Source organism: Acetomicrobium hydrogeniformans ATCC BAA-1850 (genome assembly GCF_000160455.2).
Taxonomy (GTDB): domain Bacteria; phylum Synergistota; class Synergistia; order Synergistales; family Acetomicrobiaceae; genus Acetomicrobium; species Acetomicrobium thermoterrenum.
In genome coordinates, this window is the sequence record NZ_ACJX03000001.1 from 859766 (window position 1) to 975108 (window position 115343).

Here is a 115343-nt window from a genome sequence, read left to right on the forward strand (position 1 = left end):
TTTATATCACGAACATATTATTTTGACAATAGGGCAAACTTTCAAAATAATAAAATTTTCTGCATGAAAATTCCACGTGAACTCGCTGGGAATTCACAACCGGTACACGTGACGACCCCACCCGGTACGCCTGGAGACCCCCTCCAGTACACGTAGCGACCCCCTCCGGTTCGCCTGGCGACCCCTAACTATATTTAATATAACTAGATTTATATAACTAGATCCAGGGGAACTATTTGTGTCCGCCACGCGTTCTTTCTTACTAAAACTTTTTATTTTAATAAAACATAAAAGCACCTGTCCCTCGGCCCGTCGAACTCGCAGAAAAATACGCCCTGCCAGGTACCGAGCACGAGGCGGCCTTCGTGAACGGGTATGGTTTGCGATGCTCCAAGCAGACTTGATTTTATGTGGGCGTCGGAGTTGTCCTCGAGGTGCGAATACTCTCCCTTACGCGGAGCCAAGTTCTTAAGCTGTCTCAAGATGTCCTCCCTGACGCTCGGATCGGCGTCTTCGTTTATCGTAACGGCCGCAGTGGTGTGGGGACATAAACCACACATAAGCCCTCCTTTATACCTGAAGACCTCACGTCCTCTTCCACCGTACGCGTAATGTCTATAAGCTCCTCACGAGCCTTAGTGCGCAACGTATGAGCCATAAACACCTAAAACACCTCCCATTGCTCATTCGTACCGAAGTGCATCTATGGGGTTTAAAAGGGAAGCCTTGTAGGCGGGGTACAAGCCGAAGACGATGCCAACCAATGCGGAAAAGCCAAAGGACAAGGCAACGGAGCCCGGAAGCACCACGGTCTGCCAGCTGAAGGCTTGCGACAGCACGTAAGACAGCAGCGCCCCAAGGAAGACCCCCACCGCTCCGCCGGTCATGGAAAGCATCCCCGACTCCACCAGAAACTGAAGCATTATGTCCTTTGAAGTCGCGCCGACGGCCATGCGAATACCTATCTCCCTGGTGCGCTCGGTGACGGAAACGAGCATTACGTTCATTATGCCGATACCGCCCACCAGCAGCGATACCGATGCTATAGAGCCCAAAAGAAGGGACATCACCTTCATGGATTCTTGGGCTGCTTCCATGGCCTGCTGCATATTTCTCACGGTGAAGTCGTCGTCCTGTGGATTTGATATCTTGTGGCGCTGTCTCAACAGCAGGGTCACCTCTTCCTGGGCTCTGTCCATTAGGTCTTCTGACTTGACCTTTACCGTTATGGAAGAAACCATGTCTGGTCTTGGCATGCCAAAAAGCCTCTTTTGCGCCGTCGTTACGGGCACCATGACTACGTCGTCCTGATCCCTGCCCCAGCTCGACTCGCCCTTGGGCTCAAGTACGCCTATCACCTGAAAGGGTATGTTTTTTATCCTAATCGTCTCCCCTACGGGGTCGGAATAGCCAAAAAGCTCTTGCGCCACGGTCGTCCCAAGTATGGCCACCTTGGCGGCACTTCTTATGTCCTGCTCCGTGAAGGGACGCCCCAACATCAGCTGCCAGTCGTTGACCACGAATACTCCTTCAGTAACGCCTGAAATTTGGGTTGACCAGTTTTGGTTTCCGTAGACCACCTGAGCCACCCCTGAGTATTGGGCCAGCACTTCTTCGATGGACGGACATTCCTCTTTTATGGCCGTGGCGTCGCTTAAAGTCAGCGAGGGGATGCTGCCGGCGCCCATGCGGATGCCTCCCGAGGTTACCGTCCCGGGCCGTATCGTGAGCAGATTGCTTCCCATGCTGGACATGACGCTTTTTATCTGAAAAGTAGCGCCCGCACCCAGCGCAAGCATAGCTATGACCGCCCCAACGCCTATGACTATGCCTAACATGGCAAGGCCCGATCGCATCTTGTTTGAAACTATGGCCCTGAAGGAAACGCGGCAGGTCTCGACAAAGGATATCATTCGACATCCACCCGACTTTCGACTGTTTCCTTCGACCCGTCGCTCGATATCAAGCCGTCTAAAACACCTATGACCCTCTTTCCATAGCTTGCGATGTTGCTGTCGTGAGTCACGAGCACCACCGTTATGCCCCGTTTTTCGTTCAAACTCACCAACATTTCCATTACCTGAGCACCGGCCTTGGAATCCAGGCTTCCCGTCGGCTCGTCGGCCAAAAGAAGGGGGGCATCGTTCACCAGCGCCCTAGCTATGGCCACTCTCTGCTGCTGGCCTCCCGAGAGCTGGTTCGGCCTGTGATCGGCCCAATCAAGCAAACCCACCAGCTCCAGCGCCTCCTCGGCCTTCCGCTTTCGCTCTGCCGTTGGAAATCCCGCGTAGAGCATGGGAAGTTCCACGTTTTCCATGGCATTCATCCTGGGAAGGAGGTTAAACCCCTGAAATACGAAGCCGATCTTTGCGTTTCTGACGCGGGCCAGCTCATCTCTCGTCATGTCGGTGATCTCCCTGCCGTCCAGCAGATAGGAGCCGGACGTGGGCACATCCAGGGCTCCCAATATGTGCATGAGGGTTGATTTGCCCGACCCCGAAGGACCCATTATTATCACGAATTCTCCCTTTTCGACAGAAAAGGAAACCCCCTTCAGGGCCTCGAACTCCACGCCGTCCATCCTGTAAACCTTTCGTACGTCTTTCACCTCTATTAACGCCATTTCCAACCCCTCTCCCTAGAAGGGAAATCTCCTTGCGCTTGCCCTTCCCTTTGTGGAGCCTGCTTCCTCGCCGATTATGACGCGATCGCCCTCTTTAAGATCGTCGCTTTTTATCTCCACGTAAGCTCCGTCGGTTATTCCCGTCTCTACCTGTACGGGAAGGGGGCGTCCCTCCTCCAGTACCCAAAGGACCCGGCCTCGCAGGAGTTCTCCTTCGTAAGCGGAAGGCCTGTACCTGAAGGCAGCGCTCGGCACAGCTAGGACGTTCTCCTTTTTATCGGTAATTATGGTCACGTTTGCCGTCATGCCGGGTTTTAACATCAAATCGGGATTGGACACGTCGATAATCACAGGATAGGTCACGACGTTTTCAACCACGCTTGAAGCTATCCTCACCTGCTTTATCCTGCCCGAAAAGATGGCGTTGGGGTAGGCATCGACTGTGAAGGTCACGCTAAGGCCTTCTTTGACTTCCCCTATGTCTGCCTCATCGACGTTCGTTTCGATCTGCATTTTGGTGAGGTCTTGGGCTATCGTAAAAAGCGTAGGCGTTTGAAAGCTTGCAGCCACCGTCTGTCCTACGTCCACGTCGCGGGAGACCACTATGCCATCTACGGGAGAGTAGATCCTGGTGTAGCCGAGGTCGGTCTCGACCTTCTTTAATGAAGCCTGAGCCTGAAGGACGTTCGCATCGGCCTCGCTTACGCCTGCCACTGCAAGGTCGTAGTTGGTCTGGGCAGAATCTAGGTCGCTCCTTGCGATTAAATCCCTCTCCCAGAGCATCTTCTGGCGGTCGAGGTTTCTTTTCGCATCGGCAAGGGTGGCCTGTGCCCTCTGCAGCCCGGCCTTTGCCTGCATGAGGTTGGCCTTTGCCTGCTCCACCTGAGCTTCAAAGGTGGTGGGATCTATGAGGGCTATTATCTGCCCCTTATTCACGATGGAGTTGTAATCTACGTAGATTTCCCTTATAGTCCCTGAGACCTGAGTTCCCACTTCTACGGTCGTCACCGCCGAAACGTTTCCTATGGCAGTCACGAAAGAAGAGATATCGCACCTTTCGACGGGCGCCATATCGTAGTATACGCCCTCCTTCCTGCTAAAAAACCCCCTGCCAAAGGCCGCGAAAAGCACCGCTCCTATGACGAGGACAAATAACATCTTCTTTTTCACGGTAAATTCTCTCCCATCGCGCTTTTAAGCGTAATTTCGGCCATCCTGTAATCGTAAAGTGCCTGAACGTAATTTTTCCTGGCGTCGTTTAAAGCCACCGTGGCATCCGTAACCTCTATGGGGCTTCCAACTCCCGCCTGATATCTTCCAAGGGCCAGCTCCAGGTTTTCCTCCGCCTGCCTTACCATAAGCCTGGACACTTCCACGCTTTCGCCGTATTCGATCAAGGAAAGATAACCCTCTTCGATTTCGAGGGAGATGTTGTTTCTCAAGGATGAAGTGGCCAACTTAACTTCCTCCAGGTTGGCGGCTGCTTCCTTCGTCTGATATTCCACGAGATGTCCGTCAAAAAGGGGAATGCTCATGGTCATGCCGAAGTTCCATCCCTCATCCAGGGGGAAATCCCTGCCCTCAAAATTATAGGCTGCGTAGGCCGAAAGAGTCGGAGAATCGCCTCTGGCAGCAAGCTCCAGCGATTTTTGTGCCGTGACCTCGCTGGTTTCCTGAGCCTTGAGGTCCGGCCTGTTGTCAAAAGCCCTCGCCAGCGCCTCCTGTTTCGTTATATCGTAGACCTTGAAGTCCATGTCATCGGCTATGTCATAGGAGGGCGTGTCGGCAAAGCCCATGGCGTTGCTCAAGGTCTTCCAGGCTATCTCAAGCGAGGATCTGGCCTTTATTAGCTCGAGGCGGGCGTTGCTCAAATCCACCTGCGCCTTCGTTACATCGAAGCGGGGCGCCGTACCTGCTTCGTAAAAGCCCTGAGCCTGCCTTAAGTGTTCCTCAAACTGTCTCACCGTATCCTCGGCCACGGAGACGTTTCTCTTAGCAGCCAGCACCCCGTAGTAGGCCTCCGAGACGCCGTAGGCAATATTTCTTTTCCTGTTGTCCGCCTCAAATCCTGTCGCTGTGACGTTTTCTCTCTCAATGCCTATCTTCCTTTCCCGCTGACCGAAGTCGGTTATAACTTGAGATAGGGAGATGTTGCTGGAGTAATTTGAGTGGGTGCTTCCGCCTGCTGGAGAGCTTCTCGAGTAGTTGGTGGATGCGGACAGCTCGGGGTAATTTTGCGACATTGCCTGGCCAACCCTGCTTTCCTGGGCTTCAACCTTCTTTTGAGCGCCCATGACGTCGGGATGGGCCTGAAGGGCTATCTCTATACATTGCTCCAAGGTTAAAAGATCGCCCTCTTGTAGCATTAAGGTCTCGGCCTGAGAAGGCGAAGGTCCGAATAAAGCTGCCGAATAAATAAAAATTGACGCCAAGATTAATTTAGTCCGAGCCTTCAAATGCATTTTGCTCCTTTCTATCTTTTTCTGTAATTTTATTATAATATTTATGCAATGCAATCCGTACTTACACCTACACCTGTTTTAACATTAAAGTCCTGTTAAGGCCACTGAATTCGAAAAAAGGAGTGATGTAGGGTTGGACATAATGTCATTGCTGGGTAAAAGGGTCACCGAGAGGATCAAACCTTCCGCCATCACGGAGATGATGATACTCGTAAAGAAACACAAGGCAATTTCGCTGACGGCGGGCGAGCCCTCGAGCGAGATGTATCCCGTAGATCTGCTGCGGGAGACCATCGAGAGGGCTTTGAGGGATCCCGGAATCCTCAGCTACTACCCCCTTTCCACGGGGATAACGGAGCTTAGGGAATGGATAGCCGAATGGATGAAGGAAGACGGACTTTTGCCGCAAAGCTACGGCGGGGAAAACGTGATAATGACTAACGGGTCGCAGGACGGGCTTAACCTCGTTTCCGAGGCCTTTGTAGAGGCGGGCGACACGGTGCTTACGGAAAGCCCAACTTATCCGGAGGCCCTTCTTGCCTTCGGCAAGGAAGGGGCAAGGTTCGTAAGCGTCCCCGTCGACAAGGACGGCCCTATAATCGAGGAAATGGAAAGGGTTTTATCTCAAAACAAGGTTAAACTCTTTTACACGATAGTGAACTTCCAAAATCCCTCGGGCTGTGTGACGACGGAGGAGCGGAAGAAAAGGATATTGGAGCTGGCCTCGCGGTACGGCTTTTTGATCATAGAAGACGATCCCTACAGATACCTCAGGTACGAGGGAAAACACGCAGGGTCTTATATCGGCTTAGCCCAAGATGAGGACAGGGTCATATATCTTGGAAGTTTCTCGAAGATCATAGCGCCGGGCATAAGGTGCGGATATATGGTCGTGCCCTCAAAGATCACATCTCAAATGGGAGAACTTGTGCTTGCGACGAAGCTGTCCCTTCCGGCATTTCTGCAGAGGGCGACCTGGGAACTGTTGCGAAATATCGACATGAAAGCCCACCTTGCCAAGCTGGCCGATACCTACAGGACAAGAAGGGACGCTCTGCATCGCTTTTTGCAGGAAAAGGCGGTGCCTCAGGGCATGACCTACGACCTGCCCAAGGGAGGGTTTTTCATCTGGGCCCGCGTGCCGTGGCTGAAGGACTGCTTCGACTTTGCCAAATTTGCGGTGCTTGAAGAAAAGGTAGGCGTCGTTCCTGGGGCTGCCTTTTATCCCGACGTCTTGACTGCCGACAGATCCACCTTGAGGCTTTCCTTCGCGAAGGTCCCGCCGGAAACTGCCGAAGAGGCGGGCGAAAGGCTTGGAAGGGCTTTGTCCAGATATAAGGAAACCGGATAAAAAGACAAGGATACGAAGTTGGCCCCAAAGCATATGCTCGGCTTTGGGGCCAACTTTTTCAGTTTAAGAAACAGGATGCCATACCTATATTTCAACTACCTGAGATGCCTGTAAGCCTGCCCACGCGGTCGTACGGCTAATACAATTACCGCATTAGCGGAGTTATCTATTGTATAAAGTATCCGCCACCCGCCGACGCGGGACGAGCGCAGCCCTTCCATATCCGTCAACGGCTTGCTCAACCGTGGATCGAGCGGATCATCGGACAGTTCGTGCAGCCGACTGCGGATACGTTTTTCAAGTTTGGAGTCCATGCGGTCTAAAGTTTTTACGGCTTCACGGGAGAGTCTTACTTCATAATTCACAGTCTTTTATCTTGCTCGTACTCTTTCAGCGTCACATATCTGCCGGCTTTGATGTCTTCCAGGCCGCGCTTTACAGCTTCCAGGTCATCCCTGCTCAACTTCTCTTCATCGTCATTGCTTGTCTTTAAAAATGCCTTTAGGTCGCTTTCTCTGATCCGCCACACGCTGCCCACTTTGATTCCTTTTAATTTTCCCTGCCAAAGCCATTTTTTTATCGTCACAGGCGAAAGCGAAAGGATTTCGGCCGCATCCTTTGGCGTAAGTAGCTTTTCCATTTCTATCACTTCCTAACGGTTCCTATTTGTTGTTAATAATTGCTATTCCTGTCTACGGCAATATGATACCACATATTAAATTCTATATCATCTTTTTTCATATCAATACGAACAATCAAACTGGACCGACCTCGGACGTCTAATTTAACATTTGTGCATTTTAGTGTAAAATTATATGCGTAACTCTGTCTTGATCACAAAAATGAAAAGGGGGAGAGCACATTGAGAGTAACCCTAACAGCGATCAAGGCCGACATAGGAAGCATTGGAGGGCACATTCGCCCCAGTGTTTCGCTGCTCAAGGAGGTGGAAAGGTCGCTTCAGCCTCATCTGGGCAGTGATTTCATCGATTTCCGCCTTTCCTACACGGGAGACGACATCGCCATATTGATGACCCACACTCACGGCACGGACAACCCACTCATCCACCAGATAGCCTGGGACGCCTTCAAGGCTGCCGCCGACGTGGCAAAGAAAGAGGGCCTCTATGGTGCGGGGCAGGACCTGCTTAAGGACGCCTTCTCCGGCAATATAAGGGGGCTTGGCCCCGGCATCGCCGAGATGGAGTTCGAGGAAAGAAAAAGCGAGCCTTTCCTGCTTTTTGCCGCCGACAAGACCGACCCTGGAGCCTACAACCTCCCTTTGTATCTGGCCTTTTGCGATCCCATGTACTGCAGCGGGCTGCTTCTTTCGCCGAACATGTTCAAGGGGTTCAAGTTTGAGATCATGGACGTCTCATACACCGAGGGCGACAAAGTAATAGCTCTCGTTGCCCCCGAGGAGCTCTACGACATCGCGGCGCTGCTTCGGGATCCGGAGCGTTACGTTGTAAAAGCTGTTTATTCAAGGACAACAGGGGAGATAGCGGCCGTCGCCAGCACAACAAGGCTTCACAACATAGCCGGCAAATACGTGGGGAAAGACGATCCCATCCTTTTAGTCAGGGTCCAGGGCAGTTTTCCTGCCACGGGAGAGATTCTTGAGCCTTACGCGCTGGTACCTTACGTAGGCGGCTTCATGAGGGGCAGTCACCAGGGGCCTCTCATGTCCGTCAAGCGAAACAGCTCCGTGTCCTTCTTCGACGGCCCGCCAATCGTAAGCTGCACCGCCTACTGCGTCAAGGAGGGCAAGCTGTCCGAGGAAGCCGACGCCTTTGACCATCCCTTCTGGGATTACGTGAGGGAGATAGCCTCGAAAAAGGCAATAGAGCTGCGCAGGCAAGGATTCTACGGAAATGCCATGCTGCCCTACGGGGAACTCGAGTACGGCGGCATAGTCGAAAGGCTCCAGGCCTTGGAAGGCAAGTTCGAGATCAGGCATTAACTGCAATCCGGGCGGGAGAAAGTCTTCCGTCCGGATAATGTTAATCCATAAGAAGAGGTGGAGGGTTATGTCAAAGAAATCACGTCTGGACCTCATGAAGATGAAGGAAAAGGGCGAGCCCGTAGCATGGATAACGGCTTACGACTTTCCCACGGCATCCTTTGCCGAACAGGCAGGGATGGACATGATCTTGGTAGGAGACAGCTTAGGGATGGTATTGCTGGGCTACAAGGGGACCATACCTGTGACGATGGAAGAATGCATCACCTGCTGCAAGGCAGTGCGAAGAGGTGCTCCTAATACCTTTTGCATAGGCGATATGCCCTTCATGTCATACCAGATATCCGACGAAGACGCCGTCTATAACGCCGGAAGGTTTTTAAAGGAAGCCGACATGGACGCCGTGAAACTTGAAGGCGGAAGAAGGGTCATAACGAGGATAAAGGCCATTGCCGACGCAGGGATCTTGGTCATGGGACATATCGGTCTTACCCCTCAAAGTTCAGGAGTACTTGGGGGATTTAAGGCACAGGGCAGAGACCCAAAAAGCGCCAGAGACCTAATAATGGACGCCCGAGCCATAGAGGAAGCCGGAGCTTTCGCCCTACTTCTTGAAGCGGTGCCGCCAGAACTAACCAAATTCATAGCAAAAGACCTTTCCATACCCGTTTACTCTATAGGAGCAGGAGCTCCCTGCGACGGACAGCTTCTCATATGCGGAGACATGCTCGGGTTATTCCAGGCCTTCACTCCCAAGTTCGTAAAGAAGTACGCAAATGTTGCGGAAGTTGAGACAGAAGCCTTCAAGGCTTTCATAGAGGACGTCAAGACGGGCAAATTCCCGGAGGATCAGCACTGCTACCACATACTGCCCGAGACGGCTGAGGAATATCAGAAGATGCTTGAGGAGTTAAGAAGATAGGGAGGTTATATCATGCAATTCTCGAAAAGAAGTTATGTTCTTCCAGCTTCTCCAATCCGTAAGCTTGAACCATATTTGGAAGAGGCTTTGAGTAGAGGAGTGAAAGTTTATCCACTCCATATAGGTCAACCGGACGTCGAAACTCCAAAGGGGTATTTTGAAGCTTTGAAAGCATATAATGGCAAAGTGCTATCATATGGAAGGTCACAGGGAGAACTAAAACTCATTGACAAAATTGTAGAATATTACAATAACATTAAAATACCATTGGAACGAAAAGATGTATTGATCACAAATGGAGGCAGCGAAGCCTTACATTATGCAATGCTAATAGTCTGTGATCCAGGAGATGAGGTAATCATTCCCGAGCCGTTCTATCCTTCCTATGCAGCCTTTATTGCCTCAGCATTGGGAAACATTGTTCCGATAACAACTAAAGCAGAGGACGGATTTCACCTGCCAGCTAAAGATGAGATAGCCAAACTTATTACCTCCAGGACAAAAGCTATACTTATTAGCAACCCTGGAAATCCTACCGGAATTGTGTATTCACGAGAGGAATTAGAGTCCCTTGCAGACATAGCAATTCAAAATAACTTAATCATCATTGCGGACGAGGTGTATAGGGAGTTTGTGTATATGGATAGTCCTTACACTAGCCTAGGGCATATCGACCGAATACGTGATCGTGTTGTAATTGTAGATTCGATTTCAAAAAGATACAGCGCATGTGGGGCTCGTATAGGTTGCTTGGTTAGTAAAAACGAAGAATTTATGTCACTTGCTTTAAAATATTGTCAATCTCGGGGTTGTCCACCACTCCTTGAACAACTCGGAGCTGCCGCTCTCTATGACACGCCCATATCCTACATTCGCAAAGTAAATAAAGAATATCGTGAACGAAGGGATATTCTGTTTGAAGGGCTTAAAAGTATTCCTGGGGTAATTTGTAAACAACCAGATGGAGCTTTTTATATAATGGCCAAACTTCCGGTCCTTGATGCAGAAAAATTTGTCATCTGGATGCTCCAAGATTTTGCTTTAGATGATGAAACTATTTCAGCTGCTCCTGGAGAGGGTTTTTATGCAACGCCTGGCTTGGGAAAATCGGAAATTCGTATGTCCTACGCGCTGCAAAAAGAAGACTTAAAAAAGGCAGTGAGAATACTTGCAGAAGCTCTTTCTGTATATCCGGGGTGATCTCAAGATTAGATGTGTGATTTTAAACAAACATACATAAATTGAAGAGTCTTTTAAAGCTTCGAATTTTAAGTATGGGTCAGGTGATAAAACTTGGCAAAAATAAAGGTAGGCGTTATTGCGGGCACTTCAGTCGATACTGCTATGGGAGCAAGTGTGCTAGAAGCACATGGCTATGAAGCATTGAAATGTCCTATTAGCCAACGCACAGAGGAACAAACTATTTTACAGGTACTACATAGAGAGCAACTGACTAGGATTACGTTAGAAAAAATAGAATGGTTAAAGGCAAATGGTGTAGATGGAATATTAATCTACTGTAATTCCCTTAGTACATCGGTAGATTTAGATTGGATTAGAGAAAAATCCGACATTATTATCGTAACACCTCTCGATGTCTACAAAAAAATAGCGAAGGCTTATTACAAAATTGGAGTTTTAGCTGCTAATTGCCAGAGTGCAGGTGGAATTGAAAAGATTTTTTACGATAACAACCCTGATATACTTGTTGTAGGGGCTGGCATGATGCCTGTAGTACAGGCCATTGAAGCATCGATGGGGCCTTCGAATATAGTTAATTCCCTTGGCATTAAGGAAATTGTAAGAGGTATGCTTGCTATGGGAGTAGAAACAATAGTGTTGGGTTGTACTCACTTCCCCTACTTTGTGCAGGAACTAAAGTCTATATGTGACGTGCCCGTTTATGATCCAGCTAGTGAAATGATAAATTTACTAAGTCTTGCCCTAAACGCCTGAAACAAGATTTTAAGAGGTGATATGTGTTGTTCATTAATAGCGAGCTCAAAGATCAAATTATTACATCTTGCCAGGAACTAATCCGTAGACCAAGCCTGTCAGGCAACGAGAAAGAGGTGGCGCAATACATTGCTAAAACTATGGAAAGACTTGGGTTCGACAATGTCGAAAGCGATAAGTTTGGGAACATAATCGGAACAATTATTTTAGGGAAGGGCGGAAGCAGCATTCTTTTTGATGGACACATGGATCACGTTGATGTAAGCGACCCCTCAAAATGGAAATACGATCCTTATGGCGGCAAAATAGAAAACAATCGTATTTACGGACGTGGTGCCACTGACATGAAAGGGAATATTGCCGCTATGATGCATGCAGCATCATATATTAAAAATAATTTAAGAAATCACATTGATGGCATTATTTATATTGCTTGTGTCGTCCATGAGGAGTGTTTTGAGGGTGTGGCATCTCAAGAAGTAGCAAAAAATTATAAACCGGACTTCGTCGTCATAGGGGAGCCATCTGGTTTGACGCTAAAAAGAGGACAACGTGGGCGAGCCGAGTTGGTTTTAGAAACTTACGGTAAGACTGCTCATTCTTCTAATCCAGAAATTGGGCTTAATGCAATCAAAAAAATGGCAGCATTGATTGTAGAAATAGAAAAAAGTTTTATTCCAAAAAAACATGACTTTCTTGGGAAAGGTATTTTAGAAATAACTGATATCATATCTTCTCCTTATCCAGGAGCGAGCGTGGTGCCAGATTTGTGCCGCGCAACCTATGATAGGCGTCTACTGCCAAATGAAGCTGAAGAAGAAATATTAGACCAAATTGAGAATATAATAAATATGTTGCATGTTAAAGATCCTTCTTTAACGGCAAAGGTTTATTTAAGCGAAGGCTCGGCGCGTTGTTATACTGGTGCAACAATTAAAGCAAAACGCTTTGCCCCAGCATGGATTTATGATGAGCATCATACCTTCGTCCAAGCAGCACACACAGGCTTGCTCTCTGTAGGACAAAAGCCTACGATATCTCACTATGCTTTTTGTACGAATGGCAGCTATTATGCAGGTAAAGCAAAGATTCCCACGGTGGGATATGGTGGCTCCCATGAACACCTTGCTCATGTCACAGATGAATATATCGAAATTGAGCATTTACTCCTCGCTTGTGAAGGCTATATTGGTATCACCAGGTCGTTTTTTAAAAAAATAGCAAAAAATAAATAAAAGGAGGGGTAGTTATGACGTTGGAAGGAATACTTAATTGGATAACTGGTGTTTTATGGGGGCCACCAATGATGGTCTTTATCTTGGCGGCGGGTTTGTATTTTACCATTGGTTCTAAATTCTTTCAAATCAGAAAATTTGGTCTAATTTTTAAGGAAACGTTGGGGAAAATAGGTTTTAGTCATGGGGAAGAAGGTTCTATGACACCTTTCCAAGCTACAGCAGCCGGTATAGGGGCTGTGGTAGGTGCTGGCAATATTGCTGGTGTGGCTGTAGCTATTACTTTTGGCGGTCCTGGAGCTATATTTTGGATGTGGATTACTGCAATTTTAGGAATGGTTGTGAAAACAGTAGAGGTAAGCATAGGTATTCACTATAGAACTAGAATTGGCAATACCGTTTACGGAGGACCTATGCATTTCATTTCCAAGGGATTGGGCCCAAAATGGGAATGGTTAAGCATTTTATATTCAATATGCCTTTTTTTAGGGGTCCTTATGACTTCAACGCTTGTCCAACCTCACACCATGGGAGTAGCTATGAAAACCATGTTCAATATTCATCCACTAATAACAGTTAGTTTTGGGGTTATTGTAACTGGTATTACTATTATTGGAGGTTTCTCTGTTATCGGGCGGGTTTCAGAGAAGTTGACACCAATAATGGGTTTAGTTTACATTGTTGGTGCTTTAATTGTGATTGGAATGAATGCCAAAAATATACCCAGCTCTTTTGGACTCATCTTTTCCCATGCATTGTCCCCAACTCCTGCAATGGGAGGGTTCGCAGGGGCTGCTGTAGCTTATACACTGCGACAGGGAATTGCTCGAGGTCTTTTTTCAAATGAAGCAGGCTTAGGGACAGCTGCATTAATACATTCCACTGCCCGTACAGATCACCCCGTGCGCCAGGGGCTATGGGGTGCTTTTGAAGCATTCTTCGATACAATTATAATTTGCTCAATTACGGCGTTAGTAATTCTTTCAACTGGCATGTGGACATCTGGTTTGACTGGTGCTGAGCTAACAATGGCTTCATTGGAATCTACCCTTGGAATAATAGGGAGATATGTCGTTGGTTTTGGAATCTTGACCTTTGTTATTTCTACCATGATCAGCTACTACGTTTGTTTTGAGACCGCTGTCACTAAGCTTTTTGGAACAAAATTAATATTTCCTATGAAGTTCGTTTTTCTCGCACCTGCACTCATCTTTGCAACCAGGCCAACTCCAGTTATATGGCTCTTTACGGACATTTTTGTCGGCATATTAGCTGTGCCTAACTTAATAGGTTTATTATTATTAAGTCCTGTATTCTTTAAAAAGTTATTACCCGATTTCCTTGAAAATTATAAATCAGGGAACTTCCGTTATCCAGCCAGGATCGATAAATCTTAAATCATGATATTTCTTGCCGTTTAAAACTCAGCTAGCTTCTTTTTAATTTCTTATTAAAAATTTTAGGAGGTAAAAGCAATGAAACTTGACACCGTTTCCAATTTCATGGAGAGATGTGGGATTCCTGGAAGGGACAGGTATGATCTGCCATCAAGTGACAAGAGGTTTCCAGATGGTGCCTCTTATAGGATTGAAATATCAGGAGTAGAAGGTCCCAAAGTGTTGGAAGCCATTATAAAAGAGAAAAACAGGAGAAATTTGCCTGTTCACAGGGTGGTTTCTTTCTGTCAAGGTGGAACCCTCTTTAGCGACCAAGAGCTTAAAGACTTCGCACAGATGGCAGCAGAGGAAAAAATCGAGGTAATAGCGATTGCCGGCCCCAGGAATGCTTGGGATGGAGGAAGACAGGCTGTGGCGCCAGAGGGGCAAAAATCAGGGGGTATGCATCACAGAGGTTGCGATGAGTTACGAAAGGTCATAGCAGACCTGTATAGAATGTATGAAATTGGGCTTAGGGGATTCATGTTAGTCGATATGGGATTGCTTGATTTAGTCAGGCAAATGCAAGAAAATGGGGACTTCCCGAAAGATGTTGCTATAAAGCTTTCTGTCTGGGCTGGAGTAAGTTCGGCTGCCGGCGCAAGACTTGCAGAAAAACTTGGAGCTAGCTCATATAACCCTATTGCAGATTTAACTTTACCGCAGCTTGCAGCGATGCGCCAAGTTACTTCTATCCCTATTGACTATTATATATGGACATTTGAATCATTTGGCGGAACACAGAGGTTTTATGACGCCCCCGAGGTTGCAAGAATTTGCTCTCCCTGCTATTTCAAATTCGAGCCCGGGCCAGGTTCGGGGCTTATGTACACTTCTTGGTCTACCGATGAAGAACATATGCGATTGTGTGAAAAGAAAGTTAAATGGGCTGAGTGGGTTATAAATCACATTCAAGAAAACGATCCTGATATTACTGTTTCAAAACAAGGACCATCAGATTTGCATATTCCTAAAATCTAGAAAAATAAAAGCATCAAACAAAATTTTATTTGTTTAGGAGGAAATCTACATGTCAAAGAAATCACGTCTGGACCTCATGAAGATGAAGGAAAAGGGCGAGCCCGTAGCATGGATAACGGCTTATGACTTTCCCACAGCATCCTTTGCCGAACAGGCAGGGATGGACATGATCTTGGTAGGAGACAGCTTAGGGATGGTACTGCTGGGCTACAAGGGGACCGTATCTGTGACGATGGAAGAATGCATCACCTGCTGTAAGGCAGTACGAAGGGGTGCTTTAAATACTTTTTGCATAGGCGATATGCCCTTCATGTCATACCAGATATCCGACGAAGACGCCGTGTATAACGCAGGAAGGTTTTTGAAGGAAGCCGACATGGATGCCGTGAAACTTGAAGGCGGAAGAAGGGTCATAACGAGGATAAAGGCCATTGCCGACGCAGGGATCTTGGTCATGGGACATATCGGTCTTACCCCTCAAAGTTCAGGAGTACTTGGGGGATTTAAGGCACAGGGCAGAGACCCAAAAAGCGCCAAAGACCTAATAATGGACGCTCGAGCTATAGAGGAAGCAGGAGCTTTCGCCCTACTTCTTGAGGCGGTGCCACCGGAATTAACCGAATTCATAGCAAAAGACCTTTCCATACCCGTTTACTCCATAGGAGCAGGAGCTCCCTGCGACGGACAGCTTCTCATATGCGGAGATATGCTAGGGTTATTCCAGGCCTTCACTCCAAAGTTCGTAAAGAAGTACGCAAACGTCGCAGAAGTTGAGATAGAGGCCTTCAAGACATATATAGAGGACGTCAAGACGGGCAAATTCCCGGAGGATCAGCATTGCTACCACATACTGCCCGAGACGGCTGAGGAATATCAGAAGATGCTTGAGGAGTTAAAGAGAAAGTAAGGAGGGTTAAAGCCATGAGTTGCGGAGGAATTTTGTGTGAGGAGGCTTTAAGGAGTTTAAATTGCTATCTCGCCGACCCCAACAGCAAGCTGGTAAGGGACATATCGAACGTCATCAAGAAGTATGGATCCCCTTCGGAGATAAACGAAAGGGCCTGCGAGGCAAGAAAGTTGCCGAATTTGCTCCAGCGCCTGGGCAGGATAAATTCGCCTTACCTCAAGGACCTGGAATGGCTCATCGAACAAAAGGAAAAGAGGGCCTTCGTATCTATAAGCGAGTTTCGGGCAAAGGTGTTGGGCGAAAAGGCCTCATCGATGCAGTTCGACGAGTCAACTGCCGTCACCCTTGAGATTAGTGCCCTTCAATACTTCCCCTGGTTCATAAGCGAGGCTAAAAGGGCTATCGAAAAGCGCGAGCTAATGCCGGGACGTTTCATTAGGGTAAGAAACATGAAGGAACAGGAGCACGATAATGGAGACATCATGGCCGTCGCGGCCGCTGCCCAGATTGCAGGGGCAAGCTGGGTCGAGACGTTAGATACCAAGGGAACCGACGGATCGAACATTCACCTGGGGGGACCGCAGACGCTCACGGGCTACTTCACGGGCGTCGGACAGCCCAACGACCACCCTGTTCAATGGGTGGACGAATACCTTTACTATGCCACCAACTACGGGATCCGTGAGGTATTGAACATCAACCCCGGTTCGGTGCTAGCTGGGCTGATACTCTACAGGTTGGGAGTCGACATCAAGTTTAAGATATCGGTCTTCATGGGCACCGATAACCTTTACTATCTGTTCATAATATTTGCCCTGGCCAAGACGCTCGCCCGAGAGGACGGCTCTACGGCGCTGTCAGGAATAAACGTGTCCAACTCGGTAAATGCCAAGACACTCCTTGCCATGGCGCAGATGCGCAGGGACTTGGGGTTAGAAGATAAGGTCAGGATAGAACACCACATAACGGAGGCCTACAAGAGCATAGTAATACAGCCTTACTGCCGAAGAGACGACCTGTTTTTGGCAGTAGAGCACGGCATACCCAACATCTCTGCCAAACATGAGGGAGGCGACCCTGAAGACGAGGTCAAACTGGACCATCCTTCCGACATACTCGACTACTTCAGGGCCAAGGCCGAGGTTGAGGAGGCCGGAGACCTCAAAAAGTTGGAGCAAAACTATATCTACAAGCACATCGCCTTGAACCGCACGGCCGAGGAGCTCACCAAGAGAGGATTTTCCTTCCTAGCCGCCACAGGATTGCACTCAAGGTAATTTAAAAAGCGCTGCCTAACACAAAAGCCCTACCCTTTAAAGGATAAGGCTTTTGTGTTAGGGGCATTTTCAGGTTTTATTTGGTCACCACTTCGGTGGCAGGGATCACCTTCGGTTCTGTCTCTGAAAAGCCCTTCACCAACACTGGAATGATGATAAGAGGAATAGCGAGCACACCAAGGGTGCCGTAACCTTTGGAGATCAACGGGAGAAGGCCAAAAAGCGCAATACCCCACGTTACCGCCACATACACCAGTGAGGACATGATATGAGTGGCCCTGGCTCCCTTAGCCGTAGCCTTGTCGCCTAAACGCTCCTGTAGCGCCACAACGATCCTTTTAGCTCCACCGTAAACGCAGCTGACCCCCGTAGATATGACAGCCAAAAGTATGAGCCCCGATACTATTCCACCGGCTGCCCCCTCTCCGACGGAGTGACGGGCTATGTAAATGATGGGAACCACTTCGTTGTTTATGGCAGGATAATGTGTCAATGCCCCCGCAGTTGCCAGCCATAAAATGACAGCATTTACGATAAAGCCGTAAAGAGAAGCTCTAAAGACGTCTTGTTTTGTTTTAAGCACATCGGCAACGGATACAAAAGCCCCTATGAGGCAAACCTGAAAGCCCGCATAGGTAATCGCTTTCCATACGGCTCCTCCCGCTCCCTTGGGAGAAGGGGCTTGAAGAATTACCTGTTTTAATAGCGGGAAATTTACCACAAGGTTAGTGGCATAAACTGCCACCATCCCGCCTATTATCAAAACGGCCATAACCGTCGCGGCGCGTCTTACCACCTCTGCGCCAAATATGGTAAGCAAAAGTATTAAACCCGCAATTATAATGGTATTTAAAACATAGGGAGAGCCAAAAAGCTCCTTCAGAACCGACCCTCCCGTTGCAAAGGCTACGGATGTGGCAGTGAGCAGGATCAGGTTGTACATTATGGAGTTTGCCGTTCCAAACACCGCACTGTAACGTCCGTAAAACTTCTTCCCCCAGGAATGGTAGTCGAAAGCCCGATGAACGACCGAGCCCTTCCAGGCGAAATAATAGACAAATGCCATTACCGTCAGGGCAATAAAGGGTGTGAAAATGGCATACCAGCCATATGATACGTAGAAATCAACCAATTGCCTGCCCGAAGAAAAACCACCGCCAAAATGTGTCGTAAACCATACAAAGGCCAACGAAAGCGCAGCAGCCCTCGTCCCTGTCCCCTTCGTCATATTTCATCACCTCTTACTCTTATCACTCATAATAGTATTGCAGATGCTAAAACTAATTAAATCACTCAAAGAGCTTGCCAGGGTTTAAGATCCCGTTGGGATCGAAGGCCCTTTTTATCCCTCGCATCACCTCAAGCTTGCTTTTCGCCTCGTATTTCATGAAGGTATGTTTCTTTAAGAAACCGACGCCGTGCTCGCCGCTTCCGACTCCTCCTAAGCTTATGGCCACGCCTATGAGCTCATCGACTATGTTTTCTACAAAATCAGGCCATTCCTCAAGGGGGATGCGGTCAGGCTTGAAAAATAGCGGATGGATGTTGCCGTCGGCGATATGGCCTCCCAGGGCGATCGTAATGTCATATTTCTTGGCTGCCTCTTCTACGGCCTTAACCATCTCCGATATCTTTGACATAGGCACGACCATGTCTCCGCTAAGTGAAGCGTTGGGATCCACAGCGCGTACGGCCTCTGCAAAGCTCTCCCTCACCTTCCAGATGTTTCGCGACTCCGTGCTGCTTTCGGCGGTGAAGACTTCCATGGCGCCGTGTTCCAGGCAGGTCTCGCCCACCTTTTCTATGTACATATCCAGCTGTTCGGGCGTCTGTCCCTCCACCTGAATTATGAGGAAGGCCTTCGCCTCATCCTGCATGGGAAACGTGGTGTTGTGGTATTGCGTAGCACATTTCGCGGAGAGCTGGTCCATGAATTCGCAGGCCATTAGCACCACTCCAGCCCTTAAAATTGCAGCGACTGCCTCGACGGCCTCCTCGATTGATGGGAAGGGCGCGAGAAAGGTGACGGTGTCTCCCGGTGCCGGCTCTAGGTTTAATATGGCCTTCGTCACCACTCCAAGCGTCCCCTCGGAGCCTATGATGATTTGAAGCAGGTCGTAGCCCCAGGTCTGCTTTCTTATCCTGCCGCCAAGCTGCAGGACGTCTCCCGTGGGAAGCACAACCTCGATTCCAAGGACGTGTCGCCTCGTGCTTCCGTATCTGATGACCTTGGCCCCGCCGGCATTGGTGGCGATGTTGCCCCCTATGAAGCTCGTCTCCGTGCTCATGGGGTATCCTGCATACATGAGGCCCTCTTTGAGGACCATCTGGCATAAGTCGTTGGTGACCACGCCCGGCTCGACTACGGCGACTCGGTTTATCTTGTCTATCTCAAGCACCCTGTTCATCCTCTCAAGAGAAAGAAGTATCCCGCCCTCTATGGGAATGGCGCCTCCGGCGATCCCGCTTCCCGCACCCCTTGCCGTAACAGGTATTCTTTCCCTGTTGGCCAACTTCATCACGCTAGATACCTGCTGAGTATTCTCAGGTTTTACCACCACATCCGGCATCCTGGCATAAACCTTGCCCGATTCATCGTAAGAATAAGCCTCAATGGCTAACTCATCTGTTGCTACGTTATCCGGTCCTGCAATGTTCTTAAGCTCTGCAATAATTTCTGGTGTAACCTTGTTATAATTTTCTCCCAATGACACCACTCCCCTTCATCCTTATTATAATTTAGTTGCCGATTATAATACTTAATCGTCAATTTTTCCAGTGTTTCAAGAAATTGTAATTGTTTCATTAATGCGCCTTCTTTCTTAAAACAAACTTAAAACAAAACCCCTCCCTATCGGGAGGGGCAATAAAATCCATTTTCTCTTACTCCCGGTCTTCGTAAACTCCATATTGGGCCCAAGCTCTTTCGAGCTCCTGCAACCGCTTTGTAGTGAGCTCTCCTAAGTTATCGGCCACCTTTAAAAGAACTGCATTGACGAGTCCAACGGGTATTACAAAGGAATCGATGAAGGAAATATGAGAACAGGGCGCGTAGACCAAAATATCGGCATGGGGCGCAAGAGGGCTTAAGGGAGAATCCGTTATGGCAGCCGTCTTCTTTCCCAATTCACGTGCTAATGCCAAACACTGAACGGTCCTTTTCGTGTAGCGGGGAAAGCTTATTCCTATAAAGAGGCTATCGCCCCTTGCATTAATGACATTTTCCAGGAACATATCGGCATTCAGCACATGAGTTTCTGGGATAAACCAAGAAAGGTAAGCACTAAAGTAGTAGGCCAGCCCCTTAGCGCTTCTAAGCCCTACGATATTTATGCAAGATGATTCGCAAATTGCCCGGGCAAGGTCCTCTATTGGTCTGTCGTCCAGAGTGGCCAGGATATTTATTCCCTTTTGGAGATCCTGACGAAGGACGCTTTGAATAAAGTTGTTTCCCTCGCCTACCGTCTGGTAAAGCTGATGCCTTTCCAAAGCCTTAAGCTGGTCCAACAATGATTCCTGCAAAGCCTCCCTGAACTCCGGGTAACCGGGGAAGCCCAGAGAAGAGGCAAACCTTATGACCGTGGCTTCGCTAACTCCAACGACTTTGCCCAATTCAGAGGCGGTAAGGCTAACGGCCTCGCGGGCATGCTCCAGGACATAAAGTGCCACCGCTTTCTGGCCTCTAGGCAATTGTTCCATCTTGCTTTGAATTATTTCCCTTAGGGACAACCAATCATCTCTCCTTGTGACTAATATTAAAGCGGGGCATGACGCTTATTATAATCGCATAATGCCCCGCCTTTTCGTTTTTATAATTCTCCTATATTTTACTTCAAGCGTCGAACGACAATGGCAACTCCCTGACCGCCGCCAATACAGGCACTTGCAACTCCCAACTCCTTATCATGATTTCGCAAAGCATAAAGCAAGGTAGTGAGTATCTTAGCCCCCGTAGCTCCGATGGGATGTCCCAGAGCTATGGCACCCCCGTGGACGTTTAATTTTTCCATATCGAAGGGCATGACGCGGTGGCAGGCTATGACCTGAGCCGCAAAGGCCTCGTTAATTTCTATTAAATCCATATCATCCAGGGATAACCCCGCTCTTTCAAGCGCTTTCGGGATCGCCAAAGTGGGGGACAGGCCAAATCGCTCGGCTTCGAGCGCTACCGCCGAATATCCGAGGATTTCGGCCATGGGCTCCAAACCGTTGGCCTTCGCAAAATCTTCATCTGCTATAACGAGGGCGCTTCCCGCATCGCACAAAGCGGAACTTGAACCGGCAGTGATAGTCCCTCCTTCTTTAAATACGGGCGGAAGCTTGGCCAATGCTTCCATGCTCGTGTCAGGCCGGGGGATCTCGTCCTTATCGATAACTATTTCGCCTTTCTTCCTGTCCTTATAAGACAGAGGAACGATCTCGTCCTTAAAAAGTCCTTCCTCCGTCGCTTTGCAGGCCTTTCTGTGGCTGTTTAAAGAAAATTCGTCCTGTTCTTCTCTCGTGATGCGAAACTCCTCAACCAAACTTTCGGTGGCTTCTCCCATCAACATCCCTGCAAGGGGACATAAAAAACCGTCCTTTTGAAGCACGTCCAGGGCATTTTTATCTCCCATCCTCATGCCCCACCTGGCCTCCGGCAAAATATAGGGGACGTTGGAGGCGCTCTCCATCCCTCCTCCAACTATGACTTTAGCATCGCCCAAACGTATACGGTCGGCGCCGAGCATTATCGTCCTTATGCCCGATCCGCAACGAATGTTGACAGTGAAAGCAGGAATTTTTTGAGGTAACCCGGCTTTGAACATTGCAATCCTGGCCGGATTTGCCCCCACGCCGGCTTGCCAACCGTTACCCATTATAACTTCCTCTATATCCTCTATTGCCACTCCGCTGCGCTTTACAGCCTCTTTGATAGCTATGGCTCCCAGATCCGAAGCCTCAAACCTTGATAATCCGCCGCCGAACTTGCCCCCTGCCGTCCTGCATGCGCTAAGTATGACTACCTTTTTCATTCCTCTTCTTCCTCCTCTACTCCCTGCATCGTGATAAGGGGTTCTGCCACAGTAAAGTCCGCGTCAGTCATTGCTTTTATATCCTCCAGGGTGACTTCGGGGGCTATCTCGAGTAATTTCATTTGTCCTTTCTCGATGGAAAATACTGCAAATTCAGTCACTATTAGTTTTACCACGCCCTTGGCAGTCAAAGGCAGGGTGCACTTTCTCAATATCTTGGCCTCACCCTTCTTGGTGGTATGCGTCGTGGCGATGATGACCCTGCGCGCTCCAACCACTAAGTCCATGGCACCGCCCATGCCCGGAACGATTTTGCCGGGCACCATCCAGTTCGCAAGATCCCCTTCTTGGCTCACCTGGAGGGCACCTAAAACCGTAGCATCCACATGCCCTCCTCGAATGAGGCCAAAACTTAAATCGCTGGCTACGAAACAACCTCCGGGCAGTATGGTAAGCGGTCTGCCTCCTGCACCTATGAACCTGAGATCGGGTTTGTCCGGTGCGGGTCCTGCGCCAACAGCCCCATTTTCCGTTTGAAAGATAATCCGCACATCTTCGGGGATATAGTCGGAAACTAGGGTAGGTATTCCGATGCCCAGGTTCACAACATCGCCATCGTGAAATTCCCTAGCTATGCGGCGGGCTATCCTTTGTCTAACCATCTCTTCATTAAGTTCTATTGGCATAATAGTTATCCCCCTTTACAACTAATACATCTATTAAAATTCCCGGGGTCACGATCTCATTGGGATCCAGCTTTCCAACTTCCAGCACGCTGTCCACTTCCGCTACCACATAATCGGCAGCGGTAGCCATTATAGGGTTGAAATTTCTGTTGGTACCAAAATATGTAAGGTTTCCCATTCTGTCGGCTTGGTACGCTCTTATTAAGGCTACATTGGCCCTGAGAGGGAGCTCCAAAAGGTATTTCTTTCCGTCTATCTCCAGGACCTGCTTTCCTTCCTCCACCACAGTGCCTACTCCCGTTGGAGTAAGTATGCCGCCTAAACCGAAGCCACCTGCTCTTATCCTCTCTACAAAAGTCCCTTGGGGACAGAGTTCCAGTTCCAGCTTCCCCTCCATGTAAAACTGCCCCGTCTTTTTGTTAAGTCCAACGTGGGAAGCAACAACCTTTTTTACCTGTCCATTCGCGACTAATTTCCCATGCCCCACATCTTCATAGGCAGTATCATTTGATATTAGCGTTAAATCTCCTGTTCCTGCTTCTACTAAGGCCTCGACTAATGTATAAGGGATGCCTCCGTAATTGAACCCTCCTATCATGATACTCATTCCAGGCTTAACGTATTTCACGGCCTCCGCCGCCGATAAGACAGGCTTTATTACCTTTTTAGCCAAAATATTGCACCTCCCTGCCCCAATGGGCAAATATTTATCTTAAATATTTATACGACATATTGCTTTAAGCGAACCTTTTGAAGCAAGAAAACTACCGCGATAACCGTTACGGCCAACAAATTGGCCAATAAAGAGGGATATATAATGGCAAAGGGCAATACTATGAAGGCCAATCTTTCGACGATGTTGAGCTTGGATAGGAAATGGCCCTGTATTCCTGCAGATAAGGCAATGACTGCCAGTATCGCCGTTACACAGCCCAATATGATGTGTAATATGTCTCCCTTTAAAAGCAAGTAAGGATTGTATACGAACATATAGGGGACCAAAAAACCGGCCGCAGCGGTAGCTAACGCAGTAAAACCGGTCTTCATAGGATTGGACTTAGCTATGCCAGAAGCGGCATAGGTAGCCAAAGCAACGGGTGGTGTGACATCTGCCAAAACTCCAAAATAAAGACAAAAAAGGTGAGCCGAAAACATTGGAACGCCCATCTGCGCCAATGCGGGGGCAGCAAGGGTAGAAGTAATAATGTATTGAGCCGTCGTCGGCACCCCCATGCCTAGTATGATCGAGCCAATCATGGTGAGTATCAAGGCAAAGGGAAGGATTCCGTGAGAGAGGCTCAACACGAATGAAGAAAAGGCAAGCCCGACTCCGGTAATGCCGATAACTCCGATGATTAATCCCGAACAAGCACAAGCTGCAGCAACTTCCACTGCTCCAATGGCACCGTTTATCAAGGCATCTACGATTCTTTTTGGTGTCATGCGATATTCTTTCTTGCCTCCCCAGGACACCACAACTAAAAGCACCAAAGACCAGAAGACAGCTTTTACGGGCGAATAACCCAGGGCTAAAAAGACGACCAGCGTTACTATCGGCAAGAGCAAATGCCATCCTTCTTTTAAGACAATTTTAAGCTTTGGCATGTTTTCAGCGCTGAATTTTCGTAATCCTATTCTTCCAGAACGAAAATGCACCATAAACCATATCGAGGCGAAATATAAAGTGGCCGGCACAGCTGCCGCTACAACTATTTCCCAATAAGCAACGCCTAAAAATTGGGCCATGATAAATGCTGCCGCCCCCATAACGGGAGGCATGACCTGCCCTCCCGTAGATGCAGCTGCGACGACGGCTCCGGCAAATTCGTTTTTATAACCCGACTGCTTCATAAGGGGAATTGTAAAAGCCCCCGTTGTCACTGCATTGGCAACGGAACTTCCTGAGACGGTCCCCATTAAACCGCTTGCGATGACCGCCGCCTTGCCGGGACCTCCCTGGCTTCGACCGGTAAGAGCAACGGCTAAATCGATAAAAAACTTGCCTGCCCCTGAGGAGCTTAAAAAAGCGCCAAACAAAACGAAGAGAAATATGAATGAGGCAGAAACGCCCAAGGGGACGCCGAAAATGCCGTCGGTGCGAAGATATTCGAAGGGAGCGAGCTCCTTGAGAGGAAATCCTCCATGACCTAAAAGCCCAGGGAAATAGGGACCGAAAAGAGCATATATCAGAGCAAATATGGCGACAATTGGCAAAGGCCAACCCATTGAACGCCTAGCTCCCTCGATGACCAAAATTATCATCATTACACCAAGATATATATCGGATGAGGTTGGCATCCCTTCCCGTTGAGATATGGCGTCCCAATTTATGAGTATGTTTAAACAACCTATGGCCAAAAGGATGGCGAAACACCAGTCCCATATATCTATCTTATCCTTCGGCCTTCCCTTCGAAATGGGATACAGCAAAAAGAGGAGAACGCCCATAAACATCCAGTGCACGCCCCTTTGATACATGGCAGGCAAAAGTCCATATAAAGCAGTGTATAGATGAAATAACGAAGCAGATATGGCAATTCCGGCCACTAGCCACCATTGCCACCCTTTCAATTGACGTGTCTTTGATTCTACTTCCAGAATCTTGGTCTTGTTGGACTCATCAGGGGATGAAGATATTTTAGGGTCATTATTGCGATCCTCGGTTACCATAAAAATGCCCCCTTTACTGTGAAGGAAAAATTGGCCCAACCGATATACCGCCGGCTGGGCCTCTGAATTGTTCTTACTCTACAGGTACCTCTATGCCGTGCTCTTTAAAGTATTTTGCAGCCCCCGGATGGACAGGTATAATAGCAATGCTTGCTTCTTCGGGGACAAAATGCTCGGCCTGTGGAATGGATTGCATGATCTCTTCCCTATTTTCTATGATGGTCTTGACGAGCTTGTAGGCCAGTTCTTCATCCATGTCCTTGTTAACAACCAGGAAGTTACCGTCGGCCACGGTGAGGACGTCTTCTTCTTGACCTGGATAGGTTCCTTTGGGGATCTTATAGGGAAACATGAAGGGAAATTTCTCTACTACCCTATCGACGACATCCTGAGGAATGGGTATCATGACTATATCGCGAACAGCGGCCACTTCCAGCACCGCAGACCCGGGAGTGGCGAAGTTCCAAAAGACTACATCCACATTTCCGTCTTTAAGGGCCATTACGCCCTCAGGTTGAGTCAGCTGTTGTTTTCTAATGTCCTTATCTGGATCTATTCCTGCTGCTTCCAAGATCATGTTCGTTAGAACCTGATCACCTCCGCCGGGCGCGCCGACGGAAACTCTTTTACCAATAATGTCCTCGAACTTGGTTATTCCCGTGCCTTTTGTCGTCACGATGTGATGAGGCGCCGGATACATATGCATCAGTATTCGCAGGGGCAAAGCACCATCTTCTTCAAAGGCCTCCGTTCCAGTGTAGGCTTGGTAGAGCGTGGAACCCATGGACATCCCTATATGCGCTCTACCTGAGGCCACGAGGCGACAATTTTCCCTCGACGCGGAAGTAGCCCTGGATGTGGCTTTTACGTCGATACCGGCCTTTGTCAAAATTTCCGCCATAACCCCTCCTAAGGGATAGTATGTACCTCCAATCCCTCCTGATGCTATGGTGATATAAGTGACGGCGTAAGCTGTACCCACAAAGGCTACCAACGATAACAAAGCAACTGCCAATAACGTTCTTTTTTTCATAACCTTCTCTCCTCCCTCTTGTTTATTTTTTTGACACATCAAAATCAACTAATCACTCTATATCTCTGGGCAACTTAAACCCAAAGGGGCTCTTTAAAGCAACTTTTCAGCCGTTGCCGTTAATCCTTCTTCTAACTTGTTCAACAATTCATCTACCTGCTCGGCGGTTATGACGAGAGGAGGACCTATGAGGAAGTTGTCACCATCTATACCGTCCACCATTCCTCCGCCAGGGTAGATGACAATCCCCCTATCGAGGCATTCCTTCATCGCCAATGCGGCAGCGCCTTTGCTTTTAGGAAATGGCTTTTTGCTTTCTTTGTCCATGACCAGCTCTACGCCCCACATAAGCCCCCTTCCTCTTACATCTCCCACTATTGGATTGGAAGCCTCTATCTCTTTAAGGCCCCTGCCAAGTTTTTCGCCCTGAAGGCGAGCGTTAGTTACTAAATCGTGCTTTTTCATGTATCGTATGACGGCAGCCGTAGCAGCACCGCTTACGGGATTTCCGTTGTAGGTGTGGCCATGGACAAAAGCACCGCTTCCGTTGCGTACCGTCTCGGCAATCTCATTTCTGATGATGATTCCACCCGTAGGAATATAACCGGCGGCCATGCCCTTCGCCGTTGCTATTATGTCAGGAATTACGTTCCAGTGGTTCACGCAGAAGTTGGCACCGGTTCTGCCGAAGCCCGTCATCACTTCATCGGCTATGAGCAAAATGTCATAACGGTCGCATATTTCACGAACTATAGGCCAGTATTCGTCGGGGGGGACCAACGCCCCAATGGCAGAACCGACCATGGGCTCGGCTATGAAGGCAGAGATATATTGGGAGCCAATATTTTTTATGATGTCCTCCAGCTGATGGGCGCAAGTAATGCCACATTGAGGATATTTCTTGCCAAAGGGACAGCGATAACAGTAATGAGCCACGATCTTGGGGTACTCTTTGAAGAGCGGAGAGTAGATGCGACGTCGGGGTATGCTGCCTCCGACTGCCATGGTCCCGATTGTACTTCCATGATATGAATTCCATCTGGCTACGACAAGTGCTTTAGAAGTACTGACGCCATCTCTTTCGACGAAATACTGACGCGCCAGCTTGATCGCGGATTCTACGGCTTCGCTTCCGCCGCTCACAAACCATACATAATCCAGCCCTTCGGGAGCTATGCTTGCGACTTCTTCGGCCGCCTCTTCCAATGCAGCGCTACGCCATCGCGAAGTGTGGGCAAATTCTATAGTTTTCAGCTGTTCGGTTATTGCGTCGATAATTTCAGGAACACCATGACCTAAGTTGGAGATCAAAGCCCCACTGCAGCCATCGAGATAACGTTTTCCTTCTTCATCGTAAAGGTATATCCCCTCACCTTTTACTACCCTTGGCATAACCGCCTTGAAATTGCGCTGAAAAACCTTACCACCCATTTCTCTCGCCTCCAGGGTTCGATTTGTAAAAAAACACATTATAGTGACGTATACATTGATGTATAAGCTACCTTTTAGTAAAATATATGAAGGATATCCTTCATATTGAGATGCTACATTTCAAATGGACAATTGTCAAGGCTAAACGCTTCATCTTTATAACCTTTAGCGGGGAATATGACAGAAAGGATTAAAAACCTCCGGAGAAAAGAAACAGGACCAAAGCAGCAGCTGGAGCCATAGTAAAATTGTCGAGTCCCTTGGGTGTTACGATCTCTATCACGGTGGTGGCAAGGGAGGCAATTGCCACCGCTAAAATTGGCAGAGGAAGAAATAACAGTTTGCTCACTAAAAGACAGGAGAGAAAACATGCGATAAAACAGCCGACACTTCCCTCCAAGGTTTTGCCTTCGATCAATGGCCTTTTTCCAAAGCGGGTACCGCAAAGGGCCGCCCAGGCGTCTCCCAGGACCAACATGATCATGGCGATAACGCCCAGCGGGTCCGGGAAAAGAGTGGCCAGAGCCGATCCTGCCAAAAACATCGTCGTAGAGGAAAGGTGTTCTGCTTCCTGCGCTCTTCCGACGGGGGCGAAGAGGGACTTCACATATTCGTTTACTTGCGGTTTGCGAAACCTCAGAAACTCCACAAAAACGGCAAGGGCTGCGGAGGCAAAGAGTGCGCTGCGACATGTAGCGTAACCGAACATAGGATAGAAGAATGCAGGAAAGACCAAAGCGGAATATCTGTATAATTTTCGCCTTACCAAATGCTGTTCCATTGCCTTGGCAAAATCGTTAAGGTCATTAGAAAGGCGCTTCCATCCGAATACCAGTACCCACAGTACCAAAAAGGTGGCCGTGCAAGCCGTCTTGAGATCGACGGTATCTCTCGCAAGAGCCACCAAAATACAAAATGGCCAAAGCGTCGCCAGCGACAAAAGCAGGCATCCGCCAAAGGTCAAAAGGGCGGTTGCCACCATCAGGCCGGAGATCATCGCCTCCAAGGGCATCAAAGCCACAAAGGCTCCCACAGTAGCTGACGCTCCCCTGCCTCCCTTGAAACGCAGAAAAATTGACCACGTATGGCCCAAGACGGCCATCCATGCACACATTGGCCACAAAAAGGCGGAAAGCCCGGCCCACCTGGCCATCAAGACGGCAAAACCGCCCTTTGCCGCGTCGCCCAGGACTGCGAGACAACCCGCGGCAGGACCGGATAAAATCCACACATTGGTGGCTCCCACATTCTTCGTCCCCTCTTTTGTAAGGTCCACCGAAGGCCCGCTAAAAAACCTGGCAACGATCGCGCTCCAGGGGATGCTGCCTATGAAATAACATAAAATCAACAGGCTCAACGCTTTGGCCATATAGGCCACCCCCTATTCGAACAACTCCCCAATAGCCGATAGGTTCCTTTCTACCGCCTTCTTGCCTTCGGCGATGGCGACGGAAGATTTATCGAATTCTAACATGCGGATGTTTTTTACCTTGGGGGAGATGAGAAGGTCGGGAGGGTCAGCAGCCAGGCGATGTCTGGTCAACCTGGTTTGAATGATTTGGCTGGATACGGCGAGCACTTCCAGGAAATGAGGCATCCTCTGGCCCTCGTCATCGTTTGTAAAGTTGCCGGACCTTTCGGGCAAACCCCAATGAGGGCCGAAATACCTCCCAACCCTCTCTCCGTTCAGGTCTACAGCTACAACTATATCGGCGCCCAAAGCCCTGCATAAAGACACGGGAACGGGGTTCGCCAATGCACCGTCCCCCAAAAGCAGTCCCTTTTTTTGATAGGGAATCAACATGCCCGGGGCAGAAATGCTTGCCATAATCGCATCTACGAGGTCTCCTTCGGTAAACCAAAGCTCCATCCCGGTGGAAAGATCTACTGCGACGGCGCCGAACTTCACTGGCAGATCCTCGATCATAACTTCTCCCAGGGCATCTCGAAGCCATTTCATTATACCGTCGTTGTCGAAAAAACCACCACGAAAGATCAGCCGTCCCAACATCCTGAACATACCCATCTTGCTCCAGGAGCCGGAGGCTTCCTCGAGAGCATCGAGCTTAGAAGCCGCGTAAAAACCTCCTATCAAAGCCCCCATGGAGCATCCGCAAACGATATCAGGGCATATTCCCCTCTCTTCCAACGCCTTCAAGACGCCTATATGCGCCCATCCTCTTGCCGCGCCGCTTCCCAAAGTGATCCCTATCTTTGCCCTGTAGTTTTCGTCCTTCATCTGTTTTCGCCAATCCTTTCTCCACGGGAAGACGACCACTGCCCTGGCCCAATCTCATACAGGTCGTTGCCCTCCCTGTCTACGACCACCAGCAGCGGGAAGTCCTCGACCAACAATTCGTAAATTGCCTCCGGTCCGAGGTCTTCGTAAGCTATAACCCTGGAGGCCTTCACCCTTTTGGCAAGAAGCGCTGCCGCACCGCCCGTCGCCCCAAAATATACTGCCCCATTTGTTCTGATGGCGGCAATGACTTCCGGGTCCCTTCGCCCCTTTCCGATCATTCCCTTCAACCCCATCTCTAGAAGCATGGGCGTGTATCTGTCCATTCTCCCGCTTGTAGTCGGGCCTATGGAACCGATCGGGGCACCAGGTGGGGCCGGAGCAGGTCCTGCATAGTAAATAACCTGCCCCCGAAGGTCGAAGGGAAGATTTTCGCCCCTTTTCAAGGCCTCTGCCATCCTCCTGTGGGCTGCATCGCGTGCGGTGTATATAATGCCTGACAGCAGCACCCTTTCGCCAACGTACAAATCCTTAACGATATCTTCCTCGAGTGGCGTTCGAACTTTCCTGCCCTTCATCTTAAAGCTCTCTTCCTTTCAGACGACCGCCGGCATGCCTGGTAGCATTACAGGAAATATTAACCGCCACGGGAAGACCCGCTATGTGAGTGGGCATGAACTCTACCAGAACGTCAAGGACGGTCACCTTTCCTCCATATCCGCCTGGGCCCAAGCCCAACTCGTTCACATGGCGAAGCATCTTTTCTTCCAACCGGGCATATCGTTCGTCGGCGCTTCTGCAGCCAATCGGCCGAAGCAGCGCTCTCTTGGCTAATATGGGTGCACTTTCAAAGTTTCCCCCGATGCCCACTCCCACCACGAGAGGGGGACAGGCGTTCTGGCCCTTTCTTGCAACGACGTCTTTAACGAAATCGATCACGCCCTCTTCTCCTTCGCCCGGAGACAGCATGGCCAGGGCCGAGGCGTTTTCACTTCCCATGCCCTTGGGAACCACTGTAATTTTCACTTCGCTTCCTTCGACGAACCTCAAATGCACGACGGCCGGCGTATTGTCGCCTGTGTTTTTTCTGTCGTACAGAGGATCGCTTACTACCGACCTTCTAAGGTAAGATCCGAGATACGCCCTTCGCACGCCCTCATCGACCGATTCCTGGAGGCTTTTGCCGACCAGAAGAACCTCCTGCCCCCAATCTACAAAGACTACGGTCATCCCGCAGTCCTGACAGAGGGGCATCTTTTCTTTCCGAGCAATCTCAACGTTTTGAAGCAGATCGTCCAGGACGGCCTGTCCATAGAGGGACTGTTCGTGTTCTTTTGCCTTAACTAAGCCGTCTGCCACATCCTCCGGAAGACGGATGTTGGCCTCTATACATAACTCTTCGACTAATTTTACGATCTCAAATGAATCCAGATATCTCAATTAAATTTCCTTTCTTCTTGTCAAATACCCGGAAAGAGCTCCTCTTTCCGGGTATTTTAAATTCTTAATTCGTAATAAAGACGCCACGTTACTTACGAAAGCAAGGTGAGCATGACTCCGGCTGCCACAGCTGTGCCTATAACACCTGCGACGTTAGGCCCCATGGCGTGCATCAGCAGGAAGTTGCCGGGGTCCTCTTTCTGGGAAATCCTTTGAACCACGCGAGCAGCCATGGGAACGGCCGAAACCCCTGCAGCACCTATCATTGGGTTGATCTTTCCGCCGGAAAGCACCTTCATGATTTGTCACAAAAGCAGGCCTCCTGCGGTGCTGGCAGCAAAGGCAACCAATCCCAGAAGGATTATCTTGATCGTTGCAGGAGTCAAAAAGACTGTTGCGTCCATGGTAGCTCCAACGCTTATGCCTAAAAAGATAGTAGTGGCGTTGAGGACTTCGTTTTGAGCGGCAAGCGACAATCTGTCGGTAACTCCGCATTCCCTAAGCAAGTTGCCAAACATTAACATCCCGATAAGAGGAACGGAGGCGGGCAAGATCAATCCTGCCACAACCGTAGAGACGATGGGAAACAATATTCGTTCCTTTTTAGAGACAGGTCTCAACTGCTCCATTCGAATTTTTCTGTCCTGTTTAGTGGTAAGCAGTCGGATCACGGGTGGTTGGATTATAGGAACCAGGGACATGTAGCTGTAAGCTGCAACGGCCGTCGCTCCCAGTAGATGGGGAGCCAATTTAGCGGCAAGGTATATCGTCGTAGGGCCGTCTGCACCACCGATGATGGCTATGGGAGCTGCTTCCTTTACGGTGAAGCCCAAAGCCACGGCACCCAAAAGCGCTATAAAGACGCCCAGTTGAGCGGCAGCACCGAGCAAGAAAGTGATGGGGTTTGCGATTAGCGGTCCAAAATCGGTGAGAGCACCTATTCCCATGAATATTATTATGGGAAATATTTCGTGCTCTATGCCGAATGAAACGTATTTTAAAAAACCTCCTTCTTCCATTATTCCCGATAGAGGAAGGTTGACGAGCAGACATCCTATAGATATGGGAACCAAAAGCAACGGCTCGAAACCCTTTCCTATCGCCAGATAAAGGAGGATGGATGCAACACCGATCATCACCAGGTTGCCCCACGACAACCCAGCAAAACCGGATTGGCTGAAGATGCCAAACAAAGCATTGAGATATATTTCCATAGCTTGAAGCCTCCTTAAAGGGCTATACGATGACGGCCAGCGTATCGCCGGTGTTTACGTTGTCACCTTCTTTGACTTTCACTTCCCTGACCACGCCGTCCGAGGGGGCCAAAATCTCGTTTTCCATCTTCATGGCTTCCAAGACCATTATGTTCTGGCCATTTTTGACCTGTGCGCCCGGTTGAACGAGAACTTTCAGTATTTTACCCGGCATCGGCGCCGATACGACGGTTCCGCCTGCGGAAGGCGCGGGAGCCGCAGGGGAGGGCTTGGGAGCAGGAGCAGGAGCCGGCTTGCTCGGGGCCGGTGCCTGGGGAGCAGGCATGGGTGCGGGAGCAGCCTGCTGCATGGGAACCTGAGCAGGTGAAACCTGCGGAAGGGGTGCAAAATTTTGAGAATAATTTGCGCCGACCGATCCTTCGAGTTCTTCAACTACCACCTCGTATTCTCTGCCGTTTATAGTTATCTTGTATTTTTTCTGCATTTCGCGCTTCCTCCTAGAATTTATTGATTTTATTCCATACCTTCCAGACTTTCGTAGAAAGAGGCTTTCCGCCAAAGGCTGATCTTGGGAGGCGTTATTCTTTTTATCGACTTGACCGTGAAGGGCGCAGCGCCGAAGGCAGCGACAGCTGCCGTCATGGCTGCTACTTCCTCTTCGTTAATGTCAGAGCCTTCCCCTTGCGTCGCTTCGCCATAAAGGACTTCTTCGGCAGGCGGTGGGGAAACCGTCTCCACCGGAGTTGTCTCGCCACCGGACGGAGGGATCGCGTCCTTCTTTTTCCCTTCCGCCCCTCCAACTAACTTGATGGCAACTATAATAAGGGTCAAACCCCCTAACACCAAGAAGACCACGCTAAAGGCTATAATCGAAAGGATGAACCCTCCGCGAAGGCCTTGCTCAAAAACGGAGATCATCTGTCACACCACCTTAGTTCGGCATTATGCCATGTTTGCGTTTGGGTCGAAGCTCCCTCTTCGTCTCAGAAAGCAGCAACGCCTGATAAATTTCCCTGCGAGTCTCCTCGGGCAATATAACGCGATCCACGAACCCTCGCGATGCAGCTACATAGGGATTCGCAAAGGCTTCCCGGTATTCTTCGATCTTCTGACGCCTTACTGCCTCCTTATCCTCTGCCTGATCTATTTCCCTCTTAAAGACTATGTTGGCAGCACCCTCGGCACCCATTACGGCAATTTCAGCCTGAGGCCATGCCAATACCACATCGGCGCCCAGGTCCTTACTGCACATGCCAAGGTAAGAACCGCCGTAGGCCTTTCTCAGGATAACGGTTATCTTTGGCACAGTGGCTTCGGAATAGGCGTAGAGCATCTTGGCTCCGTGGCGTATGATCCCGCCTAACTCCTGAGTTTTGCCCGGCAGATAACCGGGAACGTCTACGAAGTTGACGACGGGAATGTTGTAGGCATCGCATATCCTGATGAAACGACTGGCCTTATCCGAGGCATCTATGTCAAGACATCCTGCAAGGTGACGTGCCTGATTGGCTATGATGCCGATAACCCTGCCTCCCACTCTCGCAAAACCTGTCACTATATTTTGTGCCCAATAGGGTTGCACTTCGAAGAAATCCCCATTATCGACGACGCAACTTATGACGTCTTTAACATCGTATCCTTTATTGGGATTGGTGGGAACCAGCTCTCTCAGGCGAATGTCGATCCTCTCGGGATCGTCGCCGGTATCTGCGAAGGGCGGCTCTTCCATGTTGTTGCTCGGCAAGAAACTCAACAACTTCCTCACCTGGAGAAAGCAGTCATCCTCGTTGGCTGCAAAGAAGTGGGCCACACCGGACTTTTGGTTGTGGGTCATCGCTCCGCCGATCTCTTCGCTAGTGACGTCCTCACCCGTGACTGCCTTGATGACTGCAGGACCGGTTATGTGCATGATCCCAATCTTGTCCACCATAAACACGAAATCCATCAGGGCAGGGCTGTAAACGGCACCTCCCGCACTGGGACCCGCTATTATGGATATCTGAGGGACTATGCCGCTAGCTTTCACATTTCTGAAAAATATGTTTCCGTAACCGGAGAGGGAGTCCACTCCCTCCTGAATGCGCGCACCGCCTGAGTCGTTAATTCCAACGACAGGAGCTCCGTTGAGAAGCGCCATATCCAGGACCTTGCAAATTTTCTTCGCGTGCATCTCTCCCAAGGAACCGCCCATTACGGTAAAGTCCTGGCTAAAGACGTATACAAGACGACCTTCGATAGTTCCATAGCCCGTTACGACCCCGTCGCCGGGGATTTTTCGATTCTCCAGCCCGAAGAGAGAGCAACGATGTTCTACGTGCTCGTCAAGCTCGACGAAAGAACCGGGGTCGAGCAGTTTATCTATCCTTTCCCTGGCCGTCAATTTACCTCTTTTATGCTGTTTATCTACAGCTTCCTTTCCCTCCGGCAAACGCGCCCTTTCCTTTCTCGCCAAAAGCTCTTCGCACAATTGATCTATCGTCTTATCGGCCATCATCATGTCCTCCCCACGCATCTAACGCTCGGAAATCTCGAGCAAAACGCCACCGGCAGCCTTTGGGTGAACGAAGGCTATCTTCGCTCCCCCCGCCCCACAGCGGGGCTTTTCGTCGATGAGCCGAATACCCTTATCCTTGAGCTCTTTCAAGGCTGCCTCTATGTCCTCTACTTTAAGGGCCAAATGATGGATCCCTTCTCCTCTGCTTTCGATGAACTTGGAGATGGGACTCTCGGGGGAAGTGGGTTCTAAAAGCTCAATCTCCGTACCGCCCAAGGGCAAGAAGGCAGTTACGACCTTCTGCTCTGCCACCTCTTCCCGACCTGTGCATTTGATGCCCAAGGCCTCCTCCCAAAACTTCAATGCTTCATCTATAGATTTGACTGCTATTCCAATATGATCTACGCCTATGGTCTTCATTTTCGCCTGCTCACGCTCCCTTCTCTATATCTTTATCTTTAAAGGTACCCGTCATACATGCTCTTTTGCTCTTCTTTCCTGGACCGCCTCTTGAAGCCACTCTATGACCTTGGACGTCGGGGTTCCCGGTCCGAAAACAGCCTTAACTCCCATCTGCTTTAGAACCGGCACATCGTCGTCGGGGATCACGCCGCCGCCGAAGACTATGATGTCTTCCGCCCCCCTTTTCTTGAGAAGCTCTATTACTTCCCTGAAATAGTGCTCGTGAGCGCCCGATAATATGCTCAACCCAATTGCATCGGCGTCTTCCTGGATTGCGGTGGCAACTATCTGCTCGGGCGTCTGCCTCAAACCGGTATAAATGACTTCCATTCCCGCATCCCTGAGGGCCCTGGCTACGACCTTGGCCCCTCTGTCATGCCCGTCAAGACCGGGCTTTGCTACTATTACGCGTATCTTCCTCTCGTCCATCGTCCCTGCCTCCATACATTTAGAGGATTATGCTTTCAGTGTATTCGCCGAACTCTTCCCGCAATACGTCGCAGATCTCTCCCAAGGTTGCGTAGACTTTCACGGCCTCCAATATCTTGGGCATGAGGTTCACCGATTCGTCCTTAGCGGCCTTCCTGATTTCTTCCAATGCTTCTTTGACCTTTACGTTGTCCCTGCTTTTCTTCAAAGCTTTAAGCCTTGCGATTTGCTTTTCGGCCATGGAAGGATCTACCCTCAAGATCTTGCGAGATGTCCCCTTTTCTTCTATTTGAAATTTATTTACTCCAACTACTATTTGCTCTCCCTTTTCGATGGCCCTCTGGTAGGCGTATGCCGAATCCTGAATCTGCTGCTGCACGTAACCCTTTTCAATGGCAACGAGCATGCCTCCCATTTCGTCTATCTTATCTATGTACTCCTGAGCCCTTCTTTCTATCTCGTTTGTAAGCCACTCTAGGTAGTAACTTCCGGCCAGGGGATCGACCGTGCTCGTCACCCCGGACTCGTAGGCAATGATTTGCTGAGTGCGAAGGGCTATTCGGACGCTTTCTTCCGTGGGCAACGCCAGAGCCTCGTCGAAGCTGTTGGTGTGAAGCGACTGTGTGCCTCCCAAAACTGCAGCCAAAGCCTGAATAGTCACCCGTATTATGTTGTTTTCCGGCTGTTGAGCGGTTAGCGTGCATCCTGCCGTCTGAGTGTGGAAACGAAGTTTTTGCGCGTCCGGATTGGTGACTCCAAACCTTTCTCTCATGATCTTTGCCCAGAGCCTCCTGGCGGCCCGGAACTTGGCTATCTCTTCGAGGAAGTCGTTATGAGAGTTGAAGAAAAAGGACAGCCGGCGCCCAAATACGTTTGGATCCAACCCCTTCTTGACGGCGGCCTCTACGTAGGCTATCCCGTCTGCAAGAGTAAAGGCAACTTCCTGAACTGCCGTGGATCCTGCTTCTCTAATATGATATCCTGAAATAGATATGGTGTTCCATTTCGGGACGTGTTTGCTACAAAACTCAAATATGTCCGTGATCAATCGCATGGAGGGCTTTGGAGGAAATATATAAGTTCCCCTTGCGATATATTCCTTTAATATGTCGTTTTGAATGGTTCCCGACAATTTGTCCGCCGGGACGTTCTGCTTTTCGCCGACAGCTATATACATGGCAAGCAGGATTGATGCCGGAGCATTTATAGTCATCGATGTGGAGACCTTGTCAAGAGGGATGCCGTCGAAGAGAATTTCCATGTCCTCCAGGCTGTCTATTGCAACACCAACCTTGCCCACTTCCCCCTGAGCCATGGGGTGGTCCGAATCGTAACCAATCTGGGTGGGCAGGTCAAAAGCCACCGAAAGCCCCGTCTGTCCCTGCTGCAATAGGTATTTGTATCTTTCATTCGACTCTTCGGCTGAGGCATATCCCGCGTACTGGCGCATCGTCCAGAAACGCCCTCTGTACATGGTCGGCTGAACGCCTCTGGTGTAGGGGTAATCGCCGGGAAAACCCAAGTCTTCTGTGTAGTCGAGGTCCTTTATGTTTTCCGGGGTGTATAACCTTTCTACAGGAACCCCCCCTCCCGTCGTAAAGGTGCTTTTACGCTCGGGGTACTTCTGAACTGTCTTTTTGACCTCTTCTTCATATTTAAGGCGAGCTTCAGATATCTTTTCCAGTTCTTCCTCTTTGAACATTAAGTTCACCCTCCCAAGAAATTCCGCCTTGTAGTAATTTGCACATTTGTATTTATTATTTCGCACATTTTTATGCATTGCAACATTTAGGAAATATTAAGACAATTCAAACTACTGTTTGCGCCTCTTCTACGCAACCCTGCAAAAACGATGCTATCATAGCGGGATCTATAAGTCCACACTTCTTGGGCTCTATAAAGACAAGTGACCATCGATATATCTTTTGCTATAATTTAACGAGGAGGGATTAGTATGCCTATGATTGAATGCTTTCTTTGCGGGAAGGGGTTCGTCAGCGCAGGACCCAAGGTTTGCCCAAGTTGCATGAAACGCCTTGATAAGCTTTACATGGATGCGAGGAACTACATAAGAGACAACCCTGACCTCAGGCTTAACGTGAAAGCATTGGCAGAAGAGCTAGATGTCGATCCCAGGGACATTCAGGCGTTGGTCGATATGGGGCGCCTTGAGCTCGAGGGTGAATCGGAGAGCAGCGACAGGCAATCCGAAAGAGAGCGGTTGTTGCTGGAGTTCGAAAAACACCTAAAAGACGGCAAGGGGAAGGGCAAAGAATTCCGGCAGATCAGGTATGCGGCCGAAAAATACGGCAAACAGGAGAAAAAAGAAGACTGAAAGCTGCCACAAGATTGCTTAATCGTCTTTTTAGTCCAAAGTAAATACCCTCAACTTCATGGAGTTGAGGGTATTTTAACGATTCGACAAGTTTTTTATCCGGCGCATTCCTTGAGGCGCCTTGCCATAGCTTTGCCAAGCTCCTCGGCCCTGACGTAATCTTCGTCCTTAGGCGAGGATTGTATGACTATCTCGGGATCGAGCAGCTCCCATTTGCCCGAGTTTTTGGCAAAATCTTCAAGTTTCTTCAAAATGCCGGGGCTCCAGGTGTAGTTTCCCATTATACCAAGCAACCTGTTTCTCATTTTTTTATTTTCTAGATGAGCCATGAGATCCTCTATAGGAGGAAAGGGCATGGTATTGTAGGTGCAGGAGGCAAGGATAAGCCCCTTATATCTCCAGATGTCTCTGATAATGAAGGAAACGTGGTCCCTTGACGCATCGTGAACTACGATGTGTTCGATGCCCTCTTTGGCCATGGCCCTGGCAGATGCCTGAGCCAGCTTTGCCGTATTCCCGTACATCGATCCGTATACTACGACGGCACCGCATTCTGTTTCGTGGCGACTCCACCTGTCGTAAAGGCTAATTATATGCTCGGGTTTGCTCCTGTGTATGGGGCCGTGAGAAGGAGCAACGACTCTTATATCCGTTCCGCTCAACTTCGATATAGCGGCCTGAACCTGGTCGGAATAACGACCCACTATATTGGAAAAATATCTGAGTATCTCTCCCTCGTAGTAGGACATATCGACTTCATCGTCGAAGATTCCTCCCTCGAGGCAACCGAACCCGCCGAAGGCATCGCAGGAAAACAACGTCTTAGCAGTCTTGTCGTAGGTCATCATGGTCTCCGGCCAATGTACCATGGGAGTCAAAAAGAATTTGAGCACGTGGCCGCCCAGGTCCAACTCTTCCCCGTCCTTTATCTGAATAACCCCCTCGGTGACGGCGTAGAAGTTCTCCAGCATCTTAACGGTCTGGGCGTTACAAATGATCTTCAAGTCGGGATACAGCTTCTTGAGGATTTTTATGGAACCCGAGTGATCCGGCTCCATATGGTTTACCACTAAATAGTCTATGGACCTGTCTTCCCCTAGTAAGCGCCTTATCTTGCTCACTAAATCTGTGAGATAAAAGGCCTTGACGGTATCTATGAGGGCAATTTTTTCTCCTATTACCAGGTAGGAGTTATAGGTAACTCCCCTTGGAAGGGGCCAAAGCGCTTCAAAAAGATCTGTCTCTTTATCGTTTACACCCACCCAATAAATGCCCTTTGTGACTTCTATTGCGTCGTTCATAGAAAATCCCCCTTTCATTGAGATTTACTGAGATTTACTCGGGCCTTGAACTTTCAAGGCGACCCTGTCTTTATCGTCCTTTTTAATCGAAGGACGTCCGCGAAAGCTCTGGCAAAATAAGACATAAATCCCTTAAAAGCTCGGCTTTGTTTTTATATAAAATGCCCACGATGCCCAATTTTTTTGCCAGGGTCACATTTTCTTCTTTATCGTCAATAAAAATTATGCTTCCCGGGTCCTCGTGAAGCGTATTTAACACGTCTTGAAATATAGTACCATCATGTTTGCTTTTCCCCAAGCGATAACTGTTGAATACATAGTCGAAGATGTCATAAAAGGAGGCCTTCTCGTTAATTTCCTCAATCCAGTTGGTCTGGTCTGTCAGCAGGGCCGTGGCGTAACCTAGATCGCGCAACGTACGGATCAGCTTCAGCATCCAGGGCCTCAAAACAAACCTGCTTAAAACCTCATTTCTTAAGTCTTGAACCGATTCGTTCAGGTCGAACTTCCTTTTGAAGGACTCCCAAAAGGCTTCTTCAGTCGATTGGCCGCAGAGATATCCCGAATCATAAAGTACGGCTGTGGCTGTCTTCTCCACAGAAGAAGGATCAAGGCCGTGCTTTTCCGCAATAGCCTTCATGCCCTGAACAAATCCCTCTTCAGCTATTACGCCTCCAAAATCGAACATAACGACAGAATATTTTTTATTATTATGCAAATTTGAACACCTCTTGGTTTTTGTATGATATAAGTTATAATAGAATTGATATTATCGCATGCATAGATGGCATTTTTGGGATCTTCGAAGATGTGATAGTGAAAACATTACCATCTATGAAATCTAATGCAATAACAACACAGGATACAATGGGCATCGCGCCCATTAGTGTTCATATAATTACACAATACAATAGGAGGGGTCAATAATGGCCGTAAAAAGGCGCACCTCGCAGGATGTTCTTCTCTCAACTGCCCTTGAGAACTTCTATAATGCAGCTGAAGAGATGGGACTGGAGGATGATTTGGTCGAAATACTGAGCCGTTCTGAGAGAAGGCTTTGTGTGTCCATACCTGTGGAAATGGACGACGGATCCGTAAGGGTTTTCGACGGCTATCGGGTAGTCCATTCAAGCGCTCTGGGTCCGGCAAAGGGCGGCATTCGCTTCCATCCCCAGGTCTCTATTGACGAGACGGAGGCTCTTGCCTTCATGATGACTTGGAAATGCTCCCTCGCGGGTATTCCCTACGGCGGAGGCAAAGGCGGAGTTTGCTGCGAGCCCCTTGAGCTTTCCCTGAAGGAGAAGGAGAGGATTACCAGAACCTTCGCAGCCAGGATAGAGCCCTTCGTAGGCGCGTGGACGGACGTTCCCGCCCCGGACGTAAACACGGGAGCACAGGAAATGGTATGGTTCATGGACACCATTAGCAAGATCAGAGGCCAGCTTGAACCGGCCGTATTCACGGGAAAGCCCGTCCCCCTGTGGGGTTCCAAGGGCAGAAACGCTGCCACCGGACTTGGCGTGGCTACTTGCGCTCTCGAACTTCTCCGAGTCCTCGGAAAGGACCCCAAAGATACCACTGTAGCCGTACAGGGCTTCGGCAACGTAGGCAGTTTCACCGCCAAGTTCTTGCACGATGCCGGCGTCAAAGTCGTAGCCATCTGCGACATCACCGGAACCTATTACTGTAAAGACGGAATCGATGTAAATAAGGCCATGGAGCACACACAAAAGAATCCTAAGAGGTTGCTAGAGGGGTATACCCAACCCGGGCTCGAAAAAAGCGATCCAACCGACCTCCTCTATTTGGACGTAGACGTCTTGCTCCCCTGCGCCATGGAGGGAGCCATCAACAAATCCAACGCCGACAAGGTCAAAGCGAAACACATCGTCGAAGGAGCCAACGGCCCACTTACTCCAGAGGCAGACGAAATATTGAGACCGAAAGGCATTTACATTGTGCCCGACTTCCTTGCCAACAGCGGCGGCGTCATAGGGTCCTACTTCGAATGGTGCCAGAACCTCGCTGGATTTTTCTGGAGCGAAGAGGAATACAATCAGAGGCTGACTTCAATAATGAGGTCTAACTTCCAGAGGGTATGGGAATACTCCAAGGAAAAGAAGGTCGAGATGCGTCGAGCCGCTTTCATGGTCGCCATAAAGCGCGTAGCCGATGCCGTTAAGATGAGAGGGGTATTTCTATAAAAAAGAATAGGCTAAAATTTAGCTTAACATAGCAATAAAACAGGCTTCGCTGTTTTTGGGCTTTCATTAAAGGTCTACGACGGCGGAGCCTGAAATTTTAACACATTTCAAAAAGAGGGGGGACGAGAATGGGTAAAAGCCTTTCGGAGATCCTTTGGGAAGAAAACCGCGATATAGCCGCCTCATGCCTCAACCACCCCTTTGTGCAGGGCATCGCCTCGGGAAAATTGACGAGGGAGAAGTTCAACTGGTACGTGGGGCAGGATTATTTCTATCTTCACGCCTTCGCAAAAGCTTTTTGCCTTGCCGCGGCTAAGGCGCCAGATACGCTGGGAATGGTCTCCTTTCATAAGTTGGCCGAGGGCGCTTTGAACGAAATGAAGCTTCATAAAGGATTTGAGAGTTCCCTTGGAGCCGACGTGGAAAGCGTTGTTGCGAGCAAGCCAACGCGCATGTACACCGATTTTTTGCTTTCCACTGCATGGGGATGCGACGTCGGCCTCATAGCGGCAGCGACCACTCCCTGCAACCGCCTCTACGCATGGATCGGGCAAAACCTGAAAGAATATGCGCAAAACGAGGAAAATCCCTTTATCGACTGGATAAGAACCTACTCCAGCGATTCCTTTGAGAGCCTGGCAAGGGAGACGGAGCGCCTAATAGACCTTTACGCTACAAACGTCTCCGAAGCAAGAAAGGCTTACCGATATGCAATGATATGCGAATATGACTTCTTCGACGCAGCGTGGAAATATGAGGCGTCGAAGGGCGGCGGGGAAAGGCAGCTTTAATCCGCCGCGTATTTTGCTTCGCCGCCAACCTTTCCCTGGCAAAACCATCTCTTTGCCAGGTATATACACCATGTATCGCTCAAGGCCACTATCCACTTTATTACGTAAGTGCTCAATATGATCGACAGGAGAACCTTTGCAGGATATACTCCGTAAAATGCCACGACGGCAAATATTGCCGTATCTATGGCCTGGGAGATCATCGTGCTGACGTTGTTTCTGAACCAAAGATATTTGTCGCCCGTCAATTTCTTCAACAAATGAAACAACCAGACATCATGGTATTGCGCAAGGGCGTATGCGCAAAAGGAGGCACCTGCAACTTTTGGGGTCAAACCAAAAATCCCCTTTAAGGCGTCATGGGCCAGATCGTTAGGGTTGGGGACAAACAGAAGGGCCATTTGCATCACCACGACCATCATAAAGAGCGTGAAAAAGCCCAGATGAACGGCCAGAGTGGCCTCCCTCTTGCCGTAATTTTCGCTCAATATGTCGGTGGCCAAAAAAGAAGTACCGTACAAAATATTCCCGAGTGTAGCTGTCATGCCAAAAAGAGTGACGAGTTTCATGACCTGAATGTTGGCCAAAATGACCGACATCACCACCCAGGCATATAGCCCGTACTTCCCAAAGACCCTATAGGATATCAATATAACGGATGTGCAAAAAATCAGCATTAAAAACCAGATTGCCTCATTCATCGGGCAAATCGCCTCCACTTATCGTTTGATAAAATAACCCGAAGAGATCGAACATCTGCACCGTCTGTCCCCACAGCGCCGATCTGTACACCAAAGATGCCGGATGAGGCAAGGGAAAAAGGACGTACTCCCCCACGCCTAAAGGTTTCCCAAACAACGAAGGGATCGAGGAATTTTTCTCAGGCCTCGGCAGGCCAAAGAGGGCAAACAGACCTTTTAAAGCCCATTTGCCCAGGGGAACTATAACTTTTGGCCTTACGCATTCTATCTCTTCCTTCAAGTAGGGAAGGCAGGCGTCGATCTGCCTCCACTTTGGCCTTCCGTACCTTGGCAAAGGGCATTTCAGCAAATTCGTCCTCCAGCATTCGTAAAAATTCACTCCTGCCCTCCCGAGAAAATAACGCAGGAAAGCCCCTGTCACCCCCCAAAAGGGTCTTCCATTCATCTCTTCCGCGTCAAAGGGAGCTTGCCCCAGCAAAAACACCCTTGCTCCCAAAGGACCCTCTCCGGGGATTGCCCTTTTTCGCTTTAAAGCCAAATCGCACCTCTCGCAACTCATTATTTGAGACTCCAAAAGCTTCATATCCACATCTCACGAATGGGCTAAATACTTGCAAGCTTCTACTTGCACTCTTCTCATTGCCGAGTATTTATTTTATCCCAAAGCCTGTCAAAGCGAAAATACAACAATCTCTTTATGAAATCCGACCTTTTCAATGGGTCGGAGGAAAAATAAAAGAGGTGGGAATCGCACCGACAGTCACTGCAACCGAAATTCGAAACGATGTCGTTGGCAATTTCTTTCATGGAGGCTGCCAAATCGCATTCGATATCATCGGCGGTTCTTATGGGTAGGTTCAAAACGCTCTCGGAAACTTCCCGTAAATAATCTACATGCCAATGAAGCACCTTCCGCCTTCGCAAATGACGGTTTATACGAGCAGTCAGGTTTTTCTTTCCCGAACCCGCATAGACGTAAAAACCTGGGCGCAGTTGTACCCTTCCCAAAGCGCCTATATCTATTTCCCTGAAGCCGTCGACTTCAAAGATAGATAAGTAGGCGCCCCTATCAGCCATTTCTTCCTCTATTAAACCCCAGGGAACGGGCAATTTCGCCGGCAAATCGCCCATCTTCATTTCCTCACTCCAACGCACCCCCAGGGGCATGACGTCGACCGCATGGCGATTTTCCGCCAGAGCCTCCGAAAAGGCCAAGTCGGTATGGTAATCGGGAAGGAAAAACTTCGGCCGTAAGGAATTAACCAAAAATAAAAGCGCGACCTCATAGCCGTCCTTCGCAAGCAAGGCAAGCTCTTCTATGTGCCTCTTACCCCTTGCCGTAACGGCATCGGGGAAGGCGGCGACATAGCTGCCAAAGAGTGTGCAAGACTTTACCTCGAGGAAGATCTTTCTCCCGCATCTTTCAAGAAGAAAGTCAATACGGCTTTTATTGACAGCCACTTCCCTCTCCAAAATTTTCGCACCTGACAAATCCGGGACGAGATCGTGGCGTATCATCCAATCTACAACGTCGTTTACTACATGAGTGTGCAGCAACACCCAATCACCCCGGCGTTTTGCAGCCATAACCACAAAGGGCAGCTCTCCCTTAGAAGGAGCAAGAAGGAGCAAAACGCCGGGCAAAAGGATCTCCCAAAGTCTTCCGGGATTTGGGAGGTAGGCAAAGGTCGCAGCGCCTTCGATTTCCACCTGAACTACGAAACGATTCTTTCTCCTTAGAAAATGGCCCAAGATCAGAGGGCCATCAGAAATCTTATAGTTTAAAGCTTCGTGTTTCGTGCCCCTCACCTTCGTCCTTCAGTCAAATAGAAGCAAGTTCATTTTACCATCGTCCCAATAGATCAATATTGATCAGTTATTTCTTACGCTTTATGTTGCAAAACTGACGCCCAAAATTAGCATAAACTTTTTTCACATGCTACTGTGCAACCTCACCCAATCGCCCGGGGCATGACAAAATAAATTGCCCCATCTATAGTTTATGAAGGACGGGCAAACTGGGGGTCGTATAAAACACCCTAAGGAGCATTCAGCCAAATGCCTGGGGATGATCAATTAAAGTCGCAGCTGATGCACTAAAATGACAATACTTTCGACCTTACACCTGCTATATGAGGATGTAGCAGAGGATATTGAAGAATCCCTGAAGAGTTTCCCGAAGAAAGACATTCCTTAAGGGTAATAAATGGTTGACTTATATTGACCTTTATAGGGAAAATACTGCTATTTTTTTTATAGGGCGCATGTCCACAAGCGAAGACCTTTGCGGGAGAGAACCGCAACTTGTCTTATGCACCCCTCACAGAAAGGCCTGTCGACCCTTCTGTGAGGGGATATTTATCTTTTATTCTCTTTCTTCTCTGTAGAAGGGAAGCCCCAAGGCGCTTGGAGAACCCAGGAACCTTCCTCTGCCCTTTAAGACAGATATCATAACCAATACCGTTATGGTCAATATGTAGGGAAGCATCATCAGGAGGGGGGCCGGAATGGACGTACCTCCTGCTTGAATTCTCATTTGAAGCGCCTCTACTCCACCGAAGAGGTAAGACCCAAGGGCAGCCCTGAAGGGGTGCCATATAGCGAAAATTACGAGCGCGACCGCTATCCAACCCCTTCCCGCCGTCATGAGCTCCACCCACATGTGGCTATAGACAACGGAAAGGTAGGCGCCTCCAAGGGAGACAAATCCTCCGCCCAGAAGCGTCGAAAGATATCTAACTGCGGACACTGATATTCCTGCCGCCTCTGCGGAAAGAGGGCTGTCGCCCACGGCCCTCATCTTCAGTCCAAATTTTGTCTTAAAGATCAAAAACCAAACGAGGAAGACGAGAAAATAGGACATGTAAACCATGGGGTCCTGATTGAAAAAAACAGGCCCCACAACGGGCAAAGAAGACAGCCCCGGTAGGGGCATGGCCCTGAGTCCCGAAATGGTCTGACCCACGTAGCTTCTACCCAAAAGCGAGCTCATCCCCGTTCCGAACATGGTCATGGCAAGCCCGCATATGACCTGATTTGCCCTTAAGCTGATGCACAAAAATGCATGAATCACGTTTACGGCCACTCCGACTAAAAAGGCCGCCACCAAACCCCAAAGGGGCGATCCCGTATTAAAGGTAACTATGAAGCCGGTGTATGCGCCGATCAGCATGATGCCCTCGAGCCCCAGGTTCAAAACGCCGGACTTCTCGGTTATTATCTCTCCTAAAGTGGCATACAGAATTGGCGTACCACTTCTTACGGCAGCAGCAAGGATTGGAACGATCAATTCCACCGCAGATCACCTCTTTTTGAAGGTCAGGCTAATTCGGTAGCTTCTGAAAAACTCCCCGCCGAGAAGGAAAAAGAGTATCAAACCCTGTAGTATCTGAACCGTCGAAAGCGGGAGACGCATGGCTATTTGGAGATTCTCTCCGCCAACGAAGAGCGCTCCGAAAAAGAAGGAGACGAAAATAATCGTGAAGGGATGAAGCCTAGCAAGCCATGCGATAATTATCGCCGTGTAGCCATACCCTACGGCAAAACCGGGTTGTAATCTGCGGTGCAAGCCAGCCATCTCGGCCATACCGGCCAGTCCAGCTATGGCTCCGGACAGAAACATGACTAAAATTACATTTCTGGCTGACTTGATGCCCGCGTAATCCGCTGCCCTGGGGTTCTGGCCGCTAACCCTTATCTCATACCCCCATACGCCCTTTCTAACGACAATCCAGAGGATCAGGGCGACAATAAGGGCAAAAAACAGGCCGGCGTGGACTCTGGAGGCAAAAAACTGAGGAAGGCGTGCGCTCTCCGGAAAAACAGGGGTCATGGGAAAGCCCAAACTCGTCGGATCGCGCCAGGAGCCGTAGACGAAGTACTGCAACAAAAGGATGGCAATATAGTTCATCATCAAAGTCGTGATAATTTCGTTTACGTTCCAGCGCGCCTTTAAGAATCCCGCGAAAGCCCCCCAGAACCCTCCGGCCAGGGACGAGGCAACGGCCATGGAGGCTAACATGACTATGGCGCTGTCGGTGTAAAAGTACCTCACGAAGGCCGTGCAAGCCAATGCACCCATGACGAATTGCCCTTCGGCACCTATATTCCATACCACCATGGTAAAGGCGAGGCCAACGGCCAGGGAACACATGACAAGAGGTATCGTCTTCGCAAGTGTTTCGCTGATTCCGTAAAAGTCGCTTAAAGAGCCTTTGAGCATCATTCCGTAGGCTTCCCAGGGATTTACGCCCATAAGTCCAAGCATCAGGGCTCCGCTTAGAAGGGCTAAAATAATGGAGGCAAGTATTATATAAAGCTCCTGTCCTTTGGATATGTAAAATCTCTTTTCAATTTTAATCATGCTCTTTTTTGCCCCCCTGTCCATCCGAGGCTATTCCTGCCATCATAAGCCCTATTTTTTCTATGTGGCTTCTATCGGGGGCCTCGATAGTTCCCATCAGTCTGCCCCTATACATAACCGCCAACAGGTCGCTCAGCATGAGAAGTTCGTCCAGATCTTCGGATATAAGCAAAACTGCTCCACCCTCCTCCTTAGCTGCAAGCAACTTTTCTCTAACGAATGCAGTGGCCTTTACGTCGAGCCCCCAGGTGGGGTGCATCGCAATCACGACCTTCATGTTGTCCGATAACTCCCTGGCCAATATGAGCTTTTGCTGATTCCCTCCCGAGAGCATCCTGACTGCAACGTCAATGCCAGGAGTGAGGATGTCGTAACTTTCGATGAGGTATCCTGAGTCCTGGTATACTTCATCCCAATCGATGAAAAAACCTCTCTTGTAGGGAGGACGCCAATACTTTCTCAGTGCCACGTTTTCTGCGACGTTCATATTAGGGACCAGTCCAACGCCCTTCCTGTCGGAGGGTATATATTTAACTCCTAGATCTACCATGCGCCTCGCCGACGTAGAAGTTACATCTTCCACTGTAAAATACAGGCTTCCTCTTTCTATGTGTCTCATGCCTGCCAGGGCCTCGGCCAATTCGCCCTGTCCGTTTCCGCTGACGCCTGCGATGCCAAGTATCTGGTTTTCTCTTAAGGTCAACGAAACGCCATCGACCGCGACAAGACCTTTGTCGTTTCTGACCCTAATCTCTTCTGCGATGAGAATAGGCTTGCCCGGGGGCTTACGGCTTACGCCGACTTTTATCTCCCCTACCCCACCGCTTCCTACCATCATCTCCGCCAGCTTTTCGGCCGTAACTTCGCGGGCGGGCAAAGTACCAACAACTCTGCCGCGCCTCAAGACAGTTATTCTGTCGGAGATCTCAAACACTTCCTTCAGCTTATGGGATATGAAAACTATGCCAAAACCCTCTTCTTTCATATGCTTAACTGTCTCGAACAATTTTTCGGTCTCTTGCGGAGTCAGCACAGAGGTGGGCTCATCCAATATCAGTATTTTGGCTTTATGAAAAAGCATCCGCAGGATAGCAACCCGCTGTTGTTCGCCTATGGAAAGTTGCCATACCGGAGACAAAGGATCCACGTCAAGGCCGTATCTGGCCGACAGCTCCCTTATCCTGGCACATGTAGCGCTTTCTTTTACTGTAAAATTCCTCTCGGCACTGCCCAGAGCCATGTTTTCCCAGACGGTGAGGCTTGGCACCAGCATGAAGTGTTGATGAACTATGCCTATGCCCTGGGCTATAGCATCTTTGGGCGAATGAAACACCACCTCACGACCCTCCAGCTCGATCGTGCCCTCATCAGGTTGGTACAAACCGCACAATATGCTCATGAGCGTGCTTTTTCCGGCTCCGTTTTCTCCAAGCAGAGCGTGGACCTCGCCTGCCTTCAAGTCAAAATCCACATCATCGTTTGCCTTTATGTCGTAAAAGGTCTTTGTTATTCCACGCATATTTACAAGAACTTTTTCAGCCATATTTAATCTCCGCCCAATCGGTAAAAGAAGAGCACGCAAGCATTTGCTTGCGTGCTCTTTGCAGTTTATTTGGGTAATTCTCCTTCTACGCCCTCGACCAGCCAATTCATCGACAAGAGGTCCTGATCGGTAAGTTTTTGGCCTTCTTTAACGATCAAATTCCCCTTGTTGTCTTTAATGGGCCCTTCGAACACATCCCACTCGCCGGACGCAATGCGTTGTCTTTCTCCTTCCACCAGGTCTTTAACGGCATCGGGAACATCTTTGGCGTACGGAGCCAACGCCACCATGCCTTTATCCAAACCCCACCATATGTCTTCCGGCTCCCAGGTGCCGTTGATCACCTTTTCGACGGTGTATTTATAAACCACTCCCCAATTCCAGACGGGCGCCGTAAGGTGTTTTGTGGGAGCATATTGAGACATGTCGTTGTTGTAACCTACGACGTAAACCCCGGCCTCTTCCGCAGCCTGAGGTACGGATCCGGTGTTGGCGTGCATTGCAAGCACGTCAGCTCCCGCATCGACCAGAGCCTTGGCTGCTTCCTTCTCCTTTCCTGGGTCGATCCAGGAAAATAGCCATACTACCTTTACCTTAACGTCAGGGTTGGCTCTGCGAGCGCCCAAGGTAAAGGCATTTAACCCCCTGATCACCTCCGGAATGGGATGAGCTGCAACGAAACCGATCACGTTTTTCTCAGTCATGCTGCCGGCAACTAAACCGGACAAATATCTTGCCTGGTACATTCTGCCGAAATATATGCCCACGTTATCAGCCATCTTAAAGCCCGAACAGTGCATGAAAATGATGTCGGGGTGGCGTTTCGCCGCTTCCTGCACATAATCCATGTATCCAAAGGAGGTGGCAAAGATCACCTTTGCTCCGTTTCTTATGAAGTTCTCCATCGCCCTGACCGAATCGGGCCCCTCCGGAACGGATTCAACATACATGGTGGTCACGTCGGGAAAGGCCTTTTCCACCTCGAGCCTTCCAAGATCGTGCATGTAGGTCCATCCGCCATCGCCTATGGGGCCGTTGTAAAGCCAGGCAGCCTTGAGCTTGTCTGCGGGTACGGCTTCGAAGGACATGGCAGCGGTACTAAAAAGACAGAGCGTAAAGAGAGCGACAATAAGAGCCATCTTCCTCATTACACATCAACCTCCCAATTATAATTTAAAAACCTTCACATAAAATTTTACCTTCTTTTCCAACGCTCTTCAATTAAGGAAAAACTTTAATAAAACTATAACATAACTTCATCAATGACGCTCTTTATCAAACTAGCCACGCAATCGGCATAGAATATCTCCTAATACGCTGATTTAATAATATATACAAACATAGCATCGCGAAGGATATCGCTTTTTCAAACGGAAAATTAATGCTAAAATATAACCTCACTAAAAGGATCAGGGCATTTCAAATCGCTATAATATCAATAACAAAGAAGAGGAGATGCAAAATGACCGGCAAAGATCGTTACAAAAGGACCTATCCAGTATCGTGGGACCAACTGCACAAGGATAGCAAGGCCTTGGCTTGGCGCTTGATAGATACAGGGCAGAGGTGGGATAAGATAATCGCCGTCGTGCGGGGCGGCTTGGTTCCGGCTGCGATAATTGCCAGGGAGCTGGATATACACTATGTGGATACCGTATGCGTCTCAAGCTACACATTAAAGGAACAAGGAGAATTGAAGATCATAAAAAGCATAGAGGGGCTGAATGGCGAGAACGCGCTCATAATCGACGATTTAGTGGACACGGGAAAAACAGCGAGGATCGTGAGGCAAATGCTTCCCCATGCCCACTTTGCCACCGTCTATGCCAAGCCGGACGGAAGGCCTTACATCGATACTTACGTGACGGAAGTCAGCCAGGACACCTGGATTCTGTTTCCCTGGGATTCGGAGATTCAGTTCATCGAACCTCTGATCCAACAAAAGCCATAGATCAACGCTTTGTCTCCAACCCAACCCGAGGCTCAATTGTCTTGAGCTGCGGCACGATCCTGTAGGCAAGTATGGTAGCCGCAGTTGCCTTTAGCGTGTCAGCCGCCAAAAAAGGCAGCACTCCGATTTTAAAGGCACCCAGCAATGATATATCCTTCCCCACCACGTAGTTTAAATTCAGGTAAAGACCCGTAACTCCACAAAAATATATCGCGCCCACGCCAAGAAATGACCCTAAAAGAAAACGAGGAAGTTTCGCACCCCCCCTCGTAACGCTTCCAGCCAAGTAGGAAGCGACTATGAAGCCTATCAAGTAGCCAAAGGTAGGAGAAAACATGATATGAGGCCCACTCGTGCCGGCAAAGACGGGCAACCCCATTAAACCCATGCCTATATATACGACCTGAGACATGGCACCCAACTTCGGTCCCAAACACATACCGGAAAGCAGAACGAAAAATACCTGTAAAGTCAAAGGAACGAGAGGAAAGGGAATTCTAATCCATGCTCCCGCTGCCGTCAGACAGACGAACAATCCCGCCAGGATTATAGATTTAATTTCAGAATTGGACATAGGGGCTTTCACCTCCAGAAATTATCGGTCGATAACCCATTCCCATCTAACTACCCAACCCTGCCCCGCATAACTGATTAGCATTTCCTCGGCCTCCTTCACGAGAGAAAGGGGAATGTGACCGAGAAGAAGCACCCTCTCCCCATAGTGGGCTTCCCACATCGACTCCTCCACCCCCATGGATCTAAACCTGGAGTAAATTAGGCTTTGTTTGTCGTAGGGCACCTCTATTTTTATTTTTCTGCTTTTAATTCTTTTGACCGTTCCCGCTGCTTTAATCGCTTCTTTTGCGGATAGGCTGTAAGCTTCTATGAGCCCCCTCACTCCCAGCTTGACTCCGCCGAAGTGCCTAGTCACTACTATCGCCGTATTGGTGAGGCCGGCCCGGGCGATCTCCCCCAATATAGGCTTGCCGGCCGTTCCAGAAGGTTCTCCTGCATCGGAATAGTGCTCACGAAGAAGATCTACCCCTACCCTGTAGGCCCAGCAATTGTGAGTGGCATTTGCGTACTCCTTCGATATGGTCCTTATGAATTTCCTTGCATCTTCGGTCGAGCGCGCTATTTCAAGATGGCCGATGAAGCGAGACCTCTTTATGACAAGCTCTACCGCGGCTCCTTTTTTGGGTTCCAGGTAAACTTGATCTTCCGTCAACTATTCCTCCCACGCCTCCTTTAGCTTCCTGTAGGTGACATCCAGGGCTTCCGGTATCACCTTTGTCTCTCCGACGACGGGCATGAAGTTAGTGTCACCCTCCCATCTGGGGACTATGTGAACGTGAACGTGGTCCTCGAAACCAGCTCCTGCGACTTTTCCCATGTTTATTCCGATGTTGAATCCATGAGGATCCATAGTTTTTTTAAGAGCTTTTAAGCACTTTTGGACGAGGAGGTTTATCTCCAGTATCTCCTCCTGATTTAATTCGTCGTAATTGCCCGTATGGCGATAGGGCGCTACCATTAGGTGTCCCGGGTTATAAGGGAAGGCGTTAAACATTACGAAGGCCTTTTTGCCTCTGTATAATATTAGCCTTTTTTCGTCTTCCCTTTCTTTTATGAACTCGCAAAATATGCAATCTATCTTTTCCTTGCTCGATTTGTCTATATATTTCATTCGCCACGGTGCATGGAGAACGTCCATCGCAATTACCTCCATCCCTTCTGTTTCCACCTCAAAAATGTTTCACGTGAAACATTTTTGAGGTCCACATGATGTATTGCTCCGCCTGGATTATAACATGATCGTGGAATATCGGGCCCAGCGATCCAAAGGAGTGTTTCAAAGACCTAACTAATGAGTTATGAGAACATGACATTGTGTTATAATATGTAACAATTTACAGGTTGTCGCGAAAAATTGGAGGTAGCAAACCATGAATATAATTGTGCTGACAAAGGTCGTGCCCGACATAGAAAGGGTGAAGTTCGACGCAGCCAGGGGAGTGGTGGACAGGAGTTCGGCACCACAGGAGATCAACCCCTTCGACCTGAACGCCATAGAGGAGGCCGTGAGGCTTAAAGAGCGTCACGGCGGAAGGATAACAGCCATATCCATGGGCCCGAGTGACGTAGAGCAAACTCTCAAGGACACCATAGCCAGGGGCGTCGACGAGGCCATTTTGCTCACCGACAAGAAGTTTGCAGGTTCTGACACCTTGGCGACCTCTTATGCCCTGTCTCAGGCGATTAAGTCCACAGGCGACTTCGACATAGTGATCTGCGGCGAAAAGACCGTGGACGGCGACACGGGACAGGTGGGAGGCGAGGTATCGGAGTGGCTTGGCATACCATACCTTCCCTATACGTCTAGGTTGGATTACGAAGATGGGAAATTCAAGGCAAGAGTGGAGCTTGAGAACATTATATATGAGGTGGAGGCGAAACCTCCTTTGCTCGTATCCGTCACCAAGGACATAAACACCCCACGCCTTCCGGGGTTCAGGGAAAAGCTCAATGCCCGAAAGGCCCAGGTAAAGGAGATGGATGCCGAGGGGATCGAAGCCAACGAAGGTCGCCTGGGTTTTAACGGATCACCAACATGGGTATACAAGATAGAGGTGCCCGAGGAAGGACAGAGAGACTGCAAAATATACAAAGACCCCGAAAGCGGATTGAAGGAGATCATGATCATGTTGGAATCGAGGGATTTGATATGAGCCTTAGCGATGGAAGGGAAATTCTGGTCTTTGCCGAGCAACGCAGAGGTAGAGTTCACCCCGTCACAATTGAGCTTTTGGGCAAGGCCATTGAGTTAAGCGGTAACCGCGACCTTACGGTCTCGGCGGTACTTTTGGGCAGGGATGTAAGGGGCGAAGCGCAGGAGTTAATCTACTATGGCGCAAAAAGGGTTTATCTGTTTGAAGACCCCTCCTTTTATAATTACGATCCGTTTTTATATAAGGCAAATCTGGTTGCCCTGGCGAATGAGATAAATCCCTACGCCATCCTCTTTGGATCGACCCATATAGGGAGATCCCTTGCTCCTCGGGTTGCCGCTTCCTTGCAAACCGGCCTGACGGCAGATTGTACGAATCTTTCAATAGACGAAGACGGAGCATTTATCCAGATAAGGCCGGCCTTCACGGGAAATATATTGGCCCACATAAAGACCAAAACCTCTCCCAGCATGTCAACGGTGCGATACAAGGTCATGCAGCGCGCCAAAAGGGACGAAAAAAGAGAGGGCACTATCGTGAAGATGACACCGCTGCCTAATGACCCCTCCTGGGAGGTAATTGACGAAAGAGTTATCGAGGGCATCAACCTTCCCGACGCTGAAGTAGTAGTATCGGGCGGAAGGGGACTCAAAAGGGCGGAGGACTTCAAAATGTTAGAGGAGCTCGCGAAGCTTTTGGGAGGAGTCGTAGGATCGAGCAGGCCTCTCGTGGACGAAGGATGGATAGGGAAGGAACATCAAGTAGGTTTTAGCGGCAATACGGTCAAACCAAAACTTTATATCGCCTGTGGCATCTCGGGAAGTTCGCAGCATCTAGCTGGAATGAGGGACTCCGAAATGATAGTGGCCATAAACAGCGACCCGTCGGCCCCCATTTTCAGATACGCCGATATGGGGATCATCGGCGATATTTACGAGATAATACCCAAAATGATAGAAAATCTTAAAAGACGGTAAATTACGGCAGGCAGCCCTCGAGGCTGCCTTATTTTTTTGTGCCCCTTGATTCCATTAGAATTGCAACTGGGCGTAATATGGGCACGTTTTCGCAGGTGATTTTAACAACTACTGCTATTGGAACGGCTAAAACCGCACCGACCCCTCCCCAGAGCCAGCCCCAAAAAAGGAGCGACAGGAGTACGACGATGGGATTGATGTTGAGGGCGTCTCCCACTACTTTGGGTGCAAGAAAATTCCCTATGCTCATCTGTATGACCAAGAGGACAATGGCCGTAGTTATCGCAGGTTTTATGTCGGGATAAAACTGCACCAAAGCGACCAATATGGGAGGAATTGAGGCAATCAAAGAGCCGACGTAGGGTATAAAGTTAAGCACAAAGGCCAACACTCCCCAGTTGACGGCAAAATCGACACCTATGACTGAGAGGGCAATCCATACGGCTACGCCCGTCGATGCGCTTATGATGACTGTCGTGAGCAAGTATCGACCGATCTGATATGAAATTGAATTTATTATCTGTTGAACCCGCTCCGCTGTAGTTAAAGAAAAGGCGCGCCTGAGCCTCTCCGTGGACGCCGGAGTGCCGAGCAATATGAACACCAAAAAAACTACTATAAGAAAAAAATTGCTTATCAACGTAATAACTTTACCGGGAAGTGCAAAAAGCAGCGGGGCAAGTCGCCTTCCGAGGTCAAATTCCAACAACAAATCTGTAGGCAGGTCGGTTTTTTGACCTATTTCCTCAATTATCTTCATTAAGCGACCATAATAGTTCGGAAAGGCATTGACGAAGGGCAATATCCTTCTGTAAAGCAATGTGAAGGCCAATAGACAAATGACAAAAAATAGCGTTAGGATCAGTGAGACGGCCAGACCTCGAGGTATTTTCTTCTTTTCAAGTTTCAACAGCGCCGGTTTAAATATAAAAGAAAGTAGCCATGCTATCACCAGAGGCATTACAACGCTTCTGGCCGAGCGCAAAACGGCACCTCCGGCCACAATGCAGAGAAAACTCAGTAGCATCAGTAAAGTTTGGAAGCTGTACCAATTTATTACGAATGTTCTATCCCCGAATTTTCTGGGCCTATGGCGATCGTGTTCGGACATCGGCGAAACCTCCTTCGCATTTACTCCATTATTATAATCAACTTTCGTAAGCACTATCGGAAATTTATTGGTTCTTTGCAAATTATTTGCAAATGACATAAAATATTTTTTATGAACGAAAATACAGCAAATGATATTTTAAGGAGCAAGGGCCTGGCAGCAACGAAACAGAGAGTTGCAATTTTTCTAAAAATAGAGGAGTGCAATTGCCACTTCACGGCAGGGGAATTGCATCGAATGCTCGCTGAAGATAAATTCAGGGAAAGGGTGGACCTTGCCACCGTTTATCGGACGATTAAGACCTTTGAAAGAGCTGGTTTGCTCAGATGCGTGGCCGAGATCGGCAGTTGTCGATACTACGGGAGGATCGACAACTGCGGCTTTGAACACCCCCACTTTTATTGCAGGAAATGCAGGCGATTATTTTGCCTTAAAACGATGAAGTTGGACTCGAAGGATATAGAAAATCTCGAAAAAATTGGCTTCGAGCCTCAGTTTCTGCTTCTTACGGTAGAGGGCTTATGTGCACAATGTAGCGAAGGAGGACATTCTAAGAATGGGCAGGACGATAGGACGCAGAGGTCTGATTAAGATACTTTTGCTTTTTTTAAGCATATCGTTGTTTTTGGACAAAAACACATCTGCATTTGCAGATAATGAAGAGATAGTATTCGTTTCGGTGCCACCCATTGCCTATTTTGTCGAAAAAATAGGAGGGGAGACGATAAGGGTAGAATCGCTCATAAATCCCGGCAACGATCCTCACGTATATGAGCCAAAACCGAAACAAATGGCGGACCTTTCAAAGGCAAGGTTATATTTTTCTACGAACTTTCCCTTTGAGAGGAACCTTTTGACGAAGATAAAGGCCACGAACCCTAATCTGACCATAACCGAGACTGGTTATGGAATTTCATATATGGCAGATGCAGCACATAAAGGCCATGAAGGGGAGGACGACTTCGATCCCCATATCTGGAGCTCGCCCTTAAACGCTTTTAAGATAGCGGAAAATATCTACAGGGGGCTCGTTTCCACAAACCCGGAAAAAGTAGAAATCTACAGGAAAAATTATCTGGAACTGCTGAGAGGCATAGCAAAACTGGACGAGGAGTTATGGGAAAGGTCAAAGTCAGCAAGGGGGATTAAATTTCTGGTCTTTCATCCTGCATGGAGTTATTTTGCGAGAGATTACGGTTTAATTCAAGTTTCCGTGGAACAGGAAGGCAAGGAACCCAAAGGTGCTCAACTTTCCCGTTTAATCGAAGATGCCAAAAAAGAGGGAATTAAAGTGCTCTTCGTCTCTCCTCAGCATTCGAAAAGAAGCGCTAAAACCATAGCTGACGCCATAGGAGTGGAGATCGTTGAGATTGACCCACTCTCCAAGAAATGGGACGAGAACTTAAGATCCATGGTCAAGATTCTCTGCGAGGCTCTCTAGGCAGGTCCCAAGATGAGAGGCCCACAGGATATCTATTTCGAAGACGTCTGGTTTTCATACAACGGTTCCTTCGTGCTCCGGCAGGCTTCCTTTTCGGTGCCGACAAGGGAATTTCTGGTCATTATCGGTCCAAACGGAGGGGGAAAGACTACGCTTCTAAAGCTGATGCTGGGGCTTTACTCTCCTCAAAAGGGAAAAATCATTCTTTTTGGCGAATACACGCCAAGAGAGGCTTCGCACCTGTTGGGTTACGTCCCCCAAAACACAAATATAAATCTGGATTTTCCCGTCAGAGTCATCGACGTGGTGCTCATGGGAAGGTTGCGGGGTTTGAAATTCCTTTACACGAAAGAGGACAGAAGGGCCGCCGAGGAGGCACTTGAAATCATGGGCATGGACAAATATGCCAACGCCAGGATGAGAGAGCTTTCGCAGGGACAGAGACAGCGCGTGTTAATCGCCCGGGCACTGGTCTCTCAACCAAGAATATTGCTGTTGGACGAGCCGACGGCAAGCGTTGATGTCGAAGCGCAAAGGATACTATACGACAGATTGAGGGAGCTGAATGAAAAGATAACCATAGTACTCGTAAGTCATGATATGACCGTGATATCGAGCTATGCTACAGCCGTGGCCTGCGTCAACGGCACGGTCTATTATCACGGTTCAAAGGAGATAACTTCTGAGATGCTCCAGATGGCCTACGGATCCTGCCCCGTGGAGCTGGTAGCCCACGGCATTCCCCACAGAGTACTGGCCAAACACGACGGTGATCGCGATGCTTGAGGCCCTCCAATACGAGTTCATGAGAAACGCACTGGCTGCTGCTGTCCTGGCAAGTGTCATATGCGGGATCATGGGAACGATTGTAGTCAGTAAAAAACTGGTATCCATGGCGGGAGGGGTAGCTCATGCAGCCTACGGGGGCATAGGAATGGCATTGTTTTTCGGCTTTTCGCCCCAGCTTGGAGCAATCGGTTTTGCCCTTGCCTCCTCTCTTTTCATGGCTTGGACGACTTTAAAGATGGCCTCCAGGGCCGATACGGTGATCAGCATCATATGGGCCGTGGGGATGGCTACAGGGGTGATATTTTCAGACCTCACTCCAGGGTACGGGGCAGACCTGATGAGCTATCTCTTTGGCAGCATACTCATGGTCGCTAAAGAAGACATATTGTACATGGCAATCCTGAGCCTGGCACTTTGTGCTTTTGTACCACTCTTTTACGGGCATTTACTGGCCTATTCCTACGATGAAGACTACGCCCGAACGAGGGGAGTGCCGGTGGACGTCCTTCATTTCACGGTTATAGTATTGGTGTCCTTCTCCGTGGTGCTTACGATAAGGATCGTCGGACTTATTCTCGTAATAGCCCTTCTTTCCATCCCTCCCTACATAGCAGAAAAGTTTTGCCGGTCCCTGGCGGGGATGATGGCCACGTCCTTTCTCTTGAGCATGTTCTTTTCCGTCTTGGGCCTGGCGGCAGCTTACGCCCTCGATCTAACGTCGGGCGCAGCGATAATAATCATTGCCGCCATCGGTTATCTTGCCGCAGAGGTATATTTAAAGTTCAGAAAAAAGCCAAAGGGGGCTTGACAACTTTTCTCCTGAGTATTATAAAAAACGAAATTTAAGGTTCGACGAAGTGGTGAGGCAATATTATGATGCCTAAAAAAATAATATTTTCCATGTCATGCGGCAACGGTAGCAACTCTCGATCCTGGTCCCGAAACCAGGATTGGAAAGAGTGTTGCTTTTGGCCGCATGAAAGCTCGTAGAGTCTCGTTTTTTACATTAAGCTACAAAATGGGCCGGAGGCGACACCTTCCGGCCCATTTTTATATTTCTAAAAGGGGGGGAATTTATGTTTAAAGTCTTAATAACAGAACATATTCACGAAGAGGGCTTGAAGGAACTCTATGAGGCACCTGACATCGAGGTAATCCTTCGGTTGAACATGTCGCAGGAGGAGCTTTGCGATGCCGTCAAAGACATGGACGCCCTGATCACCAGGAGCGGAACTGCCGTGGACAAAAAGCTGCTGGAAGCAGGCAAAAAGTTGAAAGTGGTAGCCAGAGTCGGAGTGGGGGTAGACAATATCGATTTAGGCGCTGCGAGCAAGATGGGGATTATAGTGCTCAACTCGCCCACGGGTAATACTCTTGCCGCCACGGAGCTTACCATGGGGATGATATTTTCGATCGCAAGAAAAATCCCGCAGGCGAACAATTCACTGCTGTCGGGAGAGTGGAAGAGGGAGAAGTTTCTAGGGACGCAACTTTACGGAAAGACCCTTTTGATAGTTGGCCTGGGGAGGATAGGCTCCTCAGTGGCAACGAGGGCAAAGGCGTTGGGAATGGAGATATTTTGTTACGATCCATACATAAATCCGAAAAAGGCCGAAAACCTCGGAGTTAAACGTCTGGACGATCTAAGGGGAGCTTTATCCCTCGCAGATTTTGTAACCCTTCACGTGCCCCTGACGCACGAGACCAGAAACATGATCAACGAAGAAACTCTGAAATCTACCAAAAGAGGGGCATATCTGATAAATTGTGCCAGAGGAGGGATCGTAAACGAAGGAGCCTGTGCGAAGGCACTCAAGGAAGACAGGTTGGCCGGGGCTGCTTTCGACGTCCACGTCGTCGAACCGGCAAAGGAAAGCTCCCTTTTCGACCCCGCCATAATAGAGAAGGTCGTCGTAACACCCCATATAGGAGCAAACACCAGGGAGGCCCAAAGAGCCGTCGCCGAGATCGTGGTGAAAAACCTCATAAAAGCGCTATCGGGCGAACCCTACGAAAATGCCGTAAACCTCCCCTATATGGAAAACAAGATGACCCTTCAGGAAAGGGAGTTTCTGTCGCTTGCCAGAAGGATGGGCATGATAGCGGCTTGTGTCATCAAGGAACACGTTGATGAGATCACCGTGGCCATGGCCGGACCCTTATTTGAAGAGGTCGAGATAAGCTTGCCCTTTGAAGTACCCTACAGATATATGCCCTTCACGGCAGCGGCTCTTAAGGGGCTTCTCGAGGTAAGGCTGGGCCCTGAAGTGAACGCCATGTCGGCGCCTCTTCTCGCAAAGGAGCATGGTATAAGCGTCTTCGAGAGCAGGCGAGAGGCAAGGACGTATAAAAATGTACTTGCCATCGAAGTCAAATCTCAAAATAAGACCTTTTCCATGGCGGGAACGGTGACGGAAGAGGGCAAAAAGCGAATAGTAGGCGTAGATGATTACGAGATAGATTTCGTTCCCGAGGGGTGGGTGCTGCTTTTTTCCAACCACGACAGGCCTGGGGTCATAGGAAAGATAGGCACATTGCTGGGAGATTACGGAGTAAACATCGCAAACTTTGCCTTGGGGAGGAAAAATGGGAGCGGGCTTGCCATCGCTGCCCTTCAACTTGACAGCAGCATTCCAAAAGAGGCAATGGAAAAGATCCAAAAAGATGCAGATTTAATCTGGGCCCACCTGATAAACCTCAAAGGAGAGTGAAGATGTTGCGATACTACCTCATGAGACACGGAGAAACGACCTGGAACGCCAAGGACGTATTTCAGGGAAAGCAGGACACGCCTTTAAGCGAAAAGGGCCTGCTTCAAGCCAAGCTTACTGCGAGCCTCGCTTCCCGGATCGGAAAGGCAAGGATATGGTGCAGCCCCCTTAAGAGGGCATTGCAAACGGCAGAACTCCTGGCCGAAAGGGGCGGATATGAGATACTAACAGAAAAAGGCCTGATGGAGATAGATCACGGCAAATGGGAACGCCTTCATGTGGAAGAGGTGAAACGTCTTTATCCGGAATCCTTTGAGATGTGGCACAAAGAGCCCGATAAGGTCGTAATGCCCGATGGCGAAAGCCTGAGGGACGTTCAGGAACGGGCTTTAAGGGTTTTGACCAAAATAAGGGAAAGCGGAGAAGAGCAGGCTATTATAATGACCCATGACGCCGTGATCAAATGTCTTCTCTGCCATTGGCTCGAGCTTCCACTCTCGAAGTACTGGAGTTTCAAGTTCTCAAACTGCAGCGTATCCATAGTGGAGGAAGACGATAAGGGTAAGGCAGTCATCTTGCTCCTCGACGATGTATGCCACTTAGAGCAAGGCTGGACCTGGCCGGAACAAAAATCGGTGTAAATGGTTTTACAGATTCCTTAGGGCACAGCCTTGAGCATCCCTCCGTCAGCGATAATCGTTTGTCCCGTGATGTAGCTGTTGGCCTCGGAACAGAGAAACGCGGCCAGACGGCCATATTCCCGGGGATCGCCATACCTGCCCATGGGAATTTGTCTTAACATATTAGAGCGAACTTCCTCAAGCGAGAGGTTCTGGCGCTCTGCCGTTGCTTTATCCAACTGCTCTATGCGATCCGTTTTGAACCTTCCCGGGCCGATAACGTTGACCAATATATTATAGGGTGCCACTTCGCGGGCCAAGCTCTTCGTCATGCCCACAACGCCGAGGCGGAATGTGTTTGAAAGTATTAAATTATCAATTGCCTCCCTGACGGAAGATGAGGTGGAATTGAGTATCCTGCCCCAGCGCATCTTTTTCATGTAGGGCAACACAAGTCTAATCGTCCTGACAAAGCTCAGGAGGGTCAGCTCGAAAGCCCTTTGCCAGACATCGTCAGGAAAATCTTCGAACCTTCCCGGGGGAGGTCCGCCGGCGTTGTTCACCAGGATATGAATGGTGCCATACTTTTGAACGACAAAGCTGACAAGCTTTTCTATATCGCCAGATTTGGTTACGTCGCAGACGAAATGTAGAGGCTCTTTTCCGGTGCTTTCTTTTATATCCTTCTTTGCAACCTTCAGCTTCTCTTCGTTCGTGGAGGAAATTACTACATTCGCTCCTTCACTCGCAAGCTCCGTCGCAATGGCCTTTCCCAAGCCAGAACTGGAGGCCAGGACCAATGCTACCTTTCCTTCAAGCCCCATGTTCATGCGATTAGCCCCCTTTCTAATTATTCCCTTCTATCGTTTTTAAGCTTATCCGCTATGGACTTTATCATGTTCCAACACTGTAATAACCCGAGGACTGCGCCCAAAAGGGCACCCCAAAGGGGTATCGACCTGCCCAGTCCATATCTGTCCTCAAAATAAAGGCCCAAATAGTAACCCAACAAGACGAACCCTACGATCAAAAGGGCGGCAGAGACAACCTTCGCAAAAATCGCTATATCTTCGAAATTTAATTTAAAATTCATTTTAAATTATACGCCCCGATCGAACAGCGAATCAATGTTTTCCTCGAGAAACTTTACAAGCCTTTCGACTCTCTTGTCGTCCAAACCTCCTATGATCAACCTGCTTTCGTCTTGACTTTTCTTTACGACTACTTTAAGGCCGTGGCTTTTGCCGAGGGGCAGTTCAACGGTAGAGGTCTTCTTTCTTCTTGCATCGCCCGAGGCCTTAAGCCTACTTATCTCATTCTCAAGCCTTCTAACCGACCAGTAATGGACCACGCACTTTCGGGCAAGGAGTGTTTGGTCATCTCCGGAGGACAATCCCGAAAGAGCTCTTGCATGGCCTTCCGATATCTTTCCCTCCTCGAGCAGCTTCTGTACCTCTGCAGGCAAGTCAAGTAAGCGTAGCTTGTTCGACACAAGGGGGCGACTCCATCCCAGGCGGGAGGCCACCTCCTCATGTGTCATCTCAAACCTTTTTATCATCTCCGAAAGGGACTTGGCCACTTCGATGGGCGACAGATCCTCCCTTTGGAGATTTTCTACGAGCGCCACCTCGAGGGACTGAGCATCATCCAAATCGACTATTACAACGGGAACTTCCTTAAGTCCCGCGATCTTCGCAGCTTTCCAACGCCTTTCGCCGGCCACAACTTCGTAACCTTCCCCGGCACGCCTGACTATCAGGGGCTGTAAAATGCCATGTTCTTTGATGGACTCGGCCAGAGACGTCAAGCCCTCGTCGTTTATGCTTTGTCTCGGCTGAAAGGAAGAGGGTTTAATTTCGTCTATGGGCAAAAACCCCCGATCCTTTGAAGGGATCGCCCTTTTATCCTCGAAGGATGATCCTATTAGCGCTTCTAATCCCTTTCCTAAAGCTTTCTTGGATTTAGCCACCTTTCTTCCACCTCCTCGGCCAATGCCATATAGGCCTTGGCACCGATGCACTGGGGGTCATAGTAAATTACAGGTTGACCGTAACTAGGCGCTTCCGAAAGCCGAACGTTTCGCGGAATTGTCGTCTCGAACACGGCATCCGAAAAACGCTTTCGCACTTCCTCCGCCACCTCTTTAGAGAGGTTTGTACGGCTGTCGTACATGGTCAGGATGACACCCCCGATATGCAACCTTTCGTTGAGGTGGCGTCGCACTAGTTCGACGGTTCCTACAAGCTGAGACAGCCCCTCCAGTGCGTAATACTCGCATTGTATGGGAACTACCACCGTTTCGGCAGCAACCAGCGCGTTCACGGTCAAAAGCCCTAAGGAGGGCGGGCAATCTATCAGGATCAGGTCGAAATCCTTGAGCCTCGATAAGGCCTTAGCCAATCTGGTCTCTCTGCTCAAAAGTCCCACCAGCTCGACCTCCGCCCCCGCCAATTCCAGCCTGGCCGGCAAGAGGTAAACTCCCTTCCACGGCGTCGAAGAGACCACCTCATCAGGAGACGAGTCGTTGATCAACACGTCATACACGCTTCGAGACAACTTTCCCTTATCGATCCCCAATCCGCTGGTACTGTGCCCCTGAGGGTCGAGATCCGCTACGAGCACCCTTCTTCCCCTATCTCCCAGGGCTGCCGCCAGGTTCACGCAGGAGGTGGTCTTGCCCACACCTCCCTTTTGATTTGCTACGGCTATGATACGCAAAAGGCTCACCTCCACCATGGCCTTCTTTCGGGGATGCCAACCCTTCTGGGAACGCTTATTCGTGCGTCCTTTACCTTCTTCCATGTAAATAAGTAAAGCTTCTTGCCCGCCACCTCATAGCTCCATATCTCAAGCCCCGACCACCCCAATTTCTCCTCTTTGCCCTCTAATTCTTCCAGCTCCTCAAATCCCTTTAGCCCCTTGAAGGCGATGCAGCTACCGCCCCTTCTGACGAGGGGGGAAAAATATTCTAGAAGTACGCCCAGGTGGGAGACGGCGCGGGCAGCAGCCAAATCGTAGAGATCTTTATTTGAAGATGCGAATTCCTCCGCCCTGGAGCAATGAACCACGACATTTGCCAGATTTAAGTTGCGAACCATCTCCTCCAGAACGAGACATTTTTTTCTGACGCTGTCCAGGAGATCGACAAATACGTCGCTTCTGCAGACAGCCCATACGAGCCCCGGCAATCCCCCTCCTGTCCCGATATCCACTATTCGGATATTGGAAGGAATAAGCGGTAGGGCCGCGAGACAGTCCACGATATGTTCGTCGAATATACACTTTGGGTCGGCAGGCCCCGTCAAACGGGCACGGCTGTTTGCCAATCCCAGAAGCTTTGCATAGTCCATCAATTTATCTCTGTTAGCATCTATTATGCCTTCTAATACGTCCGATGCTACTTCTTTCGTCATTACTTTCAAATCTTCCATCACCTCCCATCGATGATATACTATTTTTCAAAGCCCTAACAACAGGCGTCTTTTTGCGATGCCTCCGTGATTTTATGTTATCATTATTATAGCGTGACAAAATTATCGAGGAATAGAAGACTAAGGGAAAGGGGAGATCGACATGTCCGATAAAATTATCTACGCTAGAGACGATAATTATCTTATAGTCCGTCTGAGAGACGGCGATGATTTTTTTGAAACGCTTTTGTCCTTGCTCAAAAAAGAGGACATTAAATCAGCCGTTTTAGTCTCTTCCGTAGGAATGATGAGAGACGTAGAGTTGGGCTGGTTTAGCGGGGAAGAGTACATAAAAAAATCATTCGAAGAGCCAATGGAGCTTCTTTCGCTCACGGGTTCCGTAAACGAGACGGAGGAAGGGAAAATATTCTTACACCTCCATGCGGTATTAGGGTCTTCGGATTTGACAACTGCAGGGGGTCATTTGTTCAAGGCTACAGTACATCAGACGAACGAACTGGTATTCCTGCTGCCGACAAATATAAATTTGAAGCGATTGAAAGAGGGAGAGGGATTGCTCAGGCTCTTCCCCGAGCGCAAGAAATAACAAGACTATGAAGAGCTTGGTTTCGCCAAAGGGCAAGAGGCGCTTGATTCGAAAGGCGCTTCTTGCCGCTTTTTTAATATTTCTTTACCTCTTTTCGGGCAATTTAGGAGAAAAGGAAGCTCTGGTAATCGACGTCATCGATGGCGATACTGTTGTAGCCGTGACGGAGGAGGGCGAAAAAGAAACCGTAAGATACCTGCTCATAGATACCCCAGAGCTTCATCATCCCCGCCGCGGAGAGGAAGAGCTAGGAAGAGAAGCCAAAGCTTTCAACGCTTCACTGGTAGCCGGCAGAAAGGTAAGGTTTGAGCTGGACGCAGAAAAAAGAGACAGGTACGGAAGGCTGCTAGCCTACGCATGGATAGAAGAAAAGGGAGAAGAAAAGATGGTAAACGAGATGCTTGTTAAGGAAGGTTTGGCTCTGCCCTATTTCATACCACCAAACGGGAAATATCTCGACAGGATTTCGGAGGCTGCGAAAAGGGCAAAAGTCAGAAATGTCGGGCTTTGGAAGATCGCCCGGAAGAGGGTTTACACTCCCGACCAGGTCTACTCGGCACTGCCATATATTGCAGGCCGTTATATAACGCTTGTCATGAGAATCGAGGAGGCCAAAAAATCGGGCTCCCGATGGTTGCTGTATGAAAGGAAAAGCAGATGTCAACTGGTCATATACGATAACAATGAACACCTTCTTGGAGCAAAAGATTTCATTGTAGGCAGGAAGATAAGGGCGATCGGCAAAATAACGGCTTCCCACAACGGCGCCGAGATGATCATCTCCGACACATCTCAAATAGAAATCGAGGTAAAGGCTAAGAGTCGAGTAAGTAAAAGAGCGGTTAGGGTTTTATGATTTATAATGATAATATATAGATTGAGAATGTAAAATTATGGTAAAATATTATTATGGAGGCGGCAAGTTATGTTTAAACAAATACTACCTAATAGGAAAAGCCTTCTTTTCATTCTATCGTCTTTTATGCTCATCTCTTTTTTTCTGACATCCCTTACAAATCTCTACGCCGACCAGTTTTTCAGCAAACTCGACATCGATGAGATCTCCCTTAAGGGGCATAAATTGCACATTCGCGGGGATACGGACCTGCCCCCAGGGTCTGCCCTGCAAATAAAGCTTATGATCCCTAAACTGGACGACGACAAGGGAAAGGACCACGATGTAAAAGTCCAGATAACCCCGGGTAAATTCTTCGTAATGATCGACCTTCCGAAGGAGTGGAAAAACGGTGGATGGATAAAATTTCTGTCCCTTAAAGCGATATTCGATCCCGATGATCAACCAAAGAAGGTCAGGGAGATAGTGGGCAATAAGGGAGAAAAGCTCAACGGCCCCAAAGTGAAAGTTCAAAAGAACAAAAAAATATTGGTCTCCGTTAAAAACGTTGCTTTCTAAATGGGCCTGTTACAATTGTAAATTGTAAGGTGGTGATTGAAGGTGAAAGTGCAAAAGAAACATATTTTGATAGGTGTTGCAGCGATAATAGTGATCCTTCTGCTGATCATCGCAAATATCGACGTAGGCACGGGCATGATCCGAGAAATGGCTCCCCAGGCCGCGAAGGATGCCATTGGAGCCGACCTAGCCCTTGGGAACGTTTCGGGCAACCCCATAAGGGGTTACAAATTGAGGGATGTCGCGCTCTCAAAGGAAGGAGAGGAAGTCCTTTCCATAAAACAGCTGGATGTCAAGCCAAGCTTGTTCGCGCTGATAGGCGGGAAGGTCTATCTCAATTCCCTGGTTGTGAACGAAGCCTTAATCGATTTCGAGAGAACGTTTGAACTGGTAAAGAGCTTTAAACCATCAGGTGCGGGGGAGGGTTTGCCTTTAGGGACAATAGAAGTTAACTCCAGCACGGTAAAGGGCCCCTTCGGAGTTATAGATTTGAAGAGCATCGAGGTAAAGCCCGAGGCGACCACCATCAAGGCAAAAATTGATGCTTCATACAACGGGCTGCCAGCAAAGGGGGATGCAGTAATATCGCTAAAGGAAGGCGTCGCAATAGATGAGATGAACCTTAAGATCGCCCAGGGCGATATCTCCTTTAGCGGCGAGATAATGCCCGAGCTCAATATCGAAGGAAGGGCCAAAAATATACAGGTAGAGGAGTTGAAACTTCTCTGGCCTCCCCTCGAGAAACAAAAGCTGGCCGGGGCCTTCGGCGGCACCATCAAGTTATCAGGTAAGCTGCCCGACATTCGCGGCGAGGGCGATTTGAGCTTCGAAAGGGGTATGATCGTCGGCATATCCGTCGAAAGGGCGGGGTCCGACTGGCGTTACGAGGAAAATACCCTCGACTTCAAAAACATAGATGCTGACGTCTTAAGCGGCAACGTCCACGGAAGCCTGACCATGATTCTCAGGACATTGCCGCCGCACATAAACCTCTCTTTGGAGGGTAAAAACCTCGACGTTGGCCTGCTGTCGAAGGAATTTCCCCAACTGGCGGGAAAAGTATCCGGCACTGTGGACAGCATCAAGGCTGATATCTCCGGAATGGCCATGGAGTTATCGGGAAAGGTCGCTCTTTCCGCGTCAAAACTTTCCGTCATGAATCAACCCCTTCAGGCTACTAATATTAAGGCGAACATCGATAAAGGGAAAAGGATAGATATCGACGCAACTTCCCGATGGAACGAAATGCCTCTCAAGGCGACGGGTTATGTCGATCTTCCGGCGGGTCCTTTTGTTAGCATGGTCGTGTCCTGCCAAAAAGCTTCCATCGATAAGATAAAGGCCCTTGTGCCATCCCTAAAGGATCTGCCAGCAAAGGGAGATGCCTCGGGAGAAGTGCAGATCAAGGGCTCTCTCAAGGACGTTGCTTCCCTTTCGACCTCGGGCAAAGTATGGTCTGATGCCATCACGCTTTTAGACCAGGAGATAAAGTCTCCCACCGTGAATTTCGAATTTAAAGAAAACGCCCTGGACATCAAGAGCTTTTCCGCATTATGGCAAAAAGCTAAGTTCCACGGCGCAGGGAAGGTCGCCAACGTCACAAAGGCCCCAACTTTGGACATAAAAGGAAAAGTTGAGGGATTGAATTTGACCAACATGAGACAACTCATTCCCCAGCTCGAGCAATATGAGTTGGCAGGCACCGTTTCATCGGAATGGCATATAGTTGGACCTTTGAGTTCTCCAGATCTGTCTTTAGATTTTAATTCAAACAGTATAACCTTCTCCGGCATAGCAGCAAAAGACATCTCCGGTTCAACTTCTTTGAAACCTTTGGCTAAAGACCCCTTGTCCGGAATTTCGGCTCAAATAAAGGCCTCTTCGGTAGGGACGACGGCCTTTCCGTTGATAAATGACCTGTCAGCTTCTATAAAAGGTGAGGCTAACAAGATCAACTTGACCGAGATGAAGGGCCTGCTTCTGGGCGGAAACTTCAATGCCACGGGCCAAATATCCATCAAGGACAAACAACCTGCCCTATCTTTGACGGCCTCAGCGAAGGGCGCCAGACTGTCAAACCTGCAAAACCTTGGGTTGGCTTTGCCGATAGAGGGATTGGTCGATTTTGAGGCGAAGGCAGACGGCTTGCTGCCGGACATCATAATTGCAGCCAAGGCTTCGTCGCCCGAGATAACCGTGGCCGGCTTCACGCTAACCGATGCAGCTTTAGACGCGGAAGGCCCGTGGAACTCCCTGAAGATCAAATCCTTCAACGCCAGGGCCGGAGGAGGGACGTTAACAGGCAGCGGAAACATCGCTTATGATAAAGCGTTGAGTCTAAACTTTGACATGCAGGGAAACAATCTCGATCTGAAGGAGATATCCAAGAAATTGGACGAGGAAAATAAAATGAATATGCAGGGTCTCGTAAACCTTAGGGCGACAATTTCCTATGACGACAAAGGCCTTATGGGCGATGGAGAAATCACATCTCCTGAAGCCGGTGTCTACGGGCTTAAAGCCAGTGACATAAAAGTCCCCTTCGTCATGAAGGATGGCACAATAACAAGCCAAGACATGAAAGCCCGCTTTTACGAAGGGAACGCATCGGGCAAAGGATCCATCACTTTGTCAAATCTGAAATGGACGACGTCCGTAAGCGTTTCCGAGGCAAACTTGGATCCGCTCATTCATGATCTCTTTCCCATGGAGGGGCATATCACCGGAAAGGCAGGGCTACAGTTTGACGGCAGTGGCACGCTGGGCAAGAATCTGGAAGGCAATGGTTCCTTTAATGTCGGAAGCGGCAAAGTATCCGATTTCAAAATGGTTAAAGTCATTGCAGCAGCCTACGGCAAAAGCACCATAGATTACAAGTCGATCCAGGGAAGGTTCGTCTTAGATACCATGGCGTTAACTCTGCTGCCTGGGACTCAGGCTTATGCCCCCAAGGGAGATCCTATGTATACCTACTTCGGTGCCGACGGCATGATTAAATACAACGGCAACCTCGATCTCTCATGTTACGGCAATTTGAACGTACAGGCCATAAACGCCCTGGTGGGCGGCATAAAGGGCGGCATTCTTTCCGGAGGGGAATCGCTCAAGTCAACTCTCGAGGGGTTCTTAAGCGGCTTGCTGCAGGGTTCTCAGACAACGGACTTCAGGGACGTCAGCCTTAAAGTCACGGGCACTTTTAAGTCTCCGAAGATATCCAATCTGGAAGTCTCCAGACCCATCACGGAAGAGACGCCGCAAGGCCTCACTCAAGACCAGACGGATATACAATCGAGTCCCGAAGATGTGATCAAAAAGACAATACTTGAAAGGATATTCAATAAGGATAACTGAAGGCAAACGACGACAAAGAAAGGACCATCGCTAAAAGTGCGATGGTCCTTTCTTCGATATTCTCAAACAGTCCATAAAGATGTTAACGAACGACCCTTTGGCTTGCTATCTCCAGTAATATTTTGGCCGACATGAGGAGAGGTCCGATCTCTTCCGCAACTTCCGCCTCTTTAAGTGCGTCGTTAATGTTAGCCAGCAAAAGATCCATGTCCTTTAAGATGTACTGCACCTCAAGGGGAGGCCTTTCCGCTGGAATTTCGACCCTCTTTTCGACGGTGGAACGTCCACGATCAAGGGACATCTCATATCCCCTTTGGGGTACAAGGGCCTGACTGCCCAACTTTCTCAACTCATCCGCCAAAGAATTAGATGACCTCTCTTCTCCGTGGGTAACTATGAAAGTCGGATTCGTCTTGAAGTTGGACGCCCAGGCAAGGAGGTCGTCCTTGTCTGCATGGGCAGAAAAGCCGCCTATCGTGTGATACTTGCACTTCACGGCCACCTCCTCGCCGGCTACCTTGACGAACCTCGCTCCATCTATGATCTTGCGCCCCAGAGTACCGGCCGCCTGATATCCTGCGAATATCACGTGAGCCTTTGGGTTCCACAGATTATGTTTCAAATGATGGACAATCCGACCTCCGTTAGCCATGCCGCTTCCCGCCAAGACAATGGCGAAAGATACATCGTTGATTTTTTTCGACTCCTCGGGAGAGATGACCTCCTTCAAACCCCTGGGGGCGAAGGGGTCCTGATTCTTAAAGAGCTTGTCCTGTATTTCAGCCGAAAGGAGGGAAGAATATTTCCTGTATATCTCCGTAGTCTTGACGCCCATGGGGGAGTCGAAGTAAATGGACACATTGTCCTTTAATATGCCCCTTTCCTGAAGGATGTTGAGTTCGTAGAGTATTCTTTGCACCCTGTCCACAACGAAAGTAGGAATCAAGACCTTGGAGCGGTCCCTCAAAGATTCCGCTATGACTGAGGCGAACTCCTCCCTCGTCTCATCCAGGCTTTTGTGATTTCGGTCTCCGTAAGTGGACTCTATTATCACGTAGTCGGCGTCGTCAATGACGGCCGGATTCCTGTCCAGGACTGTAACCTGCTGGCCAAGATCGCCTGAAAAGACCAGCTTAATGCTGTCCTTACCGGCCCAAATTTCGATGATGGCACTTCCTAAAATGTGTCCGGCGTCGCGAAAGCGCACCTTAATATCGGGCATCGCCTCGATGACGTCATCGTAGGAGACGGGCACGAACATTTCCAACGCCCTTTCTATCTCCTTTTCCGAAAACAGGGGATATACGGGCGGAAGCCCCTTTCGCCTGTTTTTTCTGCTCTTCCACTCCGCCTCCTCCTTCATCAAACGGGCCGAATCCCTCCACAATATTTCGCACAGCTCGAGGGTCGGAGTAGTTGCGTAAATCTTTCCTCGAAATCCCCTCTTCACGAGAAGGGGAACGCGTCCGGAATGATCCAGATGGGCATGGGTCAATAAAAGGGCATCCACCTTGGAGGCGTCGAAGGGAAAGGGCTCGCTGTTTTTCCTGTCCTCATCCCGCCCCTGAAAGATACCGCAATCGATCAACACCCTTTTCTCGTCGTGTTCGAGTAAATAATTGGACCCCGTTACTTCTCCTGCAGCACCATAAATACCCAGTCTCAATAAAGATCCCTCCCCTCTCAGAGAGATGCCGGGAAGGGGTTTTCGTATTTTTCCAGGGACACGACACCCTCAAAGGATTTCCGCGGCCTGGGTTTGGGGTCTTCGGCAGGATATCCTAATGTTACGAGGGTTAAAATCATGGCATCTTGCGGGATCTTTAGATCACGGCGAACTTCCTCATAAAGTTCCTCGTTTACAGCCGTAACCTCGTTTGCGAAGGCTCCGACTATGCAGCTTCCCACGCCTTCGTGTTTGGCCTGGAGTATCATGAAAGCAATGGCCAGAGACAGCTGCTCGTATAGCCTTGCAACCAATATCTCCTCGCCTCTCAAAAGAGGGTTGTATGCAGGATCGTCGAGGGATTTCTTGATCCTTTCCTCGTCGAAGCTCTGTCCCAGGGCTTGAGACAGGGCCTTCATCTGCATTATCCTCTGCTCTTTTGACCAGGCGTTTCGCTCGCCTAAACAAAGGACGACGCTGTCGGCTGTCTCTACGAAAGGCTGGCCCACCGCCAACCGACGCAATTTTGACTTCATCGTCTTTTCCCGCACGACGATAAAATGCCAGGGCTGTACGTTTGCCCAGCTGGGTGCTCGTCTTGCCGCATCTAGAATTCTCAATAAAACACCATCCGGAATGGGACGGGGGTCATACCTTCTAATGCTCGCCCAACTTTCTATCTCGGGAAGCAACCCCTTCATCAATTCATCATCTCCTCTTTCAAGCTATTTCTCATAGAAAGTATAACATATCCAGCATCGACACCCAGCTTCACCGTTTGTATCAGAAAAGCTATAAACCAAATTTTTCTTTTATTTGTTCATACGTCAGCGGGCCAACATGTACCTCGATAATCTTCAAATTTTCGTCCAAGAAGTAGCTTGTGGGAATGTACCTCACAAGATATGCTTGAGCCGCCAATCCATCTTCATCGAGATAGACAGGAAAGGCGAGCTTATTTTCGAGAACAAAATTTTTAACGTGAAGGGCAGACCTTTCCGAGGTAGTCAAATTGATGGCTACGATGTTCACATCTTCGCCATGTTCGTCGAAAAATCGCTGAAATTCGGGCAACTCCTTGAGACAGGGAGGACACCAGGTGGCCCAAAAATTCAATAAAAGGGGCTTACCCTTGAAATCGGAGAGTTTGACCTGCCTTCCGTCGAAGTCCACCGCTTCGAAATCCGGTGCGGTTTCACCCCTTTCCATGGCCGAAAGAGGTGAAATGCTAAAAGCAAAGACGACCATGAAAGCTAAAGATAATATTGTCAATGTCAAGGTTTTCTTCGTTTTCACTTAACAACACCTCGCCTTTATTTGAAATTTACATAGGAGGGGTCCATAGATATGCGAATCTCGAGAAAAGATCGAAGTACATTAAAAGCCCGACCGCTATAAGAACAACTCCAGCTACTTTTTTAACGTATTCCAGCTTACTTGCGTTAGCTTGTATAAAGCGCTCGAACCACTCCATGAATAGGGCTACGGCCAAGAAAGGCAGCCCCAATCCCATGGAATAGGCAAAAAGAAGGAGCATTCCGTCCCTTACAGTTGAACTGCCGCTTGCCATGACCAGTATCGACGCCAAGATGGGGCCGACGCAGGGCGTCCATCCGGCTGAAAAGGCCATCCCCGCAAGAAGAGCCCTTATCCAGGAATGACCTCCCGATCCGGCCTTCAATCGGCGCTCCCGCTCAAGAAATGCTATATCAAACAGTCCAACCATATAAAGCCCAAATATGACTATTATCGTCGCTCCTACTTTCTTAACGAGAGCTTGGTTTTTGATCAGAAAACTTCCCAATGCCGTGGCGGAAGCTCCGAAGGAAACGAAAACTACAGAAAAGCCTAAAACAAATAGCAGGGCGTGAAGAAAGACCCTAAAGTTCTTCTTTGCCTCGGCTTTACCCGATATCGGGAGAGCGTCTCCGGCCAAATAGGCGATATAAATGGGAATCATCGGCAAAAGACATGGAGAAAGGAAGGAAAGCAATCCTGCAGCGAAAGCGATCGTTAGCGATATCTCAGACATATCCTTGACCTCCTATACCCGTGTATGTATATTATAACATCGAATACAGCGTCTTTTTAAAAAACAGGAGCCGAAAATTCCTGGCTCCTGTTGAAACGACAGGTTAAAGGGCGCACGTTGTATTCTATTTAGAATGCAGGAAGCAGGCGACAAAGTGGCCGTTACCCACATCCACCAACGGGGGTTGCTCCTTCTTGCACCTTTCCATAGCGTAACGACACCTGGGATTAAACCGGCAACCAGAAGGTGGATTGGCAGGCGAAGGCACGTCGCCCTCCAAAATAATGCGCTGACGTTGGCGCTTTGGATCGGGAACCGGTATGGCAGAAAGTAGGGCATGGGAATAGGGATGCAAGGGGTTGCTAAAGAACTCAAGCTTTGGCGCCTTTTCGACTATTTTACCCAAATACATTACGGCAACTCTATCCGATATATGCCTCACCACGGCTAAGTCGTGGGAAATGAACAGATAGGTCAGCTTCAGTTGCTCCTTTAAATCGTTCAACAAATTTAATATTTGGCTCCTGATGGAGACGTCCAGAGCCGACACCGGCTCATCGCAGACTACGAACTTTGGCTTTAAAGCTAAAGCTCGAGCAATGCTTATCCTCTGGCGCTGCCCGCCGGAAAACTCATGGGGATACCTGAAGCGATGCTCTGGGAGCATTCCGCATTTCGACAACACCTCGGATATGTAATCGTCCAGCTCTCTTTTAGAGCACAGGCCATAATACCTCACTGCCTCGCCCACAATTTCGTTGACAGTCATGCGAGGGTTTAAGCTGCCGTAGGGATCTTGAAATATTATCTGCATCTTTTGCCTGATACCGCGCGGGTTATCGCTAAGCATTGTTTCCACGTTTTGTCCCATAAAGAAGGCCTTTCCTTCGGTAGGCTTCAGCAAATGGAGCACGGTCCTCCCCAATGTAGTCTTTCCGCATCCCGATTCGCCGACCAATCCCAATGTTTCCTGATCATCAATGAAGAAGGATACGTCATCGACGGCTCGAACATAACCTACCGTTCTCTTGAATACTCCCTTGCGAATGGGAAAATACTGCTTCATGTTTTTGACCTCTAAGAAATGGGAGGCTTGCGTCATCTGTCCCCACCCCCGGAGTCGGAATCGTAGAGGAAACATCTGACCATACGCCCATCGCCAAGGGAATAAAGAGGAGGTATTTCCCGTGAGCACCTCGAAAAGGCCCTTTCGCAACGGTTGTGAAAACGGCATCCATCGGGAAATTCAAAGGGGCTGGGCACAAACCCAGGGATTACGTGAAGTTTATCGAGTTCTTTATCAATTCTCGGAATTGAAGCAAGCAACCCCCGTGTATAGGGATGCAAGGGTTCGTAAAAGAGAGAGGCCACGGGCGCTTCTTCAACTATAAGCCCGGCATACATGACCACCACTCGCTGGGCCATCTCGGCAACGACGCCCAAATCATGGGTAATGAGCATGATGGCCGCATTGAATTCTCTTTGCAGATCGTTCATGAGGTCTAGTATTTGAGCCTGAATCGTAACGTCCAAAGCAGTAGTAGGTTCGTCCGCTATCAACAATTCGGGCTTGCAGGCCAAGGCCATGGCTATCATGGCCCTTTGGCGCTGTCCTCCCGAAAGCTGATGCGGATATTCGTCAACCCTTTGTTTTGGGTCGGGAATTCCGACCAGTTGAAGCAACTCTACGGCCCTCTCTTTGGCCTCCTTACTGCCCATTCCCTGGTGGAGCATCAAAGGCTCCATTATCTGAAACCCTATAGTCAAAACGGGGTTCAAGCTCGTCATCGGTTCTTGAAATATCATGGAGATCTTGTTGCCCCTTATTTGGCGCATCCTCGCTTCAGAAGCTTTAGTTAAGTCTTCGCCTTTAAAAAAGATGCTCCCTCCCGCTATCCTTCCAATGGGCCTTGGAAGAAGCCTCATCACGGAAAGCGCGGTAACGCTTTTGCCACAGCCGGATTCACCTACCACACCCAAGGTCTCGCCCGGATTGATGCGGAAGGTCACCCCTTCTACGGCCTTCACCAGGCCTCTATCGGTATCGAAATAGGTCTTAAGATCTTTTATCTCCAATAAGCTCAACAACCCCACCTACCTTTTGAGCCTTACGTCGAGGGCATCTCGCAAGCCGTCCCCGAGGAAGTTGAAGGCAAGGACGGTGTACATGATCGCCAGACCGGGGAAAATAGCCCACCACCATTTGCCCATGCTTAGATATTTCTGGCCCTCGGAGATCATCAATCCCCAACTTGGAGTCGGGGGCTGAGCGCCAAAGCCCAGAAAGGCCAATCCCGCTTCTGTCATTATGATGCTGCCCATGCCAAGCGTAGCCTGCACGATTACGGGGGCAAGGGCGTTCGGAAGGATATGTTTAAATATTATCTTCCCTCTGGGTAACCCCAAGGCCTTGGCCGCTTCGACGAACTCCCTGTCGCGCAGTGAAATGAATTGCGCCCTAACCACTCTGGCTATGCCAACCCAGTTGACCAGACCTATCGCAATGTAAACGACCCGCAGGCTAGGACTTTGAAATACTGCTATTACAGCCAGCACGAAAAGCAGGAAAGGAAAGGCAAAGACAACGTTAATCAACCAAGATATGAGGTCGTCAACCCATCCTCCCGTATACCCTACTATGGCCCCAAGCGGCACCCCGATGAGAAGAGACACTATGGTCGCAAAGATGCCTATCTGCAGCGAAATTCGGGCCCCGAAGATAATTCTGCTTAATATATCACGACCGTATATGTCGGTCCCCATCCAATGTTTCACACTGGGGGGAGCCAACCGCACCTGTCTACCCTCCGTCCATATGAGCTGTTCGACAGGATCGTAGGGAGCTATAAGCGGAGCGAATATGGCAATTAAAATAACGGAGGCAGCCATAAAAAGCCCCAACAACGCCAGCTTGTTCCGCTTAAACCTGAGCCATGCCTCATACCAAAGACCGCTGGATCTACTCTTTTTAGCCATCTTCGAACCACCTTAATCGTAACGGATTCTGGGGTCTATGAACCCGTAGGAAATGTCGACTATTAAATTGGCTACCAAAAATATCACCGCCATAAATATGACCGTGCCTCGAATCATGGGAAAATCTCTGGCTATCAGGGCCTCAACGGCCAGCCTTCCCACTCCAGGCCAGGCAAAGATGGTCTCGGTCAAAACTGCACCTGAAAGCAGCTCGGCCACCTGAGTACCAATGATGGTAACGACTGGAATTAGCGCGTTTTTCAAAGCATGTCGCATTATTACAATTCTTTCGCGCAATCCCTTTGCCCTGGCCGTACGGATGTAGTCCTGGGTCAAGACCTCCAGCATACAGGATCGCGTTAGCCTCGCTATGAGGGCAGCCGGCCTGACTCCCAATGTGATCACGGGAAGTATGAAGTAACGCCAATCCCCCGGAACGTAACCAACCCCCGGTACCAGATGAAGCGTATAGGCAAAGATCAACAAAAGCAAAAGCCCCACCCAAAAGACGGGGGCACTGATACCCGATATCGCTATGAACATGGCCGAATAATCGAATATTGAATATTGTTTCACGGCAGAGACCACTCCTGCCAATATTCCCAAAAGGGCCGCCAAGACCATGGCCCAAAAGGCGAGCTTCAGGGTGGCTCCGAAGCGAGTCATCAAGGCGTCTACGACCTTTTCGTTGTTCCTGTAGGATACTCCCAAATCGCCCCTTACCAGGTCCTTCAAAAACCTCGTGTACTGCTTATGAATCGGAAGGTCTAACCCCAGGTCGGCCCTGATGCGGGCCAGCGTCTCGGGATCGCCCCTTTGGCCCATCATCAACCTGGCAGGATCGCCGGGAACTATCGTCATCAGAATAAATACTATGGTCACAACTCCCCATATGACGGGGACTGCATAAAGCATTTTTCTCACGATGTAGGAAAACATACATTTGCCTCCCATCTTCGATCAAATGTGGGCTAGCCGCGACTAGCCCACATTTGTCATTAATTTACTTTTCGATCCATACGACCTCAAGGGGAGTAGTGTAGTCTCCAAAGGCGGGAAGATGTATGTTCTTCAGCCAATCTTGAGCCAGCAAGCTCGTCGTGTAGTGAAACAGGAACAACCAAGGGGCATCGTCAACTATCATCTGCTCTGCCTCCTGATAAAGCTTCATTCGCTTATTCCAATCCGTCTCCACGCGCGCCGCAGCCAACAATTCATCCACCTTTGGATTGCTGTAAAAGGAGTAGTTGCCCTTGGAACCGTGGTTTGCGGAGTGGAGCAATACGTATAGGAAGTTGTCCGGGTCGGCGTAATCGGCTACCCAACCCATTCTGAACACCTGAGTCTCTCCCCGTTCACAGAGATCCAGATGCACTCCCCAGTCGAGAACCTTGATGTTTATGTTGATGCCAAGGTTCTTGAGTTGCGCCTGAATTGCTTCAGATATGAGGGTGTGGCGGGGGTCGTTGTTGACGTTCAAGTCGACGGTTATTCCGTCGGGGTAGCCTGCCTCAGCCAATAACTGCTTTGCCTTTTCAGGATTGTACTCATATCCCCTCAAATTGGGATTGTACCCCGGCATGCCGGGAGGAAGGATTCCCTTAGCCGGGTAATAGCGCCCGTGTATAACGAGTTCGTTTATGGCTTCCCTGTCTACAGCGTAATTAAATGCCTGCCTAAGTTTCAAATTGTCCTTAAAGGGAGGTTTGGAGTTGTTAAATCCGTAGTAATAAGTCCCAAGTTCAGGCCTTTCTTGCAGCAGGTGGGAGTACTGGGCCTTTATCTCTTCGTAATATTCGTCCGGAGGCGCAGGCAGGACGTCTATGTTTCCCTTCTTAAACTCCTCGTAGGCAATCGTGTTATCGGGTATTATGACGATCTCGATACCGTCCAGGTAGGGAAGCTGTCTGCCAGCTTCGTCCTTTTTCCAATAATCGGGGTTTTTCCTGTAGACCAACCGTTGATCGTGATCCCAGCGCTCCAGAATGAACGCTCCCGTGCCTACAGGATGGAAGTTGAATTCCTTGCCCCACTTCTCGGCATCCTCTTTGGGAACCACTACAAAGGAGTTATAGGCCAGTACGCTGAGGAAGGGAGAAAAGGGATAGTCCAGTTCGAATTGCAAGGTGTAGTCGTCAACGACCTTGATTCCAATCCATTCATCGGCCTTGCCGTCGACGAAATCCTGATATCCCTTGACCATATCGATGAAATAAGCTCTTGGGGAATTGACCTTAACCAGCCTCTCGAAGGAATATTTCCAGTCGTGGGCCGTTACCTCGCGTCCGCCGTTTTCGGTGGGTTTGCCGAGAGATTCTTTGTGGAATTTGACGCCCTTCCTTAAGTGAAAGGTCCATGTCTTTCCATCGGGACTTGCCTCCTAGCTTTCGGCCAACCTAGGAACTATGCTCTTTCCGTCGGGATCATTATCTACCAGCATATCGAACATGAGGTACACGTTTCTCGAGGAGCTGGTGTCAGTTGCCATCGCCGGATCTAGCTTGGGAGGATCGTTTACCGCACGCCACCTCAACACGCCACCATACTTCGGCTCCTGAGCCGCTGCCGCGTTCTGCCCCACAAAAACCAGGGAAAGAAGGATCGCGACCATTACGAACCAAACCAACCGTCTCTTCACAACTCTTCGCCACCTTTCGTTTATTTTAATGCTTGTCGCATTAAAGCCTCACGTAATAAGGGTGGTGACAAAACATAAGAAACATGCCTAAAGATATGGCGATGGTTCTTGACATACTCCCACGAATAAATTTGTGGGATTCTGGTTCATCGAAGGATGCCCGCCGAAGCAGGTTTTACTCCTTCTCCCCCAAGGGTTGATGCCCCAACCCTGAGAATGTTTATGGCCGCATTGACATCCCGATCATGCACTGCACCGCATATCGGACAGGCCCAACTTCTTACATCGAGAGACAATTCTTCCAGCACATACCCACACTTCGAACATGTCTTGCTGGAAGGATAAAACCGCGGAATTTCTACTACCATCGTCCCAACCTTGGTACACTGGTGCTTTAAGATGTTTACAAACTGGCCGTGTCCGAGATCGGATATCTTTCTTCCCCACATTTTTTGCATCGCATTAATGTTTAAGTCTTCAATGCAGATTATGGTATATTCTTCAGCCAGTTCTTTAGCCAGCTTGAAGTGATAGTCCCTGCGGCGGTTTGTTATCTTCTTATAGGCCTTGGCAAGAGTTATTAATGCTTTTTTGCGATTGTTAGATCCTTTCTTTTTGCGGGAAAGGATTCTGTGCAGTTTCCGTATTTCTTTTATACTTTGTTTGAAGAATAAAGGAGATTCGATAATTTTTCCATCTGACGTTGTGAGAAACTGCTTCAGGCCGAAGTCCAACCCGACGCTTTTACCCGATCTTGGTTCGACAGCGGTCTCTTCAGTTTCACACGTCAGATGAATGTATATATCTCCCAGAAAGTCGCGTTTAACTGTCAAGGTCTTAATTTTTCCTTCAATATTGCGGGACTTGGAGTATTTGTATACGTTGCCCATAATTATAATCTTATTCCCTTCAAGCAGTTTGTATCCGGTCTGCTTCAAAGTGAAAGATTTGTACTTCTTGATCTTCTTGAAGGAAGGCGGCGCTGTTTTGATACCGCGCTTTTGGTTTTTGAAAAAAAGCTTGTAGTTCCTTTCAATCCGCTGGGCAATATCCTGGATCGCCTGGGAACCTAACTGATTCCAGAAAACAAACCTTCGGCGTTTCTTTAATTTCGTCATATGTTGCATCAGTTTGTTGACGTTCAAATGTTTTCCGTACAGGCGGTAGTATCTCTTATGCAGGGCTATAAGGTGGTTATATATACGCCCAGCAACGTCTATCAATCTATGAAGTTTTTTGTTCTTCTTTGAGCGGTAGAGCTTGAAACGGTAGGTTTTCATTTGTTCTTCTGCTTCTCGATATACTTGCGGATAGTTTCTTCGGATATATGGCCAACCGATTCACAGTAGTACGATCTGGTCCACATAGACGGTAGCCTACTTTTCAGCGATGGGAACTCTTGTCTCAATATACGAGAAGTATAACCTTTCAACTGCTGTACGATAAAATGGGGGCTATTGGTAGGCGTTGTTTTCACGAACAGATGCACATGATCTGGCATGATCTCCATTTGGACAATCTCTAGTTCAATCTCATGAGCCTTTTGTAACAGCAGTTTCTCCAGCCGTTTTGCCACATCATCCACCAGTACTTTGCGGCGGTATTTAGGACACCAGATAAGATGATAGCTAATATTGTATACAGTTGTTGTTGACCGTTTCCATCTTTTCCCGTTCATAATTAAATTATAATATAGTTATTAGATATTTGCAATACATCTAATAAAAATAACACCACCTTTCATCCCACCTTTAAAAAAGGGGGCTTTCCCGGCGGTTGATCGTAAGAAGACATGCTTTTTCATTCCCATGCTACGCATAGGGTTAAAAAATCCGATGAGGAAAGGGCAATAAGATACTATGTACCCAAGGGGTAAAGCCAAAAACGACCTCAAAAACAGTAATGCTTTTATGAATTTCGAAAAACCCAAAGTCGAGATATCCGAATATACCATGAACATCCTGTGATTGTTCGAATAATTTTTTACGTTTGATAAATTTATATTAATTGAGTCTCGGAAGAAAAGTCAAGACATTTCGCATAATTATAATAACTGATGATTTACTAATGCAAATAAACGAGCAACATAATATGCAACGATTTATCGTAATATCACAAGTTGAGTAACAATTATTAATAGATAAATAAATAAATCTAACAATAATGACGCTAAACTCATCTAAAATAAATCAACTCCCGGCATTTTTCGTAAGGTCGTCAAAATCGATCTTCTCCTTTTGGAGGTTCCCGTGCCGAGAGACCTTCACGCGCACAAAACCGCCTTCATGGGGGACTTCTTCAATCGTACGTTTCATTTTTACCCTTGAAACCGGCCAATATCTCACCCCTATAGTAGTGGTATACTCGAAGAGGCCTTCGATAGCTTGATCTAAATTTTCAGCATCGACCAAAAGCCTCAGGACAAAGAGGGGCCTGTTTTTCTTTCCCAATCCCTGCAGAAGATGAACTTCCTTCGATGTCTCCTGCAGCTTAGAAATGGCATATCCGATTTCCTCTCCGGTGATATCATCCAGCGATGTTTCGATAAGGATCGTCTCTTCCAGATCTTCCTCCTCGGCCATGGTCGCCCTTAAGACATTTGCCACTTCGAAATCTTTAGAGCCTGCACCATATCCTACCTTGGAAGGAACGAAAGAAGGAAGGACTTTGTAAAAGGTGGCAGATACCGCCAAAAGGGAAACCCCCGTCGGAGTAGCCAGCTCCCCTTCGATATCGCTCCCCAAAAGGGGAACCCCTTTTTTCGATGCTATCGCCATCACGGCGGGCACGGGAACGGGTAATAATCCGTGACAAGTTTTAACTTTTCCGCTTCCCGTACAAACGGGAGTAGAGGCAATTCTTTTTTCTCCCAAACTTTCAAGGAGCATAAAAAAACCAAGACAGTCGATGATCGTGTCAAAACTTCCCGCTTCATGAAGGTGGACTTCTTCGACCTCTGCTCCGTGCACATCGGCCTCAGCCTCAAGGATACAGAGTATGGCCTCCTTCGCCCTGTTTATGGCCCAATTGGAAGCTCCAACGGAATAGGAGGTCCGATCTAAAATTTCCAACATCTCATGCCCGTGCCTACCATGAAAGTGTTCGTCGAGGGATATGTCGATTTTTGTCGCCTCTATGCTCCCCTTTTTTGTTATTTCCTTTCTTATCTCTACGCCGGAAAGGCCCTTCACGCCTTCAACAGCATTGAACCGCTCGAGGAGGGCAAAATCGGCCCCAAGGTCCACCAATGCTCCCAAAAGCATATCTCCGCTAACTCCCGAGAAATTCGGTTCGAATATTATCACTCTATATCCCTCCCGCTAAAGAATCCATCTTGCCGCTTCTGTGTCCTTCCAAATCCAGTGCAACGACTACAAAGCCAAGTCCCTGCAGAAGGCTCCTCAGTTCGTCCCTGACTGCCCAAGCCTTTCCCATATCTTCACGAGACACCTCAACCACGGCAACTTTCGGACGATAACACCTGACCCTGACCTCTTTAAGGCCTAAGGAAGCCAACTCTTTTTCCGCCCTTGAGACCTGACCTATCTCCTCTACAGACAAGGTTGTGTAGTAGGGGAAACGCGTTGCAAGACAGGGGGAAGGAGGTTTGTCCCAAAATTTCAAATCGAATTCACGGGCAAGCTTTCTGATATCTTCCTTCCTCAAACCTGCTTCCTTCAGAGGATGATGCACACCGTCCTCTTTTGCAGCTTCAAGGCCGGGCCTGTATTCCATCGTGTCCGATTCCGTCACCCCGTCCATTACCACATACCCTTTTAAAGCAAACTTTTCAAGCCATTTCATAACCAAAGTGTCTCTGTTTTTTCTGCAGAAATAACACCGCCTAGGATGATTTTGCCTTATCTCGCTTACGCTCAGGTCGTCTGAATATATTACATGGTGTTCGAGCCCGAATGTTTCTGCCACTTTTTTGGCCTCTTCCACTTCGTCGTCGGGAATCAAAGGAGAGGAGAAGGTCACGGCCAGGACATTGCCTTCAACCTTCGAGCAGGTATAGGCCAAAAAAGAACTATCCAATCCGCCCGATAGCAAGATCAAGATGTTGTCGTATTTATTTATGTATTCCAACAACTTAGTCCATTTGGACATCCTATTACCTCTTTTCGTCGTAGAGTGTTTTACAGTTTATTATACATTTTGGCTTATAATAAGTGTAGAAGGTTTGCCGGTCTAGCCTTAAGGTAGGCAAAATTACTCTTATCCCTTTTCGGGGTCATGAATTAATATTTAAAAAATATGACATTCTAGAAGGATTTTATTTAAATGTCAAAAAAATTTTTAACAAAAAGAACGCTAAAAACCATAGCATTCCTATTTTGTCTTTTTCTCTTATCCTTGGTATTGGTCGCCTCGGTGGTTTTAAAAAGGGGAGGCGACTTCGGGTCGGCCTTTGTCGTCGAAAAGATAGAGAAGGCCTTAAAAAGCGTCGCAGGTCTTGACCTTCGCTTTGCCTCCTTTTCCGGCAACCCCATCACCGGATACGTAGGCAGCGGCGTCGAGATATTCCTGGACGGCAATGAATTGCTGCTCGCCAAATCTATAGAAATCAAACCATCCGTCAAATCGCTCATCAAAGGGAAACCCGCCATCAAAAGTATCGAAATAAATTCTATAGATATATCGAAGGATGAAGCTTCGAGACTGGCAACTGCTATCGCTGCAATCAAAGAAACAAATGCATCGCCACCTCCACCGATAGAAGAGATCGTCTTGAAAGATGTAAAGGTCTCAGGAAAAAGAAACTACAGCATAACCCAGGCCAGGTTCAAGCCTCATGACGATTCGATCGACGTCGACTTTCGCGGCGCGATTAATTCCTTAAAAATCACCGGTAAATTCAGGGCGTTGAGGGCCGACGAAAAATTAATTTTAGAAGACTGCCATGTCAAGGTGAACGATACAAAACTAAAACTTGAAGGGACGTTAACACCACGCATCAATCTGACCGGCAAAGTCGAAGAGTTAAGCGCCGAAGAGATAGTGGCTATATTTCCAAAATTCAAAGCGGCACAACCTAAGGGCTTCCTTTCGGGTACTATGGCCATATCTTGCGACGATAGCGGTTCTATCGTCGTTGAAGGACGTTTTTACGTGCCTTCCGGCGAAATTGTCGATATACCATTAAACAGCGCTACATTCACCATGATCTACAAAGAAGGCAAACTTAACTTTGAGCTTCTCGAAAATAGGTCTTTCGAGACAGAAGTTACGGGAAAAATAGAAGTCGCCTTTAACCCTTTGATGTTGAAGTTGGACTTATTCTCAGATAAAGCTTCAACAGAAAAGTGGCAGAGTCGTTTTCCCTGGCTTTCATCCTTTGACGGAATGGCAGAGGATGTCCGCCTGCATCTTAAGGGACATCCGAGGAAGCTCTCGGGAAGGATTCATTTCACGTCCGACGAATTTACCGCCACTGGGTTTACCTTAAAGGATGCTGAAATTGCCGCAGATATATCCGGCAAGGAGGTTTCCTTCAAAGGCAGGGGATATTGGCAGGGAATTCCCATCGCTATGGAAGGATCGGCTCTGCATAACGGCTCCTTGATGCTCGATGCTTTGGTCTCTGCCGAAGGGTTGGAAATCGGCAAGTTGGGCCGACTTTTCAGTTCCCTTTCGGACAAGAACCTCGAGGGCCAATGCGACATTACCGTCAAAGTACAGGGTAAACCTGACGAATTGGCCTTAGAAGGTGTCGCGAAATCCAATCGACTCAAAGCAGGCTTCGCCGATTTGAGAGATCTCAAGATGGAATTCACCCTTAAAAAGAACGGATTAAAGATCTCGTCTTTACAGGCAAAACTTTACGATGGCGAAGTGACAGGGCAGGGGACTATCTCAGATCTCTTTTCGCCGAGCCCTAACATTGACCTATCGGGAATTGCAAGAGATATCGAGTTAGGCGGAATATTCGACTCCGTCGATCCGAAGATGAAGGGAAAAACGGAAGTGAGATGGCGCATTTCAAAGGAAAAGGAGGGTGTCATCTTTTCGGCAGTAGCCGACGCACCCGTTTTAGTCTTTGGCGATTTGTTGAAGCTACTAGACCTGCACGCCGAAGCAGCTTCCTTTGAGGGCGGCTTAAACTTAAAGGGACGAGCCATGTTAAATGGCGGAAAGGTGGAGTTTCTTGGGAAAATAAAAGATGAAAAGGGCGAGCTTTTTACGGAGATCTCAGGTACGATCTCCGATTTGCGCCTCGAGCCGAAAACATGGCCTATCCATGGTATGTTAAGAGGAAATTTCAAAGCGGAAGGACACAGCGGAAATCTAAGTTTCTATGCAAAGATGTACGGCCAGGATGTAACGGTAAAGGACATCCCCCTTAAGGACTTTAAATTAGCCGTGGGCGGAAAGAATTCTTCTATGGAAGTGCAGTCCCTCTCCTTCGGTCTCTGCAATGGCATTGTCTCCTTGGGCGGAACAATTGAGGGGGATAACTTGCATTTAACGGGAGACTTCAATGCCGTCGATATCTCAGGACTCCCCTTGCCTTCCCTCTGGTTCGTTCGGGGCATAACGGGCGGGAAAGTGGTCGTAGAAGGTGAGTTTACCTCTCCTCAGATTGAAATAGATGGCCTGATTAGAGAGGCGGCAATAGACGGCTTAACCTTTGAAACCGTAAAATTCAAGGCTAAATGCGATACGGTCAATCTTGCATTAGACGTCACGGAGGCCAGCGGTGAAAATTGGACAATAAAGGGGAGAGCTAAGGGCAGCATCAAGCCCTATCCGACCTTCGAATTCGAGGTTGACGGAGACAACGTCCCCATAGATATGTTTTCCCAACTGCTTTCGCCAAATCTAAAAGGAAAGCTTAAAGGCAGGGCCAAGATGAGTTTTGCCGGAAAATACGACGGAGCCTTAACCTATCGGGGCCTTATCCGATCAGAGGAGCTTTCTTTTTTTGACGTTAAGTTCCAAAACGTGGAGATTCCTCTTGCTTTGAGCTCCGATTCCCTTCGGATCGATGACTTAAAGGCCTCGCTGTTTGGAGGAACCTTGAATATGAGCTATTCCGCTCAGGTTGGAAAGCTCCTGGCGTGGCAAAGCGATATAGATATAAAAAACGCTCCGCTGAACGCATTTTTGCAAAATTTTCTGGCGGAATCGGTTTCATCGGACGGCATCTTAAACCTTTCCCTCAATTTGAAGGGCGAAGGTACGCGATTGGTGAACCTCTCGGGCTACGGCAAATTAGATGTGACAGACGGTAAAATCGTAGGGTTTGCTGAAAAACACGATGGGCTGAAAAGCATTGGACTTAATAGCCTGAATTTTCAGAAGGCCTCCCTGGACTTTTATATCAACGGTCCGTCACTTTACATTTTGCCGGGAAGCATGATAACCTCCCAACCCAACGATTCCCTGTACCGATACATCTCCATTGACGGTATTCTGGCTTTAGACGGGATGATCGATCTGTTCTGCTCAGGAAATATAAACGTCAAAGCTTTAAACGCCCTGACCAGGGCCGTGAAGGAAGTAGCGATACTTGAAAATCCGACGGAACAGGAAATGGCCCAAAATTTGCTCAAGGGCTTCATCAGCGGATTTTCCCTCAACGACTTTAAAGACATTTCTCTTCACATAAAAGGCAGCTGGCCATCCCTGACAATCTCAAATCTAAGGGTAAACGAACCTCTAATGGCCAAAGGCCCATTATATTACCAATTCGATGATGATGAGGATGAGTGGAAATTCAACCTCCATTTTAACTTCCCGACAGGCAGCGGTAAGCCTTCTGAGGGGGATTTAGGGGAGCAGTTCGTTTCTCAGATCCTGGAAGGACTTTTAAACGGCATTTTCAAACCCACCTCAGAGGATAACAGTAAAAAGGGCACCTTTTCAACTGCGGACGAAATCAAGGGAAATCATTAAGATCCCGCTTTACGCCGAGATTAGCCTCAATTTTCGGACAGGACCCTCATCAAAACTTCGTGATCGATGTTGCCTCCCGATATGACCACTCCGACATAACGCCCCACGGCCGATATCCGCCCCGATAATAACGCAGCTACACCGATAGCCCCCGCTCCCTCAACTACCTGATGGTGTTTTTTATGAAGAAAAGAGATTGCCCCGGCAATGTCCTTTTCTTCTACAGCAATGAAATCATCAACGCGAACCCTGGCCAGATCGAGCAAAGACTGCGGTATTCCGCCCGTCAGGCCATCGGCCAATGTGTCTGAATAGGATACATCTACGACCCTTCCCGACTGCCAAGATGCAACCCAGGGCATGGACGCCACCGATTGAACCCCAACGATCCTTATGCGGGGAGAAAGGGCCTTGGCAGCTGTAGCGATGCCGGTTATTAAACCGCCGCCCCCTGCCGGCACAATGATCATATCGAGCTCAGGTTCGTCCAACAACATCTCAAGCCCCACGGTACCAGCGCCGCTTACGATGTAATGATCCTCGTAGGAAGAGACGTAGGTCAAACCTTCGGTTCTCGACAGCTCCTTTGCAGCCGCCTCCGCTTCATCGTACAGGCCTTCGGTCACCCTAAGCTCTACTTTATCTCCGCCCAGCCTTTTAATGGCCTTTCGTTTTGTTATAGGGCATACCGACGGAACAAAGACTACCGCCCTTACGCCAAGCATTTTGGCAGCCATGGCCACCCCTTGAGCGTGATTGCCGCTTGAAGCGGTCACAACTCCCCGCTTTCTTTCGCCCTCGGACATGTGAAACATTTTATTAAGAGATCCCCTGATCTTAAAGGATCCGCAAGGTTGCATGTTCTCCCACTTGAGAAAAACTCTTCCTCCCGCTATCTTGCTCAGATCGGCCGATTCTTCCGTTGGAGTGCGCCTCGCCTTGCCTTCTAAAAATTTCGCCGCCCTCAATACATCCCTCATTTCAGGCCATATCATAATTTTTATACGATTCTCCTTTATGTGCTTTAATTTTATAAAGGTTTTTACAACACTTCATGGTAATATTATAATATTAATTATTCCATGTCAAAGCAGCAAGATGCCATCTGCCCCTGTCCTCTTCGAGGCAGAAATGGCCTTTTGGGTGCCCCGTTTTAAAAATTGATATTTTGTAGAGGTGACTTCAGCCCAATGAAGCTAATAAGCACGGAAAAGCTGAAATCAGGGATGATAGTAGCACGTCCTATTATATCGGATGCAGGCATCCTCTTGCTTAATAGTGATGTAACACTCAACGATCGCCTGATAGAACTCATAAAAAGAAGGGGCATTCCCTTTCTTTACGTCAAGGACGATAGGATAGATACAGATGTTAAACCCCTCATAACGCCCGAGGATACGGCAAAGGCAGTATACGTCATCAAAAAAGCTTTTGACCAAGCCCTTCAAAGCAGCCTCAGGCGTTCCTCGCAGATGAACCTGGAACTTCTGGATGATATAGTTTCAGGCATCGTGGAAATCATTTCAAGACAAAATGACCTGATCGTTCACCTAATCGACATAAAAAACGCCGATTCCTACACCTTCCAACACAGCCTCCAAGTTATGACCATCTCTCTTATGATCGGCAAGATCCTGGATATGACCAAAAACCAACTCCACAATCTGGGCATGGGCGCGGTCCTGCACGACATAGGGAAGGTCGGAATTCCGAAGTCAATCTTGAACAAAGAAGGGCCTTTGACGGAGGAAGAGAGAAGTATAGTCAGACAACACCCCAAAATAGGTTTTGAATTTCTGCAGGATTGCCCGTTAGTTTGGCCCACGGCCAGGGCCGTCGTCCTGCAACACCACGAAAAATGGGACGGCTCGGGTTACCCCCGAGGCCTTGCAGGAGAGGACATCCACATCTATTCTCGCATAGTAGCCCCAGTGAACGTTTACGACGCTTTGATATCGAAAAGGCCCTATCAGGAATCCATGCTCCCTCATCAAGCCTATTATTACATAAAGGGAAAAGCCGGCTTATTGTTCGACCCCCTCGTGGTAGAAAAATTCCTAGATATAGTAGCCCCCTATCCGATTGGCACTTGGGTCAAACTAAACTCCGGCGAGGTTGGATTGGTCACGTCGATAAAGCCAGGGAAAGTAGCCTATCCCGAGGTCAAGATCTTTTACGATAATAATTTAAAGTCTCTGAAAAACCCAACCACAATATCCTTGGCCGAAAACACAATATTATCTATAGATGAAGTTGTAGAGGAACCATCAGAATAACATACGAAGGGGGATCGCTGAATGTTTTTGCTTTGCATTGCCAACACCGAATTGAGCAAAATACCTGGCCTTTCTGCCGCAGGAGAAAACGTCGAAGCCATTAAATACACCGTGCCTTCCGATGCAGAACTCGTCTATTGGGGGAAATGCCTCACAAGCTCTTCCTTGCCGGTCGACCCTGAAGGACATCCCACACCTGCAATACTTACTAGGGCAGCTTACGAAGAGGCCCAATTTCCCGTCATGGTCGTAAGGACAGGAAGCTTCATCCCGCCCGCCTGTCCCTACGTAGAGATATCGTCGACACCCGGCGCAAATCCCTTAGAAAGACCTGCCGTAATTGAAGCGAAGAGAATATATTCCTGGGCAAAAACTTTGGGACATAACATATCGGCAATTGAGCCCCTTGTAGTCATAGGAGAATCCATACCTGGAGGGACCACCTCCGCATTTCTCGTTCTTAAGGCCCTGGGTTACGACGGCATGGTCTCCTCGGCAAGCCCCAAAAACCCGACGAACTTGAAAGTAGAGATTTGGAAAAAATGTTGTGAGGTCTACGGCATAAGCGAAGGTTCGCTTCGACATAAAGGGCTAGATGCCCTCTCTCTATTGGGAGATCCTATGCAGGCAGCGGTAGCAGGGATTGCCATGGGGTCCTTTAACAGGTCTCGCGTTGTCCTTGCAGGCGGAACTCAGATGCTTGCCGTAGCGGCCATCTTGAGGCATGAAGGGTACAATGGGGAAATCGAGATAGCCACAACGAAATACGTGGCCACGGACAAGACGGCAAACTTCGCCGATCTGGCTGAAGACTTAGGAATCAAAACTCATGTCGTTCCCGTCGACCTATCCCGCTCAGCCTTCAAAGGGCTTTCGGATTACGAAAGAGGTTACGTAAAGGAGGGCGTTGGCGCCGGGGGCGCCCTGTGGTATGCAACTTATCTGGGCCTTTCCCTTGATAGGTTGACCGACAAAATAGAGAAACTATACGACAACTTAATAAAGGGAGCTCTTCAATGAGACTGATATTTATCCTAGGAGGGGCGAGAAGCGGAAAGAGCAGCTTCGCAAAAGCTATATTGGAGAAATATGAAGGGCCCGTCACCTTTCTGGCCACCGCAAGGCCGGGCGACGAAGAAATGAGGAGGCGCATCTTTTTTCACAAAAGAGAAAGGCCTGCCTCATGGAGCACCTGGGAGGGCAATCCTAAGGATCTCATAGATTTCGCCGACGCGATCAAAGGCGCCGCTTTGATGGATTGTCTCACCACGTGGTTGTCGGAACTCATATTCGACAATTACGATATCGAAAACCTCTCCGAAGGGGAGTGGCAAAGGGCCGAAGGAGAGCTTCTCTCCAATGTAGAGGATTTGTGTGGAGTCAGAGGACCGGAAGTATTCGTCATAGTTAGCAACGAGTTAGGTTGCGGAATTACACCCCTCTCGTTAATGGGACGAAGATTTCGGGACCTCCACGGCAGAGCCAATCAAATTGTCGCCTCGCGAGCGGAAAGGGTCGCCATGATCATGGCTGGATTGCCCCTATGGCTTAAGGGCAAACCACTCTTTTGACTTCAGTGATTTGACAAAAGACGAGCGAGGCTGGTCGCAAAAAAATTTTACATATAAAATATCTTTATCAAGATAATGTAGAGGTAATTCATAAATTCCAAAAGGGGGCCTGGCCTTGCGCATATTGGAGTTGATAGCGGCTTCATTTGCTTTTTTCAGCAGAATTCCCGTGCCTAAAATCCTTTTGCCCGAAAAAGAACCACCCTATGCCATGATTTTAGTCGTATCTCCTTTAATGGGGGGGTTCTTAGGCGCCCTATGGGGAGGGATAGGGGCATTCCTCAGCCTGAGGTTTGCTGCGCTCGGTGCCGCCTGGGCTTCGGCAGTAGTATACGTCCTTTTGGGCTGGGGATTGCACCTGGACGGTCTGAGCGACATTGCCGACGGTTGGGCAAGCGGTAAAAGCGGTGAGGAAATGAGAGAGATCGTCAAGGACAGCCGCTGCGGTCCCTATGGCGTTATGGCCCTAGTCTTGACCTTTGGCCTCTGGACTTCCCTCCTGTTCGCCCTCCCCTCATGGCGATGGATAACGATAGGAATGATAGTGAGCGCATCGGGCAAATGGGCGATGTGTTGCGCTGCCTGTATGGGCAACTGCCCTTGGAAGAACAGTATGGCCTTTTCCTTCGTTCAAAATTTTTCCCTCAAAGAAACCGCTTACGCTTTTATCTGTTTTGTGTTAATCTTCTTCTTCGGACCTTGGATGTGGGTCTTGTCCTTTTTAGCGACGACGGTCGTAGGCGTCCTTATGTCCCTTTGGGCACAATACAGATTGGGGGGGATAAGCGGCGATGTCCTCGGGGCAACAGAGGTTTTAGGCGAAATCCTTGCCCTTGCTGCTATAGCTTTATTTACGTCCTAAGCTATTAAGGGCAGGACAGATCCACAAATTTCAGCACACAGATAGGGAAAGAAGAAGTGGTAAGAATGGAAAAACAGGGAAGAAAAAGAATAAAACTGATCGCGATAGATCTGGACGGATCTTTATTGACTTCACAAAACAACATCACCGAAAGGACGGCTCTGGCCATTAAAGAACTGATCTCCCGCGGGGTTATTTTTGTAATAGCAACGGGGAGGATGTTCCCCTCTGCGAGAAAATATGCCCTTCAATTCGGACCCAATACTCAGGTAATATCTTATAATGGCGCCTTGGTAAAAAGCGCTGCTGGCGAGCTGTTGTTACATAGGCCGATACCGCTGAATTTGGCCAAGGACGTGATGTCCTTTTTAAGGGAGAGGAAATGGCACGTAAACAGCTACATTGACGATGTGCTCTACGTCAAGGAATTGAACCAAAAGGCCTTGATATATGCCAGAAACTCGGATGTAACGCCCCAAGTCGCGGGCGATGAGATATACAACCCAAAAAAAGAGCCGACCAAGCTGCTCGTCGTTGCCAACGACCCAAGCCAAACGGAGCAAATCAGGGACGAGATAAAACTGAATTTCAACGGCCGCCTCTTCGTGGCCATTTCATCACCACTTTATATCGATCTTGGGAATCCGGAGACGAGCAAGGGAAAAGCTATAAAATTTCTGGCCGATCGCCTTGGCATAGAAAGAGATGAAATATGCGTCATAGGCGATTCCGAAAACGACGTGGAGATGTTCGAAGCGGCAGGAGTGTCGATCGCCATGGGAAACGCCAGAGAGGACGTGAAATCCAAGGCCTCCTTCGTAACTGCCTCCAACGACGAAGATGGCGTAGCCGTAGCCATTGAAGAGATCGTCATTCCCCGCTATCTTTAACCAATTCCGACAGAGCGTTCAAAAAAAACTCTATATCTTCCTCTTCGTTGAAGGGGCCGGGCGAGACCCTCAAGGCGCCTTCCGGGAAGGTGCCGAGCGTCCTGTGGGCCAGCGGAGCACAGTGCAGCCCCGGACGGGTCTCAATTTTCCACCTGTCGTTAAGCTTAAACGCCAGCTCGGCGTTATCCCAACCCTTCACGTTAAAGGCGAATACGGGAAGTCTGCCTGCCATGGTCTTCGGCCCGTAAAGGATGGCTTCGGGCATACCGAGCAGCCCATCTAAAAGTTTCTCGCCGAGGCGGTTGGATTTTTCTGCGATATTTTTTATCCCACGAGCATCTATCCAATCTATAGCAGCGCTTAACCCAGCTATTCCGGGCAAATTGAGGGTGCCGGACTCGAATTTATCGGGCAGTTTATCCGGTTGAACCTCTTCGTGAGAGAAACTTCCCGTCCCCCCCTCTATAAGGGGAGAAACAGCTTCGGCAAAGTCAGGTCTCCATACAATTCCCCCCGTGCCCTGGGGGCCCAGCAGCCCTTTATGCCCCGTAAAACATAAAGCAGCTATGTCCCCTTTGGACACCGATATAGGCAGATGACCGGCAGCTTGGGCGGCATCTATAACCACGGGAAGGCCGTAATCGCCACATATACCGCATAAGGCCTCGATATCCTGAATCGCTCCGCAGACGTTGCTTGCGTGATTTAAGATGATCAGATTTGGCCTGTGTTTTTTTATCTCCTCTTCAAAAAACGAGGGAGACAGGAAGCCATTTCGGTCGCATTTCATTACGATGACCCTTACGCCTTTTCTTTCCAAGCTTCTGAGGGGCCTTATCACGGCATTGTGCTCCACGGAGGAGGTTAAGACGGTCATGCCGGGCCTCAAAAATCCCTTTATGACGACGTTGAGAGCTTCCGTAACGTTGGAAGTAAAGGTTACATACCTGGGATCCCGATCCGAGTGGCCGTCAAAAAGGGTCGCAATTTTGGCACGCGTATCGGCGACCAAACCGAGGGTCATCACGTCTCTGTCGGAAGCGCTTCCCCTGCCAAGATTGGCGCCGGCATTCAGAATGAAATTCGACATCTCCTCCGCCACCACCCTTGGTTTCGGCCAACTGGTCGCAGCGTTGTTAAGATATAAGGACACTAACCTCACTCCTCCTGCAGTAAAAACTAAATATTTTCCAAAACCTTTTTAACTATGAATTCCCCTGCCCTTGGCCTGGCCAAGCTGCCCGCAATATCCGTAAGCCTTTTTCTCTCCGCATCGTTTCTGAGGACGGACAATACAGTATGGGCTGTCCTCCGGGGTTCAAATATGGCTTTTGCAGCACCGCGATCGAGCAGATAATCGGAGTTTCTTTGCTCCTGCCCCGGGATGACTCCACAAAGAAAGAACGGGCGTTTCATGCACAGCACCTCGGAGGTCGATAAACCGCCCGGCTTCATCACGATAGCGTCAGAGGCAGCATATATGTTCACCATATCCTTGACAAAACCGAATACCTTCACTTTGAAGTTATCGTAGAATCTCTCCTCCATTGCCTCTCTTAGATCGTCATTGTTACCACAGAGGGTCAAGACTGTGGCTCCATCTACCTGAGATAGAGATTCGACAACATCCTCCAGAGGGCCGACTCCTATGCCGCCCCCCATGACTAAAAATACCTCGGACTCCTGCGACAGGCCCAACTTGGCACGAGCGGAAGACTTTGCCGGAGGGTCTGCAAAACAGCGCCTCACAGGAATTCCCGAAACGTGAACTTTGTTCATGTCGATACCGTCTGCTTCGTATTGTAACCTCGCCTCTTCCGAAGCTATAAACCACTCGTCGTAAACATCCTTATCGCGGTGAAAGATATGACTCAAAAAGTCCGTATTCACCAAAATAATGGGAATTCTCCCCCTGAATTCCTGAGCAACGGCGGAGGCGGCAAAAAAATGGGTGAATATTATCACATCTGGGGAAAAATCGTATAAAATTTTGAGCAATTTTCTCGCGTTTAACTTTACGGTCAATTCGTGAAGTCCAATCAGTAGCCCTATAGATCCTTCGGGCGAATCGGTGGATTCGTAAAAATATCCCCAAATCTGTGGCGCCTTACGAACCATCTCCAGATAGGAGCGAGCATATATTCCTCGAATTAGCGGGTTTACGTAAGCTAGAGCATCGAGGCATATCGTCTCTACATTGAACATCGAAAACCACTCACACAATGCATTTGCTGCCGTCTTATGCCCCGTCCCAATGGACGAATGTATTATAGCTGCCCTTCTTTTCTCATTTGTCATAATCACTTTCGCTCCTCGCCTTGCTTCAGCCTATTTTTAAGCATATCTCCCAGAGTCATGGAAATGGGCGTCTCCTGCTCTGAAATCAATTTGATCGCCGAGAGAATGGAATCGCAAATCTGCTCAAGGGAATAATGGGAAGGGAAGTAGAGGGCAGCTGCATCGCCGTGACCACCTCCATGGATCTTTTTGCCATCGCGCAACATCCCCGTTATCTTTCCGGCCAATCCCGTCCTGCTTCTAAGGGAAACGGCCCACTCGCCCGTGACCTTTTTATTCGCAACGGCGACCATTTTTGGGGGATCCTCGTTCCTATCCAAAATTAGGCCGCAAAAATCGGAGACATCCCCAAACTGCAACAGTTCCGGGCCTACGGCCACAAGATCGTCTCCGAAGCGTTTTACCCTTTCCAAAGCCGTTGCGAACCGCTCTTCCTGATCCCTGACGAAAGTCACGGTCGCCTCGTACTCTCCTTCTGAGAGGGATGAGGAAGGATTGGCTATAAGCCTGCCTAAAACGCTCCAGGGTCCGCACATCGTGATCAACGCCTGCCAAAGCCTGCTTTCGGGAATCTGTCCCAGCCAAAGATCCCTGTCGTTTGCGACTTCAACTATGTCAGAAAGCGGCAAGAGGCGTTCCTCTACGTTTTTTGGAAGTTCAAGTGACATGAGCCAATTATAGTAAACCTTGGCAGCACAACACGATGTATCTATCTTCAGCCAGGACCTGTTGCCCCAGCGTTCCAAAGTGGTCTTGTGGTGATCAAAACATATTGGCGAACCTCCATCGAAAAAGTTGTCTATTAAATCGATCGTCTCCCTCCTCTGGCAGAATAAATCCAAAACGACAAGGCTTCTTCCCGACTTCACCGAATCGAAGATTACGTTGTCCACATCCCCATATCCTATTAAATAAATCTGCAGGGGAGAGTTATCCGGATAGAGGGCATGCCAGGCCACGGCAGCGGCCACTACGCCGTCGAGGTCTGTATGGCTTATTATATTAATCAAAGGCCTCATCAAAATAAACTGCACCTCCAATATTTGAAAGGGGTGATTTGCATGTGTCTTAAAAAACTCATATCACGCAGTATAGAGCTTAATATAAAACGTCCCGACCGTCACGAAAATATGATCAAAAGAAGAAGAGATCTCCCTTTGATAATTATAGGTGATCTCCACGGAGAGCGCGATTCCCTAAAAGAAATCTTAGAAATAACGAGCGACGAAAGAGATTCCCTTTTTCTATTTCTAGGGGATTACGTGGACAGGGGTCCAGATTGTATGGGCTTACTTGAAGACATCATCAACTTTCAAATAAACAACGGAGAAAGAGTGATATTACTTCGAGGCAACCACGAAGATTGGGATATGAATATACGCTATTCCTTCGCCAGCGAATTAATAGCCAAAGGCTACGAAGGGGTAATCGAAGATATTATCTCCTGGTACGAGTCTCTGCCCTTAATCGCCCTTTTCGATGACGTAATCGCTTTACACGGTGGCGTCCCAAAACCGATTCCCTCAAATATAGACGATCTTTCCAGAATAAGGGCCACCGATCCTTTGGGGATGCAAATTTTGTGGAACGACCCTCTGGATGAAGGCTATTGGCCCCGCGGAGGAGGAACAAAACCCTTTAACGCCGAAGATTTGGAAGCTTTTTTGAAGCTAACAGGCGCGAAACTCCTGATAAGGGGACACCAATACGTACCTAATAGAGGGTATAAGCTCAATTTCGACAACAGATGTATGACCATCTTTTCAGCAAGCTACGGATACGGTTGGCCCAGATGCTTTGTTTATCTTCCCCCTTGTGATTTCAACGTCGGCGATGTGGAAAAATACATCATCCGGATATAAGGATTCCCATATTTATTCACTATGGTGTGATCAATTAGCCAGTAAAGTCTCGATAACTTCACAGAAACTTATACACAGTCGGTGAATAACCTGTGGATAACTACGTAATCGCGCTCCTTCACTATAAATTACATAGTTCACTAAATTGATTTTAATAATCGAAATCCCATGGTTGACGCACAATGAAGAAAAAAGTTATCCACATGTTTGGTCAACAACTTGTGTATATGTGGATAACTTTTGTGGAAAATATGTGGTAATATTTAGGATAACCTGTGGATAACCAAGGGGGGCCTTTTTGTGGACGACAAGTTAAACGATACGTGGAAAGACATTCTTTCGATAGCTCGTGAAAAACTCCCTCAGGGGGCTACTGAAATATGGCTTAAGACCTGTTTACCCATTTCCCTTGACAGAGGAAAACTAGTCCTCGATGTTCCTAACGTTTTCGTAAAGGAACAAATTCAATCTCGCTTCTTGAGCGGGCTTAAAGATCTCGTGGCCGACAGGGGTATTGCCAGGGAAGTTGAGCTGGTAGTGGGGACGGAGGTGCGCGATGGAGAACAAAAGAGAGCTGAAAATGCCTTAAAACAACCACCACCTCCGAATCCCGACGGACTCAACCCTAACTATTATTTCGATACCTTCGTAGTAGGGAAATCCAACAGATTAGCCCATGCCGCAAGCCTTGCCGTGGCCGAATCTCCGGGGGTAGCATACAATCCTTTATTCATCTGGGGAGGCGTGGGTCTTGGGAAAACTCACCTGATGCATGCCATAGGTCATTACGTATTGGAACACCTGCCGGGCGCACGTGTAGTTTATGCCAGTTCCGAAAAATTCACTAATGAACTGATATCGGCCATACAAAACAACAAGACACAGGAATTCAAGGCCAAGTTTCGGAATGTGGATATCCTCTTGATAGACGATATACAGTTTTTGGCCAACAAAGAGAGCACCCAGGAGGAGTTTTTTCACACCTTCAACAGCTTGCACAACGCAAAAAGACAGATCGTCTTAAGTTCTGACAGGCCTCCCAAGGAAATTCAGAGTATAGAACAGAGGTTGGTCTCCCGATTTGAATGGGGACTTGTAACGGACATACAACCTCCCGATCTGGAGACTAGAATAGCGATACTTCAAAAGAAGGCGGAATTTAGAGGATATGACATCCCCGAGGACGTCGTCTATTTTCTGGCTCAAAACATCCCCAGTAACATAAGGGAGCTAGAAGGAGCTTTGAACCGAATAATAGCGTGCTCTCAACTCAATATGGAACCGATAACGGTGGAAAATGCCACGGAGTGGCTGAAAGATATTATAAAAATGCAACAACAGGGACCTATATCGGTCGATCTCATTCAGGATGCCGTCGCTTCCTACTTTGGTTTTGACGTTGAGGACCTGAAAAGCTCAAAAAGAACTGCCGATATTGCCTTGGCAAGACAGGTAGCCATGTATTTGTCCAGAGAATTGACTGAGTCCAGCTTACAGCAGATTGGTATAGCCTTTAATAAGAAGGACCATACGACCGTCCTTCATGCCTGTAGAAAGATTGAGGAGATGATGAAGGAAGATTTGAAGATGAAAAAGATTGTGGATAACTTGTTGAGTAATTTGCGGTCTAATAGTGGATAAGTTGTCATAAATCCACATATATAATTTTTATTCCAGCTAATATGCGTATATTGTGGATAGATTCCGAGCTTCTTCGCACATCTATCCACTGTGGAAAACTCAAGCAGATCGGCCTTGTTCCACGTTATCCACAATATCCACCGCACCTATTACTGTCACTACTATTTTTTATATTATTTAAATAAAAGTAATAAATAGGAGGGGCATTGTAAAATGAGGATAAAAATTAATGACCAAAAACTAATTAGAAGCTGGCAAATTACAGAAAGGACCTCCAGAGGACCAAAGACATCGGCTATCCTGTCAGGCATATATGTAAAGGCATATAACAACAACGTTATCTTGATGGCGACGGACCTCAAGACATCCATAAAATGTTTAATACACGATGTCACAATTGAGGAAGAAGGAGAATCCATATTTCCAACCAAGGGAGTAGGGGAGATATTAAAAAAGCTATCCCACGGCTTTACTATAGAAGCCACTAACACAAAAGTAACGATCAGGCACGAGAAAAACCAATTCAACTTCACAACCTATCCTACAGAGGAATTCCCAAAGCTACCCTCTTCGGAATCGGCAAAGCTGGCCTGCCGTATAAAATCGAAAGATCTATCCAGATCGATAAGGGAAGGTTCTTTTACGGGTTCAACTAATGAAGAATTTCCTCAATACCTATCAAGTGCATTAATTGAATTTAAAAGGAACTCCCTCAAGCTAATTGCCACCGATGGCAAAAGACTCTCCCTTTCGGAAGCGGATCTGATGGAAGGATCGACTGAGGAAGATAGTATCCTAATACCCATCAGAGGGATAAATGAGCTTGAGAGGATACTTTCGACACTGGATGAAGATAGTCTTATAGAGATATTATACGATGACTCCCAATGTTATTTCAGAGGCGATGATATAGAGCTTTCCATTAGAAGGGTTGAATCTCTTTTTCCCCCTTACGATAGAATTATATCCTCCGACAGGACTACATGGATGACGATCGATCGTCAGGCGTTGATTGATGCACTTGAGAAAGTAGAGGTAATAGTGAGAGATTTTAATAAAGTTATAATAATGGACTTAAAGCCTGCCGGAAATTTGTCAATATCTGCCTTTGCTAAAAACGTTGGAGAGGGCTTCGTCGAAATGGCTGCCGAGGTGGATGGAGAACCTCTGAAAGTGGGTTTTAACGTCGCCTATTTATTGCAGGGATTAAAGGCCATAGGGGATTCATCGGTAAGGATGAGTTTTAATGGTCCTCACGGGCAAATGAGGTTGCAAAAAATAAGCAGCGATAATTTCCTTTACATTCTAATGCCTGTAGTGTTGCCCGAAGAGCTGTTAGGCGAGGAAGAAGAGGCAGATGTGGTTTAGCCAAACCTATTGGCTGAATTATAAAAATTTAAAACCAGTGCGAATATCCTGGCATAAAGGCTTAAATGTCGTCGTAGGACCTAATGCATCGGGAAAGACTAACACGCTTGAGGCTTTGTCCATGCTTTGCGGTTGGGGTCAGGTTCAGCGGGGAAAGCTAAGGGATCTCGTAAATTGGGATAGCCCCGGCCAGGCAAGGCTTTATTCGCAATTTAACGGAGAAGAGAACATATCCGTAGTGGTCTCGATACAGGACAAACGAACAATATCGGTTGCAGGAAAACAATGCAGCGCTTCGACGTTAAGGCTTCATGTTCCCTGTCTGTCCTTTTGGAGTGACGACGTTCGGTTGATAGAAGGATCTCCTGCGATCAGAAGGAATTTCTTAAATCACCTCTGTGCTACTATAGTTCCGCTGTATGCCAGGAGATTATATGACTACAGAAAGCTCCTGCGCCATAAAAATTATATTCTACGGGCGGGCAGATACGACGATGCCGTGATTAAAGCTATGGCACCCGTAGCTGCGTGGCTTTGGTCTTACAGGAGAAGCATTGTGGACCTGTTAAAGGTGGGACTTAAAGAGGTATCGTCCCATTTGGTCGAGTTCGACTTTGAGGTCGACATCGAAGAGGGAAACAAGGATTACTATGAAGACCCCTTAGAAGCTTTTTATAAATCCCTTGCCTTCTTTAAAAAAGAAGAAATTGCCCGAAAAGTTTCCTTGGTGGGACCCCATAGAGACGATTTGAGAATAACGGTAAAGGGAAGGCCTGCATTTCAGGCCTTAAGCAGAGGGCAGAGAAGAAAACTTGCCGTTGCTTTTATGATGGCATCAGCAAAGGTCGTCGAGTATAAGCTGAAAAGAAGTCCTATAATATTATTGGACGAGGTGACGGCCGAGCTGGATCGGGAAGGTAAAGAGCAGTTGATAAAGGCGCTTTTTGAGAGCAACTGGCAAGTTATAACTGCCACGGCCGATGAACAGTTAGGCTATATTGAGGATTTTCCGGCAAAGGTTTGGCATATATGTCGAGGAGGTTTATCCGCATAGATGATATATAAAGACGAAAGGAATTTCGATGTTATAGTGGTGGGAGCAGGACATGCCGGATGTGAGGCCGCTTTAGTTTCGGCGAGGATGGGGGCGCGAACCCTCCTTCTTAATTTGTATCTGGATAATATTGCATTGATGCCCTGTAATCCCTCGATAGGCGGTCCGGCCAAAGGGCATATTACGAGAGAGATAGACGCCTTGGGCGGAGAACAGGCAAAGGCAGCCGATGCCTCTACCATTCATATAAGATGGCTGAATACTTCAAAAGGGCCTGCTGTCAGGGCGCTTAGGGTACAGTGCGATTTGTCGGATTACCATAAATACATGAGAAATACTTTGGAGACTACAATTAACCTTTATGTCCACCAAGCTCTGGTAACGGACCTTTGGGTCGAGAAGGGAAGGGTTAGAGGAGTAAAGACATGGTTGGGAGAGGAGTATTATTCTCCTTGCGTGATAATAACCACGGGTCCTTATACGAATGGCAGGGTATTTATAGGTTCGCACAGCTTTCCATCGGGGCCACTGGGCCAGATGGCCTCTTTAGAGTTATCAAACTCTTTAAAACGAATAGGTTTCATAACGGGAAGATTAAGAACTGATACCACGCCAAGACTTCATGCTGATACTATTAATTTTACTTCTTTGACTAAACAGGATTCTGCAGATGAACCATTATGTTTCAGCCACTGGGGGATACCGCGGATCTATAGCGGCTATTCCTGTTATTTGACGAGGTCGACGGCAAAGACGCATGAGATAATAAAGTCCTCTCTTACCCGTTCCCCAATGGCAAAGGGAGAGATAAACAGTCCCGGGCCCAGATACTGTCCTTCTATTGAAGATAAGGTCATGAGGTTTCCTGAGAAGGAATCTCATCCCATATTTTTGGAGCCCACCTGCCGTCATTCGAAGGAAATTTATATGCAAAACTTCTCCACAAGCTTGCCCTATGATGTGCAGGTGGAAATGGTAAGAAGCGTTCCAGGATGTGAGAGGGCACACATATTGAGACCAGGATACGCCATCGAATACGATTATTTTCCTCCGACACAACTTTATCCCTGGCTAGAGACGAAATTGGTAGAGGGACTTTTCTTTGCAGGGCAAATAAACGGCACATCCGGTTATGAGGAGGCGGCAGCCCAGGGATTGATGGCGGGCATTAATGCCGTATTGAAGTTACGAAAAGAAGATCCCATAGTACTAGGCAGAGATGAAGCTTACATAGGTGTACTCATCGACGATCTCGTGACTAAGGGGACGGAAGAGCCCTACAGGATGCTCACGAGCAGATGTGAGTACAGGCTGCTGATGAGACACGACAATGCTGACAAGAGGCTTGCGCCTATAGGAAGAAGGCTTGGTCTTATAGACGACGAAAAATGGAGCCTCTTATTAAAGAAATGGAAGTCCATGGACGAGGAAATCGATCGCCTCAAGGGTACGAAGATTTATCCATCTTATGGGGTAAATACATTATTGTCTTCTTTAAATCAACCAAAGTTGGAAGAAACTGTAAGCGCTTACGATTTGCTCAAAAGGCCGGGAATTGACTACGATATTTTATATAAAATAGCTCCATTGGAAGAGAGTTTAAACGAAGAAATAAAATCCAGAATAGAGATCGAGGTTAAGTATTCTGGCTACATAGAAAGACAGACGAGCCTTGCTTCTAAATTGCAAAGGATAGAGCAATTACGCATACCTTTGGATTTAAATTACGACGAAATTAAAGGCCTTTCTTCCGAGGGAAGGGAGAAACTCAAAAAAATCCTGCCCGGCACTTTGGGGCAGGCAGGTAGAATATCGGGGGTAACACCTTCCGACCTTCAAATTTTGTGGATGTATTTGGAGATGAGGAGTAAAAATAAAGCGTCATGAGGAGGAAAATAAGAGAACCAAAACACATAGCCGAGGTCATTGATAAGGCTTCATCGGTAAACCTGAAGAATTTTCTGGAGTTTTATAAAGTAAGCAGTGCATGGCCTGAACTTGCAGGCAGAGTGTCGAGCAGGTCAAGACCTGTTAGTTTGTTAAAGGGAAAACTGAAGATTGTAGCCGATTCTCCATCTGTGGCTCAGGAGATCATGATGATGTCGGGGAGAATAATTTCCGAAGCCCTCTCCAAGGGCGTTAAGATCGAGTCGGTCTTGGTTAATATCGGTAGAGTGGAACCTATTGTCGGATCCCGATCTTTGAATGAAGGCAACCGTCACCGGTTTAAGCCGATTTTAAGGTGTTACTCGACAGATGATATCGAAAGGGTAAAAAGCAGATTCAATCAGAAAGGCCTGCCTAAAGATGTGTTAGATGGACTTTGCAGGCTATATATAGCTTATAACAGAAGGTTTAATTCCTTAAAATAATTTTAATAATATTAAGAAAAAGAGGTGGCGTTTTATGAAAAAAAGTCACTTATTTAATTTGATTAAAAAATTGACTTTTATTGCGGTTGTTATAATTCTTATCTTTCCCTCATACTTGACAAAAATATCAAATGCTGAGGAAATAGAAGATCTTTTTGTAATTTACGGCGAGAAAGAACGTGGAGAGGCTCAAGGTCTGATACTGCAGAAAAATTTATTGGAAAAGGCTCCGAAGAATATGTCACAATACGACATGTGGCATAGCCTTTTCGAGGAGGATGTAACGGAAGAGGAAAAGGCTGCTTTAGCTTTGAAGTTAATAGACGAGATTTATCCTCAGGGGAATCCGGCAAAATGGGACGAGATAGGGGGGCTGTGGATTCCACAGCTGGTTCCAAAACCGCTGGCAGCCTTTGATGCTCTTTATGTAGCAGTAGGATCGTTGCTGTCATTAAATAATGAGGGAGCTGCCTGGCTTGCCAGAAGCTTACTGCTTCAGCTTTATGAATCCAGAGGAGCCAGGATATACGGAATAAGGACTGCTCCAATAGAAGTCGTTGATATAATTGAAAAGCTGAAAGTGAGGGCACCCTTGCCGCCTATTGGGGGGTGGCCAAACCCTAAGGTCTTAGGGAGGCTTCCCTATGCGAGAAAAATATACGGATACATATCCGTCGATACCGCCCTTGTCCATGAAATGACCTTTCTCGATTCCCTTGGAAGGCCAAGAGGTGGATCCGGCGTTTATGCCTGGGATAGGGCGAGGGGTAGGATATACAACGTCAAAGGCGGGCGAAATGAGGACGAGATATGGCCAAATTTTTAAAGTATGTTAAAATAAAATTGTTTTTAAAAGACTATCGCCTATAGAAGGAGGGATTGGATATGAAATTTGAAACATTGATACAGTCAGGCGACTGGAAGGGTGAAAAACACGTTCCCGTTATCGAAGCTCCCGAAGAGGTGGCCTCGGGCGAAGCTTTTACCGTTACAGTGAGCGTCGGCAAGGAGATACCGCATCCCAATACTACAGAACATCATATAAGATGGATAAAGCTATTTTTTAAGGGAGAGGACGAGAAATTTCCCTTTGAAGTTGGTACATACGAGTTCAACGCCCACGGTGAGCACGTAAACGGCCCTAATACTGGCCCGGCCTATAGCGAGCCCTATGCGGTGGCAAAAATCAAACTCAACAAATCTGGCACGCTTTTGGCGATGTCTTATTGTAATATTCACGGGCTTTGGGAAAACTCCAAAGAGATAAAGGTTAAGTAGATATTAGCCATCACAATAATCAAAGTAAAACAAAAACCATCCCCCGGAATTTATCAGGGGATGGTTTTTGTTTATAAGATCTCTTGAAGCGTCCTTAGGTGATTGTTAACTACGCTTTTGTATTTAGAAGAAGCTTTTCCGTAATATCGGTCAAGGGCCTTATGTTCCGAGCCATAGGCTCTCGTATAGCGGGATAACAGCAGGGCTCCGGCAGCTATTCCAAGTTCCGGGTCATGCAGTAAGTTTTTCGATGTTATACCGTTGGCAGACAACAATCCTGCATGAATATTCCACATGACCTGCATCACGCCCACAGCCCCCTTTTTGCTCACCGCCTTGGGGTTAAAGTGACTTTCGGTATTGGCGACTGCCACCAACAGATCTTCCGAAATGCCATATTTTTTTCCATAGTGAACGAAAGCACAGGCTTCTCTCCACACGGTTTTTGAAGACAGCTTCGGGTTGGTCTTTTTTATGTGTATGGCCAGCTTGCCTACTTTCTCCTGTTCCTCAGGGGGCATTTCTTCCAGAAACCTGAGGGACGAATTGGGGTGTTCTTCTTGCCACCGAAGTACGTCTTTGGGGGTATTTCCCGTTGCAACTAGGGCTTTAATGACTTGTTCCTGAAGATTTAACGTTTTTTTTACAGGTTCGTTGTTTACCACACTATCGCTTCGTGTCGTTATGGATAAAAATATACTGAAAAATAGAAATATAGTTACTATCTTTATGATTCGAGAGCTGATATCCAGCGAATGTCTCAATATCATCACAACCTCCTTGAAAAATTGCACTTATGGCCACGGAAGAGAGAAATTTCCCTTTGGCCTGTCTTAAAAACACAATAGACCGCCCATGGGCGATCTATTGTATACAACAAAATAAGTGGATTATATTTGCAAATCTGATTTTACATGTTTTGCTGGATTTTGCCAACCCGACTTAATCTTTTTTACGTAGTTTCGGCAAACTTACAAGAAAGGTGGTCGGATTTACAGGCGATTTTAACTCTATGATTCCTCCGTGTCCTTCTATTATATTTTTCGCTATGGCAAGGCCAAGACCGTAGCCGGCTGATTTTTCTCTGTATCCTGTTTTAAAGGAGCCTCTCTTAAACCTCGCGAAGATATCTTCAGTCGTGTTCGACGGCACTCCTACGCCGTTGTCCGATATGCTCACATGCCAAAAATTTTTGTTCTCATCTAGGGATATACAGATAAGTCCTCCCTTTTGGTCCTTGAATTTTTGCTGTGTATATTTGACCGCGTTATCGATTATATTGCCCAGGGCTTTTTTTATAGCGTCGTAGGAGGCTTCTATAGGAGCGCGAGTGAAGGGCAAGTCCACCTTCCATTCTATATACCTGGCCTGGGGGTAGCCTTTATATTCACTCGCCAGATCTTTAAGCATTGAGACGATATCTACGGTCTCTCTTTCTCCCTTTGTTATTGTCATTTGTTGGCTTTCAAGTTTAGCGAGATACAGAAGGTCGTCTACCAACCTGGAGAGTCGATCCTCTTGTTCTGTGATTTTTTGCAACAACTTTTCACGTTCGGAGGCCTCCATATCGGGATTACATGCCAAGATTTCCGTTGCGGCCTTTATTACGGTGAGAGGGGTTTGAAACTCGTGGCTTGCATCGGCGATGAAGTTTCTTCTGGCGATTTCCATTTGCTTCTGATCGGTGATGTCTGTGATCAAGAAGAGATAACCTTTTTCTAGACGCTTTGCTTTACAATTTAAGTATCTTTTATTCTGATTGGTTACTTCAATGGTCGATTCCGCTTCGGATCTTTCTTTTAATTCGTCGTAAAGTTCTATCAGTTTGGGAAGGCCTATTACACCTATGAATAGTTTATTGATGTAATCTCCTTGAGCCATATCCAATATATCTATCGTGCTTTTGTTAAGATAGAGTATCTTGCCTTCGCTGTCTATCAGGATGACGCCTGCGGGGAGATAGTCTATCAATTGTTTTAGATTGTTTCTCTGTTGATTTAATAGTTTTAAAGTGTTTTGCAGATTTTCCGCCATCTCTCTCAAGCTCCTCGCTAAATTCGATATCTCTGGAGGGCCGATGAGAGAAAACCTGGCCTCTTTTCCCTCTGCGAGTTTTGATGCTACGCCGGACAATTCTTCCAAGGGGGTTAATATTTTTCTTATAATAAAATGGCTTAGTAAAACAGCAAAAAAAGAAAGGATCAACATCAGCAGGAAAAAGTATAAATTTAAGCCCCCTTTTACCGAGGTCAACAGATTCAATGATCGGGATAACACTATGATCAATTCTTCATCGCTCAAGGAAATTTTTTTCAACATGTGGGTCAAATAGGTTCTCTTTGCTTTATTATAAATACTGTCGAAGACCAGCGGTTCTTTTAAAGCTCTTTGAAAATCAGCGCTCCCCGATAAATATTCTATTTTTGCCTCTTCCGGCTTGCTATCCCATATTATTTTTCCAGTTAAATCGTAAAGAGATATTCTGTCTGAATGGGCAAAATTTTTTTGGGCTAAAAAACGGATGGCCTCCGATCGATTTAGCTTTGCAATTGCTTTCTCAATATTCTCTAGCGTGAGGCTCTGTTCTTCGAAGGCCTGATTTATCAATGAATTTTGAAATGCTTTAGAAGATAAATACCACGATGAGCATATTGTGAGTAAGACTAGAAAGACCGTGAAGAATACTATCTGCCCCTTAATGCTTTTCATCATTGATGTCACCGCCGAGCCTGTAGCCTCGATGTCTGACAGTTTCAATTAGGTTGAAGTTCAAGCCAGCCTTCTTGACCTTCGTCCTCAATCTGCTTATATGAACGTCTATGGTCCTGGTCTCTCCAAGATATGTCCCCCACACCTTCGCCAGCAGCTGTTCCCTCGAGACTATCTTTGGTGCATTTTTCATCAATATCTTTATCAGCTCAGTCTCTATGGGGGTTAGCACTATCTTTATATCCTCGTATGTCAGGATATCCGCATCAGCAATAAGTTCCAGCTTACCAAGCTTTATCGTTTCATTTTGAGGGGAAGCTGGATGGGCTCTGCGAAGGATGGTCTTAATCCTCGCGTGAAGTTCAGCCAGGGAAAAAGGTTTTTTTACGTAATCGTCGGCACCAAGCTCTAAACCTTCAATGACGTCTCTTTCGTCACGCCTTGCGGTCAAGATAATTATGGGTATATCCTTCGTTATGGGGTCTTTCTTAAGTCTCCTGCACACCTCCCAGCCGTCCATAATTGGCAACATGAGGTCTAATATGATCAAGTCCGGCAACGACTCGTAACAAATCTCCAAAGCTCTATCTCCGTCTGCGGCCTTTATTATTTCATATCCCTGCATTGAGAGGTATTGGCTTACGAGGGAAGCTATATTCTCTTCGTCTTCTACGAGAAGTATTTTTTCACCGCTCAAGAGTTTTCCTCCCTAGGCCTCCTTATTTGAGAGGCACTTATCTTTTTCCCGGTGACTATATAGATAACCCTTTCTGCTAAATTTGTAGCATGATCTCCGGCTCTTTCAAGCGTTCGGGCGACAAGAAGAAGCTCGGTTGCCTGTTGTATTACCTGCGGTCTTTCTATCATGATCAACAGAAGTTCGCGGAATATCTGGCGTTCAAGGTCGTCAACTTCATCGTCCATACGACATACATCCTCGGCCTTCTTCGTATCCTTTTCCATCAGGGCATCAAGGGCGAGAAAGACCATTTTACGTATGTCGCTTTCAATTCTGGGTATATCCAGGAGAGGTTTTATATGGGGTCTGTCGGAAAGCTTGATCGCCCTTTTTGCGATGCTTGCGCCGTAATCGCCTATACGCTCTAAGTCGACTGCCATATGCATTATTGCCGACACCGTCCTCAAGTCCTGTCCCAAGGGTTGAAATCTGGCCATAAACTTCAAACAGCTCATGTCAATATCCTCGGCCATATCGTCAAGATTTTTGTCACCCTCTATTACCGCCTTGGCCTTGTCTACGTCCTGTTCTTTTAAAGCAAGAACCGATTGAGATACGGCATCTATGGCCAGCTTGCCAAGTTTTAAGAGTTTTTCCTCCAGATTTTTTAATTCTAGGTCTATATGCTCTCTAATGTTAATATCCATCACTCCATCACCGACCTCTTATGTCAATTAAAATTTGGTTATATTTTATCCGAAACGACCCGTGATGTAATCGGCAGTGCGCTGGTCTTCGGGAGAGGTGAATATTTTTTCCGTAGGCCCCATTTCCACCAGTTCCCCCATCAGAAGAAATGCTGTCACGTCGGAAATCCTTGCAGCCTGTTGCATGTTGTGCGTCACGATCACTATCGTGAAATGGTTTTTCAAGTTTCTTATCAGCTGTTCAATGCGGGCAGTGGCCATAGGGTCTAACGCAGAAGTCGGTTCGTCCATTAAAAGCACCTCAGGGTTTACGGCAATAGCCCTTGCCACGCACAGACGCTGCTGTTGTCCTCCCGAAAGAGACAAAGCCGACCTGGTGAGTATATCCTTGACTTCATCCCAAAGGGCGGATGCTTTTAAACTGTTTTCTACAATTTCGTCCAACCTGCTTCTGTCGGTTACACCGTGGAGGCGAGGTCCGAAGGCCACATTGTCATAAATAGACATGGGGAAGGGGTTTGGTCTTTGAAAGACCATTCCCACCTTTTTGCGAAGCTCGATTAAATCCATGCCTGGAGAGTAAATATCGGTATCGTCCAGGTAAATCCTACCTTCGACTTTTGCGTTTGGCACGAAATCGTTCATCCTGTTGAGACATCTTAGCAGACTGCTTTTTCCGCACCCTGAGGGTCCAATGAGAGCCGTTACGCTTTTGTTAGGTATTTTCATGTTTATGTTTTTTAAAGCCATAACGCCTTCATAATAAAGAAACAAATTTTCGATTTTCACTTTCATGACGTCCCTCGTAATATCGCTCATATTAAAAACCTTCCTTATACTACATTAAGTAACGTCTACGGCTTAATCTGGCGCGCATTATAATGCCTACTAAAGTGATTCCCAAGACCAAAATGAGTAAGACCAAAATTGCGCCATATTGAAGCGGTCGTGTCTTGTCTATAGATGTGCCTGCAGTAGCTAAAACGTAAACATGAAAGGGAAGGGCCATGACTTCCTGAAACAGGCTTTTTGCAATTCCGGGCGTGAAAAAGGCTGCGCCTGTAAACATAATAGGCGCTGTTTCCCCTGCGACGCGGCCAACGGACAGTATGGCACCAGTGAGGATGGATGGCATAGCCGTAGGAACTACTACCTTGCTGATAGTCTGCCACTTGGAGGCACCAAGGGCATAAGATGCGTATCGAAGGCTTTGGGGGACGGCAAGGAGCGCCGTTTCGGCTGCGCCCACTATAAGCGGTAGGGCAATACAGCCCAAAGTGAGTCCTGCCGATAAGAGGGATGGATTGAACTTAAGCGTTATACAGAAAAAGGAAAGTCCGAAAAGACCATAGACTATTGAGGGAACTGCCGCCAAGCTCCTTATGGCCAGTCTCAATGTTGTTGTGAATATATCGTCTTTAGCGTACTCCGCTAAATATATGGCCGTACAAATTCCAACAGGAAGGGAAAAGGCAATGGAGACCAGTATTAGCTGTATGGTTCCCACGATCGGTGTTAATATACCGCCCTCCGTCATAGAATTTCTGGGCGGTTGTGTTAAAAATTCTATAGACAAGGCTCCGGCTCCCTGGACAATCACGAAACCTAAAATGCCGAATAAAATAAGTATCACAGCGAACATAGAGGCCCACAATATAAAGGTCAATGATTTGTCCTTTAACTTTCTTCCCATCAATGCAATTGCCACCTCCATCGCTTTTCTACCCAGATGGCTGCAAAATTAAGCGCCAGGGTCATTAACAATAAGAGCAATCCGGCAAAGAAAAGAGCATGATAATGAGGAGAACCGACTGGGGTTTCGCCCATTTCGGCAGCTATAGTAGACGTCAAAGGCCTTATGGGATCGAATAAACTCCTTGGGATGATGGCTGCCCCTCCTGCGGCCATTAAAACCACCATGGTTTCGCCAATTGCCCTCATCATACCAAGCAGGCAGGCCTGCATAATACCGGGCAATGCGGCGGGTAGGACCACTCTGGTGATCGTCTCCTGCCTTGTGGCTCCCAGGGCGAAGGACGCGTCCCTAATGTCGGAAGGTACGGAAGAAATCGCGTCGTCAGCCAGCGACCCAGTTATAGGTATGATTAGGATGCCCAAAAGTAGGGAGGCGTTGAAAAGGTTTAATCCGGAGACCAGCTCAAAGGTATTTTGAAGCCAGGGGGCCAAAAGGACCATTCCGACGAAACCCAGCACCACAGAAGGTAAAAAACCCAGCATTTCGAGCAGAGGTTTCATTATATTTCTTAAAGGGGACGGGCAAATTTCGGATAAGTATATGGCGACCAGAACGCTCAATGGAAGGGCGAAGAGGGACGACAGAATAGTTACGGCCAATGACCCCGCTATTAAAGGGAGCATTCCAAAATCCGGAGGAGAGTAAGTGGGATACCAATATAACCCGAATAGAAGCTCCTTGAGCGACGTCGATTTTAAAACCGGGATTCCTTCCTTTATCAAGAAAAACAAGATAAATATAAGGATAAAGATACCCACCATAGCTATGCCGCTTATAATGGTCCTGGCTATGAGATCCCGTTGCTTTATATCCCTCAAATCAGAACTTCCTCCTTTGGGATAACCGACTCGTGCTTCTATAAAGCTTCATGGAAGATTCATGCCTGTCCATACTTATAAAAACAATAACATTCACTAAGAGCTTATCATATTCTATGTAACAATATTTTTACAAAATTGTAAAACCAACGTTACTTTAAAAACAGTCTTTTTCGCGCCACGCCGCCATATAGTTTCAGCACGAACAGGAAATATCCGAAAAAGTTTGTTGTCTTGGCATTTTCGTCTTTAGGGTGTTAAATTTTGTTGGGTTCCTGTAATAAAACTGGAGGTGTTGATGTTGAAAGTTTACAAAAGCTCAGCGAGGCCAAGCGAGGTGAGCTCGCAGGCATTGGGTATTTTCGTCTTTGAAGGCAAAATTGAGGAGTCTTTGAAAGAGCTTGAAGGTTTGGGCAAGAGGGTCAAAAAGCAGGCGGAACATGAGCACTTTACCGGTAAGAAGGAAAGTATGCTCAAAGTCACTTTTCCCGAAGGCCCGATACCCAGGGTTTTTCTGGTGGGATTGGGACAAGAATCGAAGGCGAGGATAGACGATTACAGGGTTGCTGCTGCAATTATAACGAAGGCCGCTTTAGAATCACATGCCGGAGAACTGTATCTTTACTCTCCAAAAATTAACCCTCCCATTTCACAGGCCCTTGCCGAGGGGGCTTTGCTCGGCGCCTACAGGTTCGACCGATATAAAACCGATGGCCGAAAGGAGGAAGGCAAAAGGGGAATTGATGACCTCTATATAATAAATGGCGACGACGATGACATCGAAAGAGGCGTCCTTTTTGCCTGCGGACAGAATTATGCCAGGGATTTGGCGAACGAGCCTCCAAACCTTGTCAACCCAGCCACCTTGGCGAAGGCGGCCGTTGATTTGGCTGAGGATATGGGCTTGGAATGCGAGATATACGACGAAGTAGAGTTGGAACGCATGGGCATGAATGCCCTCCTTGCTGTCGGGAGGGGATCTGCTAATCCACCCAGGTTGATCCACCTGACGTACAAGCCGTCGTCCAGGCCTTTAAAGAAAATTGCCCTTGTCGGAAAGGGACTCACCTTCGATAGCGGCGGATTGGATATAAAAACCTCAGAGAATATGAGGACCATGAAGGGCGATAAAACGGGAGCATGTGTCGTCTTGGGAGCGATGAGAAGCCTTGTCAAGTTAGATTTGCCGATGGAAGTGCACGCCTTGATAGGAGCCGTTGAGAACATGCCGAGCGGTTCGTCATATAAACCCGATGATATAATCAAAACCTATACAGGAAAGACCATAGAGATCGATAACACCGACGCCGAAGGGCGGGTGACTATGGCAGATGTGTTGGGTTTTGCCTCGAAGTTAAATCCCTCTTGCATGGTCGATATTGCTACTCTTACGGGAGGTTGTGCCGTAGCCCTGGGTCCTTACAGGGCAGGAATATTTGCGAACGATCAAGCCCTTTGCAACGCATTGCTCGATGCGTCGTCTTTCACGGGAGAAATGCTCTGGCAGCTTCCTATGGACGACGAGCGCTTGAGAAAGCGCTTGGATTCGCCCTTTGCCGATGTGGCCAATTCAGCGGGAAGATATGGAAGCGCCATCACTGCTGCCATGTTTTTGAGAGAGTTTGTGCCCGAAGACATTCCCTGGGCCCATATCGATATAGCAGGCGTAAGTTACTATAAGGAGCCTTTCGGGTACTACTCCAGCGGAATATCGGGGTTCGGCACCAGAACGATATTGCAATGGCTTTACCGGTTGCAATAAAAAGCCCAAAGGCCCATGCAAAAGTTTGATGGTAAGGATCCCTTCTCCTTACGCTCCATAAAAATTCATTTTGAAGGAGCGCTTAATAACGCGTCGATACTTCCGCCGCCTTGTTTCTTACATGGATAAGCCTTCTGTCGGTTGGAGGATGCGAATTAAAGCCGCTGGGACTGGTCTCGTAACCTGCCTCTTTCATCTTTTCCAGTGCCCTAACCAAACCCCATGGATCGTAACCGGCCCTGGCGGCCAACTCTATGCCGTAGTCGTCTGCTTCCACTTCCTGCTCACGGCTAAAACCGGATTCTGCAAGGGCATAGCCAATGTCCAAAGGATCTATGCCCGAAGAACTTCCCACCTTGCGGAACAAGAGGCCCCATAAAATGCTTCGGGTGACCGTTCTGCCGTAGTGATTGAGTTTTATGTGTCCGATCTCGTGGGCCAGCACGCCCGCAAGCTCATCTTCGCTGTCCAGCAATTCGAGCATTCCCTTTGTCACCGTTATCGAATACTTATTCAGGGAAAAAGAGACCCAGGCGTTCGGCTCCTTTTGGTCGACGACAGCGATTGGAGCAGAAGGATCGATTCCGGCTGTTTTTGCCAATTTCGCCCAAACACTTTTTACCGAATCGGGTTCCAACGCAGCCAATGAAGCGTTAGCCGAAAGAAATATAATAATTACCGCCCCAACGAGGAAAAAGCGTGCAAATTTTTTCATTTTCATCACCCCCATCCATAGTGGGGTAAATTTCTAGATTTATTTTAATTCTCATTTCCAATATTAATTCTAATATTTTATACTGGAATTGAAAATGGGAATTTTTACGTAGGATGGAGGGATGAAGGCCTTTGATTCCCGGAGGTGGATCTGTTGATGTTAGGTGCAATTGTGGGAGATATAGTCGGATCGGTATATGAGTTTGATCCGGTAAAAGACGAAAAGGCGGTAATTTTCTTTAAAGAAGGCTGCACCTACACGGACGATACCGTTCTCACTGTAGCGGTGGCCGATTGTCTGTTGCATAGAGGGTCTTACGCCGATTATTATTTAAAATATGCCAGCCGATATCCAAATGCTGGCTATGGTCGAATGTTTAAACTTTGGTTGAAATTTAACGGACAGAGATCTATAAAAAGCCTTGGAAACGGTTCAGCGATGAGGGCAAGCCCCATAGGATGGGCATGTAACGAAGCGGAGGACCTTTTGAGGGAGGCCGAAAAAAGTGCCCTTCCCACGCATTCAGACCCGGAGGGTATAAAAGGCGCCCAGGCCGCGGCTTTGGCCGTGTTTTTAGCTCGAAAAGGTTATTTGAAGGAGCAGATAAAACGAGAAATAGAAAGCCGTTTTGGATACGACCTGTCGAGAGAACTCGAGGAAATACGTCCTTCCTACAACTTTGACGCCACCTGTCCCGGTTCCGTCCCAGAAGCGCTTATAGCTTTTTTGGAGTCCGATGATTTCGGAGACGCCTTGAGAAAAGCAATATCTTTGGGCGGTGACGCCGATACGCAGGCTGCCATAGCAGGAGCCGTGGCCCACGCATATTATGGAGGCATTCCCGGCGAAATGATCGAAAAGTCGAGGATGCTCCTGCCAAGCGAGTTTGTAAAGATAATTGATATATTCGTCGATACCTACGATGTCTTTTGATTTTGAAGT

111 protein-coding genes and 2 pseudogenes are annotated in these 115343 nt (G+C 48.1%); 42 read left to right on the forward strand and 71 right to left on the reverse strand.

What is annotated here, in order from left to right; genetic code table 11:
- Window positions 1-272 precede the first annotated feature (272 nt).
- The 5 genes from HMPREF1705_RS04165 to HMPREF1705_RS04185 form a co-directional block, all read right to left on the reverse strand.
- On the reverse strand, window positions 273-560 hold the full coding sequence (locus tag HMPREF1705_RS04165; RefSeq protein ID WP_009202143.1) for a secondary thiamine-phosphate synthase enzyme YjbQ: 288 nt from the start codon (window positions 558-560) through the stop codon (window positions 273-275).
- Window positions 561-683: 123 nt separating this feature from the next.
- Window positions 684-1913 (reverse strand): ABC transporter permease, encoded by a 1230-nt coding sequence (locus HMPREF1705_RS04170; RefSeq protein ID WP_009202142.1) that lies wholly within the window; start codon window positions 1911-1913, stop codon window positions 684-686.
- Complete coding sequence (locus tag HMPREF1705_RS04175; protein WP_009202141.1) at window positions 1910-2623, reverse strand: ABC transporter ATP-binding protein; 714 nt, start codon at window positions 2621-2623, stop codon at window positions 1910-1912. The genes HMPREF1705_RS04170 and HMPREF1705_RS04175 overlap by 4 nt, the downstream gene beginning before the upstream one ends.
- Window positions 2624-2638: 15 nt before the next feature.
- Window positions 2639-3793, reverse strand: a complete 1155-nt coding sequence (locus HMPREF1705_RS04180) for an efflux RND transporter periplasmic adaptor subunit (RefSeq protein ID WP_009202140.1) — start codon at window positions 3791-3793, stop codon at window positions 2639-2641.
- A complete protein-coding gene (locus tag HMPREF1705_RS04185; protein WP_242603523.1) occupies window positions 3790-5085 on the reverse strand; it encodes a TolC family protein in 1296 nt (431 codons plus the stop codon). Before HMPREF1705_RS04185 ends, HMPREF1705_RS04180 begins: the two co-directional genes overlap by 4 nt.
- 142 nt (window positions 5086-5227) lie before the next feature.
- Between HMPREF1705_RS04185 and HMPREF1705_RS04190 the strand changes: the two genes are divergently transcribed.
- Window positions 5228-6436, forward strand: a complete 1209-nt coding sequence (locus HMPREF1705_RS04190) for an aminotransferase-like domain-containing protein (RefSeq protein WP_057941006.1) — start codon at window positions 5228-5230, stop codon at window positions 6434-6436.
- A gap of 95 nt (window positions 6437-6531) precedes the next feature.
- On the opposite strand, the gene HMPREF1705_RS11255 is transcribed toward HMPREF1705_RS04190, so the two are convergent.
- A complete protein-coding gene (locus HMPREF1705_RS11255; protein WP_083489944.1) occupies window positions 6532-6801 on the reverse strand; it encodes a type II toxin-antitoxin system RelE family toxin in 270 nt (89 codons plus the stop codon).
- Window positions 6798-7076: a helix-turn-helix domain-containing protein gene (locus HMPREF1705_RS04195; protein WP_057940705.1), complete on the reverse strand. Its 279-nt coding sequence runs from the start codon at window positions 7074-7076 to the stop codon at window positions 6798-6800. Before HMPREF1705_RS04195 ends, HMPREF1705_RS11255 begins: the two co-directional genes overlap by 4 nt.
- Window positions 7077-7298: 222 nt before the next feature.
- Here HMPREF1705_RS04195 and fbp point away from each other — a divergent pair, with 222 nt between their 5' ends.
- The 9 genes from fbp (at window position 7299) to HMPREF1705_RS04240 (ending at window position 17113) form a co-directional block, all read left to right on the forward strand.
- Complete coding sequence (gene fbp, locus HMPREF1705_RS04200; protein WP_057940706.1) at window positions 7299-8399, forward strand: fructose-1,6-bisphosphate aldolase/phosphatase; 1101 nt, start codon at window positions 7299-7301, stop codon at window positions 8397-8399.
- Window positions 8400-8466: 67 nt separating this feature from the next.
- Window positions 8467-9321 (forward strand): 3-methyl-2-oxobutanoate hydroxymethyltransferase, encoded by an 855-nt coding sequence (gene panB, locus HMPREF1705_RS04205; protein ID WP_057940707.1) that lies wholly within the window; start codon window positions 8467-8469, stop codon window positions 9319-9321.
- A 12-nt stretch (window positions 9322-9333) separates the two neighbouring features.
- Window positions 9334-10521: a pyridoxal phosphate-dependent aminotransferase gene (locus tag HMPREF1705_RS04210; RefSeq protein ID WP_057940708.1), complete on the forward strand. Its 1188-nt coding sequence runs from the start codon at window positions 9334-9336 to the stop codon at window positions 10519-10521.
- Window positions 10522-10614: 93 nt separating this feature from the next.
- The gene (locus HMPREF1705_RS04215; RefSeq protein ID WP_057940709.1) at window positions 10615-11277 is read left to right on the forward strand and encodes an aspartate/glutamate racemase family protein; all 663 of its coding nucleotides are present in this window, start codon (window positions 10615-10617) and stop codon (window positions 11275-11277) included.
- 26 nt (window positions 11278-11303) lie between these two features.
- Window positions 11304-12512: a YgeY family selenium metabolism-linked hydrolase gene (locus HMPREF1705_RS04220; RefSeq protein ID WP_242603525.1), complete on the forward strand. Its 1209-nt coding sequence runs from the start codon at window positions 11304-11306 to the stop codon at window positions 12510-12512.
- A gap of 14 nt (window positions 12513-12526) precedes the next feature.
- Window positions 12527-13909 carry an alanine/glycine:cation symporter family protein gene (locus HMPREF1705_RS04225; RefSeq protein ID WP_057940710.1) on the forward strand — a complete coding sequence of 461 codons (1383 nt, stop codon included), beginning with the start codon at window positions 12527-12529 and terminating at the stop codon, window positions 13907-13909.
- Between the two features lie 78 nt (window positions 13910-13987).
- The gene (locus tag HMPREF1705_RS04230; RefSeq protein ID WP_057940711.1) at window positions 13988-14929 is read left to right on the forward strand and encodes a U32 family peptidase; all 942 of its coding nucleotides are present in this window, start codon (window positions 13988-13990) and stop codon (window positions 14927-14929) included.
- A gap of 49 nt (window positions 14930-14978) precedes the next feature.
- Window positions 14979-15836: a 3-methyl-2-oxobutanoate hydroxymethyltransferase gene (gene panB / locus HMPREF1705_RS04235; RefSeq protein ID WP_057940712.1), complete on the forward strand. Its 858-nt coding sequence runs from the start codon at window positions 14979-14981 to the stop codon at window positions 15834-15836.
- A 14-nt stretch (window positions 15837-15850) separates the two neighbouring features.
- On the forward strand, window positions 15851-17113 hold the full coding sequence (locus tag HMPREF1705_RS04240) for a hypothetical protein (protein ID WP_009202134.1): 1263 nt from the start codon (window positions 15851-15853) through the stop codon (window positions 17111-17113).
- Between the two features lie 76 nt (window positions 17114-17189).
- On the opposite strand, the gene HMPREF1705_RS04245 is transcribed toward HMPREF1705_RS04240, so the two are convergent.
- The 20 genes and pseudogenes from HMPREF1705_RS04245 to HMPREF1705_RS04340 all read right to left on the reverse strand — a co-directional run bounded on the left by HMPREF1705_RS04245 (window position 17190) and on the right by HMPREF1705_RS04340 (window position 37925).
- Entirely contained in the window at window positions 17190-18341 is a 1152-nt protein-coding gene (locus tag HMPREF1705_RS04245) for a YkvI family membrane protein (RefSeq protein WP_009202133.1), read from the reverse strand.
- Window positions 18342-18402: 61 nt separating this feature from the next.
- Window positions 18403-19827: an FAD-binding oxidoreductase gene (locus HMPREF1705_RS04250; protein WP_071804879.1), complete on the reverse strand. Its 1425-nt coding sequence runs from the start codon at window positions 19825-19827 to the stop codon at window positions 18403-18405.
- A 169-nt stretch (window positions 19828-19996) separates the two neighbouring features.
- Window positions 19997-20842 carry a MurR/RpiR family transcriptional regulator gene (locus HMPREF1705_RS04255; RefSeq protein ID WP_050767889.1) on the reverse strand — a complete coding sequence of 282 codons (846 nt, stop codon included), beginning with the start codon at window positions 20840-20842 and terminating at the stop codon, window positions 19997-19999.
- A gap of 98 nt (window positions 20843-20940) precedes the next feature.
- Window positions 20941-22125: a thiolase family protein gene (locus HMPREF1705_RS04260; protein ID WP_009202130.1), complete on the reverse strand. Its 1185-nt coding sequence runs from the start codon at window positions 22123-22125 to the stop codon at window positions 20941-20943.
- The gene (locus HMPREF1705_RS04265; protein WP_009202129.1) at window positions 22122-22811 is read right to left on the reverse strand and encodes a 3-oxoacid CoA-transferase subunit B; all 690 of its coding nucleotides are present in this window, start codon (window positions 22809-22811) and stop codon (window positions 22122-22124) included. The genes HMPREF1705_RS04260 and HMPREF1705_RS04265 overlap by 4 nt, the downstream gene beginning before the upstream one ends.
- On the reverse strand, window positions 22795-23484 hold the full coding sequence (locus tag HMPREF1705_RS04270) for a CoA transferase subunit A (protein ID WP_040348782.1): 690 nt from the start codon (window positions 23482-23484) through the stop codon (window positions 22795-22797). The genes HMPREF1705_RS04265 and HMPREF1705_RS04270 overlap by 17 nt, the downstream gene beginning before the upstream one ends.
- A gap of 47 nt (window positions 23485-23531) precedes the next feature.
- Window positions 23532-25481: a TRAP transporter permease gene (locus tag HMPREF1705_RS04275; protein WP_009202127.1), complete on the reverse strand. Its 1950-nt coding sequence runs from the start codon at window positions 25479-25481 to the stop codon at window positions 23532-23534.
- Between the two features lie 73 nt (window positions 25482-25554).
- Window positions 25555-26514: a TAXI family TRAP transporter solute-binding subunit gene (locus tag HMPREF1705_RS04280; protein WP_040348779.1), complete on the reverse strand. Its 960-nt coding sequence runs from the start codon at window positions 26512-26514 to the stop codon at window positions 25555-25557.
- A gap of 93 nt (window positions 26515-26607) precedes the next feature.
- Complete coding sequence (locus HMPREF1705_RS04285) at window positions 26608-27945, reverse strand: aspartate aminotransferase family protein (RefSeq protein ID WP_040348777.1); 1338 nt, start codon at window positions 27943-27945, stop codon at window positions 26608-26610.
- A gap of 190 nt (window positions 27946-28135) precedes the next feature.
- Window positions 28136-29314 (reverse strand): glycerol-3-phosphate acyltransferase, encoded by a 1179-nt coding sequence (locus tag HMPREF1705_RS04290; protein WP_009202124.1) that lies wholly within the window; start codon window positions 29312-29314, stop codon window positions 28136-28138.
- A gap of 12 nt (window positions 29315-29326) precedes the next feature.
- A complete protein-coding gene (locus HMPREF1705_RS04295) occupies window positions 29327-30184 on the reverse strand; it encodes a patatin-like phospholipase family protein (protein WP_009202123.1) in 858 nt (285 codons plus the stop codon).
- Complete coding sequence (locus HMPREF1705_RS04300; protein ID WP_009202122.1) at window positions 30181-30762, reverse strand: Fe-S-containing hydro-lyase; 582 nt, start codon at window positions 30760-30762, stop codon at window positions 30181-30183. The genes HMPREF1705_RS04295 and HMPREF1705_RS04300 overlap by 4 nt, the downstream gene beginning before the upstream one ends.
- A gap of 1 nt (window position 30763) precedes the next feature.
- Window positions 30764-31624 carry a fumarate hydratase gene (locus tag HMPREF1705_RS04305; protein ID WP_009202121.1) on the reverse strand — a complete coding sequence of 287 codons (861 nt, stop codon included), beginning with the start codon at window positions 31622-31624 and terminating at the stop codon, window positions 30764-30766.
- 92 nt (window positions 31625-31716) lie between these two features.
- Window positions 31717-32838 (reverse strand): annotated as a pseudogene (locus HMPREF1705_RS04310) (sodium ion-translocating decarboxylase subunit beta).
- A 22-nt stretch (window positions 32839-32860) separates the two neighbouring features.
- The gene (locus HMPREF1705_RS04315; RefSeq protein WP_009202118.1) at window positions 32861-33322 is read right to left on the reverse strand and encodes a biotin/lipoyl-containing protein; all 462 of its coding nucleotides are present in this window, start codon (window positions 33320-33322) and stop codon (window positions 32861-32863) included.
- A gap of 29 nt (window positions 33323-33351) precedes the next feature.
- Window positions 33352-33756, reverse strand: a complete 405-nt coding sequence (locus HMPREF1705_RS04320; protein ID WP_009202117.1) for an OadG family protein — start codon at window positions 33754-33756, stop codon at window positions 33352-33354.
- A gap of 13 nt (window positions 33757-33769) precedes the next feature.
- On the reverse strand, window positions 33770-35329 hold the full coding sequence (locus tag HMPREF1705_RS04325) for an acyl-CoA carboxylase subunit beta (RefSeq protein ID WP_040348774.1): 1560 nt from the start codon (window positions 35327-35329) through the stop codon (window positions 33770-33772).
- Window positions 35330-35350: 21 nt separating this feature from the next.
- On the reverse strand, window positions 35351-35752 hold the full coding sequence (gene mce / locus HMPREF1705_RS04330) for a methylmalonyl-CoA epimerase (RefSeq protein WP_009202115.1): 402 nt from the start codon (window positions 35750-35752) through the stop codon (window positions 35351-35353).
- A 51-nt stretch (window positions 35753-35803) separates the two neighbouring features.
- Window positions 35804-36223, reverse strand: a complete 420-nt coding sequence (locus tag HMPREF1705_RS04335; RefSeq protein WP_040348772.1) for a cobalamin B12-binding domain-containing protein — start codon at window positions 36221-36223, stop codon at window positions 35804-35806.
- 19 nt (window positions 36224-36242) lie between these two features.
- Window positions 36243-37925 carry an acyl-CoA mutase large subunit family protein gene (locus HMPREF1705_RS04340; protein ID WP_040348770.1) on the reverse strand — a complete coding sequence of 561 codons (1683 nt, stop codon included), beginning with the start codon at window positions 37923-37925 and terminating at the stop codon, window positions 36243-36245.
- 252 nt (window positions 37926-38177) lie between these two features.
- On the opposite strand from HMPREF1705_RS04340, the gene HMPREF1705_RS04345 reads away from it, so the two are divergent.
- Window positions 38178-38558, forward strand: a complete 381-nt coding sequence (locus HMPREF1705_RS04345) for a hypothetical protein (protein ID WP_009202112.1) — start codon at window positions 38178-38180, stop codon at window positions 38556-38558.
- Window positions 38559-38653: 95 nt separating this feature from the next.
- On the opposite strand, the gene HMPREF1705_RS04350 is transcribed toward HMPREF1705_RS04345, so the two are convergent.
- Window positions 38654-39859 (reverse strand): FprA family A-type flavoprotein, encoded by a 1206-nt coding sequence (locus tag HMPREF1705_RS04350; RefSeq protein WP_040348768.1) that lies wholly within the window; start codon window positions 39857-39859, stop codon window positions 38654-38656.
- A gap of 82 nt (window positions 39860-39941) precedes the next feature.
- Window positions 39942-40577 (reverse strand): HAD family hydrolase, encoded by a 636-nt coding sequence (locus HMPREF1705_RS04355; RefSeq protein ID WP_111089558.1) that lies wholly within the window; start codon window positions 40575-40577, stop codon window positions 39942-39944.
- Window positions 40578-40785: 208 nt separating this feature from the next.
- Between HMPREF1705_RS04355 and HMPREF1705_RS04360 the strand changes: the two genes are divergently transcribed.
- Both HMPREF1705_RS04360 and HMPREF1705_RS04365 read left to right on the forward strand, forming a co-directional pair.
- On the forward strand, window positions 40786-42063 hold the full coding sequence (locus HMPREF1705_RS04360) for a Glu/Leu/Phe/Val family dehydrogenase (RefSeq protein ID WP_009202109.1): 1278 nt from the start codon (window positions 40786-40788) through the stop codon (window positions 42061-42063).
- 128 nt (window positions 42064-42191) lie between these two features.
- Window positions 42192-42854, forward strand: coding sequence for a TenA family protein (locus HMPREF1705_RS04365; RefSeq protein ID WP_009202108.1), 663 nt, complete (start codon window positions 42192-42194; stop codon window positions 42852-42854).
- On the opposite strand, the gene HMPREF1705_RS04370 is transcribed toward HMPREF1705_RS04365, so the two are convergent.
- The 7 genes from HMPREF1705_RS04370 to HMPREF1705_RS04400 form a co-directional block, all read right to left on the reverse strand.
- Window positions 42851-43555: a queuosine precursor transporter gene (locus HMPREF1705_RS04370; RefSeq protein ID WP_009202107.1), complete on the reverse strand. Its 705-nt coding sequence runs from the start codon at window positions 43553-43555 to the stop codon at window positions 42851-42853. The two genes, HMPREF1705_RS04365 and HMPREF1705_RS04370, sit on opposite strands and share 4 nt — an antisense overlap.
- Entirely contained in the window at window positions 43548-44114 is a 567-nt protein-coding gene (locus HMPREF1705_RS04375; RefSeq protein WP_242603527.1) for a uracil-DNA glycosylase, read from the reverse strand. The genes HMPREF1705_RS04370 and HMPREF1705_RS04375 overlap by 8 nt, the downstream gene beginning before the upstream one ends.
- A gap of 77 nt (window positions 44115-44191) precedes the next feature.
- On the reverse strand, window positions 44192-45364 hold the full coding sequence (gene sfsA / locus HMPREF1705_RS04380; RefSeq protein WP_009202105.1) for a DNA/RNA nuclease SfsA: 1173 nt from the start codon (window positions 45362-45364) through the stop codon (window positions 44192-44194).
- Window positions 45365-45920: 556 nt separating this feature from the next.
- Window positions 45921-46850: an ABC transporter permease gene (locus HMPREF1705_RS04385; protein ID WP_009202104.1), complete on the reverse strand. Its 930-nt coding sequence runs from the start codon at window positions 46848-46850 to the stop codon at window positions 45921-45923.
- A gap of 6 nt (window positions 46851-46856) precedes the next feature.
- Complete coding sequence (locus HMPREF1705_RS04390; protein WP_111089559.1) at window positions 46857-47918, reverse strand: ABC transporter permease; 1062 nt, start codon at window positions 47916-47918, stop codon at window positions 46857-46859.
- Window positions 47911-49461, reverse strand: a complete 1551-nt coding sequence (locus HMPREF1705_RS04395; protein WP_009202102.1) for an ABC transporter ATP-binding protein — start codon at window positions 49459-49461, stop codon at window positions 47911-47913. Before HMPREF1705_RS04395 ends, HMPREF1705_RS04390 begins: the two co-directional genes overlap by 8 nt.
- 65 nt (window positions 49462-49526) lie before the next feature.
- Entirely contained in the window at window positions 49527-50609 is a 1083-nt protein-coding gene (locus tag HMPREF1705_RS04400; protein WP_009202101.1) for a BMP family ABC transporter substrate-binding protein, read from the reverse strand.
- Between the two features lie 314 nt (window positions 50610-50923).
- Between HMPREF1705_RS04400 and gpt the strand changes: the two genes are divergently transcribed.
- Window positions 50924-51412 (forward strand): xanthine phosphoribosyltransferase, encoded by a 489-nt coding sequence (gene gpt / locus HMPREF1705_RS04405; RefSeq protein ID WP_040348766.1) that lies wholly within the window; start codon window positions 50924-50926, stop codon window positions 51410-51412.
- Between the two features lies 1 nt (window position 51413).
- On the opposite strand, the gene HMPREF1705_RS04410 is transcribed toward gpt, so the two are convergent.
- From HMPREF1705_RS04410 to HMPREF1705_RS04420, 3 genes are read right to left on the reverse strand one after another with little or no spacing between them, the layout of a single operon-like run.
- Entirely contained in the window at window positions 51414-51986 is a 573-nt protein-coding gene (locus HMPREF1705_RS04410; protein WP_009202099.1) for a biotin transporter BioY, read from the reverse strand.
- 21 nt (window positions 51987-52007) lie between these two features.
- A complete protein-coding gene (locus tag HMPREF1705_RS04415; protein WP_009202098.1) occupies window positions 52008-52640 on the reverse strand; it encodes an IMPACT family protein in 633 nt (210 codons plus the stop codon).
- Window positions 52641-53141: an HIT family protein gene (locus HMPREF1705_RS04420; protein ID WP_009202097.1), complete on the reverse strand. Its 501-nt coding sequence runs from the start codon at window positions 53139-53141 to the stop codon at window positions 52641-52643.
- 217 nt (window positions 53142-53358) lie between these two features.
- Between HMPREF1705_RS04420 and HMPREF1705_RS04425 the strand changes: the two genes are divergently transcribed.
- Both HMPREF1705_RS04425 and HMPREF1705_RS04430 read left to right on the forward strand, forming a co-directional pair.
- The gene (locus tag HMPREF1705_RS04425) at window positions 53359-54141 is read left to right on the forward strand and encodes an electron transfer flavoprotein subunit beta/FixA family protein (protein ID WP_009202096.1); all 783 of its coding nucleotides are present in this window, start codon (window positions 53359-53361) and stop codon (window positions 54139-54141) included.
- Window positions 54138-55118 carry an electron transfer flavoprotein subunit alpha/FixB family protein gene (locus HMPREF1705_RS04430; RefSeq protein ID WP_009202095.1) on the forward strand — a complete coding sequence of 327 codons (981 nt, stop codon included), beginning with the start codon at window positions 54138-54140 and terminating at the stop codon, window positions 55116-55118. Before HMPREF1705_RS04425 ends, HMPREF1705_RS04430 begins: the two co-directional genes overlap by 4 nt.
- A gap of 28 nt (window positions 55119-55146) precedes the next feature.
- On the opposite strand, the gene HMPREF1705_RS04435 is transcribed toward HMPREF1705_RS04430, so the two are convergent.
- On the reverse strand, window positions 55147-56229 hold the full coding sequence (locus tag HMPREF1705_RS04435; protein WP_111089560.1) for an AI-2E family transporter: 1083 nt from the start codon (window positions 56227-56229) through the stop codon (window positions 55147-55149).
- Window positions 56230-56340: 111 nt separating this feature from the next.
- Here HMPREF1705_RS04435 and HMPREF1705_RS04440 point away from each other — a divergent pair, with 111 nt between their 5' ends.
- From HMPREF1705_RS04440 to HMPREF1705_RS04465, 6 genes are all read left to right on the forward strand, one after another.
- A complete protein-coding gene (locus tag HMPREF1705_RS04440) occupies window positions 56341-56820 on the forward strand; it encodes a Fur family transcriptional regulator (RefSeq protein WP_009202093.1) in 480 nt (159 codons plus the stop codon).
- A complete protein-coding gene (locus HMPREF1705_RS04445) occupies window positions 56786-57670 on the forward strand; it encodes a metal ABC transporter solute-binding protein, Zn/Mn family (RefSeq protein ID WP_009202092.1) in 885 nt (294 codons plus the stop codon). The genes HMPREF1705_RS04440 and HMPREF1705_RS04445 overlap by 35 nt, the downstream gene beginning before the upstream one ends.
- Before the next feature lie 12 nt (window positions 57671-57682).
- Window positions 57683-58456 (forward strand): metal ABC transporter ATP-binding protein, encoded by a 774-nt coding sequence (locus HMPREF1705_RS04450; RefSeq protein ID WP_009202091.1) that lies wholly within the window; start codon window positions 57683-57685, stop codon window positions 58454-58456.
- Window positions 58449-59267 carry a metal ABC transporter permease gene (locus HMPREF1705_RS04455; RefSeq protein ID WP_009202090.1) on the forward strand — a complete coding sequence of 273 codons (819 nt, stop codon included), beginning with the start codon at window positions 58449-58451 and terminating at the stop codon, window positions 59265-59267. Before HMPREF1705_RS04450 ends, HMPREF1705_RS04455 begins: the two co-directional genes overlap by 8 nt.
- A gap of 268 nt (window positions 59268-59535) precedes the next feature.
- Complete coding sequence (gene serA, locus HMPREF1705_RS04460; RefSeq protein WP_009202089.1) at window positions 59536-61170, forward strand: phosphoglycerate dehydrogenase; 1635 nt, start codon at window positions 59536-59538, stop codon at window positions 61168-61170.
- Window positions 61171-61172: 2 nt separating this feature from the next.
- Window positions 61173-61811 (forward strand): histidine phosphatase family protein, encoded by a 639-nt coding sequence (locus HMPREF1705_RS04465; RefSeq protein ID WP_071804881.1) that lies wholly within the window; start codon window positions 61173-61175, stop codon window positions 61809-61811.
- Between the two features lie 17 nt (window positions 61812-61828).
- Here the strand turns inward: HMPREF1705_RS04465 and HMPREF1705_RS04470 are convergent, their stop codons facing one another.
- The 5 genes from HMPREF1705_RS04470 to rsmG are packed head-to-tail and all read right to left on the reverse strand — an operon-like array spanning window position 61829 to window position 65221.
- Entirely contained in the window at window positions 61829-62620 is a 792-nt protein-coding gene (locus HMPREF1705_RS04470) for an SDR family oxidoreductase (RefSeq protein WP_009202087.1), read from the reverse strand.
- 20 nt (window positions 62621-62640) lie between these two features.
- Complete coding sequence (locus HMPREF1705_RS04475) at window positions 62641-62883, reverse strand: hypothetical protein (RefSeq protein ID WP_009202086.1); 243 nt, start codon at window positions 62881-62883, stop codon at window positions 62641-62643.
- A gap of 6 nt (window positions 62884-62889) precedes the next feature.
- Window positions 62890-63759, reverse strand: coding sequence for a ParB/RepB/Spo0J family partition protein (locus HMPREF1705_RS04480; RefSeq protein WP_040348761.1), 870 nt, complete (start codon window positions 63757-63759; stop codon window positions 62890-62892).
- Complete coding sequence (locus tag HMPREF1705_RS04485) at window positions 63735-64508, reverse strand: ParA family protein (RefSeq protein ID WP_322786829.1); 774 nt, start codon at window positions 64506-64508, stop codon at window positions 63735-63737. Before HMPREF1705_RS04485 ends, HMPREF1705_RS04480 begins: the two co-directional genes overlap by 25 nt.
- Before the next feature lie 5 nt (window positions 64509-64513).
- Window positions 64514-65221: a 16S rRNA (guanine(527)-N(7))-methyltransferase RsmG gene (rsmG, locus tag HMPREF1705_RS04490; protein WP_009202083.1), complete on the reverse strand. Its 708-nt coding sequence runs from the start codon at window positions 65219-65221 to the stop codon at window positions 64514-64516.
- A gap of 142 nt (window positions 65222-65363) precedes the next feature.
- On the opposite strand from rsmG, the gene HMPREF1705_RS04495 reads away from it, so the two are divergent.
- From HMPREF1705_RS04495 to HMPREF1705_RS04510, 4 genes are all read left to right on the forward strand, one after another.
- Window positions 65364-65807, forward strand: a complete 444-nt coding sequence (locus HMPREF1705_RS04495) for a PPC domain-containing DNA-binding protein (protein WP_009202082.1) — start codon at window positions 65364-65366, stop codon at window positions 65805-65807.
- 7 nt (window positions 65808-65814) lie between these two features.
- On the forward strand, window positions 65815-66663 hold the full coding sequence (locus HMPREF1705_RS04500; protein WP_009202081.1) for a thermonuclease family protein: 849 nt from the start codon (window positions 65815-65817) through the stop codon (window positions 66661-66663).
- Between the two features lie 69 nt (window positions 66664-66732).
- Entirely contained in the window at window positions 66733-67221 is a 489-nt protein-coding gene (locus tag HMPREF1705_RS04505; RefSeq protein WP_009202080.1) for a hypothetical protein, read from the forward strand.
- A gap of 42 nt (window positions 67222-67263) precedes the next feature.
- Entirely contained in the window at window positions 67264-70572 is a 3309-nt protein-coding gene (locus HMPREF1705_RS04510) for an AsmA family protein (protein ID WP_009202079.1), read from the forward strand.
- Between the two features lie 82 nt (window positions 70573-70654).
- On the opposite strand, the gene HMPREF1705_RS04515 is transcribed toward HMPREF1705_RS04510, so the two are convergent.
- From HMPREF1705_RS04515 to larE, 14 genes and pseudogenes are all read right to left on the reverse strand, one after another.
- Complete coding sequence (locus HMPREF1705_RS04515; protein ID WP_009202078.1) at window positions 70655-72238, reverse strand: MBL fold metallo-hydrolase RNA specificity domain-containing protein; 1584 nt, start codon at window positions 72236-72238, stop codon at window positions 70655-70657.
- Window positions 72239-72255: 17 nt separating this feature from the next.
- Window positions 72256-72939 (reverse strand): nitroreductase family protein, encoded by a 684-nt coding sequence (locus HMPREF1705_RS04520; RefSeq protein WP_009202077.1) that lies wholly within the window; start codon window positions 72937-72939, stop codon window positions 72256-72258.
- A gap of 91 nt (window positions 72940-73030) precedes the next feature.
- Window positions 73031-73534: a TlpA family protein disulfide reductase gene (locus HMPREF1705_RS04525; protein WP_083489946.1), complete on the reverse strand. Its 504-nt coding sequence runs from the start codon at window positions 73532-73534 to the stop codon at window positions 73031-73033.
- A 28-nt stretch (window positions 73535-73562) separates the two neighbouring features.
- Window positions 73563-74270: a cytochrome c biogenesis CcdA family protein gene (locus HMPREF1705_RS04530; RefSeq protein ID WP_009202075.1), complete on the reverse strand. Its 708-nt coding sequence runs from the start codon at window positions 74268-74270 to the stop codon at window positions 73563-73565.
- 124 nt (window positions 74271-74394) lie between these two features.
- A complete protein-coding gene (locus HMPREF1705_RS04535; RefSeq protein WP_009202074.1) occupies window positions 74395-75372 on the reverse strand; it encodes an ABC transporter ATP-binding protein in 978 nt (325 codons plus the stop codon).
- Window positions 75369-76355, reverse strand: coding sequence for an ABC transporter ATP-binding protein (locus HMPREF1705_RS04540; protein WP_040348758.1), 987 nt, complete (start codon window positions 76353-76355; stop codon window positions 75369-75371). The genes HMPREF1705_RS04535 and HMPREF1705_RS04540 overlap by 4 nt, the downstream gene beginning before the upstream one ends.
- Before the next feature lie 9 nt (window positions 76356-76364).
- Entirely contained in the window at window positions 76365-77246 is an 882-nt protein-coding gene (locus HMPREF1705_RS04545; protein ID WP_009202072.1) for an ABC transporter permease, read from the reverse strand.
- 12 nt (window positions 77247-77258) lie between these two features.
- The gene (locus HMPREF1705_RS04550) at window positions 77259-78185 is read right to left on the reverse strand and encodes an ABC transporter permease (RefSeq protein WP_040348756.1); all 927 of its coding nucleotides are present in this window, start codon (window positions 78183-78185) and stop codon (window positions 77259-77261) included.
- Between the two features lie 64 nt (window positions 78186-78249).
- Window positions 78250-79611: pseudogene (locus HMPREF1705_RS04555) on the reverse strand (ABC transporter substrate-binding protein); the annotation flags it as partial.
- Between the two features lie 15 nt (window positions 79612-79626).
- Window positions 79627-79884: a hypothetical protein gene (locus HMPREF1705_RS11200; protein WP_306336980.1), complete on the reverse strand. Its 258-nt coding sequence runs from the start codon at window positions 79882-79884 to the stop codon at window positions 79627-79629.
- A gap of 146 nt (window positions 79885-80030) precedes the next feature.
- Window positions 80031-81164 (reverse strand): RNA-guided endonuclease InsQ/TnpB family protein, encoded by a 1134-nt coding sequence (locus HMPREF1705_RS04560; RefSeq protein ID WP_009202068.1) that lies wholly within the window; start codon window positions 81162-81164, stop codon window positions 80031-80033.
- Complete coding sequence (gene tnpA, locus HMPREF1705_RS04565; RefSeq protein WP_009202067.1) at window positions 81161-81562, reverse strand: IS200/IS605 family transposase; 402 nt, start codon at window positions 81560-81562, stop codon at window positions 81161-81163. The genes HMPREF1705_RS04560 and tnpA overlap by 4 nt, the downstream gene beginning before the upstream one ends.
- A 511-nt stretch (window positions 81563-82073) precedes the next feature.
- Window positions 82074-83189, reverse strand: coding sequence for a nickel pincer cofactor biosynthesis protein LarC (gene larC, locus HMPREF1705_RS04570; RefSeq protein WP_040348752.1), 1116 nt, complete (start codon window positions 83187-83189; stop codon window positions 82074-82076).
- Between the two features lies 1 nt (window position 83190).
- Complete coding sequence (gene larE, locus HMPREF1705_RS04575; protein ID WP_009202064.1) at window positions 83191-83994, reverse strand: ATP-dependent sacrificial sulfur transferase LarE; 804 nt, start codon at window positions 83992-83994, stop codon at window positions 83191-83193.
- A gap of 174 nt (window positions 83995-84168) precedes the next feature.
- On the opposite strand from larE, the gene HMPREF1705_RS04580 reads away from it, so the two are divergent.
- Window positions 84169-87783 carry an AsmA-like C-terminal region-containing protein gene (locus HMPREF1705_RS04580; RefSeq protein WP_009202063.1) on the forward strand — a complete coding sequence of 1205 codons (3615 nt, stop codon included), beginning with the start codon at window positions 84169-84171 and terminating at the stop codon, window positions 87781-87783.
- Window positions 87784-87809: 26 nt separating this feature from the next.
- Here HMPREF1705_RS04580 and HMPREF1705_RS04585 read toward each other — a convergent pair whose 3' ends face one another.
- Window positions 87810-88778: a threonine ammonia-lyase gene (locus HMPREF1705_RS04585; RefSeq protein ID WP_009202062.1), complete on the reverse strand. Its 969-nt coding sequence runs from the start codon at window positions 88776-88778 to the stop codon at window positions 87810-87812.
- Window positions 88779-88973: 195 nt separating this feature from the next.
- Here HMPREF1705_RS04585 and HMPREF1705_RS04590 point away from each other — a divergent pair, with 195 nt between their 5' ends.
- The 5 genes from HMPREF1705_RS04590 (at window position 88974) to HMPREF1705_RS04610 (ending at window position 93382) form a co-directional block, all read left to right on the forward strand.
- Window positions 88974-90059 carry an HD-GYP domain-containing protein gene (locus tag HMPREF1705_RS04590; protein ID WP_009202060.1) on the forward strand — a complete coding sequence of 362 codons (1086 nt, stop codon included), beginning with the start codon at window positions 88974-88976 and terminating at the stop codon, window positions 90057-90059.
- A 21-nt stretch (window positions 90060-90080) separates the two neighbouring features.
- A complete protein-coding gene (gene cobT / locus HMPREF1705_RS04595; protein WP_009202059.1) occupies window positions 90081-91079 on the forward strand; it encodes a nicotinate mononucleotide-dependent phosphoribosyltransferase CobT in 999 nt (332 codons plus the stop codon).
- Window positions 91076-91630: a bifunctional adenosylcobinamide kinase/adenosylcobinamide-phosphate guanylyltransferase gene (locus HMPREF1705_RS04600; protein ID WP_009202058.1), complete on the forward strand. Its 555-nt coding sequence runs from the start codon at window positions 91076-91078 to the stop codon at window positions 91628-91630. The genes cobT and HMPREF1705_RS04600 overlap by 4 nt, the downstream gene beginning before the upstream one ends.
- 115 nt (window positions 91631-91745) lie before the next feature.
- Complete coding sequence (gene cobS, locus HMPREF1705_RS04605; protein WP_111089562.1) at window positions 91746-92492, forward strand: adenosylcobinamide-GDP ribazoletransferase; 747 nt, start codon at window positions 91746-91748, stop codon at window positions 92490-92492.
- A 65-nt stretch (window positions 92493-92557) separates the two neighbouring features.
- Entirely contained in the window at window positions 92558-93382 is an 825-nt protein-coding gene (locus HMPREF1705_RS04610; RefSeq protein WP_009202056.1) for a Cof-type HAD-IIB family hydrolase, read from the forward strand.
- On the opposite strand, the gene HMPREF1705_RS04615 is transcribed toward HMPREF1705_RS04610, so the two are convergent.
- From HMPREF1705_RS04615 to HMPREF1705_RS04625, 3 genes are read right to left on the reverse strand one after another with little or no spacing between them, the layout of a single operon-like run.
- On the reverse strand, window positions 93363-94535 hold the full coding sequence (locus tag HMPREF1705_RS04615) for an aminotransferase class V-fold PLP-dependent enzyme (protein ID WP_009202055.1): 1173 nt from the start codon (window positions 94533-94535) through the stop codon (window positions 93363-93365). The two genes, HMPREF1705_RS04610 and HMPREF1705_RS04615, sit on opposite strands and share 20 nt — an antisense overlap.
- Before the next feature lie 26 nt (window positions 94536-94561).
- Window positions 94562-95680: an MGDG synthase family glycosyltransferase gene (locus HMPREF1705_RS04620; protein ID WP_009202054.1), complete on the reverse strand. Its 1119-nt coding sequence runs from the start codon at window positions 95678-95680 to the stop codon at window positions 94562-94564.
- 2 nt (window positions 95681-95682) lie between these two features.
- The gene (locus HMPREF1705_RS04625; protein WP_009202053.1) at window positions 95683-96699 is read right to left on the reverse strand and encodes a phosphohydrolase; all 1017 of its coding nucleotides are present in this window, start codon (window positions 96697-96699) and stop codon (window positions 95683-95685) included.
- Between the two features lie 42 nt (window positions 96700-96741).
- Here HMPREF1705_RS04625 and HMPREF1705_RS04630 point away from each other — a divergent pair, with 42 nt between their 5' ends.
- The 8 genes from HMPREF1705_RS04630 to HMPREF1705_RS04665 all read left to right on the forward strand — a co-directional run bounded on the left by HMPREF1705_RS04630 (window position 96742) and on the right by HMPREF1705_RS04665 (window position 105255).
- Complete coding sequence (locus HMPREF1705_RS04630) at window positions 96742-97542, forward strand: metallophosphoesterase family protein (protein ID WP_040348749.1); 801 nt, start codon at window positions 96742-96744, stop codon at window positions 97540-97542.
- Window positions 97543-97842: 300 nt separating this feature from the next.
- Window positions 97843-99183 (forward strand): chromosomal replication initiator protein DnaA, encoded by a 1341-nt coding sequence (dnaA, locus tag HMPREF1705_RS04635; RefSeq protein ID WP_009202051.1) that lies wholly within the window; start codon window positions 97843-97845, stop codon window positions 99181-99183.
- A 213-nt stretch (window positions 99184-99396) separates the two neighbouring features.
- Window positions 99397-100551: a DNA polymerase III subunit beta gene (dnaN, locus tag HMPREF1705_RS04640; RefSeq protein ID WP_009202050.1), complete on the forward strand. Its 1155-nt coding sequence runs from the start codon at window positions 99397-99399 to the stop codon at window positions 100549-100551.
- Window positions 100541-101605 carry a DNA replication/repair protein RecF gene (gene recF, locus HMPREF1705_RS04645; protein WP_009202049.1) on the forward strand — a complete coding sequence of 355 codons (1065 nt, stop codon included), beginning with the start codon at window positions 100541-100543 and terminating at the stop codon, window positions 101603-101605. The genes dnaN and recF overlap by 11 nt, the downstream gene beginning before the upstream one ends.
- Window positions 101606-103492, forward strand: coding sequence for a tRNA uridine-5-carboxymethylaminomethyl(34) synthesis enzyme MnmG (mnmG, locus tag HMPREF1705_RS04650; RefSeq protein ID WP_009202048.1), 1887 nt, complete (start codon window positions 101606-101608; stop codon window positions 103490-103492).
- Window positions 103489-103977, forward strand: coding sequence for a DciA family protein (locus HMPREF1705_RS04655; RefSeq protein ID WP_009202047.1), 489 nt, complete (start codon window positions 103489-103491; stop codon window positions 103975-103977). The genes mnmG and HMPREF1705_RS04655 overlap by 4 nt, the downstream gene beginning before the upstream one ends.
- Before the next feature lie 34 nt (window positions 103978-104011).
- Complete coding sequence (locus HMPREF1705_RS04660; RefSeq protein WP_009202046.1) at window positions 104012-104803, forward strand: hypothetical protein; 792 nt, start codon at window positions 104012-104014, stop codon at window positions 104801-104803.
- 59 nt (window positions 104804-104862) lie between these two features.
- Window positions 104863-105255, forward strand: a complete 393-nt coding sequence (locus HMPREF1705_RS04665) for a class II SORL domain-containing protein (RefSeq protein ID WP_009202045.1) — start codon at window positions 104863-104865, stop codon at window positions 105253-105255.
- A 71-nt stretch (window positions 105256-105326) separates the two neighbouring features.
- Here HMPREF1705_RS04665 and HMPREF1705_RS04670 read toward each other — a convergent pair whose 3' ends face one another.
- From HMPREF1705_RS04670 to pstC, 7 genes are all read right to left on the reverse strand, one after another.
- Window positions 105327-106025, reverse strand: a complete 699-nt coding sequence (locus HMPREF1705_RS04670) for a transglycosylase SLT domain-containing protein (RefSeq protein ID WP_040348746.1) — start codon at window positions 106023-106025, stop codon at window positions 105327-105329.
- A gap of 172 nt (window positions 106026-106197) precedes the next feature.
- Window positions 106198-107967: a sensor histidine kinase gene (locus HMPREF1705_RS04675; protein WP_009202042.1), complete on the reverse strand. Its 1770-nt coding sequence runs from the start codon at window positions 107965-107967 to the stop codon at window positions 106198-106200.
- Window positions 107951-108661, reverse strand: coding sequence for a response regulator transcription factor (locus HMPREF1705_RS04680; RefSeq protein ID WP_009202041.1), 711 nt, complete (start codon window positions 108659-108661; stop codon window positions 107951-107953). Before HMPREF1705_RS04680 ends, HMPREF1705_RS04675 begins: the two co-directional genes overlap by 17 nt.
- A complete protein-coding gene (gene phoU / locus HMPREF1705_RS04685) occupies window positions 108658-109350 on the reverse strand; it encodes a phosphate signaling complex protein PhoU (protein WP_009202040.1) in 693 nt (230 codons plus the stop codon). The genes HMPREF1705_RS04680 and phoU overlap by 4 nt, the downstream gene beginning before the upstream one ends.
- Window positions 109351-109395: 45 nt before the next feature.
- Window positions 109396-110169: a phosphate ABC transporter ATP-binding protein PstB gene (gene pstB / locus HMPREF1705_RS04690; RefSeq protein WP_009202039.1), complete on the reverse strand. Its 774-nt coding sequence runs from the start codon at window positions 110167-110169 to the stop codon at window positions 109396-109398.
- A gap of 19 nt (window positions 110170-110188) precedes the next feature.
- On the reverse strand, window positions 110189-111043 hold the full coding sequence (gene pstA / locus HMPREF1705_RS04695; RefSeq protein ID WP_040348884.1) for a phosphate ABC transporter permease PstA: 855 nt from the start codon (window positions 111041-111043) through the stop codon (window positions 110189-110191).
- Complete coding sequence (gene pstC / locus HMPREF1705_RS04700; protein ID WP_009202037.1) at window positions 111043-111924, reverse strand: phosphate ABC transporter permease subunit PstC; 882 nt, start codon at window positions 111922-111924, stop codon at window positions 111043-111045. The genes pstA and pstC overlap by 1 nt, the downstream gene beginning before the upstream one ends.
- 298 nt (window positions 111925-112222) lie before the next feature.
- Between pstC and HMPREF1705_RS04705 the strand changes: the two genes are divergently transcribed.
- Window positions 112223-113686 (forward strand): leucyl aminopeptidase, encoded by a 1464-nt coding sequence (locus HMPREF1705_RS04705; protein ID WP_009202036.1) that lies wholly within the window; start codon window positions 112223-112225, stop codon window positions 113684-113686.
- 82 nt (window positions 113687-113768) lie between these two features.
- On the opposite strand, the gene HMPREF1705_RS04710 is transcribed toward HMPREF1705_RS04705, so the two are convergent.
- Window positions 113769-114401: a M48 family metallopeptidase gene (locus HMPREF1705_RS04710; RefSeq protein ID WP_040348744.1), complete on the reverse strand. Its 633-nt coding sequence runs from the start codon at window positions 114399-114401 to the stop codon at window positions 113769-113771.
- Window positions 114402-114557: 156 nt separating this feature from the next.
- Between HMPREF1705_RS04710 and HMPREF1705_RS04715 the strand changes: the two genes are divergently transcribed.
- Complete coding sequence (locus HMPREF1705_RS04715; RefSeq protein ID WP_009202034.1) at window positions 114558-115334, forward strand: ADP-ribosylglycohydrolase family protein; 777 nt, start codon at window positions 114558-114560, stop codon at window positions 115332-115334.
- Window positions 115335-115343: the final 9 nt, after the last annotated feature.

Coding starts and splice junctions, on each gene's coding strand:
- tnpA (WP_009202067.1), bottom strand. CDS start 81,562: ATGAACGGGAAAAGATGGAAACGGTCAACAACAACTGTATACAATATT.
- HMPREF1705_RS04350 (WP_040348768.1), bottom strand. CDS start 39,859: ATGAACGACGCAATAGAAGTCACAAAGGGCATTTATTGGGTGGGTGTA.
- HMPREF1705_RS04545 (WP_009202072.1), bottom strand. CDS start 77,246: ATGGCTAAAAAGAGTAGATCCAGCGGTCTTTGGTATGAGGCATGGCTC.
- HMPREF1705_RS04275 (WP_009202127.1), bottom strand. CDS start 25,481: ATGGTAACCGAGGATCGCAATAATGACCCTAAAATATCTTCATCCCCT.
- HMPREF1705_RS04715 (WP_009202034.1), top strand. CDS start 114,558: ATGTTAGGTGCAATTGTGGGAGATATAGTCGGATCGGTATATGAGTTT.
- HMPREF1705_RS04445 (WP_009202092.1), top strand. CDS start 56,786: ATGGGCAGGACGATAGGACGCAGAGGTCTGATTAAGATACTTTTGCTT.
- HMPREF1705_RS04625 (WP_009202053.1), bottom strand. CDS start 96,699: ATGAGGCCTTTGATTAATATAATAAGCCATACAGACCTCGACGGCGTA.
- dnaN (WP_009202050.1), top strand. CDS start 99,397: ATGAGGATAAAAATTAATGACCAAAAACTAATTAGAAGCTGGCAAATT.
- HMPREF1705_RS04340 (WP_040348770.1), bottom strand. CDS start 37,925: ATGTTCAAAGAGGAAGAACTGGAAAAGATATCTGAAGCTCGCCTTAAA.
- HMPREF1705_RS04315 (WP_009202118.1), bottom strand. CDS start 33,322: ATGCAGAAAAAATACAAGATAACTATAAACGGCAGAGAATACGAGGTG.
- HMPREF1705_RS04175 (WP_009202141.1), bottom strand. CDS start 2,623: ATGGCGTTAATAGAGGTGAAAGACGTACGAAAGGTTTACAGGATGGAC.
- HMPREF1705_RS04655 (WP_009202047.1), top strand. CDS start 103,489: ATGAGGAGGAAAATAAGAGAACCAAAACACATAGCCGAGGTCATTGAT.
- HMPREF1705_RS04495 (WP_009202082.1), top strand. CDS start 65,364: ATGTCCGATAAAATTATCTACGCTAGAGACGATAATTATCTTATAGTC.
- HMPREF1705_RS04475 (WP_009202086.1), bottom strand. CDS start 62,883: ATGAATTTTAAATTAAATTTCGAAGATATAGCGATTTTTGCGAAGGTT.
- HMPREF1705_RS04705 (WP_009202036.1), top strand. CDS start 112,223: ATGTTGAAAGTTTACAAAAGCTCAGCGAGGCCAAGCGAGGTGAGCTCG.
- HMPREF1705_RS04290 (WP_009202124.1), bottom strand. CDS start 29,314: ATGGCCAAAGCGTTGAGCCTGTTGATTTTATGTTATTTCATAGGCAGC.
- rsmG (WP_009202083.1), bottom strand. CDS start 65,221: ATGGAAGATTTGAAAGTAATGACGAAAGAAGTAGCATCGGACGTATTA.
- phoU (WP_009202040.1), bottom strand. CDS start 109,350: ATGGATATTAACATTAGAGAGCATATAGACCTAGAATTAAAAAATCTG.
- HMPREF1705_RS04185 (WP_242603523.1), bottom strand. CDS start 5,085: ATGCATTTGAAGGCTCGGACTAAATTAATCTTGGCGTCAATTTTTATT.
- gpt (WP_040348766.1), top strand. CDS start 50,924: ATGACCGGCAAAGATCGTTACAAAAGGACCTATCCAGTATCGTGGGAC.
- HMPREF1705_RS04370 (WP_009202107.1), bottom strand. CDS start 43,555: ATGAATGAGGCAATCTGGTTTTTAATGCTGATTTTTTGCACATCCGTT.
- HMPREF1705_RS04325 (WP_040348774.1), bottom strand. CDS start 35,329: ATGGCCGATAAGACGATAGATCAATTGTGCGAAGAGCTTTTGGCGAGA.
- cobT (WP_009202059.1), top strand. CDS start 90,081: ATGTTTTTGCTTTGCATTGCCAACACCGAATTGAGCAAAATACCTGGC.
- HMPREF1705_RS04580 (WP_009202063.1), top strand. CDS start 84,169: ATGTCAAAAAAATTTTTAACAAAAAGAACGCTAAAAACCATAGCATTC.
- HMPREF1705_RS04420 (WP_009202097.1), bottom strand. CDS start 53,141: ATGGAGGTAATTGCGATGGACGTTCTCCATGCACCGTGGCGAATGAAA.
- HMPREF1705_RS04295 (WP_009202123.1), bottom strand. CDS start 30,184: ATGAAGGACGAAAACTACAGGGCAAAGATAGGGATCACTTTGGGAAGC.
- HMPREF1705_RS04520 (WP_009202077.1), bottom strand. CDS start 72,939: ATGAAGGGGTTGCTTCCCGAGATAGAAAGTTGGGCGAGCATTAGAAGG.
- HMPREF1705_RS04665 (WP_009202045.1), top strand. CDS start 104,863: ATGAAATTTGAAACATTGATACAGTCAGGCGACTGGAAGGGTGAAAAA.
- HMPREF1705_RS04320 (WP_009202117.1), bottom strand. CDS start 33,756: ATGATCTCCGTTTTTGAGCAAGGCCTTCGCGGAGGGTTCATCCTTTCG.
- HMPREF1705_RS04710 (WP_040348744.1), bottom strand. CDS start 114,401: ATGAAAAAATTTGCACGCTTTTTCCTCGTTGGGGCGGTAATTATTATA.
- HMPREF1705_RS04280 (WP_040348779.1), bottom strand. CDS start 26,514: ATGAAAAAAAGAACGTTATTGGCAGTTGCTTTGTTATCGTTGGTAGCC.
- HMPREF1705_RS04610 (WP_009202056.1), top strand. CDS start 92,558: ATGGAAAAACAGGGAAGAAAAAGAATAAAACTGATCGCGATAGATCTG.
- HMPREF1705_RS04440 (WP_009202093.1), top strand. CDS start 56,341: ATGAACGAAAATACAGCAAATGATATTTTAAGGAGCAAGGGCCTGGCA.
- pstA (WP_040348884.1), bottom strand. CDS start 111,043: ATGGGAAGAAAGTTAAAGGACAAATCATTGACCTTTATATTGTGGGCC.
- panB (WP_057940712.1), top strand. CDS start 14,979: ATGTCAAAGAAATCACGTCTGGACCTCATGAAGATGAAGGAAAAGGGC.
- HMPREF1705_RS04260 (WP_009202130.1), bottom strand. CDS start 22,125: ATGAAAAAGGTAGTCATACTTAGCGCATGCAGGACGGCAGGGGGCAAG.
- HMPREF1705_RS04430 (WP_009202095.1), top strand. CDS start 54,138: ATGAGCCTTAGCGATGGAAGGGAAATTCTGGTCTTTGCCGAGCAACGC.
- HMPREF1705_RS04660 (WP_009202046.1), top strand. CDS start 104,012: ATGAAAAAAAGTCACTTATTTAATTTGATTAAAAAATTGACTTTTATT.
- HMPREF1705_RS04425 (WP_009202096.1), top strand. CDS start 53,359: ATGAATATAATTGTGCTGACAAAGGTCGTGCCCGACATAGAAAGGGTG.
- HMPREF1705_RS04400 (WP_009202101.1), bottom strand. CDS start 50,609: ATGAGGAAGATGGCTCTTATTGTCGCTCTCTTTACGCTCTGTCTTTTT.
- HMPREF1705_RS04550 (WP_040348756.1), bottom strand. CDS start 78,185: ATGTTTTCCTACATCGTGAGAAAAATGCTTTATGCAGTCCCCGTCATA.
- HMPREF1705_RS04600 (WP_009202058.1), top strand. CDS start 91,076: ATGAGACTGATATTTATCCTAGGAGGGGCGAGAAGCGGAAAGAGCAGC.
- HMPREF1705_RS04630 (WP_040348749.1), top strand. CDS start 96,742: ATGTGTCTTAAAAAACTCATATCACGCAGTATAGAGCTTAATATAAAA.
- HMPREF1705_RS04360 (WP_009202109.1), top strand. CDS start 40,786: ATGGCCGTAAAAAGGCGCACCTCGCAGGATGTTCTTCTCTCAACTGCC.
- panB (WP_057940707.1), top strand. CDS start 8,467: ATGTCAAAGAAATCACGTCTGGACCTCATGAAGATGAAGGAAAAGGGC.
- HMPREF1705_RS04190 (WP_057941006.1), top strand. CDS start 5,228: ATGTCATTGCTGGGTAAAAGGGTCACCGAGAGGATCAAACCTTCCGCC.
- pstB (WP_009202039.1), bottom strand. CDS start 110,169: ATGAGCGATATTACGAGGGACGTCATGAAAGTGAAAATCGAAAATTTG.
- recF (WP_009202049.1), top strand. CDS start 100,541: ATGTGGTTTAGCCAAACCTATTGGCTGAATTATAAAAATTTAAAACCA.
- mce (WP_009202115.1), bottom strand. CDS start 35,752: ATGAAGACCATAGGCGTAGATCATATTGGAATAGCAGTCAAATCTATA.
- serA (WP_009202089.1), top strand. CDS start 59,536: ATGTTTAAAGTCTTAATAACAGAACATATTCACGAAGAGGGCTTGAAG.
- HMPREF1705_RS04585 (WP_009202062.1), bottom strand. CDS start 88,778: ATGATATGGCCTGAAATGAGGGATGTATTGAGGGCGGCGAAATTTTTA.
- HMPREF1705_RS04620 (WP_009202054.1), bottom strand. CDS start 95,680: ATGACAAATGAGAAAAGAAGGGCAGCTATAATACATTCGTCCATTGGG.
- HMPREF1705_RS04285 (WP_040348777.1), bottom strand. CDS start 27,945: ATGGGTGGTAAGGTTTTTCAGCGCAATTTCAAGGCGGTTATGCCAAGG.
- HMPREF1705_RS04245 (WP_009202133.1), bottom strand. CDS start 18,341: ATGACGAAGGGGACAGGGACGAGGGCTGCTGCGCTTTCGTTGGCCTTT.
- HMPREF1705_RS04470 (WP_009202087.1), bottom strand. CDS start 62,620: ATGAACATGGGGCTTGAAGGAAAGGTAGCATTGGTCCTGGCCTCCAGT.
- HMPREF1705_RS04410 (WP_009202099.1), bottom strand. CDS start 51,986: ATGTCCAATTCTGAAATTAAATCTATAATCCTGGCGGGATTGTTCGTC.
- HMPREF1705_RS04390 (WP_111089559.1), bottom strand. CDS start 47,918: ATGATTAAAATTGAAAAGAGATTTTACATATCCAAAGGACAGGAGCTT.
- HMPREF1705_RS04165 (WP_009202143.1), bottom strand. CDS start 560: ATGTGTGGTTTATGTCCCCACACCACTGCGGCCGTTACGATAAACGAA.
- HMPREF1705_RS04240 (WP_009202134.1), top strand. CDS start 15,851: ATGAGTTGCGGAGGAATTTTGTGTGAGGAGGCTTTAAGGAGTTTAAAT.
- HMPREF1705_RS04530 (WP_009202075.1), bottom strand. CDS start 74,270: ATGTCTGAGATATCGCTAACGATCGCTTTCGCTGCAGGATTGCTTTCC.
- HMPREF1705_RS04505 (WP_009202080.1), top strand. CDS start 66,733: ATGTTTAAACAAATACTACCTAATAGGAAAAGCCTTCTTTTCATTCTA.
- HMPREF1705_RS04590 (WP_009202060.1), top strand. CDS start 88,974: ATGAAGCTAATAAGCACGGAAAAGCTGAAATCAGGGATGATAGTAGCA.
- HMPREF1705_RS04225 (WP_057940710.1), top strand. CDS start 12,527: ATGACGTTGGAAGGAATACTTAATTGGATAACTGGTGTTTTATGGGGG.
- HMPREF1705_RS04560 (WP_009202068.1), bottom strand. CDS start 81,164: ATGAAAACCTACCGTTTCAAGCTCTACCGCTCAAAGAAGAACAAAAAA.
- HMPREF1705_RS04670 (WP_040348746.1), bottom strand. CDS start 106,025: ATGATATTGAGACATTCGCTGGATATCAGCTCTCGAATCATAAAGATA.
- HMPREF1705_RS04455 (WP_009202090.1), top strand. CDS start 58,449: ATGCTTGAGGCCCTCCAATACGAGTTCATGAGAAACGCACTGGCTGCT.
- mnmG (WP_009202048.1), top strand. CDS start 101,606: ATGATATATAAAGACGAAAGGAATTTCGATGTTATAGTGGTGGGAGCA.
- HMPREF1705_RS04435 (WP_111089560.1), bottom strand. CDS start 56,229: ATGTCCGAACACGATCGCCATAGGCCCAGAAAATTCGGGGATAGAACA.
- HMPREF1705_RS04265 (WP_009202129.1), bottom strand. CDS start 22,811: ATGCCAATAGAACTTAATGAAGAGATGGTTAGACAAAGGATAGCCCGC.
- HMPREF1705_RS04500 (WP_009202081.1), top strand. CDS start 65,815: ATGAAGAGCTTGGTTTCGCCAAAGGGCAAGAGGCGCTTGATTCGAAAG.
- HMPREF1705_RS04535 (WP_009202074.1), bottom strand. CDS start 75,372: ATGACGCAAGCCTCCCATTTCTTAGAGGTCAAAAACATGAAGCAGTAT.
- HMPREF1705_RS04195 (WP_057940705.1), bottom strand. CDS start 7,076: ATGGAAAAGCTACTTACGCCAAAGGATGCGGCCGAAATCCTTTCGCTT.
- HMPREF1705_RS04465 (WP_071804881.1), top strand. CDS start 61,173: ATGTTGCGATACTACCTCATGAGACACGGAGAAACGACCTGGAACGCC.
- HMPREF1705_RS04210 (WP_057940708.1), top strand. CDS start 9,334: ATGCAATTCTCGAAAAGAAGTTATGTTCTTCCAGCTTCTCCAATCCGT.
- HMPREF1705_RS04450 (WP_009202091.1), top strand. CDS start 57,683: ATGAGAGGCCCACAGGATATCTATTTCGAAGACGTCTGGTTTTCATAC.
- HMPREF1705_RS04375 (WP_242603527.1), bottom strand. CDS start 44,114: ATGAGTTGCGAGAGGTGCGATTTGGCTTTAAAGCGAAAAAGGGCAATC.
- HMPREF1705_RS04345 (WP_009202112.1), top strand. CDS start 38,178: ATGCCTATGATTGAATGCTTTCTTTGCGGGAAGGGGTTCGTCAGCGCA.
- HMPREF1705_RS04395 (WP_009202102.1), bottom strand. CDS start 49,461: ATGGCTGAAAAAGTTCTTGTAAATATGCGTGGAATAACAAAGACCTTT.
- HMPREF1705_RS04335 (WP_040348772.1), bottom strand. CDS start 36,223: ATGGACGAGAGGAAGATACGCGTAATAGTAGCAAAGCCCGGTCTTGAC.
- HMPREF1705_RS04675 (WP_009202042.1), bottom strand. CDS start 107,967: ATGATGAAAAGCATTAAGGGGCAGATAGTATTCTTCACGGTCTTTCTA.
- HMPREF1705_RS04170 (WP_009202142.1), bottom strand. CDS start 1,913: ATGATATCCTTTGTCGAGACCTGCCGCGTTTCCTTCAGGGCCATAGTT.
- larE (WP_009202064.1), bottom strand. CDS start 83,994: ATGTCCAAATGGACTAAGTTGTTGGAATACATAAATAAATACGACAAC.
- HMPREF1705_RS04230 (WP_057940711.1), top strand. CDS start 13,988: ATGAAACTTGACACCGTTTCCAATTTCATGGAGAGATGTGGGATTCCT.
- HMPREF1705_RS04300 (WP_009202122.1), bottom strand. CDS start 30,762: ATGAAGGGCAGGAAAGTTCGAACGCCACTCGAGGAAGATATCGTTAAG.
- HMPREF1705_RS04365 (WP_009202108.1), top strand. CDS start 42,192: ATGGGTAAAAGCCTTTCGGAGATCCTTTGGGAAGAAAACCGCGATATA.